The 115,343-nt window shown below is 46.8% G+C and carries 107 protein-coding genes, 1 rRNA gene and 1 pseudogene (1 of these 109 running past the window's edge); 48 read left to right on the top strand and 61 right to left on the bottom strand.

All coding sequences use genetic code 11. From position 1 onward, the window contains the following. Positions 1-1,415: the 3' portion of a translational GTPase TypA gene (gene typA, locus KO537_RS14365; protein WP_105251119.1), read on the top strand. 397 nt of this gene lie to the left of the window's left edge; 1,415 of the gene's 1,812 nt are visible here — the last part of the coding sequence; the start codon falls outside the window, past its left edge; the stop codon is at positions 1,413-1,415. Positions 1,416-1,807: 392 nt separating this feature from the next. Here typA and KO537_RS14360 read toward each other — a convergent pair whose 3' ends face one another. From KO537_RS14360 to KO537_RS14340, 5 genes are all read right to left on the bottom strand, one after another. Beyond that, complete coding sequence (locus KO537_RS14360) at positions 1,808-2,833, bottom strand: diguanylate cyclase (RefSeq protein WP_219234721.1); 1,026 nt, start codon at positions 2,831-2,833, stop codon at positions 1,808-1,810. A 460-nt stretch (positions 2,834-3,293) separates the two neighbouring features. Continuing rightward, positions 3,294-3,710: a hypothetical protein gene (locus KO537_RS14355; RefSeq protein ID WP_105251122.1), complete on the bottom strand. Its 417-nt coding sequence runs from the start codon at positions 3,708-3,710 to the stop codon at positions 3,294-3,296. Positions 3,711-3,992: 282 nt separating this feature from the next. Continuing rightward, positions 3,993-5,207, bottom strand: coding sequence for a 4Fe-4S binding protein (locus KO537_RS14350; RefSeq protein WP_105251123.1), 1,215 nt, complete (start codon positions 5,205-5,207; stop codon positions 3,993-3,995). 266 nt (positions 5,208-5,473) lie between these two features. Beyond that, positions 5,474-6,127, bottom strand: coding sequence for a DUF2959 domain-containing protein (locus KO537_RS14345; RefSeq protein ID WP_105251124.1), 654 nt, complete (start codon positions 6,125-6,127; stop codon positions 5,474-5,476). Between the two features lie 28 nt (positions 6,128-6,155). After that, a complete protein-coding gene (locus KO537_RS14340) occupies positions 6,156-6,377 on the bottom strand; it encodes a hypothetical protein (RefSeq protein WP_006079786.1) in 222 nt (73 codons plus the stop codon). 81 nt (positions 6,378-6,458) lie between these two features. On the opposite strand from KO537_RS14340, the gene KO537_RS14335 reads away from it, so the two are divergent. The 6 genes from KO537_RS14335 to azoR all read left to right on the top strand — a co-directional run bounded on the left by KO537_RS14335 (position 6,459) and on the right by azoR (position 10,783). After that, the gene (locus tag KO537_RS14335) at positions 6,459-7,430 is read left to right on the top strand and encodes a virulence factor BrkB family protein (protein ID WP_219234720.1); all 972 of its coding nucleotides are present in this window, start codon (positions 6,459-6,461) and stop codon (positions 7,428-7,430) included. A 35-nt stretch (positions 7,431-7,465) separates the two neighbouring features. Further along, on the top strand, positions 7,466-8,419 hold the full coding sequence (locus KO537_RS14330; RefSeq protein ID WP_219234719.1) for an alpha/beta fold hydrolase: 954 nt from the start codon (positions 7,466-7,468) through the stop codon (positions 8,417-8,419). Then, on the top strand, positions 8,416-9,021 hold the full coding sequence (locus KO537_RS14325) for a hypothetical protein (RefSeq protein WP_219234718.1): 606 nt from the start codon (positions 8,416-8,418) through the stop codon (positions 9,019-9,021). The genes KO537_RS14330 and KO537_RS14325 overlap by 4 nt, the downstream gene beginning before the upstream one ends. Positions 9,022-9,037: 16 nt before the next feature. After that, positions 9,038-9,475, top strand: a complete 438-nt coding sequence (gene dtd, locus KO537_RS14320) for a D-aminoacyl-tRNA deacylase (RefSeq protein ID WP_113941328.1) — start codon at positions 9,038-9,040, stop codon at positions 9,473-9,475. 92 nt (positions 9,476-9,567) lie between these two features. Further along, a complete protein-coding gene (locus KO537_RS14315) occupies positions 9,568-10,005 on the top strand; it encodes a thioesterase domain-containing protein (RefSeq protein ID WP_219234717.1) in 438 nt (145 codons plus the stop codon). Positions 10,006-10,186: 181 nt separating this feature from the next. Further along, positions 10,187-10,783 (top strand): FMN-dependent NADH-azoreductase, encoded by a 597-nt coding sequence (azoR, locus tag KO537_RS14310; protein ID WP_219234716.1) that lies wholly within the window; start codon positions 10,187-10,189, stop codon positions 10,781-10,783. Positions 10,784-10,949: 166 nt separating this feature from the next. Here azoR and KO537_RS14305 read toward each other — a convergent pair whose 3' ends face one another. From KO537_RS14305 to KO537_RS14295, 3 genes are all read right to left on the bottom strand, one after another. Beyond that, positions 10,950-11,135: a hypothetical protein gene (locus KO537_RS14305; RefSeq protein ID WP_219234715.1), complete on the bottom strand. Its 186-nt coding sequence runs from the start codon at positions 11,133-11,135 to the stop codon at positions 10,950-10,952. Between the two features lie 75 nt (positions 11,136-11,210). Next, the gene (locus KO537_RS14300) at positions 11,211-11,534 is read right to left on the bottom strand and encodes a rhodanese-like domain-containing protein (RefSeq protein ID WP_219234714.1); all 324 of its coding nucleotides are present in this window, start codon (positions 11,532-11,534) and stop codon (positions 11,211-11,213) included. 119 nt (positions 11,535-11,653) lie between these two features. After that, complete coding sequence (locus KO537_RS14295) at positions 11,654-12,229, bottom strand: XRE family transcriptional regulator (protein ID WP_219234713.1); 576 nt, start codon at positions 12,227-12,229, stop codon at positions 11,654-11,656. Between the two features lie 164 nt (positions 12,230-12,393). On the opposite strand from KO537_RS14295, the gene KO537_RS14290 reads away from it, so the two are divergent. Then, positions 12,394-13,581 (top strand): benzoate/H(+) symporter BenE family transporter, encoded by a 1,188-nt coding sequence (locus KO537_RS14290; protein WP_131524016.1) that lies wholly within the window; start codon positions 12,394-12,396, stop codon positions 13,579-13,581. Positions 13,582-13,632: 51 nt separating this feature from the next. Here KO537_RS14290 and KO537_RS14285 read toward each other — a convergent pair whose 3' ends face one another. The 35 genes from KO537_RS14285 to gmk all read right to left on the bottom strand — a co-directional run bounded on the left by KO537_RS14285 (position 13,633) and on the right by gmk (position 48,835). Beyond that, on the bottom strand, positions 13,633-14,109 hold the full coding sequence (locus tag KO537_RS14285) for a GNAT family N-acetyltransferase (RefSeq protein ID WP_219234712.1): 477 nt from the start codon (positions 14,107-14,109) through the stop codon (positions 13,633-13,635). A 586-nt stretch (positions 14,110-14,695) separates the two neighbouring features. Beyond that, the gene (locus KO537_RS14280) at positions 14,696-14,920 is read right to left on the bottom strand and encodes a hypothetical protein (RefSeq protein WP_219234711.1); all 225 of its coding nucleotides are present in this window, start codon (positions 14,918-14,920) and stop codon (positions 14,696-14,698) included. Between the two features lie 91 nt (positions 14,921-15,011). Then, positions 15,012-15,818 carry a hypothetical protein gene (locus KO537_RS14275; RefSeq protein WP_219234710.1) on the bottom strand — a complete coding sequence of 269 codons (807 nt, stop codon included), beginning with the start codon at positions 15,816-15,818 and terminating at the stop codon, positions 15,012-15,014. Between the two features lie 705 nt (positions 15,819-16,523). Continuing rightward, the gene (locus KO537_RS14270) at positions 16,524-16,868 is read right to left on the bottom strand and encodes a type II toxin-antitoxin system RelE/ParE family toxin (protein ID WP_346345248.1); all 345 of its coding nucleotides are present in this window, start codon (positions 16,866-16,868) and stop codon (positions 16,524-16,526) included. Beyond that, the gene (locus tag KO537_RS14265) at positions 16,831-17,073 is read right to left on the bottom strand and encodes a type II toxin-antitoxin system Phd/YefM family antitoxin (RefSeq protein WP_006079801.1); all 243 of its coding nucleotides are present in this window, start codon (positions 17,071-17,073) and stop codon (positions 16,831-16,833) included. The genes KO537_RS14270 and KO537_RS14265 overlap by 38 nt, the downstream gene beginning before the upstream one ends. A gap of 279 nt (positions 17,074-17,352) precedes the next feature. Next, entirely contained in the window at positions 17,353-18,096 is a 744-nt protein-coding gene (locus tag KO537_RS14260) for a hypothetical protein (protein WP_219234709.1), read from the bottom strand. 31 nt (positions 18,097-18,127) lie between these two features. Then, positions 18,128-19,387 carry a beta-ketoacyl-ACP synthase gene (locus tag KO537_RS14255; RefSeq protein ID WP_173242743.1) on the bottom strand — a complete coding sequence of 420 codons (1,260 nt, stop codon included), beginning with the start codon at positions 19,385-19,387 and terminating at the stop codon, positions 18,128-18,130. Further along, positions 19,388-20,113: a 3-ketoacyl-ACP reductase FabG2 gene (locus KO537_RS14250; protein WP_105251139.1), complete on the bottom strand. Its 726-nt coding sequence runs from the start codon at positions 20,111-20,113 to the stop codon at positions 19,388-19,390. A 112-nt stretch (positions 20,114-20,225) separates the two neighbouring features. Then, positions 20,226-20,759: a hotdog family protein gene (locus KO537_RS14245; RefSeq protein WP_219234708.1), complete on the bottom strand. Its 534-nt coding sequence runs from the start codon at positions 20,757-20,759 to the stop codon at positions 20,226-20,228. Positions 20,760-20,763: 4 nt separating this feature from the next. Next, entirely contained in the window at positions 20,764-21,963 is a 1,200-nt protein-coding gene (locus KO537_RS14240; RefSeq protein WP_219234707.1) for a beta-ketoacyl-[acyl-carrier-protein] synthase family protein, read from the bottom strand. A 46-nt stretch (positions 21,964-22,009) separates the two neighbouring features. Next, a complete protein-coding gene (locus tag KO537_RS14235; RefSeq protein WP_173242750.1) occupies positions 22,010-22,774 on the bottom strand; it encodes a DUF3261 domain-containing protein in 765 nt (254 codons plus the stop codon). A 4-nt stretch (positions 22,775-22,778) separates the two neighbouring features. Beyond that, positions 22,779-24,068 (bottom strand): NAD(P)/FAD-dependent oxidoreductase, encoded by a 1,290-nt coding sequence (locus KO537_RS14230; protein ID WP_219234706.1) that lies wholly within the window; start codon positions 24,066-24,068, stop codon positions 22,779-22,781. A gap of 23 nt (positions 24,069-24,091) precedes the next feature. Continuing rightward, the gene (locus KO537_RS14225) at positions 24,092-26,554 is read right to left on the bottom strand and encodes an MMPL family transporter (protein WP_219234705.1); all 2,463 of its coding nucleotides are present in this window, start codon (positions 26,552-26,554) and stop codon (positions 24,092-24,094) included. Between the two features lie 2 nt (positions 26,555-26,556). After that, complete coding sequence (locus KO537_RS14220; RefSeq protein ID WP_219234704.1) at positions 26,557-27,330, bottom strand: outer membrane lipoprotein carrier protein LolA; 774 nt, start codon at positions 27,328-27,330, stop codon at positions 26,557-26,559. After that, positions 27,330-27,761 carry an acyl-CoA thioesterase gene (locus KO537_RS14215; protein WP_006086613.1) on the bottom strand — a complete coding sequence of 144 codons (432 nt, stop codon included), beginning with the start codon at positions 27,759-27,761 and terminating at the stop codon, positions 27,330-27,332. Before KO537_RS14215 ends, KO537_RS14220 begins: the two co-directional genes overlap by 1 nt. Further along, positions 27,758-29,332: an aromatic amino acid ammonia-lyase gene (locus tag KO537_RS14210; protein WP_219234703.1), complete on the bottom strand. Its 1,575-nt coding sequence runs from the start codon at positions 29,330-29,332 to the stop codon at positions 27,758-27,760. Before KO537_RS14210 ends, KO537_RS14215 begins: the two co-directional genes overlap by 4 nt. Continuing rightward, complete coding sequence (locus KO537_RS14205; protein ID WP_219234702.1) at positions 29,329-31,188, bottom strand: glycosyltransferase family 2 protein; 1,860 nt, start codon at positions 31,186-31,188, stop codon at positions 29,329-29,331. The genes KO537_RS14210 and KO537_RS14205 overlap by 4 nt, the downstream gene beginning before the upstream one ends. After that, a complete protein-coding gene (locus KO537_RS14200) occupies positions 31,182-31,568 on the bottom strand; it encodes a thioester dehydrase (RefSeq protein ID WP_219234701.1) in 387 nt (128 codons plus the stop codon). Before KO537_RS14200 ends, KO537_RS14205 begins: the two co-directional genes overlap by 7 nt. Then, a complete protein-coding gene (locus tag KO537_RS14195) occupies positions 31,561-32,925 on the bottom strand; it encodes an AMP-binding protein (RefSeq protein ID WP_219234700.1) in 1,365 nt (454 codons plus the stop codon). Before KO537_RS14195 ends, KO537_RS14200 begins: the two co-directional genes overlap by 8 nt. Further along, complete coding sequence (locus KO537_RS14190) at positions 32,922-33,470, bottom strand: hypothetical protein (RefSeq protein ID WP_219234699.1); 549 nt, start codon at positions 33,468-33,470, stop codon at positions 32,922-32,924. The genes KO537_RS14195 and KO537_RS14190 overlap by 4 nt, the downstream gene beginning before the upstream one ends. Further along, positions 33,470-33,718 carry an acyl carrier protein gene (locus KO537_RS14185; protein ID WP_014609665.1) on the bottom strand — a complete coding sequence of 83 codons (249 nt, stop codon included), beginning with the start codon at positions 33,716-33,718 and terminating at the stop codon, positions 33,470-33,472. Before KO537_RS14185 ends, KO537_RS14190 begins: the two co-directional genes overlap by 1 nt. A 9-nt stretch (positions 33,719-33,727) precedes the next feature. Next, on the bottom strand, positions 33,728-33,982 hold the full coding sequence (locus KO537_RS14180) for a phosphopantetheine-binding protein (RefSeq protein ID WP_011787697.1): 255 nt from the start codon (positions 33,980-33,982) through the stop codon (positions 33,728-33,730). After that, positions 33,966-34,841, bottom strand: coding sequence for a lysophospholipid acyltransferase family protein (locus KO537_RS14175; protein WP_219234698.1), 876 nt, complete (start codon positions 34,839-34,841; stop codon positions 33,966-33,968). The genes KO537_RS14180 and KO537_RS14175 overlap by 17 nt, the downstream gene beginning before the upstream one ends. After that, complete coding sequence (locus KO537_RS14170) at positions 34,834-35,571, bottom strand: beta-ketoacyl synthase chain length factor (RefSeq protein WP_113941113.1); 738 nt, start codon at positions 35,569-35,571, stop codon at positions 34,834-34,836. The genes KO537_RS14175 and KO537_RS14170 overlap by 8 nt, the downstream gene beginning before the upstream one ends. 337 nt (positions 35,572-35,908) lie before the next feature. Then, complete coding sequence (locus KO537_RS14165) at positions 35,909-36,805, bottom strand: DUF3014 domain-containing protein (RefSeq protein ID WP_198572535.1); 897 nt, start codon at positions 36,803-36,805, stop codon at positions 35,909-35,911. A gap of 203 nt (positions 36,806-37,008) precedes the next feature. Further along, on the bottom strand, positions 37,009-39,084 hold the full coding sequence (gene recG, locus KO537_RS14160) for an ATP-dependent DNA helicase RecG (RefSeq protein ID WP_131524049.1): 2,076 nt from the start codon (positions 39,082-39,084) through the stop codon (positions 37,009-37,011). A 191-nt stretch (positions 39,085-39,275) separates the two neighbouring features. After that, the gene (locus KO537_RS14155) at positions 39,276-39,872 is read right to left on the bottom strand and encodes a response regulator transcription factor (protein WP_198572537.1); all 597 of its coding nucleotides are present in this window, start codon (positions 39,870-39,872) and stop codon (positions 39,276-39,278) included. After that, positions 39,872-40,951 carry a sensor histidine kinase gene (locus KO537_RS14150; RefSeq protein WP_219234697.1) on the bottom strand — a complete coding sequence of 360 codons (1,080 nt, stop codon included), beginning with the start codon at positions 40,949-40,951 and terminating at the stop codon, positions 39,872-39,874. Before KO537_RS14150 ends, KO537_RS14155 begins: the two co-directional genes overlap by 1 nt. Before the next feature lie 118 nt (positions 40,952-41,069). Beyond that, positions 41,070-41,774 carry a hypothetical protein gene (locus tag KO537_RS14145; RefSeq protein ID WP_219234696.1) on the bottom strand — a complete coding sequence of 235 codons (705 nt, stop codon included), beginning with the start codon at positions 41,772-41,774 and terminating at the stop codon, positions 41,070-41,072. Positions 41,775-42,023: 249 nt separating this feature from the next. Further along, on the bottom strand, positions 42,024-42,968 hold the full coding sequence (locus KO537_RS14140) for a calcium/sodium antiporter (protein ID WP_105251158.1): 945 nt from the start codon (positions 42,966-42,968) through the stop codon (positions 42,024-42,026). Between the two features lie 181 nt (positions 42,969-43,149). Then, positions 43,150-44,814, bottom strand: coding sequence for an AMP-binding protein (locus KO537_RS14135; RefSeq protein WP_219234695.1), 1,665 nt, complete (start codon positions 44,812-44,814; stop codon positions 43,150-43,152). Between the two features lie 503 nt (positions 44,815-45,317). Then, positions 45,318-45,701, bottom strand: coding sequence for a RidA family protein (locus KO537_RS14130; RefSeq protein ID WP_006079838.1), 384 nt, complete (start codon positions 45,699-45,701; stop codon positions 45,318-45,320). Positions 45,702-45,726: 25 nt separating this feature from the next. Further along, positions 45,727-47,832: a bifunctional GTP diphosphokinase/guanosine-3',5'-bis pyrophosphate 3'-pyrophosphohydrolase gene (spoT, locus tag KO537_RS14125; RefSeq protein WP_219234694.1), complete on the bottom strand. Its 2,106-nt coding sequence runs from the start codon at positions 47,830-47,832 to the stop codon at positions 45,727-45,729. A gap of 42 nt (positions 47,833-47,874) precedes the next feature. After that, positions 47,875-48,153 carry a DNA-directed RNA polymerase subunit omega gene (gene rpoZ, locus KO537_RS14120; protein WP_007651394.1) on the bottom strand — a complete coding sequence of 93 codons (279 nt, stop codon included), beginning with the start codon at positions 48,151-48,153 and terminating at the stop codon, positions 47,875-47,877. A 58-nt stretch (positions 48,154-48,211) separates the two neighbouring features. Further along, positions 48,212-48,835 carry a guanylate kinase gene (gene gmk, locus KO537_RS14115; RefSeq protein ID WP_105251162.1) on the bottom strand — a complete coding sequence of 208 codons (624 nt, stop codon included), beginning with the start codon at positions 48,833-48,835 and terminating at the stop codon, positions 48,212-48,214. A 252-nt stretch (positions 48,836-49,087) separates the two neighbouring features. Here gmk and KO537_RS14110 point away from each other — a divergent pair, with 252 nt between their 5' ends. From KO537_RS14110 to KO537_RS14100, 3 genes are all read left to right on the top strand, one after another. Continuing rightward, positions 49,088-50,800: a hypothetical protein gene (locus KO537_RS14110; RefSeq protein WP_219234693.1), complete on the top strand. Its 1,713-nt coding sequence runs from the start codon at positions 49,088-49,090 to the stop codon at positions 50,798-50,800. 166 nt (positions 50,801-50,966) lie between these two features. Continuing rightward, positions 50,967-51,839 carry an NTP transferase domain-containing protein gene (locus tag KO537_RS14105; protein ID WP_219234692.1) on the top strand — a complete coding sequence of 291 codons (873 nt, stop codon included), beginning with the start codon at positions 50,967-50,969 and terminating at the stop codon, positions 51,837-51,839. Continuing rightward, entirely contained in the window at positions 51,832-52,896 is a 1,065-nt protein-coding gene (locus tag KO537_RS14100; protein WP_168826533.1) for an aminoglycoside phosphotransferase family protein, read from the top strand. Before KO537_RS14105 ends, KO537_RS14100 begins: the two co-directional genes overlap by 8 nt. Before the next feature lie 53 nt (positions 52,897-52,949). On the opposite strand, the gene KO537_RS14095 is transcribed toward KO537_RS14100, so the two are convergent. After that, entirely contained in the window at positions 52,950-53,783 is an 834-nt protein-coding gene (locus tag KO537_RS14095) for a sulfotransferase (RefSeq protein ID WP_219234691.1), read from the bottom strand. A gap of 670 nt (positions 53,784-54,453) precedes the next feature. Here KO537_RS14095 and KO537_RS14090 point away from each other — a divergent pair. Further along, positions 54,454-55,575 (top strand): Fic family protein, encoded by a 1,122-nt coding sequence (locus KO537_RS14090; protein ID WP_219234690.1) that lies wholly within the window; start codon positions 54,454-54,456, stop codon positions 55,573-55,575. A 484-nt stretch (positions 55,576-56,059) separates the two neighbouring features. Here the strand turns inward: KO537_RS14090 and KO537_RS14085 are convergent, their stop codons facing one another. Next, positions 56,060-56,290, bottom strand: coding sequence for a hypothetical protein (locus tag KO537_RS14085; RefSeq protein ID WP_219234689.1), 231 nt, complete (start codon positions 56,288-56,290; stop codon positions 56,060-56,062). 127 nt (positions 56,291-56,417) lie between these two features. Between KO537_RS14085 and KO537_RS14080 the strand changes: the two genes are divergently transcribed. From KO537_RS14080 to KO537_RS14070, 3 genes are read left to right on the top strand one after another with little or no spacing between them, the layout of a single operon-like run. After that, entirely contained in the window at positions 56,418-57,677 is a 1,260-nt protein-coding gene (locus KO537_RS14080; RefSeq protein ID WP_219234688.1) for a DNA cytosine methyltransferase, read from the top strand. Then, entirely contained in the window at positions 57,667-60,099 is a 2,433-nt protein-coding gene (locus KO537_RS14075; RefSeq protein ID WP_219234687.1) for an ATP-binding protein, read from the top strand. Before KO537_RS14080 ends, KO537_RS14075 begins: the two co-directional genes overlap by 11 nt. Further along, positions 60,096-60,998, top strand: a complete 903-nt coding sequence (locus tag KO537_RS14070) for a hypothetical protein (protein ID WP_219234686.1) — start codon at positions 60,096-60,098, stop codon at positions 60,996-60,998. The genes KO537_RS14075 and KO537_RS14070 overlap by 4 nt, the downstream gene beginning before the upstream one ends. A 280-nt stretch (positions 60,999-61,278) precedes the next feature. Here KO537_RS14070 and KO537_RS14065 read toward each other — a convergent pair whose 3' ends face one another. The 5 genes and pseudogenes from KO537_RS14065 to KO537_RS14045 form a co-directional block, all read right to left on the bottom strand. Continuing rightward, positions 61,279-61,635, bottom strand: a complete 357-nt coding sequence (locus tag KO537_RS14065; RefSeq protein WP_219234685.1) for a hypothetical protein — start codon at positions 61,633-61,635, stop codon at positions 61,279-61,281. A 165-nt stretch (positions 61,636-61,800) separates the two neighbouring features. Continuing rightward, a pseudogene (locus KO537_RS14060) lies at positions 61,801-62,040 on the bottom strand (LysR substrate-binding domain-containing protein); the annotation flags it as partial. 6 nt (positions 62,041-62,046) lie between these two features. Next, the gene (locus KO537_RS14055; protein WP_219234684.1) at positions 62,047-63,354 is read right to left on the bottom strand and encodes a type II toxin-antitoxin system HipA family toxin; all 1,308 of its coding nucleotides are present in this window, start codon (positions 63,352-63,354) and stop codon (positions 62,047-62,049) included. Further along, positions 63,354-63,620 (bottom strand): helix-turn-helix domain-containing protein, encoded by a 267-nt coding sequence (locus tag KO537_RS14050; protein WP_219234683.1) that lies wholly within the window; start codon positions 63,618-63,620, stop codon positions 63,354-63,356. Before KO537_RS14050 ends, KO537_RS14055 begins: the two co-directional genes overlap by 1 nt. Positions 63,621-63,913: 293 nt before the next feature. Further along, positions 63,914-64,810 carry a LysR family transcriptional regulator gene (locus KO537_RS14045; protein WP_219234682.1) on the bottom strand — a complete coding sequence of 299 codons (897 nt, stop codon included), beginning with the start codon at positions 64,808-64,810 and terminating at the stop codon, positions 63,914-63,916. A 295-nt stretch (positions 64,811-65,105) separates the two neighbouring features. Between KO537_RS14045 and yjjG the strand changes: the two genes are divergently transcribed. Then, positions 65,106-65,786, top strand: coding sequence for a pyrimidine 5'-nucleotidase (yjjG, locus tag KO537_RS14040; RefSeq protein ID WP_219234681.1), 681 nt, complete (start codon positions 65,106-65,108; stop codon positions 65,784-65,786). 142 nt (positions 65,787-65,928) lie between these two features. Here the strand turns inward: yjjG and KO537_RS14035 are convergent, their stop codons facing one another. Continuing rightward, positions 65,929-66,792, bottom strand: coding sequence for a YicC/YloC family endoribonuclease (locus KO537_RS14035; protein WP_219234680.1), 864 nt, complete (start codon positions 66,790-66,792; stop codon positions 65,929-65,931). Between the two features lie 212 nt (positions 66,793-67,004). Between KO537_RS14035 and rph the strand changes: the two genes are divergently transcribed. Beyond that, complete coding sequence (gene rph / locus KO537_RS14030; RefSeq protein WP_006079862.1) at positions 67,005-67,718, top strand: ribonuclease PH; 714 nt, start codon at positions 67,005-67,007, stop codon at positions 67,716-67,718. Positions 67,719-67,881: 163 nt separating this feature from the next. Then, on the top strand, positions 67,882-68,523 hold the full coding sequence (gene pyrE / locus KO537_RS14025; RefSeq protein WP_006079863.1) for an orotate phosphoribosyltransferase: 642 nt from the start codon (positions 67,882-67,884) through the stop codon (positions 68,521-68,523). Positions 68,524-68,748: 225 nt separating this feature from the next. Here the strand turns inward: pyrE and folE are convergent, their stop codons facing one another. The 5 genes from folE to coaBC all read right to left on the bottom strand — a co-directional run bounded on the left by folE (position 68,749) and on the right by coaBC (position 74,097). Beyond that, a complete protein-coding gene (folE, locus tag KO537_RS14020; protein ID WP_006079864.1) occupies positions 68,749-69,399 on the bottom strand; it encodes a GTP cyclohydrolase I FolE in 651 nt (216 codons plus the stop codon). A 270-nt stretch (positions 69,400-69,669) separates the two neighbouring features. Continuing rightward, a complete protein-coding gene (locus KO537_RS14015) occupies positions 69,670-71,658 on the bottom strand; it encodes a S9 family peptidase (protein WP_219234679.1) in 1,989 nt (662 codons plus the stop codon). Positions 71,659-71,793: 135 nt separating this feature from the next. Beyond that, entirely contained in the window at positions 71,794-72,387 is a 594-nt protein-coding gene (gene slmA, locus KO537_RS14010; RefSeq protein ID WP_113941097.1) for a nucleoid occlusion factor SlmA, read from the bottom strand. Positions 72,388-72,421: 34 nt separating this feature from the next. Next, complete coding sequence (gene dut, locus KO537_RS14005; protein ID WP_219234678.1) at positions 72,422-72,880, bottom strand: dUTP diphosphatase; 459 nt, start codon at positions 72,878-72,880, stop codon at positions 72,422-72,424. Then, positions 72,877-74,097, bottom strand: a complete 1,221-nt coding sequence (coaBC, locus tag KO537_RS14000) for a bifunctional phosphopantothenoylcysteine decarboxylase/phosphopantothenate--cysteine ligase CoaBC (RefSeq protein WP_219234747.1) — start codon at positions 74,095-74,097, stop codon at positions 72,877-72,879. The genes dut and coaBC overlap by 4 nt, the downstream gene beginning before the upstream one ends. 122 nt (positions 74,098-74,219) lie before the next feature. Here coaBC and radC point away from each other — a divergent pair, with 122 nt between their 5' ends. From radC to KO537_RS13975, 5 genes are all read left to right on the top strand, one after another. Further along, positions 74,220-74,897 carry a DNA repair protein RadC gene (gene radC / locus KO537_RS13995; protein WP_113941095.1) on the top strand — a complete coding sequence of 226 codons (678 nt, stop codon included), beginning with the start codon at positions 74,220-74,222 and terminating at the stop codon, positions 74,895-74,897. 121 nt (positions 74,898-75,018) lie between these two features. Beyond that, positions 75,019-75,255 (top strand): 50S ribosomal protein L28, encoded by a 237-nt coding sequence (rpmB, locus tag KO537_RS13990; RefSeq protein ID WP_006079870.1) that lies wholly within the window; start codon positions 75,019-75,021, stop codon positions 75,253-75,255. A 6-nt stretch (positions 75,256-75,261) separates the two neighbouring features. Further along, positions 75,262-75,435 carry a 50S ribosomal protein L33 gene (rpmG, locus tag KO537_RS13985; protein WP_006079871.1) on the top strand — a complete coding sequence of 58 codons (174 nt, stop codon included), beginning with the start codon at positions 75,262-75,264 and terminating at the stop codon, positions 75,433-75,435. 322 nt (positions 75,436-75,757) lie between these two features. Next, positions 75,758-77,077: an amino-acid N-acetyltransferase gene (gene argA, locus KO537_RS13980; protein WP_105251176.1), complete on the top strand. Its 1,320-nt coding sequence runs from the start codon at positions 75,758-75,760 to the stop codon at positions 77,075-77,077. A gap of 119 nt (positions 77,078-77,196) precedes the next feature. Then, positions 77,197-77,715, top strand: a complete 519-nt coding sequence (locus tag KO537_RS13975) for a PH domain-containing protein (RefSeq protein WP_173247371.1) — start codon at positions 77,197-77,199, stop codon at positions 77,713-77,715. Positions 77,716-77,764: 49 nt separating this feature from the next. On the opposite strand, the gene rarD is transcribed toward KO537_RS13975, so the two are convergent. After that, positions 77,765-78,649: an EamA family transporter RarD gene (rarD, locus tag KO537_RS13970; RefSeq protein WP_198572571.1), complete on the bottom strand. Its 885-nt coding sequence runs from the start codon at positions 78,647-78,649 to the stop codon at positions 77,765-77,767. Positions 78,650-78,854: 205 nt separating this feature from the next. Next, the gene (locus KO537_RS13965) at positions 78,855-79,319 is read right to left on the bottom strand and encodes a thioesterase family protein (protein WP_006079875.1); all 465 of its coding nucleotides are present in this window, start codon (positions 79,317-79,319) and stop codon (positions 78,855-78,857) included. A 327-nt stretch (positions 79,320-79,646) separates the two neighbouring features. Between KO537_RS13965 and recQ the strand changes: the two genes are divergently transcribed. Continuing rightward, positions 79,647-81,470, top strand: coding sequence for a DNA helicase RecQ (gene recQ, locus KO537_RS13960; RefSeq protein ID WP_219234677.1), 1,824 nt, complete (start codon positions 79,647-79,649; stop codon positions 81,468-81,470). Here the strand turns inward: recQ and KO537_RS13955 are convergent. After that, entirely contained in the window at positions 81,452-83,233 is a 1,782-nt protein-coding gene (locus KO537_RS13955; RefSeq protein WP_219234676.1) for a diguanylate cyclase, read from the bottom strand. The genes recQ and KO537_RS13955 overlap by 19 nt on opposite strands. A gap of 509 nt (positions 83,234-83,742) precedes the next feature. Here KO537_RS13955 and leuA point away from each other — a divergent pair. From leuA to glpK, 6 genes are all read left to right on the top strand, one after another. Continuing rightward, positions 83,743-85,311, top strand: coding sequence for a 2-isopropylmalate synthase (gene leuA, locus KO537_RS13950; protein ID WP_113941087.1), 1,569 nt, complete (start codon positions 83,743-83,745; stop codon positions 85,309-85,311). Positions 85,312-85,381: 70 nt separating this feature from the next. Further along, positions 85,382-86,476 carry a 3-isopropylmalate dehydrogenase gene (leuB, locus tag KO537_RS13945; RefSeq protein WP_173247358.1) on the top strand — a complete coding sequence of 365 codons (1,095 nt, stop codon included), beginning with the start codon at positions 85,382-85,384 and terminating at the stop codon, positions 86,474-86,476. Positions 86,477-86,499: 23 nt separating this feature from the next. After that, positions 86,500-87,900: a 3-isopropylmalate dehydratase large subunit gene (leuC, locus tag KO537_RS13940; protein WP_219234746.1), complete on the top strand. Its 1,401-nt coding sequence runs from the start codon at positions 86,500-86,502 to the stop codon at positions 87,898-87,900. 27 nt (positions 87,901-87,927) lie between these two features. Next, the gene (gene leuD, locus KO537_RS13935) at positions 87,928-88,533 is read left to right on the top strand and encodes a 3-isopropylmalate dehydratase small subunit (protein WP_219234675.1); all 606 of its coding nucleotides are present in this window, start codon (positions 87,928-87,930) and stop codon (positions 88,531-88,533) included. 526 nt (positions 88,534-89,059) lie between these two features. Next, on the top strand, positions 89,060-90,409 hold the full coding sequence (locus tag KO537_RS13930; protein WP_219234674.1) for an outer membrane protein transport protein: 1,350 nt from the start codon (positions 89,060-89,062) through the stop codon (positions 90,407-90,409). A 193-nt stretch (positions 90,410-90,602) separates the two neighbouring features. Further along, positions 90,603-92,087, top strand: coding sequence for a glycerol kinase GlpK (glpK, locus tag KO537_RS13925; protein WP_219234673.1), 1,485 nt, complete (start codon positions 90,603-90,605; stop codon positions 92,085-92,087). Between the two features lie 171 nt (positions 92,088-92,258). Here the strand turns inward: glpK and KO537_RS13920 are convergent, their stop codons facing one another. Then, positions 92,259-92,594, bottom strand: a complete 336-nt coding sequence (locus KO537_RS13920; protein WP_168826581.1) for a hypothetical protein — start codon at positions 92,592-92,594, stop codon at positions 92,259-92,261. A 663-nt stretch (positions 92,595-93,257) separates the two neighbouring features. Between KO537_RS13920 and mraZ the strand changes: the two genes are divergently transcribed. From mraZ to lpxC, 15 genes are all read left to right on the top strand, one after another. Further along, on the top strand, positions 93,258-93,716 hold the full coding sequence (mraZ, locus tag KO537_RS13915; protein ID WP_105251188.1) for a division/cell wall cluster transcriptional repressor MraZ: 459 nt from the start codon (positions 93,258-93,260) through the stop codon (positions 93,714-93,716). Between the two features lie 31 nt (positions 93,717-93,747). Then, positions 93,748-94,689, top strand: a complete 942-nt coding sequence (gene rsmH / locus KO537_RS13910) for a 16S rRNA (cytosine(1402)-N(4))-methyltransferase RsmH (protein ID WP_105251189.1) — start codon at positions 93,748-93,750, stop codon at positions 94,687-94,689. A gap of 10 nt (positions 94,690-94,699) precedes the next feature. Beyond that, a complete protein-coding gene (gene ftsL / locus KO537_RS13905) occupies positions 94,700-95,014 on the top strand; it encodes a cell division protein FtsL (protein ID WP_105251190.1) in 315 nt (104 codons plus the stop codon). 13 nt (positions 95,015-95,027) lie between these two features. Continuing rightward, the gene (locus KO537_RS13900; protein WP_105251191.1) at positions 95,028-96,782 is read left to right on the top strand and encodes a penicillin-binding transpeptidase domain-containing protein; all 1,755 of its coding nucleotides are present in this window, start codon (positions 95,028-95,030) and stop codon (positions 96,780-96,782) included. Next, positions 96,779-98,281 carry a UDP-N-acetylmuramoyl-L-alanyl-D-glutamate--2,6-diaminopimelate ligase gene (gene murE / locus KO537_RS13895; RefSeq protein ID WP_173247348.1) on the top strand — a complete coding sequence of 501 codons (1,503 nt, stop codon included), beginning with the start codon at positions 96,779-96,781 and terminating at the stop codon, positions 98,279-98,281. Before KO537_RS13900 ends, murE begins: the two co-directional genes overlap by 4 nt. A 76-nt stretch (positions 98,282-98,357) precedes the next feature. Then, positions 98,358-99,740, top strand: a complete 1,383-nt coding sequence (murF, locus tag KO537_RS13890; protein ID WP_105251193.1) for a UDP-N-acetylmuramoyl-tripeptide--D-alanyl-D-alanine ligase — start codon at positions 98,358-98,360, stop codon at positions 99,738-99,740. Next, positions 99,741-100,823, top strand: coding sequence for a phospho-N-acetylmuramoyl-pentapeptide-transferase (gene mraY / locus KO537_RS13885; protein WP_006079891.1), 1,083 nt, complete (start codon positions 99,741-99,743; stop codon positions 100,821-100,823). 6 nt (positions 100,824-100,829) lie between these two features. Continuing rightward, positions 100,830-102,149 (top strand): UDP-N-acetylmuramoyl-L-alanine--D-glutamate ligase, encoded by a 1,320-nt coding sequence (murD, locus tag KO537_RS13880; protein ID WP_173247345.1) that lies wholly within the window; start codon positions 100,830-100,832, stop codon positions 102,147-102,149. Beyond that, positions 102,139-103,350 carry a cell division protein FtsW gene (gene ftsW, locus KO537_RS13875; RefSeq protein ID WP_113941076.1) on the top strand — a complete coding sequence of 404 codons (1,212 nt, stop codon included), beginning with the start codon at positions 102,139-102,141 and terminating at the stop codon, positions 103,348-103,350. The genes murD and ftsW overlap by 11 nt, the downstream gene beginning before the upstream one ends. After that, entirely contained in the window at positions 103,350-104,438 is a 1,089-nt protein-coding gene (gene murG / locus KO537_RS13870) for an undecaprenyldiphospho-muramoylpentapeptide beta-N-acetylglucosaminyltransferase (RefSeq protein WP_173248714.1), read from the top strand. Before ftsW ends, murG begins: the two co-directional genes overlap by 1 nt. Before the next feature lie 2 nt (positions 104,439-104,440). After that, complete coding sequence (murC, locus tag KO537_RS13865) at positions 104,441-105,907, top strand: UDP-N-acetylmuramate--L-alanine ligase (protein ID WP_173247341.1); 1,467 nt, start codon at positions 104,441-104,443, stop codon at positions 105,905-105,907. Between the two features lie 151 nt (positions 105,908-106,058). Then, positions 106,059-106,808 (top strand): cell division protein FtsQ/DivIB, encoded by a 750-nt coding sequence (locus tag KO537_RS13860; RefSeq protein WP_168826587.1) that lies wholly within the window; start codon positions 106,059-106,061, stop codon positions 106,806-106,808. Beyond that, positions 106,789-108,024 (top strand): cell division protein FtsA, encoded by a 1,236-nt coding sequence (gene ftsA, locus KO537_RS13855; protein WP_006079897.1) that lies wholly within the window; start codon positions 106,789-106,791, stop codon positions 108,022-108,024. Before KO537_RS13860 ends, ftsA begins: the two co-directional genes overlap by 20 nt. Before the next feature lie 33 nt (positions 108,025-108,057). After that, positions 108,058-109,245, top strand: a complete 1,188-nt coding sequence (ftsZ, locus tag KO537_RS13850; RefSeq protein ID WP_106648312.1) for a cell division protein FtsZ — start codon at positions 108,058-108,060, stop codon at positions 109,243-109,245. A 182-nt stretch (positions 109,246-109,427) separates the two neighbouring features. Next, positions 109,428-110,348: a UDP-3-O-acyl-N-acetylglucosamine deacetylase gene (lpxC, locus tag KO537_RS13845; RefSeq protein WP_011845621.1), complete on the top strand. Its 921-nt coding sequence runs from the start codon at positions 109,428-109,430 to the stop codon at positions 110,346-110,348. 12 nt (positions 110,349-110,360) lie between these two features. Here lpxC and KO537_RS13840 read toward each other — a convergent pair whose 3' ends face one another. Then, complete coding sequence (locus KO537_RS13840) at positions 110,361-110,807, bottom strand: DciA family protein (RefSeq protein ID WP_106648311.1); 447 nt, start codon at positions 110,805-110,807, stop codon at positions 110,361-110,363. Positions 110,808-110,834: 27 nt separating this feature from the next. Between KO537_RS13840 and KO537_RS13835 the strand changes: the two genes are divergently transcribed. The 3 genes from KO537_RS13835 to KO537_RS13825 all read left to right on the top strand — a co-directional run. Beyond that, positions 110,835-111,734, top strand: coding sequence for a M23 family metallopeptidase (locus tag KO537_RS13835; protein ID WP_105251201.1), 900 nt, complete (start codon positions 110,835-110,837; stop codon positions 111,732-111,734). 60 nt (positions 111,735-111,794) lie between these two features. Then, a complete protein-coding gene (secA, locus tag KO537_RS13830) occupies positions 111,795-114,524 on the top strand; it encodes a preprotein translocase subunit SecA (RefSeq protein ID WP_173248712.1) in 2,730 nt (909 codons plus the stop codon). 755 nt (positions 114,525-115,279) lie between these two features. Continuing rightward, positions 115,280-115,343 (top strand): 16S ribosomal RNA (locus tag KO537_RS13825); the annotation flags it as partial.

Below are 115,343 nucleotides of genomic sequence, written 5' to 3'. Positions count from 1 at the left end.
CAGGTGCACGCCCAGATTGGGTTATTGACCAAGTATTCGACCTGTTCGATAACTTAGGTGCAACTGACGAGCAGCTAGATTTCCCAATCGTTTACGCTTCTGCGTTAAACGGTTTTGCAACTTTAGACCCGGATGTAGCGAGCGATGATATGACGCCGCTGTTCCAAACTATCGTTGAAAAAGTATCTTTCCCAGATGCTGACGCCGAAGGCGCGTTCCAGATGCAAATTTCGCAAATCGACTACAACTCATACGTGGGTGTTATCGGTATCGGCCGCATCAAGCGTGGTAGCGTTAAAACGAACCAACAAGTGACTATTATTGGCGCTGATGGCAAAACTCGTAACGGTAAAATGGGCCAAGTATTAGGTTACATGGGTCTAGACCGTACTGAAGTTGAAATTGCTAACGCTGGCGACATCGTTGCTATCACTGGTTTAGGCGAGCTGAAAATTTCTGACACTATCTGTGCCGTTGGTGCAGTAGAAGCTATGCCACCTTTGACTGTTGATGAACCTACTCTGACCATGACTTTCCAAGTTAATACTTCACCTTTTGCAGGTAAAGAAGGTAAGTATGTGACTTCACGTAACATTCTGGAGCGTCTGCAAACAGAATTAGTCCACAACGTGGCACTGCGTGTTGAAGAAACAGAAAGTCCAGATCGCTTCCGTGTATCTGGTCGTGGTGAATTGCATTTATCAATCTTGATTGAAAACATGCGTCGTGAAGGTTACGAGTTAGCCGTATCACGTCCAGAAGTTATTCTGAAAACTATCGACGGTGAACTGTGTGAACCATTTGAAACGTTGACTGTTGACGTTGAAGAAGAAGATCAAGGCACAGTAATCGAGAAATTAGGTACCCGTAAAGCTGAAATGAAAGACATGCAGCTTGATGGTAAAGGTCGTGTACGTATCGACTTCATCATCCCAAGCCGTGGTTTAATCGGTTTCCAAACTGAGTTTATGACAGCGACTTCTGGTACTGGTCTAATTTATCACTCATTCGACCATTACGGTCCGCACAAAGGTGGCGATATCGGTCAACGCGCTAACGGCGTATTGATCTCTAACGCAACGGGTAAGGCATTGACCTTCGCACTGTTCGGTCTGCAAGATCGCGGTCGTCTCTTTATCGGCCATGCCGCTGAAGTATACGAAGGCCAAGTGGTTGGTATTCACGCTCGCTCAAACGATCTGACAGTTAACTGTTTGAAAGGTAAGCAGCTGACCAACATGCGTGCTTCTGGTACTGACGAAGCCCAAGTGCTGACGACGCCAATCACAATGACACTTGAGCAAGCGCTTGAGTTCATCGATGATGATGAATTAGTTGAAGTAACGCCTAAGAACATTCGTGTTCGTAAGAGACACTTGACTGAAAACGATCGTAAGCGCTTTAACCGCGGTTAATGCCAGCCTGTTAATTCAGGTGACACGCCCTTAAGGTGAGTCAATCGGTTTAAAAAGCCCTGCATAGGAAACTGTGCAGGGCTTTTTGTTGGGATAAATTGAATAATGGGTATTATACCAATCACATTAAATAGCTAATCAGTTCAGAGCCTCACAGGCATCTCAATCCAAGGCGCATTGACGCAGAAATGGTGATTCCCTTTTAAGTCAATGCAACACCGGAGTGGGATGCCTGTGTGGCTCCCGAAGGGCGGCTGATGTTAACGGCATGGCAACGCGCTTTATACTGCGTTCAAGGCTTTCGACAGAGCACCACGATGCCTTCAAGCCTTCGCCTTGTCTAAAGCGCGTTGAACTCCCGCTGAATGAACAGATATTTAATACGATTGGTATTAGTAGTCCTCATCCATCACCCGTATGCAATTGCGGCCAGCGGATTTTGCGCGGTAGAGGGCGGCGTCCGCTTGGCGAACGAGTTCTAAAGCATTTTGTTTGTTAGAGGGTTGCAGATAGGCGACGCCTGCGCTCACTGTCACAATCCCAAGGTCGGTATTTGCATGTGGAATGGCAATGGCTTGGATCAACTGATGTATATGCTGCGCTGTCTCAAGTACGGTTTGATTATCGACATTAGGTAATAGAATGACAAATTCTTCGCCGCCGTAGCGAGCGACTAATTCGCCCGCTCTGCGACCGGACTGGGACAGTGTACTCGCTAATTGTTTAAGGCAATCGTCTCCGGCGAGGTGGCCATAGTGATCGATAAATTGTTTAAAGTGGTCAATATCGAGCATGATGAGGGCCAGTGAGGAATTGCTCCTTTGTCCCCGACTCCACTCCGTTTGTAACATCATGTCAAATAGGCGGCGATTGCCGATATTGGTTAAACCGTCGGTATTGCTGAGTATTTCAAGTTGCCTATTGGCTTCTGCCAGTTCACTAGTTCGAGCTGTGATCATGGATTCAAGTTCGACGTTACGTTCCTCTAATCGCGCAATCGGGTAAATTTCCCCTTTGTGGGCTAAGCCGTAGGGGATGGATATGCCGCTGTGGACAATCATCCAGTCGTTGTTTTCTCGGTGAAATATCAACATTAGCCGTGCTGTCTCGCGAGAAAGCATAGGATTAGGGATAGGTAAGTGGATATGGAAAAAGGCAGTCACAACCACGAGGTTGTCGGCAAGGTCTTGTAAAGAAAGATCCAACATTTCGATGTGGATTCGCTCAGGTATTTGTGCAAAGTCCTGCCGAGTAATCCGTACCCATTCTTCCCTGCTGGTGACAAGCTGGTCACTGCTCCCTGCATAGCCGCTAAAGTTATCACTAAAGCGACGAGTTAGCCTGTCATCACGGGAGGCATACATCTCAATATATTCGTCAAATAACGAATGGATCAATTGCTGTCGGTCGGGTCGCATAGGTTAGCTCCGTTGGGGAACATAAAACCATTTTTCTAATATCCGTATAGGAATATTATCTGCGATAAAGTCTAGCTGTTGCCTGATTGTAATCAATTTTATGACGTATATATTAAAAATACTGCAGAGAGTGATGTAAGCCATTATCTGCAGTATGGTCTGTGAGACAAAATTGTTTTGCATTCACTTAATGTATCATTTAGCCCAAGTATTATTTAACACAGCCTGTTGGGTTGGTTCAAAATCAGGCAAAGCTTGTTGGTATTGCTTAGCAGGGGTTGCTGATGAGAGGTTACTGGATTGCGTTAGCTGAGTGTGTCACTAGGCGGCACGTGAGGTCTTTTCTGGATAGTATTACTTGGCAGTGGCTTTATTGCTGACGCCTATCATCGCTGTGGTGCGACCGAGGACGTCGGGATACTCGATAGGACTTAGAGCCCTATCGAGTGAGCAGTCAAACTTATGATTTAGCTTTATCTGCCAATTTTACCGCATTGACACTTTCACCTTTGAAGCTGATAGTCACATTTTTCTGAGCGACTTCATTATCTTTCAGCAAAGTCTTAGTGGTTTCTGCCAGCATTGGAGAAGCTGCATTTAACGCACTAAGATCATAGGCCCAAACTTCTAGATCCGCTTCATTATAAGTACTAGCAGGCGCACCTAATTTTTCAGTGATTGTTTGCTTGGTTGAGCCTTCTTTAATGCCGAATGTATTTTTAATCGCTTCATTCGTTGCGCTGTCTAACGCATTGGTTGCCGTATCATTCACTGTGTCAGTGACAGATTGAGTTGCTGATTTAACGATTGAATCGAATGGGCCAGCATAAGCAAATAATGGTAGAGCAGTAAGAGCGATCAATAATGATTTTTTCACACAATAATTCCTTTGATTAATACATTCCTTTATTAAATGCGCGCGAATTAGACCAGTAATTAGATTTTGTGTCAATTAAGCATCTGTTCTATATGATTTTATTTTAATCCTTTCAGATTATTCCTACTAAGTGGGTCAACCTTTAGTTGTACCTAAAGGTTCCCATTTTGAGGTTTTCTAGTCTTATCTGCTGCTGTTTTCCAATTTCGTTAGTGTTTTATTCCATCGCAATTGGATCTCGTCATATGTGTCATTTTAGGTGTTCTAGTGATGTCGTGTGTTCTAGTGCCCAATTCTATTAATCACTTGGATCAATTCCATGCGGATGTTGTCTGGTGTTTGGCTATGCCAGAAACCTGCTAAGTAAGCGCCCAGCGGTAGGATAAATAATGCGATAAGCACTAATGCGAGCAATCCTTTATGACCGAGCCTGTGGCCGGATTTCAGTCCAAGGCCGAGGGCGGCGGATTTAGGGCAAGCTGCGACACAGCGCATGCAGGCTTGGCACTCGTCACTGCGAACCGTGGTTTTAGTGTGCACTATGATGTTTGCTGGGCAAGCGCGGGTACACTTGTCACATTTCATTCCTTTCGCTTCGATAAGACAGTGCTGGGTATTGCGGCGAATTTTTAATGGGCTTGCAAAGCTTAAGATCCCAAGCATAGCGCCATAGGGACACAAGTAACGGCAGAATCCCTGACGACGCCATGCAGCTAAAGCGAGGATCAGCGCAAATACCAGTAGCGTGATTAGGCTGGGTGTTAGGAAGAACAATGCCATCTTTAAGTCGGCAATCTTATGATAATTACCTTCAAGATAATGGGGGATGGATTGTGCTGGCATACCAATGACTATGTAGCAAAGTGCTAGGAGTAATAGATATTTCAACATTCGCAGTGGCCAATCTAGCCAAGCGGGTGGTGTAAGCTCTGATTTAATAAAGCGTTTTCTAAAGGAATACAGGTATTCCCCTGCCAAACCTAATGGGCAAGCCCAACCGCAAAATGCCCGCTTGCAGAGTAAACCTGTGAGTAATACCGCCGCTAGCATGACTGCTGCCGCAGGATGGGTTTGATCCCACAAATTGAGGCTGATAATGGCTTTAAGCTCAATGCCACCCGCAATCGGTAAAAAGGCATCGACTACGTCTGGGCGCATTAGCCAAGGTGTGATTCCTTGCTTAAGCAGTACGGTATTGATTGTGTATTGTATGGCAACCAGCAAGAGCGATAGCGCTAAAACATGTTGAGTCCCTTCACGAAGGGTATTGATTTTAATTTCACCCTTGAGTGCATCAGGCGCAAATTTATGCCCAAGTAGCATCAGTGGTAGTGCAATAAGAAGCCCGAGAGCCAGTGGCCAATAAAGACTCATTGCCACCGCACCGATACTGAGCAACAGTGTGGCGACCGCGCCCCATTTCTGGCCGCTCCAATAGCTGAGGGAGGCGAGATACATGAGTGCCAACATCAGCGTGAGTGATTCGATAAAAGTCATAGTGATGAATACAGCTTATAAGTTACAAGTACAGGCTCTGAGTGGTGAACTGAGGATAAGTTTTTGAGTAATAAGTGAAATTGTGCGTCAGATCTAAGATTCGCGCTATCAATCAATTAAAGCGCGCCATAGCTCACAAAGCTAAGTGTTTTAGTCTTGCACAAATAAAGTATGGCTTGCAGGGACAGAGGGCGAGGTCACACAAAGAATAAAAAGCCCCAGCAATTTAGTTTGCTAGGGCTTAGGAATTCAGTGGGGCATTTGGATTAATTTTTTGATTTTTCGAGTGCTTCGATAAATTTGCTCGATTCGTTAATCGAGGTGTTCATCTCTTTAATCAGGGCCGAAATATCGGTTTGCAGACTCGCAAATTCGCTTTTAATCGCACCAATGGCTTGGGCGTTCAAGTTATGCTTGAGATACAGCATATTATCTTTCATGGCGGTGAGTATCGGCGGCATTTTTGACTCGGCACGGCGCATACTTTTGATCAATTGTTCATAGGCGCGGCGCGTTTCTTTGAGTTTAGCTTCACTGTTGCGGCGTAGATTAGCTTTACTGATCTCGCTAATTTCATTTTGCCACTCATCGAACAGTGCTTCGGCTACATCTTCGACTTTATTGATGCGGTTGCTGACGTTGTCGGCGGCACTTTGAGCCGATTCGTATTCATCTTTGGCTCTGCTATAGGCTTTTTCTAAGTTGCCATCACTGTAATTGAGCAGTGCTTGCATTTCTTCTAGGGCAGAGCTGAACTCTTTTTGAGCATCCTGTTGGGATTTTTTCGCATCTTTAACTCTGTCGACCATAATATCGCGTTTATGGTAACCGACCTTTTCCATTGCGCCGTAGTAGGCACTCTGGCAACCACTAAGCAGGAGACTTGTGGCAATCAGCCCTGAAGCTATCAGTCTTTTCATTGGGTGTTCCGTCGCTGAATGAAATTAATTAATCGGCTTTAAATCGCGCCGCATCGATAATGCTCCACAGATGAAAGATAGCACCTATTACCGCGGGCACAATCAGCCACCAGAGGGCATAACCCACCACTGTTATAATGAAAAATAACAGTGCGGCCATTATTCTGCCTTGCAATAATTGGCCTAGCCCAGGAAAAAATAGGCTAGCAATAGCGGAAATAACGTTACCTGCAGATCCTTGTTGAGACATCAATTCACTCCTTAGACTTGTAAATTAAGTGTTTATTGTACGAAGATAACGAGTCTATACCAACAGAATCAAGAGAAACCCGTGACTAAGAAGATAGAACTGGCACAAATTCGCGCCTTATTCCTCGGGATCTGGCACTTCCTGCTGCATTTGAGACGGCGTTTAGTTGAAGATCAAATCAATATTCGCGCCGGACATTTAGCCTATGTCACACTGTTGTCACTCGTGCCTATGGTGGCGGTGACTATGTCTATGCTGTCAGCTTTTCCGGTATTTAAGGGGATACGTGGACAGATAGAAGGTTTCGTTTATCAGAATTTTTTACCCGCCGCTGGCGATACTGTGCAAGTGTATATCAATGAGTTTGTGGCCAATGCCTCTAAGGGGACTGCGGTTGGGATTGCGGCCTTAGTTGTGGTTGCCATTTTGCTGATTTCTGCCATTGATAAATCGCTCAATAACATTTGGCGTACTAAAGAGAAGCGTTCAGTGGTGGTGGCTTTTTCTATGTATTGGATGGTCATCACTTTGGGCCCGGTATTGGTGGGGGCCAGTTTGGTCGCCACTTCCTACGTGGTGTCATTGAAGGTCTTTGACGGTCAGTTGTCGGGTGTGGTGCCCGTGTTTCTTGAGCGTTTACCTATGCTTTTCTCTGTGGCGGCATTTTTGTTGTTGTATATGGTGGTGCCTAATCAAAAAGTGAAGTTTCTACATGCACTATTAGGGGCGATTGTTGCCGCAATCTTGTTTGAGTTAGGCAAAAAAGCCTTTGCTTTGTATGTCACTCAGTTTCCGAGTTATGAAGCGATTTATGGTGCTTTAGCCGTGATCCCCATTATCTTTGTCTGGGTGTATTTATCGTGGATGATAGTATTACTCGGCGCGGAAATTACCGCCGCTATGCCTGAGTATTTAGATTATGAGTCGAGCTCAGATGATGACGAAACCGCTCTGAATGCTAAGCCCCTAGAAAATGCCTCTCAAGATAATTCCGATGCGGTGTTAACTTCGGCTGAGGTGACGGCACTCAAGGCGGTGGCTAAATCTGAATGACCCCATTAGAGGATTATTAATGGCGATGACACTGAATGCCTGAATCCTTCCCATCTTTTATCCGTCGCGACTGGTTTAACGTTGGCAATGGTCAGCAATTGCATCTGGCGCAATACGGTAATCCACAAGGTATCCCACTGCTGTATTTGCACGGCGGTCCAGGAGCGGGTTGTGATATCGGTGATTTAGCTTTATTTAATGGCGATCAATATTGGATTTTGCTTTTAGATCAACGCGGGTCTGGGCAATCTTTACCCTTTGACGATTTAGCCAACAACCATCTCACTGGTTTGATTAGCGATATTGAGGCGATTCGCCTTGCATTGGGTATTGAGCGTTGGTGTTTAGCAGGCGGCTCTTTTGGGGCCACATTAGGCTTAATTTACAGCGGATTATTCCCAGAGCGGGTGATTGCACAGGTACTGTGGGCGTTATTTATTCCATCCAAAGAAGGTCTCGACTGGCTCTATGGCGCTGACGGCGCGGCAAAATTGCAACCTGCTGCTTATCGACTCTTCAATGACATTTTTCCGGTTCAGTTATCGCTGATTGAATTACTGGATTCATATCATCTAGGTTTGGCATCAGCCGATGAAAATGTGCGATACCATTTTGCGCGGCGTTGGGTGCAGTGGGAGTTGCAGCTTGCGGGGGCGAGGTTAGTGCTACCAAGGCTGTTACCCGAATCCGTATTAGCATTAGCCAATATCGAGTTACACTTTGCTCGACATAATTACTTCAATGCCATGAATGTGTTACAGCGCGTGACGCCTAGAGTGAAGGCGCGTAGTGTGTTATTGCAAGGAATGCAGGATGCGATTTGTCCAGCGGCGCTATTACGCGATTTTTTGGCTGGGTTGGAGCATGCTATTACAATTCAATCTGTTGTCGATGGCGGACATATGCTCAATAGTGAGTCGTTGTTTTTGGCGGTTACAGCAGAAATCCATGCTATGTGGTCGTGGATACATCAAAGGGAAATACAATGAAAACATTGCTCATCAGTGCCAGTTTACTCGGATTAACCGCCTGTGCCGCTACGGCGCCCTCGCAAACCAGCGCGATTGACCCAGTGGCGACTCAGGAGGTCGTGAGTGCCCCTGTCGCGCCCAAAGTTGTTGAACTCGGTGGGTTGACCAATGAAACTGCCGCTGATCGCTTGTACCAAGCGCTGATTAACGCAAATTATCTGGCCACCCAAGTTGCGCCGACTAAAGTTGCTGTGCAGTTTGGCAATAACCAATTCTTGCTTGAGCCGAGTATCAATTCAGCGGGAATTGACCGTATTTTAATGAATCGCTTCTATGCTGTGCACCCGCAATTGCAGGCTAGCCAAGAGTTGCCTGCCGTGATTGGCACCTTGAATCAGAAGCTTAATTTTGCCAAGTTTGTGTTGTTGGACCAAGGCGCAGTGATCCAAGTACAAGGTACAGTGACCTTTGCCGACCGTATTGAAATAGAAGAGTTACGTCGTTTTATGCTGTGGACGAATGGCGGCTTAGCGCAGGTCGTACAATCTTTGCCTGATGGCGTAGAGCAATATATCCGCCCGCTCCCGCTAATGCCGCAAATGGTTCCCGTTAAGCCTTAATCTAAAAGGAAAAGTTGTGATTGCGTTAATTCAAAGAGTGAGTCGCGCCAGTGTAGTGGTTGATAACCAAACCCTAGGTGAAATCAATAAAGGCTTGTTGGTTCTGCTCGGTGTCGAGCAAGAAGATACCCGCGAGAAGATGGAAAAGTTGGCGACTAAAGTCATGAGTTATCGCGTTTTTTCCGATGAAAATGGCAAGATGAATCTCAATCTAGAACAAGTCGGTGGGTCTTTATTAGTCGTGTCACAATTTACCTTGGCCGCTGATACAGGCCGAGGCTTGAGGCCGAGTTTTTCAGGGGCGGGTACGCCGGATCAAGCCCTAGGCTTGTATGAAGAGTTTGTCGCATTCTGCCGCGCTAAGGGCGTTCATACAGAAACCGGACAGTTCGGCGCCGATATGCAAGTGTCCTTAGTCAATGATGGCCCAGTGACCTTTAATCTGCAGGTGTAGCTTCTATCGTGATGTTTATCTAGGGGTCTAGGTGATGGGGGGTTAGGCATAATCAATGTCGCTTGTACCAAGGGAGTATTAAGGGAATGCACATGGATCAATTACTCATTAAATTACGCCAGACTTGGCACAGTACGATCCCCGTTAGCGAGTTTATGCAGATAGTGCCACTCGATTACAGCGAGGGAGAATTTCGAGTCACAGCGCCGATGAAACCCAATATTAATCTGCATCAGACCATGTTTGCGGGCAGCATTTATACCTTGATGACCTTAACGGGCTGGGGTGCCGTGTGGCTAAATCAACAGTTGGTGGGCGTGGCGGGTGATATTGTGCTCGCCGATGCCCATATTCGTTATCTTGCTCCTGTGACTTGTGACCCTGTGGTAAAAGTACAATGGCCAGATGTGGATCTCAGCTCGTTACAAAGGGGGCGCAGGGTTAAGGTGAAGCTGGAAGTGCAATTGTATTGTATGGATTCACTGTGTGCGGTTTTTGAAGGCCTGTATGTTAGTACGTCGAAAGTATGAATGCGTTGAAAACAACTTAGTGTATTTGTATGTCGAAGGTGACGTATAACCTTTCTAAAAAATCGAAGCTAATCTCAGATTTTATCCGCTTTATTTCTTTTTTATGGGCTAATACACTAGCGTCATAGAGTTGAGATATTCCATCTGACTCTGAGTCATTTACCTATTTTCGGAGCAGATTATGTCTAAAGTCTTAATTTTAAAATCAAGCATTCTTGGCGGTTATTCACAATCTGCCGTGTTAATTGACCACTTAGCGAGTCACTGGGAAACCCAAGGCGCCGTTATTACAGTGCGTGATTTAGGCGGTAAAGACGTACTGCCTATGGTAGACGGTGAAATCGCTTCTGGGTTACGCGGTGGTGCAGAATTATCGGCACGTCAGCAAGAAATGCTCGCCTTATCAGATACCTTAGTCGCTGAATTAAAAGCGAACGATACGATTGTTATCGCTGCACCTATGTACAACTTTACGATTCCGGTTCAACTTAAAAACTGGATCGATTTTGTCGCCCGTGCTGGTGTGACTTTTACTTACACTGAAACAGGTCCAAAAGGATTAGTGGAAGGTAAACGCGCTGTGTTAGTGACGACCCGTGGCGGCGCTCACAAAGATGGCCCAACGGATCATGTTGTACCTTACTTGAAAACGGTTTTAGGCTTTATGGGGATCACTAATGTTGAAGTGGTTTACGCCGAAGCGCTGAACATGGGTCCTGAAGCACACGACAAAGGCATGGGCGAAGCGAAACACAGTATCGATCAGCTGAAAGCTTAATTGTCCCATTGATTAGCTGAGTCATTTGATTTAGCTGAATAAATAATGCCAGCCCTTAATAGGCTGGCATTTTTGTATGTGCATTTCAGCTAAGCACGCTTGGCTTAAGTGGCTAGGTTTGAGCAACTAGACTCGAGCGGCTAGGTTTAAGTCGCAGATTTAGCTCTTATTCGCAAAGGCTGCAGCCTTTGGCGAGGGTGCTTGTCTCAACATAACGCACCTTAGTGCTGGCTTGGTCGCGATTACGACTGATGCTAAAGCGTGTATGGCGTTCAGTTTCAAGCGGCTTTTCAGCAGGGTTAACCTGTGTGGCTTCAAACTGTAACGCTTTGGCATGATTCGTTTTATGCATACACCACCTCGCAGATATCTAAGTCATCACAATATACAGACTGGCCTGATTAGCGCCGCACAACCAAGGCTTAAATTAGCTCGGCTGGCAGCAGACTAAATCTTTAAGCGAACCGCCATTCATCACGCAACTAAAACCATTGGTCTTGAGGATATCGCAGCCTTTCTGCGCTCGAATACCCGCGCCACAGTAGAGCACGAAGGGATGTTGCTTATTGTCGACTTGGTGTAACCATTGGTCGAGTGTTGGCAGCGGCACATTAATGGCTTGGGGCAAATGACCTGAGGCAAATTCCTCCGGCGAACGCACATCAATCACCCGTGCGCCTTGTTCAATCAATTGCCAACATTTTTCGCCCGAGTGGCTGCCGGATAACTTAGCCAGTAAAGATTGAAACATAGCATTGCCCCTACCATTAGAAAATTTTCAATAAGTTTATTCTAATGAATTGGCGAGTGCAAGCGCTGCAGATTATCGGCAGTGAATGGTTTTTGGCATTGCCGGCACTAGGCAAGTAGTTAGAGGCTAGACACATTAGCTCTTTGATAGTGAATGATGTCGTGGAATACCACGGCTTGCTCGTTTAGATTGCGATAGCCATGGGATTTGTCGGCCGCAAATCGTACCGCTTCACCTTGCTTGAGTTGTTGCCACTCGCCATCGACTAGCACTTCCATAGTGCCGCTCAAGACAATGACATGCTCAGTGACACCCGTTTCATGGGGCTCAGAAAGCCGTTCATAGTGTGGCAGCAGGGTGAGTTCAAACATCTCGAAACCGAAGCGCTCTTCAAAGGGGAAGAGTGAGGCGACTAGCATGCCGTCGGTGGCGGGTTGTTGGCGTAACTCGTCGGGCTTACGGAATACTGCGCCTTGGCTCTGGGGTGTGGGTTCGAGAAAGGTCGACAGCGAGATATTGAATCCACTGGCTATTTTCCATAGCGTCGCAATGGTTGGGCTTGATTCACCGCGCTCGATTTGTCCTATCATGGCCTTACTAACGCCCGTCTCTTGGGCGGCTTTATCTAAACTCCATCCCTTTTGGTTGCGAAGTGCTTTAAGCGTGGTGGCGAGATAGCTGTTTATCGTCTGCACAATGGCCCCATCATTTTTATGAAAATTTAGTTTGTACGTTATAACGCACAGGTGTTATCTTGTCCATCTCGTACGTTATAGCGCACAAAAAGCTATCTTGTTCATTTTATAAGTTATAGCGCACAAAGTAATGGTGACACTAATTGCAGAAAAAGGGAGTGGATATGTGGCGAGATGCAGGGAGTTTATCAAAAATATCAGCGGGTTTTATTGCGGTATTAGTGGGTTATAGCAGCTCGGCGGTGATCATCTTTCAAGCGGCGGAGGCTGTGGGTGCGACACCAGCACAGATCAGTTCATGGCTGTGGGCTTTAGGTGTGGGCATGGGCGTAACCAGCATAGGGTTATCGCTTTACTACAAGAATCCTATTCTAACGGCTTGGTCTACACCGGGCGCGGCGCTGATGGTGACTAGCTTAGCGGGGTTGAGCGTCAACCAAGCCATAGGCGCTTTTCTGGTGAGTTCGATTTTAATCACTCTTTGCGGGGTGGCGGGCTGGATGGATAAACTTATTCGTATCATGCCGCAGTCAGTCGCTTCAGCCATGTTAGCGGGGATCCTGCTGCAATTTGGGCTAGGGCTATTTCAGGCGATGCAAACCCAGCTGAGCCTCATATTAATCATGCTGTTGGTGTTTGTCGTCGTTAAGCCTTTTGCGCCGCGTTACATCATCTTGCTGACCTTGCTGGTGGGCATAGGCATGAGTTTTCAATTAGATTTGCTCAAGCTAGATGCGGTTCAGTTGCAACTGGCGATGCCGGTGTGGACTACACCTGAGTTTTCGCTAGCGAGTGTGATTGGGGTAGCATTACCGCTGTTTGTGGTGACTATGGCCTCGCAAAATATGCCGGGTGTCGCTGCGCTGCACGGTAATGGTTATAGGCCGCCCATTTCACCTTTGATCACGAGCACAGGGTTAATCGGGGTAATTCTGGCGCCCTTTGGCGGTTTTGCCTTTAACTTATCCGCCATCACAGCGGCGATTTGTATGGGTAAAGAAGCTGACCCGAATCCCGCGACCCGTTACTGGGCGGCGGTGTGGGGCGGGGTATTTTACTTTATCACTGGGTTACTCGGTGCCACTGTGGTTGGTCTGTTTTCCGCTTTCCCGAAGGAGTTAGTACTAGCCATCGCCGGATTAGCCCTGCTCGGCACTATCGCCAATAGCCTGACCGCCGCATTAGCTAAAACGGAAGATCGCGAAGTGGCAGTGATCACTTTTTTGGTCACGGCATCAGGTTTTAGTGTGCTGGGCATCGGCAGCGCATTTTGGGGGCTGTTGCTTGGGTTTATTATCCATTGGTGGAACGGGCACAGAACTGCATCAGTAGTTAAGCGAGCGAATACTTAACTGCAGCAAAGCGCCTTAGAGATGAATTTCAAAGACTAAGGCGCATGTGTTTTAGATTCTCTTCGTCATAAACACGCTATTGGGGTCGAGTTGGTAGCCTTCGAAGGGGCCGCAGATTTCAAAACCAAATTTGCAGTACAGCAGGCGAGCGGGGTTGAAGAAGTCCATCGAACCTGTCTCTAGACTCAGGCGTTTAATGCCAGCAGCTTTAGCGTCGTTGATCAGGTGCTGCAATATCTTAGACGCTATGCCCTGTTGCTTATAGGGCGCGGCGGTGCGCATGGATTTGATCTCGGCGTGCTCGGTATCTAACCATTTTAGTGCACCGCAGCCCGCTAAATTATTGCCATCCCATAGGGTCCAAAAGCGAATATTGGGCTGACGCAGGCCGTCAAGATCTAATGCGTGAACGCTTTCAGGCGGAGAGGTTGCCCGCATATCGTCGAGGTGTTCCTGCAGTAAAGCCGCAATCTCAGGCCCTTTAAGGTCATCTAAGGTTATTTTCATGGCTCTTATGGTGGATTTCATGGCAGATCGGGTGCTCCCTATTATTGTGGCTTATCCATAATGGCGTCATCGCGCTTTGTCGTCTGTTTGCCAATGCGCCATGGTGGATAAGCAAATGCTAGGCCAAGCGTTTTTAGCTTTAGCTAAAGCTAAACGCAGAATCAAAGTCAAAGTCGTGGGGTTTCACCCCCCTGATTTTTAATCAAGAGTCGACCAAAAGGGGAAAAGCGCCTGTTCCCCTTTTGGCTTATTTATAAAACATGGCCCGGCGTCCCCAACGGAGTTGAAAGCCCCTTGGGCATTAAGCGTCCTTATGCTATCGCGTCAGACGCTCGTCCCTGATTAGACTGACGCTATCTCGGCATCTGATAGGCAGGACGCCTGAATGTCGAGAAGGGCATGGATGCACGAGAACGACCATGCCTCGATCACGCAACGAACGCAAATGCCCTGCGGCAACTCCGAGGGGGTGGTGTATTCCTTAGGCTCAGGTGTTATTGGTCAAATTTTGAATGAAAAAAGTTATGCCTGTTCGATCTTATTGCGGAGCCGCATGCAGGGTGGTGTGGGGGCTGGAGGCTAGATACCTCCGGCTACCCGATTATATTTACCTTGCACTGCCGAAAATTTTGGCAACACAGCGATCACACCCAAAGATAGATGTAACTAAGCCTAGCAAAGCAAGACAGCCAAGAAATCCAACTAACGCATTGAAATAAATATTCTGTGCACCTTCATTAATAATAACTTGATGTACAGCATAACCTCCGCCAAATAACATAACAGCGCTTAGTACACCCAATACTGGTCGCTTCCATTTTTTTTGAGGCATGTCGCCCCAGAAACACACTAAGCCATTTATTGAACAGAGCGAACACTTTTTTTGCGAGTAGATCATGTGAATCTCGAAAAAATATAACGCTTCAAGAACCGGCGCTGCTTTCAGCGTCCGGGTTACTTGATTTGTTAGAACCTTTGCTGGACGATAATTTTTGTTCATCTGCAGCATCAAGAAAAAGCTTTTTCATGGCCTCCGGTCTACTTGCAAAAATCTGATAACCACCGATCAAAAGTGACAAGATGACCGCAATAATCGAAATCCAGAAAGACATTTTTGAATCCGATAAATATTCTTCAACCAACATATTTTTCTCATGAAGCTCATCAGCTATATTATTAACATCGCTGACTATATTTGGATACGCTCCGCTTGCTTTTATACGTATATTTTCAAAATAGTCTTTTTGACCCACTTGTAATTTGTCGAATGGATTTACCTCTTCATACTCAATAATTATTGGTTCAATTACTGGTAATAGGTCTTTTTTCCCTTCTCTAAAAGCGTTGACACGAATATCATTTAATACAATAGATAATGGAACATCTACTCCATAATATTTTGATTTATCTGAAAAAACAGCCTTCCAACCACTTACTGTTGGCTGTGAACGCAATGATTGTTTTATTGCGTCAAGATCTCCGCCGTTTAAGGCAATCGTAGAAATATCTTTTTGTAAGACATCCTTCTCTAAATATGTCTTTTCATCTATTAATAGAAGTGAAAGAGAAGTCATTGCCGATATTAATGGAGCTAAAATAAGTATTAAAAATAATCGCCTTGTTCTGTTCTGTTTCGACATCCTCTCTAAGACAGCTTTTTGATAGTGAAGCCTTCTATTGCGCTCTTTAATAAAACTTTCAAAATTGCTTTCATCAATATTATCATTCAATTAAAAATACTCCGAATACTAAAGAGGTTCTAACAGTGTATTACCCGCACTTCTAATGAAACCCAAACAATAATGGACTCGAAGTTTGAGAAATAAGAGTAAATAATTCAAAAGTGCCAGTAAGTTAGCATCCATTACGGTGAGTTTCCAATCTTTTTCCATGCAGAAAAAGCGAGACTTTATATACCAAGAAGTATTTTGGCGCGGTATGTAAATCAGAAAATATGAAAAGACTGATATTTTCAATTACTTAATGTTTTTTGAAAATAAAAAACGATACTTCTTTGGCTCGTTTTCCCCGAGGGTTGTCACTTTTCTATTATACCTGTACTTATACAGTCATAAGCGCGACACCAAATTTAACAAGCTACCCATTGTTAAATTTCCTAAATGTTCAGTTGTAAATAGCAATTTTTCAAAGTGTTAATCTGACTCTAGTCTTTCAAGCCAGCAGGTTACGCAGATGCTCGAAAGGCAAACCATGGTGATTGGTGAGACGACCGTCCGCCCCATGGACGGGGCGGTCGAGCATCCAAGGATGGACTGGCTGCGTGTCGTCGAGCCTGTACCATGGTTGGCCTCACTCCGTGGCGTGTCGTCGAGCCTGTACCATGGTTGGCCTCACTCCGTGGCGTGTCGTTGAGCCTGTACCATGGTTGGCCTCACTCCCACGGCAAATACATCAGTTCTATGAAAGGGGTGAGGCTATTTCAGGTGGTTTTGTGGTAGTTGTGGCTGGCTTAATAGGGCAACGATGAGGATGAAGTCGTCTTCTTTTGTGAAGTACGTGGTATGTTTACCGATAGGAAAGTAGAATCCGTTGGGGTAAATATCATCGCAGCTTCTGCCTAATCCGGGGTTATCGGCTAACATTTGCAAGCCGGATATTAGGCTTTCTTTGTATTTGTGCCACTGCGACTCAGAAAAGTGTTGAATGGTGTAGTCTTTAATCTTTAGTAAGTGAGTTTGAGCTAACTTACTCAGTTTATAGCGTTTATTTTCATGTAAGTTGCTACAGGGCGTTAAGAAAATCTTCACCATCAACGACATTAGCTTTCGCTAAGTCTTCTTTAGCAGCGTTGAAGCAGTGTTTAAGGTAATCCGCTTTCATCGCCTCAAGCTGTTCGAAGTCGTGGATAGACATCACGACAACCGCATCTTTATTGTTTTTGCTGATCTTGATGGGTTCGCGTTGAGCATTTAGCAGTAACTCACCGAAATTTCGTTTGGCGTCATTGGCTGTTAATGTTTGCACGATTAAGCCCTCTTATTTGGAAATACAGTGGCAGTATAGTGCATTGTGCGAAACGCACAAAACGATTAAATCGTGCGATCTTTTCCGAAAACAAGCGCGTCATAAATTTTTATCGCCAGTAAAAGGCACAGGCTACAAGATCAACCACGTTGTGCGAGTTCCCTAATCCGCTCACTATTAATTATCCTTTCCGATTCTCAACATTATCCAAACGAATATAAAAATGGCCGAGGATAAGCTCGGCCATGATTTACTCGATTAAGCGTAAAACGGGTAGGTTTAGTAGTACTTCTTCAAATAACTCTCGGCGTAGTTTTTGAGTTTTTTGTTTGAGCTCGCGGTTGCAATATTCTCAATCACATCGCGGTAAGCGGTATTCCCTGAACTAGCTAGCGCTTTTGCCATGTTGGCATAGGTATCGATGGCGAGTTTGTCATTGGCCATTAAGCGTGGTGTTTTCAATTCGTTACTGAGTACGGCCAGGATAAAATCATCGTACTGGCGGTCATCTATGATGTGTTTAGCCGCGAGACGCATTAATTCTAAATCATTGCTGCGTAGTGCATTGGCGAAGGCATTATTTTGCTGACTTTGATCGGCAGTATATTGGCTTTTATCCGCAAGAATCGCATTCCATTTTTTATATATCGTTATGTTTTCTAAAGCCTGACCTGCGTATTTTTTGAGTTTTTTAGGATAATCACCATTAACAATCTTGTTGATGGTTTCGCTGTACTTATCATTGCCTGAATAAGCTAAGCCTTTGACTAACCAAGCACTGTAGTCAATGGCATTTTTTTCAGTGGCTTGGGGCAAAGATGCGAGTAGCTTTGCTTCGAGCGCATCAAAAATGGCAGGATCGGATAAACCAGCGATGGTGAGTGATTCAATGGCTTCTTTTTGCTTGAATTGGTTATCACCCTTAAAGATTTCTTGATAGGTTTCAACCGTATATTCCTGAGCCAATAAAGGCGAGCTTAATAAACTGATGCTAAGCAGCATACCTGCAAACAGTGGTTTCATGGTGATGTCCTTATGTGGTTTTTATATGTTGTTATTGGGCCCAGCGTTTAAAAATCAGCGAGGTATTAATGCCGCCAAAGGCGAAATTATTACTCATGACATAATCTGTGTCGATTGGGCGCAGTTCGTTACGGATATAGTCCAAATCAGCGCATTGTGGGTCGATACTTTCAAGATTGAGTGTCGGCGCAAACCAGCCCGCATTCATCATCTCAATACTCACCCAAGCTTCTAGTGCGCCGCAGGCGCCTAAGGTGTGGCCCGTGTAGCTTTTAAGGGATGAAATCGGCATACCAGCACCAAAAACTGCATGGGTCGCGTGGCTTTCGGCGATGTCACCGCGATCCGTTGCCGTGCCGTGGGCGTTCACATAACCTATGGCGCTAGGCTCAAGCTGGGCATCTTTGAGCGCCAATCTGATAGCGATTTCCATGGTCTGCGCGTTTGGTTGGGTGACGTGTTGGCCATCTGAATTCGTGCCAAAACCGACTAACTCAGCATAAATTTTTGCACCACGTGCCTTGGCGTGTTCGAGCTCTTCGAGTACCAGCGTACAGGCACCTTCGCCAATCACGAGGCCATCACGGCTCGCATCGAAGGGGCGTGGCGTGAGTTCGGGAGTGCTGTTTTTAGTGCTAGTGGCAAATAAGGTATCGAACACGACGGCCTCTGTGGGGCAGAGTTCTTCACCGCCGCCCGCCAACATTAAGGTTTGATGACCGTATTTGATGGCTTCATAGGCGTAACCTATGCCTTGGCTCCCCGAGGTGCAGGCGCTGCTAGTGGTATGAATTCGGCCCTTTAAGCCGAAAAATACCCCCACATTTACCGCTGTGGTGTGTGCCATCATGCGGATATAACTCGTGGCGGTGACGCCCGACATATCGCCGGTTTTCAACATATCGCCAAAGGCGATGATGGCATCGGTACTGCCAGTGGACGAGCCATAGGCGATACCCATTTCACCCGAGGACACGATAGGATTGTCTAACAATCCCGCATCGATTAATGCAAGTTCACTGGCGCGGGTCGCCATGATGGAAACCCGACCCATAGAACGAATTTTCTTGCGCGAATAATGGCTTGGCACTTCAAAGTCGGTAATGGGCGCGGCTAAGCGGGTATTGAGACCATCGTATTTATCCCATTCGCCCATAGCGACAACACAGTTTTTCTGCGCCTTAAGGCTCGCCGCTATCGTCGGCCAATCATGGCCTAGGGCGGTAATGCCGCCAATGCCGGTGACAACCACTCGTTTCCCTAAGCGGGTTTGATTTGTCGGCTCGCTCATTTAGATCATGCCTCCATTGACTGATATCACTTGGCGAGTGATATAGGCGGCATCGTCAGACATTAAAAATGCGGCTAAGGCGGCGATTTCACTGGGTTTACCCATGCGGCGCATCGGCACCAATTGCTCGACCATATCCTTAGGAATATCGGCCACCATGTCGGTTTCAATCAAGCCGGGAGCGATACAGTTGACGGTAATTTTGCGTTTTGCTAGTTCTAATGACAATGCCTTAGTTGCGCCGATAATACCCGCTTTTGAGGCGCTGTAATTGACTTGGCCACGGTTGCCAGCAATCCCAGAAACCGAAGCTAAGGTGATGATACGCCCGCCCTTGCGGCCTTGTACCATAGGCATAACACAGGGGTGGATGACATTATAAAAGCCGTCTAAGTTAGTGTGGATGACGCTGTCCCACTCGCTTTCTGTCATAGCAGGAAAGGCGGTGTCGCGGTTGATGCCAGCATTGAGGATCACGCCATAATAGGCACCATTGGCCTCGATGTCGGCTTCAATGGCGGCTCTGACGGTTGCGCGGTCGGCCACATCAAATTTCAGCAGGCTCACATTCACCCCAAGCGCGCGGATTTGCGCGGCAGTGTCATCTGCAGCTGCTTGGTTACTGTGGTAATGCAGGGCGATATCGAAACCCGCAGCGGCGAGTTTTAGGGCGATGGCTTTACCAATACCGCGGCTCGAACCGGTAACTAATACTCTGTTATTCATCTGTTTTCTCCGCCCCATTTTATCGTTATGTGTCGGTATGGGGTTTCATGTATTTATGGTAAAAAGGTCGCTTGTTAAGGCGCTTTAAGGCTTTTTTATCTACATCATTGCTTTAGTGCCCAAGACTTCTATTTGCCGCGTCTTGATTGCCTGCAAGGTAGGCTTGTGTGTCCTGAGGTTGGAACACATTCACATTTGCTTGGGCCACTAAGCTCTTTTCTAGCTCAGTGCCGGCTTCGGGCAGCAGATAAATTTGGCAATCGAATACCGCTAATCCCGATTCCTCTTGATAGAGGCGGCTGACTTGGGTGCGATAGGTGCGCCCGAGCTCATATTGCTTGGCATACAAGGTTAATTTGCGCGATCCCAATAGAAAGCCCACGCGGATTTTATCATTGCGAAGCTTTGCCTCAACCCCAGCAAGGGCGGCAATACTTTGAGCCATATATTCGATACCCACATAATTGGGTACGGCTTGATGTTTATCATCGAAATAAGGGCTCTTGGCCGTGATAGTGACTTCGGTCTCTAGGTTATCGCGCCGATAGCCAATGATTTTATCGAGCAAAATCATCGGCGCCCTGTGGGGAATAAAATCGGCAATATCCTGTTCGGCAAAGGGTTGGTTAATCTTAAGTAACTGCATGGTACTAGGCCTCGTTACGGCAGAAAATCAGGCTGGCATTGCTGCCGCCAAAGGCGAAGGAATTGCTCATCACATAATTAAGCGCGCCCTTAGCGGCGACTTGATGGCGCTCGACTAAGGCAATGGGCGGATCCTGTGGATCGACTTGTCCGTCCCATTGATGGGGCGGCAGGGCTTGGCGGTGATTATGTGCTGAAAGTAATAAATAACAGAAGGCGGCTTCAATGGCGCCAGCGGCACCTAAGGTATGGCCGACTAAGGGCTTGGTCGAGCTACAAGGGGGCGTGTTCACGCCAAACACTTCAACCACGGCGCGGCTTTCCATCGCATCATTTTTAGGCGTGGCTGTACCGTGTAAGTTTATGTAACCAATGTCTTTTGTTGCAATGTGTGCATCTTGCAACGCCGCGTGCATGGCTTTGATCGCGCCTTCGCCTTCGGGGTGTGGCGCCGACATATGGTGCGCATCGCTCGACTCGCCAATACCCGCTAGCATGACCTCTGACTCGCCCAACGTCAGGACAAAAAGCGCCGCGCCTTCGCCGATATTGATGCCATCACGGTTGATACTAAAAGGATTGCAGTGGCCTTTCGAGACAGACTCTAAGGCGTGAAAACCATTGACTGTGAGTTGGCATAAACTGTCGACACCGCCGACAATCACAACATCACAGAGATTCGCCTGTAATAGGCGTTTGGCACTGGCAAACACTTTAGCGCTGGATGAGCAGGCGGTCGAAATCGTGTAGCAAGGGCCGTCTAGCTCAAAATATTGGCGTAAAAAGTCGCTGGTGCTGCCGAGCTCCTGCTGGAAATAGTGGTAATCCGCCGGAAAGTATCCGTGTTGATTGCGGTAGCTCAGCGCGGCTTCACCTTTTGAAATCCCTGACGTGCTTGTGCCTAGCACAACACCAATACGGGCATGACCAAAATCCCGTTTCGCTTGTTCAACTGTGGTCGCAATTTGCAGTGCGGCGCACAGCAGTAATTGGTTGTTACGGCAATCGAACTGAATGAGTTTTTCGGGAATGGTTGGTAGTGCTGCCGTCACGGGGGCAACTAAGGTTGGGTGCTCGAACAGGAGAGTGTCACTGCGCAGCATCGCACTGGTATCACCGGCGATCAGGCGGTCTAAAACCTGCTGGGGATCTTGCCCGAGCGGGGTACACAATCCAATCTGTGTAATAGCTACTCTGTTCATCATTGTGTGTCTTTTTACCATGGCACAGTTAAGTGCGGATGCTAACAGATTAAATAGGTTCGATTTCTAGCTCAAATTTAGCTTGTGGCATAGTTAAGCTGATGTGGGCTTGCCAAAGAGCATCGCCGATATTTTGTTGATAACGGATTTGCACCACATGGGTTTGCTGGCCGCTTTTACTGATCAAGGTGTCTTGACTATAGATCTGGCGACAGGGGATTGTATTCACTCGGGTGCCTATAAGCGTATCGCCCTGATTTCCCCCAACCGTATCGCAAAGGCCTGTGACTAAATGACCACCTTCTAAATGGGCGCGAATACTCTGCTCAGGCCAATAGATCAGTTGCATCATCGCCATTAAATACTCAGCTTTAAAATTGTCTCCTAGCAGCACGCTTTGTTCACTGCTGAGTGTATTACCATCATAAACTAAGGTAAACAAAGCCTGTCCGAGTGGCGCTAAGCCAACGAGCGTCATGCGCTCATCCTCTAACTCTAATTGAGTGAGCAGCTCGTGGGACTTATCACCCACTTTAATGCTGACCTTTTGGCTAAAGGACTGGGGTGAGGATACGCCCGTTTTGCTCTCGGTTTGCGGGCTGCTAATGTCGGCGGGTTTGGCCGTCGGCTTAGTCAGAGGCTTATCGGCTGCGGGGGCAAAATCATGGGGCAGTGGCGCCAAGCAATAACGCATGTCTTTAGCGAGGCCGACACAGGTTTGCCTGAACAGCAGTTCGCTACATCCCGTCAGCCCCAGACTGATGATCAGTAGCGCGGGGAACACTCGCCATTTCGCGTTAAAGTTGAGCGACATGCGGTTACGCCTCTGCAAATTCAGGAATGGCAACTTGGTTTTGGCACAATTCGACCACCATGTTCAGGCGGCGCTCCGAGTCTTTAACGAAGGGATTATTGAGGTCCCAAGCGTAGCCCGCCAGAATCGAGCAAATCATTTGCTTGATGCGTGGATTCGGTTCTTCATAGAAGATCACATCCTGAAAGCGGCCATCATACCAAGCTTGCACATAGGTGCGGAAGGTATTCACCCCCTGCATTAAAGGCGCTGAGTAATCGGCTTGCCAGTCAACCGTTTCGCCATTGAGTTGTTTAGTCACACATTTTGCTGCCATCGATGCCGATTGCATGGCGATAGTGACGCCGGAGGAAAATACCGGATCAAGGAACTCGCCGGCATTACCCAGTAGGGAGAACTTGTCGGTCGCAAGCCGTGACACATTGGCTGAATAACCCTTGAGTGTGGCGCATTCTTGGACCACCTTAGCGTTTGCCAGTAGGGCTTTTAGTCCTGGTTCTTCATTGACTATGTTCATCAATTGTTGCTCAAGCGAACCTTGTAAACGCGCAAGTAATTGCGGTTCTGCCACTACGCCGAGTGAACAACGGCCATTGCTAAAGGGAATGAGCCAATACCAAATGTCTTTATGCTCAGGGTGGACACTGATTAAAATCTTATTTCGATCAAAGTGAGGATCGCTGATGTTGTCTTCCATATGGGTAAAGATGGCGCTGCGCTGTGGTAGGCAAGATGGACTTTCTAAGTCGAGCAAGCGTGGCAACACACGGCCAAAACCACTGGCATCAAGCACATATTGGGCGCTGATTTGATAAAGCTCGCCCTGTTCATTGCGCACCATTAAGCATGGATTCTCGGTTAAATCTATCGCCTCGACGGTTTCACCGTAGCGGATGTCGACCCCTTGGCTTTGGGCTGTATCGGCTAACAGTTTATCAAAACTGGCGCGCTGCACTTGGAATGTGGTGCCCGGCCCTGGGGTAAATTTATCGGTAAAATCGAAGGTAGTGTAAGTGCCATTGCGACGAAAGGCGGCGCCATTTTTATGTTGGAATCCGGCGGCATTGAGCGCATCTAACATGCCGGCTTCTTCGATAAACTGCATGCAGCAGGGCAGTAAACTTTCACCGATGGAGAAACGGGGGAAATGTTGTTTTTCTAACACCAGCACGCGCTTGCCTTGTTGGTGTAGCAAGCTGGCGGCAATGGCGCCTGAAGGTCCTGCGCCGATAATAGCCACATCGACGGCAAGTGAATTTGGCATAGCCGATAAATCGTGAGCGGGTGTTGGCATGTAAAGTACGTTCCTTGTCGTTATCAGGACTTTTTAGTCGTTAAAATCAGTGGCGAAAGTAAAAAGGTTAAACCTATACCTAGCGATAGGGTTAAACCAAAATAATGAATCGCTTGGGTCTGGCTAAAGGCGAGTAAACCAAAGGCTAATAGGGTCGAGCAGGCGGACATAAATACCGCCATCATCACTGCCTTGCCGTGGTTTTGAGCAGAGGCAAAGAACAAGCTGTAGTCTATCCCAATCCCGAAAACTAAAATGAGCGCGAGTGCATGGAACAGACTCAGCGGCGAGCCCGTTAAGCCTAAAGTTGCAAGCGTTAGCAAGGCCGCAAGGGCTGGAACGGCAACGACAACCGCGGCTTTTTTAATGCCAAAATTCAGGCTAAACAACAAGAGTGCGATACCGAGTGCGAGCGCTAACAGCTTTAGGGTTAACAGTCGGTAATGGCCCATGACTGCGGAGATATCCGCGACTTTATCGATAAGTTGTACGCTTTCATCATGGGCAAAGCGCGCCTTGAGCGCGTCGATCTGCTGAATGCCGCCAAGCAAGACAATGGCACCATGCTCAGCGCTCGCGCCGCCATCATTTAGTGCACCACCATCATCATTTATCGCGTCATAGTCGGTGGCGTTGCCATTTGGTGCTAGCCACAGCGGTGCGAGTTGCTTGCCTGCCTCTAGCTTAAAGAAATCCGCTGGGGCGATATATTGGTCTTTAGCTGCTAAGTAGCTTGCTTGCAGCTCTGGCTTTAAGTTCTCATCCAACCCAAGGCCTGTTAGTACAGTATCTATCTGAGTTTGATAGATTTCGCCCTGTAAGCGATAAGCCGTGTCTTGCCTTTGATGGCAGGGAAGATACCGGCTGAGGCTGACGTAGTTGCCTAACTCTTGGTTCGCAATAGCGGCATCGAGTATGGGCGACATTCGCTCAAGCTGTTGCAGCAGTGCTTCTTCACTCGCGGCGCGTACCAGTAAGAATTGATTATCTGTGCCGCCGCTGAGTAGCTGCCTGAGCTTATTTTCAGGTTCAGTCACGCTCGCGGGGCTTTGCTGCAAATGGCGAATATCGTCATCGACGGTTAACTTGGTTACGCCAACCAGACACCACGCCACTATCACTAAAGCAAACATGCTCATGCCTAAAGGCGTGGTCAATCTGTTGGATAACTGAGTGAGGTTGGCAAGGTACTTCCCCGCTAACGCTAATGGGCGGGAGCCCGATGGCAAACGACTTCCCGCTAACAGTGGGTAGGCGAGAATGAGGGTGAGATAAGCCCCGAGCAGCCCCGCGGCGCAGAAAATCGCCACTTGCTGCATTCCTGGAAACGGCGCTAAACCTATGCCCACATAAGCTAAGGCACTGGTGATAAAGGCAAGCGTCACAGTGGGGAAGATATACGCGACCGTCGCCTGAGCGCTCCGCTCGGTATCGCTTAAGCGCTCGCAGTAAAAATGAAAGCTGTAGTCGATGGCAATGCCAATCAAGCTAGTACCAAACACTAAGGTGAGTAAATGCAGCTCGCCAAACACGCTTAAGGTAAAAGTTACGGCCAGCAACAGTCCGCTGGAAATGGTAACGATTGCCAACAGTAGTGGCATCACAGAGCGAAACGCCAGCCAGACTAAAGCTATTACCCCAAGTAAGGATGCAAGACCAAGGATCGAGATTTCACTCTTAGCCGTTTGGGTCGCCGCAATCGCGTGAAACAGGGCGCCAGCCTTAAGCAGGGTAATATCGGGATAGTTTTTTTCAACGGTATCCAAAGCTACTGTTAATGCCGTCATCTGCGCCAATTGCGCATTGGGATTAAAGGCACTTTCTTGGCCCTTTGCCATAACAACCGCAGCGACATTATCGCCTTGATTAGCCAGCAGAATACCCTGGCTGGCTCTGACTTTTGAACTTGGCGCGAGGGCGAGTAAATTGGCGGGGAATAACAGTAGTGGATCTTGGGCAAGTAAGTTGCTATTGGCGTAACTAAAGGCGTTGTAAAGCTGTGCAGTGGCCGCTTCAATCAGATTTCCAATGTCTTTCGTTGCTAACGCCTCAGCTTGTGGCGCTGTCAGTAATTTAAATCTGTGGGGGAAATAGTATTGCCCTAACGCTTCACCAAGCTGCATATCGGCGCTGCGAATCTCTGTGAGTGCAGCATTTTTTCCAGTAGCAACAAGGTCAGTTTCAAGCTTTTGCATCAACAGCTTAGCTGCAGCGATTGCCGTGGTTTCATCTTTGGCGACGAGCGCAATATAGACTTTATCGGCGAGCGTCGCTTCAACTTGGTTAAGGGCGCGCTCTGTGAGTTTGTCCTGCTGTAAATGGGGCAGCATTGCGAGAATATCGCTCTGCACTCTTGCGCCGTTTTGCCAGAGTTGCAACGTCCACAGACTGGCAGACAGCATTAATAGCAACCAAATGGTGAGGCGCCACTTGGGGGACGATTGTATTAGCGCTTGATTGGCGCGCGCGGTGAAGTTGGCGGCCATGGTTAAGGTTTATTCGCCTCTATCGCCACAGCATACTGCGTCAATTCGGTTTCGCTGAGTTTACCTTGGGAAAGCGCACTAAAGTCGATGCGGGTCATATCCTGTGGGCTCACACTCGGCGCTGCGCTCAGCAGCACTAAGGATTGCAAGGTATCGCCACCCTCTAACACCATATTGGCGATGGCTTTTTTCATTAAGGGATCTTTGGGCGTTAGGCCTAATTGCCATTGGCCGTCTGTGTTCAAGCTTTCTGTTATGAGGAAGTGCAGTTCGAAGTTCTCACTTAAACCGGAAATATCACCGCCGAGCATAGCGCGCACTAGGCTGGGCAATAAATCCCCCATAGCGGCTGCGCTCGTCGAGGCATCGGCCTTGCTGACCTGTACTCTACCTTGGCTATCACGCTGAATCAGTTGCTTATCTTTTAAAATTAGCAGGGATTCGAAGGGCTTTATTTGCTGCCAAATCAGTCCTTGGGTCTGATCGAAGATAAACTGACCTTGGCTGATTAACGGCTTTTTGAGCACTTTTAACTGCCGAGATTGCACAAAGTGACCTCGCACCGTTTCGCCCAAGTTAAGTTTTTGGCTTAAGGCGACAAGCTGCGCAGTATCTGCACTTTGGCTAAAAAGTGTTTGATAAGCGCCGGGCGCGGCTAAAGTCTCAGCCTTGAGTGGCAGGCTTATCAAAGCAAAAGCTAAGCAGAGGAGTAATGTACACTTCGCCAGCACAGGATTCTTCGTCAGCGCAGAGCTCTTGGCGAGTACTGAGTTCATTAGTCTTCAACCTTAGCGAGCAGGGTGGCTATTTTGTCACGGAACACCTCTGGGGTAACAAAGCACAATTCTTGGGTACTCATATCGACCGCCGCTTGAATGGTATAACCCTTAGTGATGCGCGCACCCGTTTCAACGTCGCGAATTTGATAATTGATCTTTAAGCGGTTTTCCCACTCGACTAACTCGGCGCGCACTGTGATTTTTTGCTCGAAGGTGCTGGCTTTGACGTATTTAATCTGCAAATCGATAATAGGCCACGCATAGTTAGATGCTTGCATTTGGCGGTAGTTGTAGCCCAACTCATCGAGCAGTTTGCAGCGAGCAATCTCGAAATAACGCAGGTAATTGCCATGCCAAGTGATCCCCATGGAATCCACATCGTGGAAGGGGATTTGCATTTCCATATCGATAGTGAGCAATGATTTCATCGGCACACTTCCCATTCGCCTGCTTGGATTTTAGCTATGGTTTGGCGCAGCACGGCTTCAAGCGGCCTATCTTCAATTAAGGTCTCAAAATCGGCGCGCACTTGGGCGAGGGTTTTCGCCAATGAATGCGTGAGCGAGGCTTCGTCCAGCTCATTTTGGGCGATACGCAGGCCAATACCTTGGGTCATGGCGAGCAGGGCTGCCGCCGCGACTTGTTCGGTCAATTGCAGCACGCGCATACAGTCGCGGGCGGCGATAGTGCCCATGCTCACCTTGTCTTGGTTGTGGCATTCGGTCGAGCGCGAGAATACGCTGGCGGGCATAGTGTGCTTGAGCGCTTCTGCTGTCCACGCCGATACCCCAATTTGCACTGCTTTAAAGCCATGATTAATCGCGCGGCGCGGGCCGGTTGAGCCGGATAAGTTAGCTGGTAAGCCATTATTAAACTTAGGGTCCATTACCAGTGCCATTTGGCGATCGATAAGGTCTGCTAAGTTAGCCACAGTATTTTTCAGTGAATCCATCGCAAAGGCGATATGGCCGCCATAAAAATGGCCACCGTGGAGAATATGCTCGCCTTCGCCGTCGACAATCGGGTTGTCGTTGGCGCTGTTGACTTCGGTTTCGATAAACTGACGCATAAACGGCAGCGCATCCTGCAACACGCCGATAATGTGCGGTGCGCAGCGGATGGAATATCTGTCCTGCAGCCTGTCCGAATTGCGCGGATGTTCGTGGTGATTTAAATCTTCCCGTATCCAAGTGGCGATTTGGTTTTGTCCCGGATGCGGTTTGGCGGCAAATAAGATTTCATCAAAATGGTTCGAGTTGCCTTTTAACGTTAACGAAGCCATAGCGGTAATGCGGCTACTTAATCGGGCAAGATATTGGGCGCGATCGAAGGCTAAACAGGCCAAGGCCGTCATTACAGCCGTGCCGTTCATCAGGGCTAAGCCTTCTTTTGGACGCAGGACATGCGGGATAATGTTGAGCTTAGCGTACACAGCTTGAGTCGCTTGGCGCTCACCTTGGTAAATCACTTCGCGCTCGCCGACTAACACGGCGGCCAAATACGACAGCGGCGTTAAATCACCGCTGGCGCCGACCGAACCTTCTTCTGGGATTACAGGGACTATGTTGAGATTGAGCAAAGTTTCGATGCGCTTTAATAGCTCATAGGTCACGCCAGATTTGCCAATGGCTAAGGAGTTTAAACGGCAAGCCATCACAGCGCGGGCCTGCATTATGTTTAAGGTCTCGCCTAAACCGCAGCCGTGGAAGCGGGTTAAATGCAGTGGCAATTCGTGGACCAGATCTAAGCTCACATTGACTGTGCAAGAGTCGCCATAACCAGTTGTTACACCATAAACCACGCCTTCTTCGTGCAGCAGGCTATCGATAAAGCGCGCACCTTTTTGGATATATTCTTGATAATCCGCATCGTCACAGAGCTTGACTGGTGCGCCCTTGGCGACGGCAACCACTTGTTCTAAGGTAAGAAATTGACAGCCGAACTCAACAGTCTTTAAGTCTGATTGATTCTTTGAGTCGGCGGCTTGGGTGTGGCTCATGAATGACTAGTCCTGTCTGTCTTATGATCCTGCTCTGGGATCTGCGGTGATGTTGACTCTGCTGTTACAGCATCGGCTTGTACTGAATTGGTTGATGCGCGTTCTAATTCGCTGTCTTTACGCCAAAAATCGAAGAAGTTAAACCATTGCAAAGGCTCGCGTCTGGCAAAGTATTCTAAACGTTCGCTGTAGCGATTTACCGCCTGCTGTAATCTGTCCATTCTGCCCGCTCGCGGGCCTTTTAGTGTTTCGGCGAAGCGCTCTAAATGCACCCGATAACGGCCCTGTTCCCGCAGGCAAAACATTAAAAATACAGGGCAATCGAGTAAACCTGCCAAAATAAACGGCCCTTGGGGAAACGCTGCGTCTTGCCCCATAAAGGGCGCGTACATGACGCGACCTTGGGTATTCGGCGAGGTTCTATCGCCCGCGATCACCACCAGTTCACCGGCTTCTATCTTTTGCTGCAACAGCATAGACGTCGCGGGGTTAAGCTCGGTCACTTGAATAAGATTAAGCGTGCTATCAGGGTTTAACTGCTTGAGTACCTTATTGAAATTTTCAGCATGGCTCGTTAACACCATGACGTTTACTTTGACCTTGCGCTGGTGGATGGAAATGGCGCGGCAGAGCTCTAAATTACCGAGGTGCGACACTAATAACACGGCGCCTTTACCGCTTTCGAGTTGGTCGGCCAGCACTTGGCGATCGGGGAAATCCACTTGGCTCAATTGGATGCGATCGCACCACGCATCGATTCTATCGAGTGCGGCATTTCCAAAGGCTAAAAAGTGATTCAGGCTATCGCGCCAGCCTGCAGGCTGGTTGAGCTTAGGATGTTGCGGCTCAAGTACTTGTACGCGGCGCAGGAAGTCTAACGAGGCGTTACGGGTGACTTTGCCCGTGAGAAAGAAATAGCAAATCACAGGATACATAATGGCGCGGCACAACCAATGGCCGCCAATACGATAGCTCTCGGCTAACAGTTTTATGCCCCAGTAACTGCCGCGCTCCTTCATGCCAGACCAATGGGTGGCTGAAGTCGATGATGTTGCTGACGAGCAATGGGAGTTTTGCGCGGCTTGTTGCTGTGATTTACGCTTCAATAGCCAAGGCAGGCGTTTGAGCATGCCGAAAAACAACTTGGTATGCAGTTTAGTGATGCGAACATTGTCGGCCACACCTTGAAAGTGACTAACACCACCTTCGGGATAAATCACCTTAGTCGGCTGGAATAAAATTTCTACCCCTTGCCAGTAGAGTTTGACGAGGATTTCAATATCAAAATCCATTCGCTCCGTTAATGCTTGCTGGCACAGTAATCGCTCGGTGGCGGCGAGGGGATAAACGCGAAAGCCACACATAGAATCTTGAATATCAAAGCTTAAGGTTTCGACCCACACCCAAAAATGGGTGATATAACGGCCATAAAGCCTGCCCTTAGGCACGGATTCATCGTACTCGGGTTTGCCTGAAATCAGCGCATCGGGTTTAGCCTGCGCCTTGGCTACCATAGCTGGAATATCGGCCAGATTGTGTTGACCATCGGCATCGACCTGCAGTGCATGACTAAAGCCATCGCGGTAGGCTCGGCGTAGGCCCGTCATCACAGCAGCGCCTTTACCACGGTTGTAAGGATGCAGCAGCAAAGTCACCCAAGGATAGGTTTGGGCTAAGGATTGCAGTAGATAACGGGTTTCGTCATTGCTGCCATCATCAATCAAATAACAGGGCAGATTAAATTGGGCGAGTTCGGCCAAGGTCTGGGCAATTGCGGCACTGTGATTGTAATTGGGGATCACTAAGGCGAGCTTGATGGGCGCCGACTCAACTAAGTCGCTGGGAGGTGTTAGCACTGGCTCGCCCCATCGCTGCTGTTAACGGGCGAGATATCGAAGGCGATACGACCTGAGGCGTAGCGGTTTTCACCATCGCTATAGGCGAAGGTGAGTTTCCCCTTAGCCGCATTATTGCTAATGCTTAGGGTGACTTCTTGCCCCGGCAGTATGAGTTGCTGAAACTTAAGCACTTCTAAGTTGGCTACGGTTTCGCAATAGCCGAAATATTGGCAGCCTAAACGCACCGCCCAATCTAATTGTGTCACGCCCGGTAGCACGGCTTGCTCGGGAAAATGTCCCTTAAAAGATTCAAGATCGGCCGCCACTAACAGACGTAATTCAATATTATCCATGCCGATATTGGAATGCAGGATCGGCGGTAAACTCGATTTAATCATGATCAAATAACTCGACTAACTGGGCAGTGACACGCTTACCCTGAGTGTTCAGCGGCAAAATATCGGGATAACGCCAGCGGCGTGGCAGGGTGACTCGCTCAAATTGCGTCAGTAAATGTGCTTTTAACGCATTGTTGATACTGAGTTTTCCCTGCTCTTGGTGCACACTGCGGCCAAGTGCGGAGAGGGTCACTACCGCGCCCAGTTGGGATTTAAACTGCGGCAATACGACAAGTGCGGCTTGCTCAACATAGGCATGGCTGCCTAACAGCGTTTCCATTTGTGCCAGTGATAGACGTTTTTCCTCTATCTTAACGATGCGATCGAGTCGGCCCTTGAGTCTAAACTGGCCATTTTCGGTCGGTTCGATTTTATCTTCGCAGCGCAACCATTCATCGTCGGCTAAATAAGGTGATTTAAGCAGCAAGGCTCCGTCGCTAGGATCTTGATCTATCGATATTCTGTCAAACACTTGCCAAGGTTCATCGGCCTCATGCTGACGGCGATAGGCGATGCCGCCCGTTTCTGTGCTACCAAAAATCTCGATGGGCAAATCGCCATAGCATTGGCTGATCCCCTGAGCCGCCGCAAAACTTAAGGGCCCGCCAGAGCTAAACACTAAGCTGGGTGAGCGCAGCTGCCGCTCGTGCTCTAAGGCCTTAGGTAAACGCGATAACTGGGCAGGGCTACTGATCAAACACAGGTTTGGCAGTAAGGCGGTGTAATAGCTTAAGGTTTCTGGGTATTCAATCTGCTCGCTTAAAAACGGCCGACTGGCGGCGAGTGGCCACAAAATCTTGAATAACAGGCCATAGATATGCTGGTGGGAAACCGTTGAAACCACACTGCAATGGGGTAAATGTTCGGCAAAGGTATGTTCGAGCACTGAGACTTCAACGTCTAATTGCTGAAGTGTTTTACGGATCGCCTTAGGTTCGCCACTGCTGCCGGAGGTAAATAGCACAAGTTCACCGATAACCTCGCTCGCCGGCCAAGGCTTGCTCGGCAGGCTCAGCTCTTTTCTCAGTAGAATAAAGGCCTGACTTTCACACAATGGCTTATCCGACAATATGCCTTCAAACTGGTGGGTTAACTCGCTCAGCGTGCCTGTTTGGGTGTTGGCTGGTAAGATAATTTCCTTGCCTGCTAACAGCGCCGCACATAAACCGACAGCAAACAGATCGCTGGTATCACTCGCGAGCAGCCATTTTTTCTCTGGCGCGGCCAGCAGTTGCTCGTAAAAATACGCCACCTGATTGGTAAATAAGGCACCTGTGACTATGTCGTGGTGATTAAAGCTGATCAGTTGTTGGGCAAATGGCCCTTGGGTTAACCAGTTTTTGAGTAGCTGTGTCATGTTTTCTTCAACCAAAAGCTGCGATATAACCACTCCCCAGCGAGGAGCAGTCCCATGAGTACGTATGCAATCAAACCGTTATACAAGGTCCAGGTTGCTAAGCTAGTAAAGCCAGCGGTGTAAGCCGCCATAGTGCCATTGAAGATAAATAAGCCGCACCAAAGTAGCGTGACTTTTTTAAGATACCCAGTGGCTTCATCCGGTAAATCGGGTTCTTTCAAACGGGCTAAACGCTCGATCATGCTAGGGCCAGTGTGCAGTGAATAACTGAACAGCGCCAGCATAGTGAGATTTATCACTACTGGGTAATACAGCAGCCAGTCACTGCGCTTGGTAAGATAACTGCCTGCCGTGAGCACAATCCCCACTAATAGTGGTAAAACTAATGTCTTAACCCTTTGCTTTTGTAGCATTAGCCGCACTATCAGCAATAAACACAGCACGAGCGCTATGGTGCCAGCAGGCAAGTAACTGAGCCCTAAATACACGGCAACGGGGTAGGCCAGCAAAGTTAGGGCGGTTAAGACCTGTAGCAAGGCTCGCATTAGGTTCTCACTAAACCTTCGATAGCATTAATCACATCGTTGATTGTGCGAACTGATTTAAATTCATCGGGTTGGATCTTTTTACCTGTCAGTTGCTGCAGCTTTATCACTAAGTCGACGGCATCAATACTGTCGAGATCGAGCTCTTCATACAGGTTGGCCTCAGGCGTAATCGCCTCGGCATCAATTTCGAACTCGTCCACTAAAATAGTGGTCAGCATAGCGAGGATTTGTTCACGATTTTGCATATTCCTCTCCTATGGACGCTGTGATTCGATAAAGCGAGCTAAGCTGGCAACACTGTGGAAATGGGCCTTAGTGGCATCCGAATTGGCTTCGATTTTGACATCAAATTTTTTCTTGATGGCTAAGCCGAGCTCGAGGGCGTCGATAGAATCTAAGCCTAAACCTTCGCCAAATAGCGGCGCATCGGTTTCAATATCATCAATGCTGACGTCTTCTAGATCGAGACAGTCGATGATTAACTGCTTTATTTCATTGTTTAAGTTCATAATTATTTTCGAGTTGTTGTTTATAGTAATGTTCAAGATCCCGCGTCAGCTGCCGGGCCATTTTTGCATGCTCACCTAAAGCCGCTTGGTACTTCTGGTAAGAAACGATTGTGCCGATTTCAACGGCCATTCCCATGGTTTGCCTTGGGATTTCATACCAAGGTTGCTCCTTTGTCAAACCACGCACATTGGTACGTAGCACCACAGGTAAAATATCGGCTTCGGCCCTTAAGGCGATATTGGCAGCGCCGCGGGCAAAGTGGTTAATGGTCGCACCGACCACCGTACGCGTGCCCTCGGGGAAGATGATTAAATTGGTGCCTCTTGCGAGCACTTCGCGGCAATCCTCTAGCATCAATTCGGCGCCGCGATTGGGAATATAACCCGCGCAGGACACCACACCCCGCAAAAATGGATTACGCCACAAAGCTTGTTTGACTATGCAGCCCGCATTGGGCATGAGACTTATCAATACCACCACATCCACTAAACTGGGGTGGTTGGCAATGACGATAACGCCTCTGGCATCATGTAATTTTTGTACATCGTGGCTGCTGACCTTAATCACACCTGCCCAAGTGAGCATGGCGACAAAGCCTTTGAACATTAAATGCACGGCCTTTTGTACCCGAATTATCCGCGCCTCTGGTGTGCCTGGCCAAAAACGCAGCAAAGGCAAAATGGTCAAGGAGCTTAATAAGCCGCCTAAGCCAAAGGCGATATAACAACTTACACCGCCTAGCCAACGTGGCACATAATTCAGCCCTTCGCGGCGAGTTTCTGGCAAGGTATAAGCGGCATTGAGCATTGAATCTTCATGGCCCTTAGCGGCGTCATGGCTGTGGGCTGCATCAAACATGCTCAAGTCTCCAATGCCATTGGGATAAGCAGCCTGAAATATTTTGCGCCGTCGCTAGGGCGTGGATAAATGCACCATAGGTCAGCGGATTTAAAGCTGTTGCTTTAGAAATGCGGCTGACCGTGAGCTTGGCCGAAGCGGGTGTATCGAAGGGCGCGAGCTGTAGGCCTAGGGCCAAAGGTAATTCAAATTCTTGGGTAAACTCATCGTAAACAGGAGGCACTGGATCATCACCGAAGACCAATAACAATGGTTCTGGCGATTGATGTAATTGGGCGAAGGCTTCGACCATAGCTTGGGACAGGGTTTCTGTGCCCGCCGCAACTGAGGTTGAAGGCGCGGTATTGGCCGCCACTATGCCAAAAATGCCGCTGGCGGTGTTGTGCACTGACTGACTAAAACCTAAGGGCGATAAGGGTTGTTTGGCGATAATGTCTTCGAGTAGGCCAATGGTGCGCTGCAACTCTCCATGGCGCGAGGCAAAAATAGAGCGACAATTTGCAGGCATTTCGCACTGAAAACTCACCTCTAACATCATCTTAGTCAAGCGACTAAAACGGCGGCGCTGCATGGCGGGAATTTGTTTGAGTGCGGGAGCGGTGGTATCCGACTGTGGTGGCGTATCGAGATTGAGCTCAGCCGAACTCTCGCACCAAGTTTGCCAACTTTGATGGTGCTGATATTGGGGGGCCCAAGCGCCCCAAGAGAGAATGCTGAATGTTAGTTGCACTACTTTGCCTCGACACTAAATTTAAGCTGTCTTAGTTATCCCTAACTAAGTTAGAACATTAATGGATTGTCATACCATAGTGAGGAGTATACGCGTTAGAAGAATGACGCTCGAAATGCCCTCTACAGCGTGGTCATTCTACACTATACCCCTTCTTTTTATGAAGCCATTTGCATTGTGCGGGTTAACGGAATGGGATCAAGTGCTGTGATTTGCAGCGCTTATTCGACATTGAGTAACAAATATCGCAGTGGCTATCTGATTTCGCAGACACTTTAACTTACAGGTTAAAATGAAAAAAGGCGCACTGAGCGCCTTTTGGCATGAGCTTGATAACCTATTGCGACAATTGACTCTCGATTTTACGCAGCGCTACTTTCAACTTGCGAGTATTTTCTGGACCCATACGGATCAACAGTTTTTGTGCACTGGGTAGTGCCTCTAAGTTAGGGTCAACGAATTGATAGTTAACGCTAATTGAATTCAGCTCAATCGGATCTTCAATAATAGGTGCTGCGAGTAACATTTTAATTGCTTGCAGCATTCTGTCGTTAAATTTGGCGTTGCTGTAGCCGAGTTCGGTAAAAGCTTCCTCTAGGAGCGGCGTCAGTTGCTTGTAAGTTGTGATTAAGCTCTGTTCGTCCATTTTGGCAATCGAGTCAACATAGGCGTCGTATCTGTGGAACCCCTCAGGATTTAAATACACTTTGTTGGTGATTTCTGAGACTGAGAACAGCTTCTCTGGTCCTTTAAGTGGGCTAACTTTACGGGTTAATTCACCCTGAGCTAGGTTATCCACGAATACCACAAATTGGCGGACGAGATCTTGCTGCACTAACGAAGAACTCAGCACATTGTTATTGATCATGGCGAGGGCTTTTTGTTGCACAAATGCATCACTTTCAGCCAGCACAGGCACAGGTTCTACGACAACTTCAGGCTCTGCCACTGCAGTGGTTTCAGTGCTATTGATGTTCGTTTCTGTAACGGCAGGCGTCGTCTCTGTGGTTTCAGGCTCTGGCGCACTTTCGAGCGTCATAGGTTCAGATGGCGGTGTTTCAGGCAATACAATAGGGGCGTTAGGAATGAGTTTAGGTGAGTCAGAATCACCGCTGTAGTAATAATATCCTCCGGCAGAAAGTAGCACGACGAGCACTATCGCAAAAAGCGCAAAGCGATTGCTGCTAGAAGACGTCTCTTGAGGTGTTATTCTATCATCTTGATTAACTTGCATTTTACATCCTTCGCTTGAGTGTCAAGGTAACTTGGTGAATACATGCAGCTAACATTAAAGTGCAAGAGCGGGTTATTTGAAGGCCGCAGGTTCATTTTGCAAGTTTCCATGCGCTTGTCTATAGCGCTTAGCTGAACATAAACAATTTATTTCGAGTAAAGGCAGATGTTACGCCTCGTTCTTTACCCTTTAATATTTACGGCCTAAGCCTGCACATAGTGCTGTCTGTGCCCGAGCCAACGTAAAATAATTGCATCGACCTTTTCGGGGGCTTGCGCCATTACATGGCTCGCTAATTTCTGAATGTGTGGGATCAAAGCTTGATCGCGCACCAGATCGGCAATTTTGAGCTCAGCCAGTCCCGTCTGCTTAGTGCCAAGCACTTCACCTGGGCCACGAATTTCTAAATCTTTCTGCGCTATGATGAAACCATCATTGCTTTGTCTGAGTACACTCAGTCTTTGGGTGGCGGTATGGCTCAACGGCGCCTTGTAGAGTAACACACAATGGCTTGCGATGGCGCCTCGACCGACTCGTCCGCGCAGTTGATGCAGCTGTGCTAGACCTAAACGTTCAGGGTTTTCAATGATCATCAGGCTGGCATTAGGTACGTCGACGCCCACTTCAATCACGGTTGTCGCTACCAGTAGATGAATAATGCCTGCCTTAAAGTCGGCCATGATTTGCTGTTTCTCGGCGCTCTTCAACCTGCCATGCACTAGGCCAATATTGAGCTCGGGCAGGGCGAGGCGCAGTTCTTCGGCTGTGTCTTCGGCGGCTTGGCATTCGAGCACTTCGGATTCTTCAATCAGAGTACACACCCAATAGGCCTGACGTTGGTCGCTGATGACGGCGTTACGCACCCGTTCAAGCACTTCGTTACGGCGTAAATCAGCAATCGCCACTGTGGTCACTGGAGTTCGCCCCGGCGGCAGTTCATCGATAATGGACGTGTCGAGATCTGCATAGGCCGTCATCGCAAGCGTGCGGGGAATAGGTGTGGCTGTCATGATCAATTGATGCGGGTGGAAACCTTGGTTCACGCCCTTTTCCCGCAGGCCTAAGCGTTGGTGTACGCCGAATCTGTGTTGCTCATCGATAATAATTAACGCGAGTTTGCTAAAGACCACATGCTGCTGGAAGATGGCATGGGTGCCAATCACCATTTGGGCTGCGCCGGATTCAATATCCGCAAGGGATTGGGTTCTGGCCTTGCCTTTAAGTTTTCCCGCCAGCCAACCTACCTTAAGTCCGAGTGGCTCAAACCAAGCGGCAAAGTTAGTTGCATGTTGCTCGGCCAATAACTCGGTCGGTGCCATCATGGCAACTTGATAACCGTTTTCAATCGCTTGTAATGCCGCCATCGCCGCGACTAAGGTTTTGCCAGAGCCAACATCCCCTTGCACTAAGCGCATCATAGGGTGCGGTTTTTCTAAATCTTTGCCTATATCAGCCACGACTCTTTGCTGGGCGCCCGTCGGCTTAAAGGGCAGAGCCGCGAGGAAGGGATTGAGCAACTGCCCCGTGGCTTGCATGGTGACAGCGGCATCTAAATTACTGCGCTGCCTTAGGCGTAACATGCTGAGATTGTGGGCGAGTAATTCTTCCTGCACGAGTCGTTGCTGGGCTGGGTGTTGGCCTAGCTCTAAATCGAACTGAGAGATCCCCGCAGGAGGACGATGTAGCGTCTGCAGCGCTTGTTTAAGGCTGATGTTGTTAGGTTGCAATTGTGGTGGCAGCAGCTCAGTTAAGCCACCCTCTTCCAGCAATACCAAGGCTTGCTCCGTCAGCTTTAGCCAACTCGCCTGTTTTAAGCCCTCAGTCGTGGGATAAATCGGCGTTAGGGTATCACTCAGGTGAACATCTTCACCGGGATACACCACTTTATATTCTGGATGCACTATCTCAGCTTGATGACTACCACGGCGCACTTCACCGTAGGCGCGGATCATCAAACCATTTTGCATGGCATTACGCTGAGCAACGGAAAAGTTAAAGAAGCGCAGGCTTAAGCTGCCCGTATCGTCGCGCACATTGCAGACCAGCATGCGCTTGCGGCCTTGGATGATTTGTGTCGATTGGATTTCAGCTTCTATAGTGCCATAACCGCCTAGGCTGAGGGCGGCAATGGGATAGATTTGGGTTCTATCTTCGTAGCGCAGGGGTAAGTGAAACAGCAGATCTTGTACTGTTGTGATGCCGAGCTTTGCGAGTTTCTCCGCGACCTTTTTGGCGACGCCTTTGAGGTCGGTGATCGGAACAAGATCCAATTGCTGCAAGTCGTTAGCACTCAATCACTGTGAATTTATACATATATTAACAGAGAATAAGCGTAAGGCAATCTCAAGGGGAATTAGGGTGTTATCAAATTTTGTTTGGAAGCATAGCTAATATCCTTCTGTGGCCTTAAGACCACAAAATTGTTGATAAGATCTCGTTAGGCTGAAAGCGTGGTTAACTGTGAGTGTTATTACAACCAGCCTTTTTGCTTGGCAATGCGGGCTGCATCGATTCGATTACTGGCATTGAGTTTGGCTATGGCTTCAGAGAGGTAGTTGCGAACAGTCCCTTCGGCGATAAAAAGAGTTTCGGCGATGTCGGAGGTGGATTTGCCTTCGCTAGCGAGGCGAAGAGCGCGGCGTTCTTTATCGTTGAGCGGGTCGACATCGCCAATCGCCATCATGGCAAGTTCAGGATCGATCACTCGTTTTCCCGCCATCACTTGTTGAATCGCGTTGACTAAGGTTTCCGAGGGCGCATCTTTAAGCAGAAAGCCGCCCACACCCGCTTCGATGGCACGTTTAATATAGCCCGCACGGCCGAAGGTGGTAATGACCACAACCTTAGTTTGGCTATGTTGCTCCTTTAACCATGTAGCCAGCTCTAAGCCTGTGCGGCCGGGCATCTCGATATCCGTTAGCAAGAGATCAAAGCTTTGCTGTTTGAGTAAGCTTAGAGCTTCGTCGCCGTCACTCGCTTGGGTGATACTAAAACCCCCTGCAAGCGTAAGGAGTGCGGCGAGTGCTCCTCGCACCATAGCTTGATCTTCCGCCAATAAAATCTTCATTAATGTGTTGCTCCCTGCAAAGGTAAACTGACGGTAAATCTATATCCCTGTTCGAGATTATAGCTCAAGCTGCCGCCTAAACTGTCGAGACGCTCGCGTATACCAGTGAGGCCATTACCTTCTATAAAAGGTTTGGCCGCGGCATTGTCTTTGACTTCTAGCAGCAGGCGGTCTGATTGCTTAGAAAAGTGGATAGAGCATTCACTTGCACCGCTATGGCGGAGAATATTATTAATAAGTTCGGTGAGGATCAAACTCAGTTGGCTTTCTGTGCTTGCACCTAGCTTGGGTAGCTCACCACTGAGCTCGACACTTAAGCCTTTATCCCTTAAGGATTTACAAAGCTGCGTCACGCAACTCTCTAGGCCCTTGTGTTTGTAGTCTGACACTGTGTGGCGGATCTGGCTTAAACTTTCCCTCGCAATTTGTCCTAGCTCAATCAATTGGGTTGATGCGAGTTCATATTCTTGTTTTGCGATAAGTTTTTCGGCTAGCTCAGCCTTAAGGGCGATGGAAGATAGGCTATGCCCCATAATGTCGTGTAGATCCCGCGCGATACGTTCACGCTCAAGCATAGTGGCCAAGGTGGTAATTTCTTGGGCACTTTGCTGTTCTTTCAATTTATGCCGATAACGTCTGCGTTCGGCGACACCAAACATGCCCACGCCGAGCACTAATCCCGAGCCGTAAAGCGGAAAGTAGTAACTGTTAAAGTGGTAAATCTCATTGAGGGCAAACAACAGGCCGATGAGGGCTGCAATAGCCAACAGACAGGTCCGGAGAGGATAAAAAAAGCCAATGAAGAAGGCGGCAAAGGTAAATAGCGAGATAGAGCCTGGGTTGATTGGTGTGATCGCTATTGCTATGACCACCATAATGAGAATGGGCAGATAGGCGCTACGGCTATTGCACTTATAAGTCCAAAAATAACTGGCAATAAAAGGGATTAACACAGCAAAACTGAGGGCGATTTTCCAACTTGGATAGGGATTTATGGCAAGTGGGATCAGATAAAACACTAAGTTTATCAAATACACCCAAGCAAGTTTTCGTTCGAGCTGAAGGGGAGTGCTTATCATGATGCCTCTGTGTCACTGAGTTGGTTGTTCAATGCCCACCGATGGCATCTGTTTTAATTTATTCTTTTTAGGGATTGGCGCTATCGTCAGCGCCATAGATCCCCGTTAACAACTTTGTCTATTTTGCACTTAATTGCTGATTTTGTTGAAGCAAAAATTTTGCCCAACCGTAATCTGCTTGTACTTTGATCGCTTGTTGCCAATCTTCAATCGCGCCTTGGCTATCGCCTAATTCCTGTTTAGCGAGCCCGCGCCACGTGTAGGCTTCGGCTTCACCCCAGCAAATATTGTCGCAAGGCTGGGCGAATCTTTCTATGGCCGTAGTGGCTAAGGTCTTAGCATTTTGCATGCTGCCGCCAAATATGGCTGGCGTGTTATAGGCGGCGATGGCTTTAATAAGCGCTACCCGTGGATTTTGTGGTTCTAATTGTTCGGCACTGGCAATCGCCTTGGCGGATTTCATGCCGAGCGTTGCACCTTTGCTATTGTCTAAGGCGATTTGCATGCCATAAACCGACGATAATAGCGCGAGGGATTCTGCATTCGCTTGGCTGGTTTCGAGTGCTTCTAATGTGGTTTGCGCTGCACTCAGTGCGCTGCTAGCGAGTGTTTTCTGCCCCATTACATTGGCACTGATGGCTAAGCGATAGTTCGCATAGGCTTTATCATAATCTTGAGTGCTACCGCTCAGTTGTTGTAATTGCGTTAGATTCATCGCATTCGAGGCCGCGTCTACATTGGTGATGTTAGTGTTTGATGGCGTTGCTGCAAACGAGTGAGTACTGATAAGCAAAAAGCTGGAGGCGAGGAGTAATGCTTTCATGGTATTTCCTTATTGAGTGAGTTTCCCAATGTTTGGGTACGGGCTCATTATCAGAAATTCGATAGAAGAAGTGCAGACACAAAGGTCATGGCTTTGGCATGACAAATGTCATCAGTTGAGTTATTTGCTTATATTTTTTATGAGGTGTGCTTTAAAGAAAGTGCGTGATGAATAAAGGACAGCAATACCTAGAGAGCAAAACACCGGAGAGGCTCCGGTGTTTTTTTATCGTAAATGAGCAGCTAAGTGTTATACCACAGCTTGAGTGCTTGCTTGGTTTATTAGGTAGCCCAAGTAACCTAAGTAGCACAGTAGTAATACTGAACCTTCGCGGCGGCCAATACGAAATCCTGTCCAAGCGAAAGGTAAAATCATGATGGCAAATGCCAACATCACTATGAAATCAAAGGGTTGGAAGCCAAGTGATGATACTGGCTGTACTATTGCAGTAATACCTAAAATACCCAAAATATTGAATATGTTAGAACCGACAACGTTACCTATGGCTATGTCACTCTGACCTTTCAGTGCCGCTAGAACAGAAGTTACTAACTCTGGCATACTGGTACCAATCGCCACGATCGTTAAGCCGATAATGACTTCACTGATACCGAAGGTCTTGGCTAAATCTACTGCGCCGTTGACAAACAAAATACCGCCACCGACTAACATACCAATACCGACTAAGATAAATAGGGCTGAAAGTAGCGGATTATTTGGACCTGCTTCAATCTCTTCCTCTTCATTACCATTTTTCGAGCTGATGTAACTAAAGGCTAAATAACCGAACAGTAGTGACAGCAATATCACACCGTCAATTAGGCTGAGCTCGCCATCTAACAAGAGTGCCCAGAACAACATAGAAGCCAATATCATCAAAGGGATATCACGCTTTACGACTTGAGATTGCACTTGAATAGGGCGGATAAGTGCCGTGATGGCTAAAATCAAACCTATGTTAGCAATGTTAGAGCCAATAACGTTACCTAAGGCGATACCGCTGTTTCCTGCTAGAGCAGATTTTACACTCACAGCCAGTTCTGGTGCGCTAGTACCAAAGGCTACAATAGTTAAGCCTATGATAAGTGGCGTAATACCTAAACGTAGAGCGATTGAACTCGCGCCACGAACTAGGGCTTCAGCGCCTAAGGTTAAAATAATAAAACCGCCAATAATCGATAGTGTAATTAGCATCGTTAGACTCTGTTAAACCTAATATTGAATGGAAAAGTACAAGGGAATTGCCCCTTGGCCGACTGGCGCACATGATACGTGGTTTTATCGGATTTTGACAGAATATGTCATAAAAAAGCACACCCTAGGCGTGCTTAGTTTTAGCTGATGACCATACTCGCCAACTGATTGTTTGGCCTAGTTATTTTTGAGTTAATTCATCTTCCCAGCGGACTTGGGCGCCACGAATGCCGTCAACTCGTTCGCTAAAGGCTTTTTCAAGCACATGGCGTTTGATTTTGAGGGTAGGTGTGAGCGCATCATTTTCAATCGTCCAAGGATCACTGACCACGACAATCGCATCGACATGTTCGTGTGACTCTAAGTGCGGATTAACGCTATCGAGTGTCGCTTTGAGTGAGGAGCGGACTTCTTCGCGGGCTTGTAGATTTGCCCCTTCGGATAACTGCACTAGAGCGACGGGATGTGGCAGACCAGAGCCAATCACGCAGATCAGTTCAACATGGGGATCCTGTGCCAGTTTACGTTCGATAGGCACGGGCGCTACATATTTGCCCTTGGCGGTTTTAAAGTTGTCTTTCACTCGGCCAGTAATAGTGACACAACCATCGGCATCAATTGAGCACAAATCGCCTGTGTGGAAGAAACCATCAGCATCGAATGCCGCTGCAGTAGCTTCAGGCTGCAGATAATAAGCTGTCATTAATCCCGGACTCTTGAGCAGTAGCTCACCATCCTCGCCTTGGCGGATCTGGCAATCCTCAACTGGGCGGCCAACAGTACCAATTTTACGCGCATCAAAAGGATAGTTGATGATCGAATAGGCACAGTTTTCTGTCATACCCCAAGCTTCGCAGATATTAAGACCCATACTGTGATACCAGTGGATCAGTGATGGTGGAATTGGCGCCGAGCCAGAGCCGAGTAGACGACAATGGTTCAAGCCTAAACCCTTATGGATTTTGTATTTCACAAAGCTGTTAAGCAGTGGGATTTTCAACAATAGATTAAGTTTACTGACCCCAATTTTGTCGATAATGTTTTTCTGAAACAGGCTCCATAACCGTGGTACCGAGAAGAATACCGTTGGTTTTGCCCGTTGAACATCGACAACGAAGGAGTCGAGACTTTCAACGAAAGCCACCACACTACCTGAGTAGAAGGATGAGCCTTCAATCGCAACGCGCTCTGTGATATGGGCTAAGGGTAAATAGGATAAAAGTCTATCGTTGCCATCGGTGCGCAGGTCACGGACTACCGCTTGGCAAGTCCAGCCATAGCTGGCGAAGGTTTGAATCGCGCCCTTAGGTTGGCCAGTCGAGCCAGAGGTATAGATGAGTGTCATCACTTGATCTGGAGTCGGCAGCGGGGCATTAACTAAGGGATAGCCTAGCTTAAGCAATTGTTCCCATTGATATTGTGCTGGCATCGTATCATAGGGCATGGCAAGGCGTAGTAGCTCGCCGCCGACACCAGCCTCTTGGTCAGCCCAATGGTCAAGCTTGCCGAGAAAAATGGCTTTTGCGCCACTGTGTTGCAGCACATAGCGAATAGTATCTGTGTTGGCGGTAGGGTAAATAGGTACGCTGACATAGCCGCCGTGCATCAACGCGAGGTCGGTGATAAACCATTCGGCACAGTTTTTAGAGAGAACGGCAATTTTATCACCACGCTCTAAGCCTAAGTGATGTAAGGCTCCGGCAAGTTGTTGAACTTTTTCTTGAACTTCAGCCCAAGTAAAATCAAGGAATTGACCCTTGATCGGTTGGCGTAAATAGACTTGGTCCCCCTGAGTATTAGCCCAGTGCGCCAGCATTTCAATTGGCGTCTTAATCGCTGTATCCATTGGCAATTCCCTGTTATTTATTGTTCTTTTGGCTGTACCCAGTATGGCGAGTTTTGTGAGCTCGCGCAAATAGTTTACAAGATTGTAAAATATGAGAATGGAGCGCAAAGCCTACAAGTTGAGTGTTATACCAATCGTATTAAATATCTGTTCATTCAGCGGGAGTTCAACGCGCTTTAGACAAGGCGAAGGCTTGAAGGCATAGTGGTGCTCTGTCGAAAGCCTTAAACGCAGTATAAAGCACGTTGCCATGTAGTGAACATCAGCCGCCCTTCGGGAGTCACACAGGCATCCCACTCCGGTGTTGCATTGACTTAAAAGGGAATAACCATTTCTGCGTCAATGCGCCTTGGATTGAAATGCCTGTGAGGCTCTGAACTGATTAGATATTTAATGTGATTGGTATGAAAGCAAGATGAAGAGAGTGGCGAGCGGGGGGATTGTGTTGGCAACAAAAAGGCGCCGTAGCGCCTTTTTGTTTATAGAAGGTGAAATGCTAGCGCTTACAGCTCCATCACGCCGTCCATTTCAACTTGAGAATCCTTCGGCAATTGCTTCACGCCGATAGCAGCACGTGCTGGATATGGCTGGCTGAAGTAACGGCTCATGATTTCATTCACTTTAGCGAAGTGGCTTAAATCAATCAGGAAGATGTTGAGTTTAACGATATCGTTGATTGAACCACCCGCAGCAGTACAAACCGCCGTCAGGTTTTCAAATACTTGCACGACTTGCGCTTCAAAATCATCGCTGACGATTTGCATTGTGCTTGGCACAAGCGGGATTTGGCCAGATAAATACACTGTGCTGCCGACTTTAACCGCTTGTGAATAAGTGCCTATGGCCGCTGGGGCGTTTTCGGTCGCTATGATGATTTTTTCTGCCATGACGCTCTCTCTAGTGTTGAGTTAATTAACGATTACGGGATGTGCGCAGTACTTCGGGCAGTACCCTTATTCGGCGCATTACGTTGGCTAAATGTATCCTGTCTTTCACCGAAATCCGCAGGTTGATCAAATACACGCGACCATCACGTTCTTCAGTGCTGAGGTTGTGAATGTTTGAACCTTCGGCGGCAATGATCGAGGTGATCTTCGCCAGCGCACCTTGGTGGTTAACGATTTCGACCCGCAGATTGGCTTGGTAATCAACGCCTTCAACATTATCCCATTGTACGGGAATATACTTGTCTGGCTCGCCTTGATAACCACGAATATTGGCGCAGTTTTCCATGTGCACCACTAAGCCCTTACCTTGGCTTACGTGGGCTATCACGGCATCACCTGGGATGGGGCGGCAACAGTTGGCGAAGGTAACGAGCATGCCTTCGGCGCCACGAATTGGCATCATGTGGCCGTCGCGGCTCTCTTGATTCTCAAGATTATCGCCAATCAAACGCTGGGCGATAACAATACTCATGGCATTGCCAAGGCCGATGTCGGCGAGCAGCGAATCGAGCGTCGTATGTTTAGTATCGCGAATGACTTTTTCAATCTGCTCAGGCGCAATGTTGTCGAGTTTAGTTTTGCCTAGCGCATGGTTGAGCAGGCGGCGACCGAGCGCAATCGCGTCATCACCCTTAAGGCTTTTCAGCACTTGGCGGATTTTAGCGCGGGCCTTACCGGTTACCACAAAGTTCAGCCAAGCGGCATTAGGACGTGCGCCTTTAGCGGTAATAATTTCAACGGTTTGGCCTGAAATTAACGGTTGGCTAAGCGGATAGGCTTGGCGGTTAACGCGGGCACCGACGCAGGTATTACCCACGTCCGTATGCACTTCGTAGGCAAAGTCTACTGCAGTGGCATTGACAGGTAATTCTAGAATGCGACCTTCAGGGGTGAACACATAAATCTCTTCAGGGAAGAGTTCCGTCTTCACGTTTTCAACGAATTCGAATGAGGTGCTAGCGCTTTGTTGTAATTCCAACAAGCTTTGCATCCACTTACGGGCACGCACTTGAGTCGTCGTGCCTTGGCCTGTTTGCGCACCGCCTTTGTAGGCCCAGTGTGCGGCAACCCCTTTGTCGGCCATCTGGTCCATATCTTCGGTACGAATTTGGATCTCAACGGGCACGCCGTGTGGACCAAATAAAGAGGTATGGAGAGACTGATAACCGTTGGCTTTAGGGATAGCGATATAATCTTTGAAACGACCGGGACGAGGTTTGTACAGTCCATGCATGGCGCCGAGTACGCGATAACAAGTGTCGATGGAATCGACTATCACCCTAAAGGCGTAGATATCCATGACTTCTTGGAATTGCAGCTCTTTACTCTGCATCTTGTTATAGATGGAGTAGAGGTTTTTCTCGCGACCTTTGACTTTTCCCGGAATACCCGCATCGTTTAAGCGCGTATACACAGCGGCTTCGATGCCTTGGATCAATTCTTTGCGATTGCCACGGGCGGCTTTAACGACTTCTTTAAGCACCCGATATCGCATGGGGTAATACGCTTGGAAACCTAAGTCTTCTAACTCTGTCTTGATGTTATGGATACCGAGACGGTTAGCGATGGGCGCGTAGATTTCTAAGGTTTCGCGGGCGATACGGCGACGTTTGTCGGGACGCAGTGCGCCTAAGGTACGCATGTTGTGGGTTCTATCGGCAAGCTTGATGAGGATAACGCGGATATCCTGCGTCATCGCCATCATCATTTTACGGAAGTTTTCAGCCTGAGCTTCTTTCTTGTCGCGAAATTTAAGCTTATCGAGTTTTGACACGCCTTCGACGAGTTCGGCCACCGCGACACCGAATAGTTCGGCTAAGTCGTCTTTGGTGACATGGGTATCTTCGATAGTGTCGTGGAGCAGTGCTGCCATCAGCGTCTCATGATCAAGACGCATGTCAGCAAGGATGCGGGCAACCGCAACCGGATGAGTAATATAAGGTTCGCCACTCGTGCGCATTTGCCCTTCGTGGGCATCGCGCGCAATCTGGTACGCCTGCTTGAGCAATTCTACCTGTTCAGGTTCTAAGTAACCGGAAGCAGACTCCTTTAGACCTTCAAACAGATACAAGTGGCAGCTCTCCTTTTACCTAAATAGGTTTTTACTCAAAAACTATAATGAACGACCTTCAGCAATGGCTGCAACCGCTGCAATTTCAGCGGCTTCACGTTCACGTACCGTTTGACGCTCATCGGCATCTAAGGTGTGAGCATTAACTAAACCTAGTTCGATTTCACGCAGGGCGATAACCGTGGGTTTGTCGTTCATCTCTTCAACCATAGGGTCTTTACCCTGCACGGCGATTTGGCGAGCACGACGCGCCGCAACCAAGATCATATCAAAACGGTTGCCGATTTGTTCTACGGCGTCTTCTACAGTTACGCGAGCCATGTGTTGAAACTCCAGTTTATCTAGGGAAAAAATGACGCAAAATTGTACACTATGACAGCTATCCTGCCAACAGATCGTGAAGCATATCATTTTGCGCGTGGATCTGACTAGCACCTGTTAAGCGCTGACTGCGAATGATGGCACGCAAATCGGCTAAGGCAGTGTCAAAATCGTCGTTGACGATAATAAAATCATATTCTTTATAGTGGGACATTTCCGATACGGCTTGTGCCATACGGCTGGCGATAACATCGCTACTGTCTTGTCCGCGACCAGTGAGGCGGCGTTCTAGCTCGGCTTTAGAGGGTGGTAGAATAAACACACCAACGGCTTCTGGCATCACGGCTTTAACTTGTTCGGCACCTTGCCAGTCGATATCGAGGAAAACATCGATACCTTGGGTGAGCGTATGTTCGATTACATGGCGCGAGGTACCATAGTAATTGCCAAACACTTCTGCCCATTCAAAAAAGGCATTTTCAGCAATTAAGGCTTTGAATTGCTCAACATTAACGAAGTGATAGTGTTGACCATCAACTTCACCTGGGCGTGGTGCGCGGGTGGTATGAGATACCGAAACCTGCATGTCGGCTGGCTTGTCTTTAAGCAAGGCTGAAATCAACGAGGATTTACCTGCGCCACTTGGCGCCGACACAATAAATAAATTTCCGCGTGCGGTCATGAGCTAAATATCCAATGGGTTAACGCAAGAAGGGCCCAGAAAGCCGAGTATTATACCGATTTTGACCATAGAAATACTAGGGCTTGTTGGCTGGCAATTTAAGCCTATTTTAGATTTACTTCGATATTATGTGCATTTTTATCCGACTTGGGTCGTAGGCACTGACAATTGCGGGTAAATTGGTTACGCTCGTGCGAATAAGGCAATGAGTGTCTTTTTGTATCTCGTTTTTACAACAATAAAGGAAGGGTCGTGCTGTTAAAATCTCTTTTCTGCCTTTACGGGCGTGATTCTCGTCCCCGTTTTGTCGCAATCAGTGTTGGCGTTTACGTCTGTATTGCATTTGCCGCCGCTGCTTTTGGGGCTAATTTTCTGATGTATTTGCTGGCATTGTTGGGTCTACCTTTATTAGGGCTCACCAGTTTGCGTCGTTTGGCCGATGCCGATAAGTCAAAAGGCTTGATTGGCGTATTTCTATTGCCGTTAATAATTTTCATCGGCCTGTTAGCGGCCGGTGTGCATATTGCCTTAATTGGATTGAGTTTAGTGTTAGCCGCGGGACTGACATTTTGGGGCTGGCGCTTTCCTGCACCAACGATAGTGGATTATCGCTACGGTTATTTCGGTCCTGAGCTGGATGCACCAACATCACAGGCAATGCCTAGGCGCCGTGTGGAACCGACTATCGTTCCTAAAACCATCGCACCTAAAACCATAGATCCTAAAATCGTAGATCCTAACACTATAGACCCTAAAGCCATGGCATCTAAAACTGCCATAGATCCTAACATCATTGATCCTAAACCTATTGTTGCTCAAGACGTTGCCGTAAGACAATCGGCAAAATCTACCTCTCATATTCAAGCACAACCTCAAGCTGAAAGGCATGAACCACATGTTGAGCAGCTTCATGCCCAAACCATTAGTGCTGAGACTGTGTCTGAGCCAGAGGTCGATTTGTCTACCCATGTTGAATCTGTTTTAACATCGCCGAGGGTTGAGCCGAGTGTTAGCGCGGCGGAGGCAGAGCGAGAGGCGTTGCGTCAAGATGAGCTGCGCTTTGATGCGTTAACTCGAATGACGCAGAATCCTGCCGATTTTGTGATACCAGACAGCCATGCGGATTTTCGTCCTGCTAATACTAGCCGCGTTGAACAGACCCACATTGAGTTGGTCGATGTCGATGTGGACAATGTTGATTTGAAACATGTCGACTTTACTGCGGCGCAATTAGATCCTGCCGAGCGTAGTGCTGAACCCGGTTGGCGTTTTACCGCCGAAGAAGATGACGAGCCTGACAGCTTTAACGATAGAGATCATGCCGAAGAAGTGCGTCAGCGCCGCGCCGAAGCAAAAGATTCTGGTTCGATGACCGAGCTATTTCGCGGTTTATTTGAGTTTTTGGCGCCACTAAAGCGTTTCTTGGTGTTGCCTAAGATTAAACTGCCGAAAGTGGAACGCCGTTATTGGCGCCCAGCAGGAATTGGCTGTGGCGTGGTGCTCTTGATTGCCTTGGTGTGGGGACTTTGGCCAAATGGTGACGCAGAGACGGGTGATGGTGCAGAAGTTGTCACGGTTAACGCGATTGCGCCCTATGCGGGTGAGCGGGTGACGCTCGCGTTACCGGACGGTTTTTCTGTGGCGCTGGAGGATGACATCTTGATCATGCGTTGGCTCGGTGAGAAAGGTAAAGCACAAAACCTGTGGTCCTTAGCGACGGCAAAGGGAGATAAAACTTGCAGCGTCTTATCCTTTAACAATGGCACTGACTATCGTCCTGTGACTGTGGATCTGAAAGCGGATTCCGCTTCAGAGGCGCGATTCTCACCACTCGATACTCAGGCCATCATTATTGACCTCGCCCGTCGAGGTAATATTAGCCTGTGTGGTTATAAGTTCAGTCTTAAGGGCAGCCAAGCGATATTGGAACAAAATCGCACCTTTGGCGATTATATTGCTCGTTAAAAAAGTCTGCAGCTAAGTCGATAAAAATTCTGCTGAAATGCTAGTCACAATTAGAGGGGTAGATTACACTTTTGCTCCTCTTTTTCTCAAACCGTACTTTAGGTTGTTTAGGTCGCTGCGGTTTGGGGAAACACTTTTAAATTTGAACTGAATATATCAATCCAGCATGAATACAGAATTGACCTTAGTCATTATGGCTGCGGGGCTAGGTAGTCGTTTCGGCGGCGATAAGCAATTGGCGGCACTCGGCCCCGCGGGTGAACCCATGTTGGTGCTATCAATCATGTCGGCTATTCGCAGTGGTTTTCAGCGTGCTGTGCTGGTGATCCGCCCAGAGTTAGAAAGTGAATTAACTGAGATCCTGACACGATTTTTGCCAGCCGATTTTGAATATCATTTTTGCTATCAAGTCTTAACGGATTTACCCAAAGCGGCGCAGTTGGCGGATCTTAGCCACAGGCTTAAACCTTGGGGCACGGCCCATGCACTCTGGAGTGCGCGCCATCTCGTTAAAGGGCCAATGGCCGTTATCAATGCCGATGATTTTTATGGCGATAGTGCTTTTGCTTCCTTAGCCAAAGGCTTAAGCACTAGGCCAACTGAGTGGATGATGGTGGCCTATCCCATAGAACTCACGTTGTCGGAGTACGGTGGCGTTAACCGTGGTTTGTGTCAGGTTGAAAATGGTCAGCTTAAATCGGTCGCCGAATGGCTTAATATCGCCGAGCAAGCAGGCCACTTAATGGGTGATTGCCCGCAGGGTCATGCTAATTTGCCGGCGCAGTCCTTGGTATCTATGACATGCTGGGGCTTCTCCCCAAACATATTTGATGTTATTAAACGTGAATTAACCGAATTTATCGGGCAACAGGGGCAACAACCTAAGTCTGAATGCTATTTACCCGCCATAGTACAAGCGGGAATTGAGCAAGGTTTGCCTGTCTATGTCGATGTTGCCTGTGAGCCATGGCTTGGCGTGACTTATCCGCAGGACACTGTCTGGGTAAAACAAAAATTAACGGAGTTATTGAGTGATTAAACTCATCAGGCAGTCAGTGTTGCCTCATTTTGGTATTGAATCTGCCGAGGCGAAAATTTCTGCCCTCGGCAATGGTCACATCAATGACACCCTTTTAGTGCGCTGGCCTGCGGGCGAATTGGTATTGCAGCGAATTAACACTGAGGTATTTAAAACACCCAACGCTTTGGTCTGCAATGCCGATAAAATTAGCCATCATTTATGCGCTAAGTCATTGCAGCAACAATACGGCCTTAAAGTCGTTAGCCCATGTTTAACCCAAGAGGGTGAGCTGGCTATCGATTTAGGCGAGCAAGGATTTTGGCGTGCGATCAGTTACTTGCCCCATAGTCTCAGCATTGAAGTGGTTAAGTCGGAACAAGAAGCGGAAATGGCGGCCAAGGCCTTTGGGCATTTTGCCTCAGCCTTGAGTGATTTTGATGCGACAGAGCTTGAAGATGTGATCCCTCAATTTCACCATTTACCGGGACGCATGGCCTTACTAAAGCAGGCCGCTGAACTCGATAGTCAACATCGTTTAGCGCTCTGCCGTCATTGGGTCGATTACGCGTTATCTCAGCAGGCTTTGCTGGATGAACTTGCAGAAATATCGCCAAAGCTGCCACTGCGAATTTGTCATAACGACACTAAAATCAATAACATGCTTTTTGATAAACGCGACATGTCCAGCATGGCGATTATCGATTTAGATACCTGTATGAAAGGTCATCTTATGTATGACTTTGGCGACATGGTCCGCACTTTCTGCTCGCCAGAGGAGGAAGACTCTACGGCCTTGGATAAAGTCCAAGTGCGTCAAGACATCTTCGCCGCGATTTGCCGTGGCTACTTGAGCGAGTTGGGTGACGTTTTAACGGAAGACGAAAAGCGCAGTCTGTGGCTCGGTGCTCGGGTGATTTGTTTGATGATAGGTGTGCGTTTTTTAACGGATTATCTTAACGGTGATGTGTATTTCCACATCCACCGCGAAGGCCATAATTTAGACCGCGCCGCCAACCAGTTTACCTTGTACCAAAGCTTGCTCGACCAAGAGGCTGTGCTTAAAGCTAATTTTTAATTCAGCGCTTGGATATCTGTGCATTGGTATTTGTGTACTGATCCAATGCATTGTTAAAGCGTGTAGTCGAAAAACTTACGGCTTTGTGGGCCTGCGCTATTGGTGTTGACCTTGTTGGGGTGTTTATATTCGCCCCAACTTGCCACGTTGCGGCCCACGTTAAGTTTAGGGAAACTCAGCGGCTCGCTTAAACCTAATGCGACATCGCGATTCTCCGCGTTTGCTTCCATTCCCAAAAATTGCAGTAACTGACTTAAGCTTCCTGCATGGCTCACATCGATTGAAATAAAGTCTTCCCGCCCATTAAAGTAAGTGAACACTTCTTGCTGATGCTTTTGATAACAAGCAATTAAGTGCTCACTGCTGGCAGGTTCCGCCACTTTATCTATGGCGAAAGTATGCCTAAAACTGCGCTTTAATATTGGATGGAAGCGGCCTGTTTTTTCATCCAAATGGGGCGCCATTTTACCAAGTAACATCTGCATCGAAGGCAACCAAGTATTGATATCGCGGTCGAGATAGACAAACACTGCCTCGGGAAATAATAAATCCAACTGCTGATAATCGCTGAAACAAGGCGTGTCGGACACGGCGTCGGCCAGCATAAATGCCTGCTTAGTAAAGGCCATGTGTGCCACTTTTAGCCCTTGCTCCAACAGCGCCACACTTACACTCGTGGTGCCCGTGCGTGGCAAACCTATGATAAAGACCTTCTGTTTTTTCACCTTTATCTGTTCGTCACTGAGCGCATTCGACTGGACTGGATACATTGCATCTGGCGTCGCAATCTGTGAATGACCAGTAGGTTGAACATTGCTGATACGCCGTGCATTAGCAGTACATTGTACGTGAGTAGAGGTTGGTGAATTGTTGGCGTTATCAGACATAGGTTAGGCTCAGAATGTGTGTCAGCGGTGCGGTAAAGCCGTAAGTTTCAACCTCGGCGTTTCACATTGGCGTGTCAAATCAGCGGCGGCATTATATCTCAGCGCGAAGGCTTTGTCGGTAGTATACCCAAACAACCTGAAGATGCAGGATTCAGCGGGAGTTTAACGCACTTTAGGCAAGGCGGTTATTTGCAGACCTAGCGGGCTAAGTTAAAAATAACCAACACAGCATAAAGTGCGTTAAAACCCGCCGGGACGGAGCGCCTAGGGCACTCCACTTCCGTGTTGCATCAATTCAAAAGGTGGCCGACATTCTGTCATTGATGCGCCTTGAATTGAATCACCCTAGACGCTCTGAAACTCGTATATTCAGGTAGCTTGGGTATATACATAAAAGTCACGAACAACGGCAATGCGCCACAGTAAAGGCGCCACTAAATTGTATGATAGCTGCACTGTAGCTGCACAATAATAGCAAGTGGATGACCGCAAGGCTTAGAAACGAGATCCCGGATTACCAACAAGGCTCATTTCCCTGCATTGCATAGCCATATTGGTATTGATGAGGCGATTATTAGCGCTATTTAACTCATAATGTGAGGCGAATAGGTTTGTTATTCGCCTCATTATGTGAGTAGAATAGGCTTATTATTCGACTCATGGGGTAGATATGTGGATTTGGCAGCAAGCCGATTGGCCTAAGTTTCATTGGAACACCAGCAGCATTGATGCCTTGCTGCGTCAGGTCTATTTCAATCAGGGCCAACTGCTTGGCAAGCAACTGCTAAGTCACGACAACAGCCTATTAACTTCAGACGCTACACTCGACATCTTACTCGCTAACATTATCCATTCCAGTGCCATCGAAGGTGAAACGCTCAATGCGGCTTCGGTGCGCTCATCCTTAGCTAAAAAACTCGGCGTGACTGAAGGCAAACCGTATCCGACAACAGCGCAAACCGATGGTTTGGCTGATATGATGCTCGATGCCTTAAAAAATTTAGAGACTGAATTAACCCTCGAACGGATATTGGGCTGGCATCAGCAGTTATTTCCGCTGGGTTACACATTACTTAACCCTGTTATTGGCGGAACGCTGCGTGGCGATACACCTATGCAGGTTGTCTCTGGCCGCATTGATAAACCAACAGTGCATTTTGAGGCACCTTCTAGAGCAGTCTTGGATGCTGAACTCTCGCAGTTTATCGAATGGTTTAATGCTTCACGGCAAGCGCAGGCTTTAGATCCGCTTATCCGTGCGGCGATAACACATCTTTGGTTTGTTACTCTTCATCCACTTGATGATGGTAATGGGCGCATCACGCGCTTATTGACTGATTTAGCTCTGGCGCAAGCGGAGAAACGCTCGATTCGTTTTTACGCTATGTCGGTCAGTATTCTTGCCCGTCGCCAAACCTACTATGACATTTTAGAGTCCACTCAAAGGGGCGATGTCGATATTACTCCTTGGTTAGTCTGGTTTTTTGAAACCCTCAATGATTGCTTACTCAATGCGATGGCAGATGTGAGCAGAACGCTGTCGAAAACTCAGTATTGGCAAAGTGTCGACCAATCTTTATTGAGTCAAGAGCAAGCCAAAGTACTCAATCGCATGTTAGACGGCGATTTTGAACTAGGGATTAATAGTAGCCAGTACCAAAAAGTCGCGAAGGTGAGTCGCGCCACCGCCACCCGTCATCTTGCGCAAATGGTTGAACAGCGGTTTTTAGTTAAAGCCGACGCCGGCGGCCGAAGTACCAGATACTTATTGCCACTCAGTTTGAAACGATAAGGGTTAGGCATATTATCAAGCACTTGCATTCCAGTGACTCGCAGCAAGTCCATCCCTGGATGCTCAACCGTGACGTCCTGTCACGGATGGTCACTTCCATGCTAGTGCTTAATCCTGTTAGCATTCGCGCATATCTGTTAGCTAGTAGAACCAATTGCTTAATAGAAATTTGAGATAGATTCTGGCTCAAAGTCGACGCTGGCGACCTCAGTACCAGACGCTTATTGCCGAGTGGGAAATTGGTCGTTTCAGTGATCTGAGTCCACTTCATCTTGGGAGGTTATAATAGTCGGTACAATAATCTAAGTGATACGGCGTTTATTGGTTTACAAAGTGGCTTCCCTGCAGGCTCGACTACAATTATTCAGGCTGTCGGCGGCATTTTCAATAAGTATAGCGAGTCTGTTCAAACTCCAGCATATCTTCAATTAATCAATATCTTATATAATTTAGAGTCAGTTGGACGATGAGCAGCGCTACATGACTAAATTAATTTATTGTCGTTAATAATTTGTACTAATTGAGTGATTGCATCTCTAGATAAACGGATAGACTGACTTTTCTTTCCGAGAATTTCACGTGATGTTGAACCATAAGTATCAATCTGTAAGAAGGTTCCTTCCTCTGTAGTCACGACCGAATATGTAGCTTTTACTTCGCTATGGGTACTTTGTTTTTCCATTTCTAATTTAATTAAGTCTCTAACAATTGCCATAGATACGTCCTTATCAATTCTTGTACAAATTTTTGACTACACATACCTTTAGCGTATGATAACAAAAAATAAATTACTATAAGAACCACCTTTTTTAAGGTGTTGAATTTCTTGGATTACCGCTTTAATGACAGATTTAGATAAGAATGCAGGGACGTACATTGACCTATTCTCTGGATGTGGTGGCTTTTCGCTTGGCTTAGGAAAGGCGGGTTGGAAGGGAGTTTTTGCAGTTGAAAAAGATGCAATGGCGTTTGATACCTTCAGGCATAATCTTATCGACAGCAAACATGGTCATTTTGACTGGCCTGAATGGTTACCTAAAAAAGAAACAACCATTCAAGATCTACTCGAGCACTACCGTGAGCAATTAGCGTTACTCTCTGGCAAAGTAGATTTAATTGCCGGAGGCCCACCTTGCCAAGGTTTTTCAATGGCTGGACGTCGTAATCCTAAAGACCCTCGCAATCAACTCTCAAATGAATATATAAAGATGGTTGAGCTTATTAAACCTAAATATCTCGTGCTTGAGAATGTACGCGGGTTTAATAGTAAATTTATTAATGCTCAGGGTGAAAAGGCTAAAAAACCTTATTCAATGGTCGTAAAAGCAAGGCTCGAAAAGCTTGGATATAACGTCTATACCGATTATGTTCACAGTAAACGATTTGGTGTACCACAGCAGCGTGTACGCTTTATTATGATTGGTATTCGGAACGATTTACCACAGATTGATCCCTTCGATATACTTGAAAATATTCGTCCGATATTTTTGAAGAGTAATGGTTTGCCTTTGTCAGAGGTTTCGGCGAAGCATGCGATCAGTGATTTAGAAATAACAAATGCAACTCTTGTACATCATTCCGGCAGTTTGGCTAGCGGGTTTAAAAAGCTTGATTATATACAGCCTCAGTCTCTTACTGCGTATCAAAAGCTTATGCGAAAAGGGATGGGTAAACGAAAACCTAATAGCTTACGCCTTGCTAGACATAAAACAACGACAATAGATTCTTTTATCCGTGCTCAGTTGTTGTGTCGTCCAGGAATCGCTTTAAGTAAAGCAGAACAAACTATACTTGGCACTAAGAAGCAAGCACGAACTGTGCTAGACCCTAATGCACCATCTAAGACATTAACGACACTCCCAGATGATCTACTGCATTATTCTGAACCAAGAATATTAACAGTAAGAGAGAGCGCAAGAATTCAGTCTTTTCCTGACAGTTTTGAGTTTAAGGGGAAATACACTACTGGTGGAGAAAGACGCACTCAGGAATGTCCTAGATATACTCAGGTAGGAAATGCAGTGCCACCTTTATTGGGTGAGGTATTAGGTTATCTTTTTTCATGTGTAATGAGCAAAGGAAATGCTGTATATGAAATTTAAAATTAGCTCTGGTTTGAAAAATATAATAGGGAAAGATTTAATTACGGATGATTTCGTTGCAATTTTTGAGTTGGTTAAAAACTCTTTTGATGCTTATGCCGATAGAGTAGATATATTTTTCGGGAAGGATGAGATATATATAATTGATAATGGCAAAGGAATGTCTAAAGATGACATTGCAAATAAATGGCTTTTTGTGGCTTATTCTGCTAAATCTGATAATAGCGAGGATGTTGATTTAGACTTAGATTACAGGAATAACATTCGGTCTAAAAGAGGCTATTACGCTGGAAATAAGGGTGTTGGAAGATTTTCTTGTGATAGGTTAGGCTCAAGGTTAAAAATTCAATCTAAAACAGAATGTGAAGATAAAGTAAATCAAATATCACTTGATTGGGATGCGTTTGAGGTAGACCAAAAAAATAGATTCGAAGATGTTGATGTTCAATATGAACCGATAGATATATTTGAATTACCAACTGGGATACTTAATTTTTCAATGCTTTCAGGGACTGTTTTGAAAATAACATCCTTACGTGAAGTTGATAGTTGGGACCGAAAAAAATTATTAAGATTAAAGTCATCTATTGCAAAATTAATTGATCCTTTTGGTGTAAAAAAAGATTTTTCCGTTTTTATTCATGCACCAAAAGAAACTGCTTCTGATAAAAAACAATTAGATGATATTGATGACGATGATGCAGGCGTAGAAGGAGTAGACAAAAGCTCTCCTTATTTAGGAATTGTTAATGGGAGAGTTGATAATTTAGTTTTTGATAAATTAGCTAAAAAGACAACTAGAATAAAAGTAAGTTTATCTGAAAATAAAGAGTACATATACAGTGAGCTTATAGATCGGGGAGAGGTAGTCTACAGAATAAAAGAACCTTTAAGTTTTTGTTTTTTGTCAACAAGTAATATTAGTGTTGAACTTTATTATATGAATACAATTGCAAAATCAAATTTCACAAAGTCGATGGGTGTTCCTAATACACAGTTTGGTTCTATATTCCTATTTAATAATGGTTTTCGGGTTTTTCCAATCGGTGAGCCTGATGATGATTCTTTTTTGGGTTTAAATAGCAGGAAAACTCAAGGGTATAGTCGATTTCTTGGAACAAGAGAGTTGCTCGGCCTTATTGAAATTAGTGATAAAACTGATATTTTCAAAGAGGCAAGTAGTCGAGACAAGGGTTTAATAAATACTCCTGCAGCAGAGCAGCTTAGAAGTTTAGTTTTTGACAAAGCGATTAAGAGACTGGAGGCCTATGTTGTTAATGTGTCTTGGGTTGATAAATTAGATGCGGAATCAGATAATCTATCGAGAATTTTGACAGATCAAGGTAAAAGTAGGGTTGTAAGAGTTTTAGCAAAATTAATATCTGGTAAAGATGTAGAATTAATTGAATATAGTGAAAAATTGATCGATATTATTAGTGTTAGAAATGACTCATTTGAAGAAACAATTATTAATTTGCAGCAGCTTTCAAAAAAATCAAATGATGATTACTTGCAAAATAAAATTGATTCAGCTCTTACGCAGTTTAGAGCTTTGAAGGAAGCGGAGGAGCTATCTCGAAAAGAGGCTGAGCGTGAACGATTCATCAGGGAAAAAGCAGAACTTCAAGCAAAAATTGATAGAGATGCTAGGGAGGCTGCTGAACGAAATCTTGAGAGAACTGAACACAATCTTGAGATTATAGAAAGAGCTTTCAATGAAGAGAAGAAAAGGACGCTTTTTCTTACTAAAGTAACATCTGTTGATTTGGATACTATTAGAAATTTTCATCATCAAATTGGAATTTATTCATCAAGTATAAATCATTTACTTCAGCTAAATTTGGATAAAATAAATCGGGGGCAAGATTTTAATAAGGAAAGTCTGAAGCAACTTTTGGAAACTGTTAGTTTCAAAAATCAACAGATACTTACAATTTCTAGAATAGCAACTGTTGCTGATTATAGGTTGAGTGCTGAAGAAATTACGGATGACGTTGTTAATTTTTCTAAGCAGTATTTAGAGAGTGTCGTTAGCCAATATGAACCAGACATAGATGTTTATTGGGATTCAGATGGAGTAGAGTGGGTAATGAACTTTATGCCACTGGAACTTATGATTGTTATAGATAATTTAGTTCATAATGCTTCAAAACCTAATACTGGGTGCACTAAAATTACTTTTCACTCTCATTTGTATGAAAAAAACCGATTGCAAATAGATGTATATGATGATGGATACGGTTTTGCAGAGCATTTAAAAGTGGATATTAATCGTATTTTTGATATTGGTGTAACTACGACTGATGGTTCAGGATTGGGGTTGTATCATGTAAAACAAGTTGTTAATAATATGGGCGGAAGTATTCATGCTGACCTTTCATTTAAAAACGGAGCAATGCTAACAATGAGGTTTGCAAAGTGAAATTGACTTATAAAGTATTATGGATTGATGACCGTCAGAATCAAGTTTCAGCAGCTCAGGAACATATTAAGATAAAACTCGCCAGAATGGGTTTTGAGCTTGAGCTGAAGCAGATGCAAAAGGTTGATAGTGATAGTTGTTTGAGGAAAACTTTAGTTAGAGATGACTTTGATTTGTTGGTTGTTGATTATAAAATGCAACCGGATGCAATGAATGGTAGTGATATAATTAAAATTATTCGACGTCATTGTACCTCTGTTGATATAGTTTTTTATAGTAGTGAAACTCCTCAGGAGTTACGGAATAAAATCAATTCAGATGGGGTTTATTGTGTTAGTAGAAATAATTTGCCTGCTAATTTGTCAACATTAATTGAATCTAGACTGAAGAAAACTCTAGATTTAAATCAGATGCGGGGGTTGTATTTGGCCGCCGTAGCGGATTTTGACCACTTAATTGATGATATAATTCATTCTAGTTTTAAAAAGATTAATGATGAAGCTCTTAAATCTAAGTATTTAGCCTCTGTGATTGAAGTTGCGCGTTCTTATCATCAGAAATCTATAAGTAAAATAGAAAGTGTTAAAGCGTGTGCAGATATTGAAAGACATACGGGTTTACTATCTAGCGACCCAAAGATTTCATTGTTGATTGATATTCTTTCAGATTTTGATGATGAACAATTATATGCATATTTAGGTATTTTAGATGGCTATAAAAAAGATATTATTGAGCCAAGGAATAAGCTCGCTCACTCAATGGAAATCTCTTTCTCTGAAGGTAAATACACTTTAAAAAATAATTTAAAGCAATATGAGTTTAGTTTGGATGATTTTTTAGGGTTGAGACATAAAGTGTTAGATTATAAAGATGTTTTTTTGAAGATTTCTAATATTTGAATGTGCTAATTTTTGTGGATTCATATTGATTTGGCTCTGTGTAAATCTATTATAATTGGTCTAATTTTTATAAATTTAATGATGTATTTTTATTACGCGTTTCATGGGTAAAATATAAGCTGAGTTTATATTCTTATTCTCTAACATAAACTTATTTTTGGCTAACGGATTGGTATTCCATGATGTGGGCTTATATTTTCAGTCATTGCTGTTGTATGTTCCACGGACTATGAGTCACATCGAACAGTTTTCTTTTGTTAGTTGAGCATTTATGTCGTGGTTACCGTATTGAAACGACCTTGGCGCTCAGTTGCAGTTTTATCTGCTCTAAATAATCAATGATTGCACTGGGCTGTTCGAATTCAAGCTGCAGTGTTGGCTGAGAAGCGGTACGAATTTCTGGGTGTAGATTGTCGCCGTCATTTACGGCTGAAATGATGGTGTAGCGGGGATAATCTTCTTCGCGACAAATGGGGTCGGCATAGTCTACCCAAAGAATAAAGTAGCCGCTTTTTCGTTTGAAATAAAAGCTTGGACACATGTCATTTTGATAGCTTTTGTCGATAAGAAATGGGTATTGGCTCAGGTCGAAACCAAGATCAAATTCATAGCCAAATGTTTGATGATAAGCGCTCATATTTCTGCCTTAAATAGTCAGTTAGACTGACTATTATTATAGTTGAGCAGGCTATTTAATGTGCTGTTTTATATGGTTTAAGCCTGTTTTAAGTTAGTCTTTTTTAGCTTTGTGGTTGTATTCGTTATAACCCTTTTTTAAAGCCGTTTTTATCGTTAACCCTATCTAATCATTGCCCAATCTCTTTACTAACAACTCCATCAAAAACGCTATCAATACACTCACCGTAGTCGGCAAATGTTTTCGCTGTGGATAAACCGCGTAAATGCCGTGTTCGGGGAGTGGGCGGTCTGCGAGCAAGGCTTGTAGGCGGCCTGCTTGTAAGTCGGCGTCGACCATGAAACGGGGCATATTGGCTATGCCTAAACCATCGAGTGTGGCTTGGTGGATGGCATCACTATTTGAGCGCTGTTATAGCAGTCGCCTTACCCTATGCTCTAACCCGTTCAGGATGCTGTGCTGGATATGTGGGGGGAAATCATCTGGCAGTTGCGCTTGTATCCGTTGGATAACCATAGGCGTTTTTTCAACAAACTCCTCAAGAAGCTCGTTCATGGCTTGTTGACTAAAGCCGACTCGATTTGCCGTAGCGAGAAAATGGCGGGGAAAGATTTGTTCAATCTGGTATTTTTTCCCTTTAGTGGCTGTCAGTCCCATGGCCAGTTTCGCATCGCGGATGTTAAGTCCTGTACCACCCAGCACTGGATAAACGGAGATGATGTCGTAGAGTGGGGTAAGCTCGTATTTTCCTTCGGGCCTGATAAATAGCGAAAAGTTTTTAGCGTGGCCGTCTGTCGCCGCCAGTAACCAAAATAACACTTGTGCTTTCATGAAGATGCGCCGATCTCTTTCTGGGGCAAGCGATCCCATCAATACGTACATTATCTCGCTAATGCCTGGTCCCTCTTGGTTCTCGTATTTCCTCGCTGAGGGGATATTGAGGGTTTGGCAAAAATCTTCCTGTGGTAGGCGCATCAGCCAACTATTGTCCGCTGCGTAGCGGCGATCGAAGCGTTCAACAGCGAGTGCTTTGATATTCCCAACCTTAAGGATTTCGCAATCGGGTACAGGTAAACCATATTCTCGAGCAATAGATATGCACAGGTACTCGTTTTCGACACTGTCCGATAGATCTAAGGTGTGGGAATGGGTGATTATCTGGCCGATAGGGAGTTTGATTATGTGACTGGTTGGCGTTGAACCATGGGGTAAACACCACTGACCATCATATTTCAGCAGGGCGGTTTTTTCCTGTGCTCCAGCAACTGAGATCCGAAAATCGTCATATTCTTCGAGCATGCCTAATGGGATCTTGGATTGGTAACCTGCTAAGACCCGTACTAGGGCTGCGTCATCCAGTGGTTCACATTCAATTTTTTTAATGTCTTCGGGTTCAATACCTTGTGGTACCAGTTGCAAGGCTCCGACACTATCTTGGCCGACTTTAGTCAGTAAATCGAAGGGTTGGGTTGAACTAGCTTGATAGCGTGCGAGGATACGCTGGCGAATTTCCGGTGAGTCAGGCAGTAAGTTATCAAAGAAGTTATAAACTTCATTGCCCTGATAATGGCGTTGGCGTAGAGGCATAGACAACGATATGGGGCGATTTCCTGGAATAGCCAGCCAGTCGCTATTGTATTGAAATCGATGGGCTCCTGTTTCTTCTTTAGAGAAAGTACCGACTAGAAAGCCATTCATATAAACGTCAAGTGCTGCCATTACCACTCCTGAGCCCATTGCTTATTGTCAGCTGAGCCTGTATCACTGTCACTCGCGTTGCGAGGTTTGAGTTCTATTTCGAGTTCGAGGGCTGATAAGAGTTTGAAAAATGTATCAAGTTTAGTGCTGTCGGGATTCTGTTCGAAGTTGGAAATAGTGCCTTGGCGTAAGCCAATTTTCTCACCAATTTTAGCCTGGGAGAGTCCCTGTGATTGGCGAACATCTTGTATATAAGCGCTAAGCTGTTTGGTTGTGGTGATCTTCATCTTGAATTCCCATTATTTCCCAATACGCTTTAAAGTATAAACATAACTTAACACGCTATAGCGTATAGTCAATGTTTAAGACGTTACAGCGTATAATTTGTTTATATACGTTGTAGCGTATAAATAGTGGCTAAAAATGCAAGTGTAGTATTGATTAAAAACATAAATCGGATTGTTCAAATGATCCGCTATCAGCCTCTCGAGAGAGTCAGTCTGATGGTCTCTGGTCTATTGTTTATTTTTCATAGGGGGTGAAAGAGAGTTGTCCTTCCTCATTACTGACAAGTGAAAATTTACCCTAACTTGCCACTCGCCAGCTTCTCTATCAAAAATTCAATCAATACACTCACCTTAGTCGGCAAATGTTTTCGCTGTGGATAAACCGCGTAAATGCCATGTTCGGGGAGGGGATGCTCTGCGAGCAAGGCTTGTAGGCGGCCTGCTTGTAAGTCGGCGTCGACCATGAAACGCGGCAGGTTGGCTATGCCTAGACCATCGAGTGTGGCTTGGTGGATGGCATCACTATTGTTGACTTGATAGTTACCGTTTGGCTGGATGCGAGTTGGGCCCTGCGGGCTTAAGAAGGTCCATTCAACACCATCACGAAAATATGAGTAGAACAAACAGTTATGTTGGCTGAGTTGCTGCGGCGTTTGTGGTGCGCTGTGGCGAGCAATATATTCGGGAGAAGCGCAAATGACACTTAAACAAGGGGCGATTTTACGAGCAATCAGGCTTGAATCTGGCAGTTCGCCGATGCGAATCGCCAGATCGAATCCGCCAGCAATTAAATCGGTGGTCTTATCATCCATCTGCATTTGCAGCTGTATTTTCGGGTAACGGCGCAGAAACTCGGGGATCAAAGGTGCGATATGCAAGCGGCCAAATACCATAGGGACGGCGATGCGTAAATTGCCCTGAGGCGCTTGTTGTAGCTCAGAAATGGCGTCCAAGCCGTCTGCTGCGAGTTTAACTGCAGGACGAACATAGTCAAAATAGCGGGCGCCCGCTTCGGTAAGACTTAAGCTGCGAGTGGTACGGTGCAAAAGTTGAATACCCAGACTTTGTTCTAATAGGGTAATGCGTTTACTTACAGCCGATTTACTCAGTCCAAGCTTTTGACTTGCAAGCGAAAAGCTACCGCATTCCACGACCGTGACAAAGATAGGTAATGCCGAAAAGTGCTCCATGGTGTCCTTAGATTATCGCGTTCCCCTGCCATTATTGTTGATGATACCTCAACAGTCAGTTTTTATTATCGTGGTTATCATCGCCCTTGATGCAAGGTAGACTAATGCACTTGCTGATTGCGGGTGTTGACTGTGAAGCCTAGTTATTTTCGCGCTCATCGCTCATGTTTATCGCTTATCTTGATTACTGCTAGGTAGTTAGCCACAGTGTTGCCGCAATCGCCGATGTACCATTCTCGATGCCACTGAACGGCATGGGATGGGTCTTAGCTATTTTGTCAGAAAGAGAGTTCCTATGTCCTTGCCTTACCAATGGATTTTGTTCGATGCCGATGAAACCCTATTTTATTTCGATGCCTTAAAAGGGCTTAAATTGATGTTTAGTGAGTTTGGGGTCGATTTTACCCAAGCCGATTTTGATGAGTATCAGTTAGTTAACAAACCACTTTGGGTTGATTATCAAGATGGCAAGATAACTGCCGCCGAGTTGCAAACCATACGTTTCGAACCTTGGGCAGCCAAATTATCTGTCACGGCCATGACGCTCAATGGTGCATTTTTATCGGCAATGGCCGAAATTTGTTCGCCGCTACCCGGTGCCCGCGAGTTATTAGCCGCGCTCCAAGGCAAAGCCAAATTAGGTATCATCACTAACGGTTTCACTGAGCTACAAACCGTGCGATTAGAGCGTACAGGATTACAGCATCATTTTGATATTTTGGTGATTTCAGAAAAAGTCGGCATAGCCAAACCTGATGTAGGCATCTTCGAGCACGCCTTCGAACTCATGGGCCATCCTGATCGCGAGACTGTGCTCATGGTCGGTGATAACCCGCATTCTGATATCCAAGGCGGCATCAATGCAGGTATTCATACTTGTTGGTATAACGTCCACGGCCACGATGTACCCGCCGGTATCGCCCCGCACTATCAAGTGAGCTCGCACCAAGAGTTGCAAAAAATCCTGTTACCGTAAACGATTGTTCACTGAGCCTAGCTCAGCACTCGATATTACTGACTCAGAGTGAGTGCTTTAACTGATATTCCCTCAGTGCCATAAAATACAAAAAAGCCCTTACATTAAGGGCTTTTTGGTATCTAAAACGTGTTAACTATCATTACTCAACGTTTTGGATCTGCTCGCGCATTTGCTCGATGAGCACTTTAAGTTCCACTGCGGCTGAGGTGATGTCAGTGCTGATGGACTTAGAGGCGAGCGTGTTCGATTCGCGGTTGAATTCCTGCATCATAAAATCTAAACGGCGACCTTCGCTGCCGCCTTTTTTGAGGATGCGGCGCGCTTCGGCTACATGGGCTTCGAGTCTGTCCATTTCTTCGGCGACATCTTGTTTCTGAGCCAGAAGCACCATTTCTTGCTCGATGCGGGCTGGGTCGAGTTCACCTTTTATTTCGGCAAGGCGGTTGGTGAGCTTTTCGCGTTGATACAGCATCACCGTTGGCATGTGCTCACGTACGATGGCGATTTGCTCGCTTACGCCGTCTAAGCGGCTTAACAGCATGTCTTTGATGGCTTCGCCTTCACGGCCACGGGCTTCGATGAATTGATCTATGGCTGAGTCGAAGGCTGTCATCAGATCGGCGCCGATCGCATCCATATCTTGTTCACCGCTCGCTAGCACGCCCGGCCAGCGCAGGATGTCGGTCAGATTGACATCGCCTTGTCCCGCTTCTTGCTTGAGCCAAGTGGCGGCGCCTAATAGCTGTTTTGCTAGCGCTTGATTCAATTGCAGCTCGTTATTGCTGTTATCTGCCAGCTCGTAGCGCAAATTGACTTCCACTTTGCCGCGGCTTAAGCGTTTACGTAGGCGGTCGCGCAGTACGGGTTCGAAGCTGCGGAATTGCTCGGGTAAACGTAGGTAAGTTTCGAGATAGCGTTGATTGACTGAGCGAATTTCCCAGGAGGCAGTGCCCCATTGTGCTTTGTGCTCGATGCGAGCGTAGGCTGTCATGCTTTGGATCATGGGTTGTCCTAATGGTTTAATCGTCATAATGAGAGGCGATTATAGAGTCAATGGCTTTAGGATTAAAGGCATACAGTATAAGACTGCAAGTTAATGGGTACTTTGCCTAGATGAGTTTGCCAGAGAATCACCCTAAGCATGGCATCCTAAGGCTCAAGCCCTTATAATATGCAGCCAAAATCGGTCAATGACTCAGAATACAGGAATCTCGCATGCGTCCAAGTAACAGAACGCCAGCACAAACTCGTCCCATCACTATCACTCGCCAGTTTACGGCCCATGCCGAAGGTTCTGTGTTAGTGGAATTTGGCGAAACGAAAGTGCTTTGTACCGCCAGTTTTACTGAAGGTGTGCCACGTTTCCTTAAAGGTCAGGGTCAAGGCTGGGTGACGGCGGAATACGGCATGTTGCCACGTTCGACCCATAGCCGTATGGATCGTGAAGCTGCTCGCGGTAAGCAATCTGGTCGTACGCAAGAAATTCAACGTCTTATCGGCCGTGCTCTACGCGCCTGTGTGGATATGAAAGCCCTAGGCGAAAACACTATCGTGATCGACTGTGATGTGATCCAAGCTGACGGTGGCACACGCACTGCCTCTATCACTGGCGCCTGTGTGGCCTTAGTGGATGCGTTGAACTGGGCGCGTGGTAAAGGCATCATTAAATCTAACCCGCTGAAATTCCTTATCGCTGCTGTCAGCGTCGGTATTTACAAGGGTGAAGCGATAAGCGATCTAGAATATATCGAAGACAGCGCCGCCGAAACGGACATGAACGTGGTGATGACAGAAACGGGCAAGATCATCGAAATTCAAGGCACCGCCGAAGGCGAGCCATTCAGCCACGAAGAATTACTCGAACTGTTGGCATTGGCGAAGAACAGTATTCGTGAAATCGTCGATGTGCAGAAAGCCGCACTGAACTAATATTATGGAGATGAAAAAGCCCCGTCATGTTATAGAGTGCGGGGCTTTTTATTAACTGCAGTTTTTTATCTGCAGCAAGATGCTAGTGTAGTGCAAGCCCTATACCGAATAAAAATTCCCCATAATAAAAAACCAATAAAATACAAAGTCGTAAGGAGATATTGTGAAAGCTTATCAACGTGAGTTTATTGAATTTGCCTTAGAACGTCAGGTGTTGCGATTTGGCGAATTTACCCTTAAATCGGGCCGTATCAGTCCTTATTTCTTCAATGCGGGTTTGTTCAATACTGGTCGTGATTTAGCGCGTCTGGGCCGTTTTTATGCCGCTGCATTAGTGGATTCTGGCATTGATTACGATTTGCTGTTTGGCCCAGCTTATAAAGGTATTCCAATTGCGACCACTACGGCGGTTGCCCTGTGTGAACACCACGATATCGATATTCCTTACTGCTTTAACCGCAAAGAGAAAAAAGATCACGGCGAAGGTGGCAGCTTAGTTGGTAGCGAGCTGAAAGGCCGCGTGATGTTGGTAGACGACGTGATCACTGCCGGTACGGCAATTCGTGAGTCTATGGAAATCATCGAAGCTCATAAAGCACAATTAGCGGGCGTGTTGATTGCTTTAGACAGACAAGAGAAAGGCAAGGGCGAGTTATCGGCTATTCAAGAGGTTGAGCGTGATTTTGGTTGTGGCATAGTGGCAATTATTAAACTTGCCGACCTCATTAGCTATCTGTCTGAAAAGCCAGGAATGGAAGTGCAGCTTGCCGCTGTGAGCCAGTACCGCGAGCAATACGGCATTTAAATCGAGTGCTTAGCCGCTGGTATTGATCAAGCGGCTATCGCAGGCTTGGTGAAATCAGTTAATCAGCCAGCATTGATCTTAGCTAGGTTGAGAAGGGGTTGATTGAGTGGGTATGAAAACAAAAAACGCTGCGATTCTATAGAAGGAATCGCAGCGTTTTTTATTGAGCTGTATTGATTGCTATTGATTTAGGCACGCTTTAAATCACGTTAAGTTTCAATACTTTTATTTAGACTGGTGCAAAAACTCGGCGCGAGTTGCGGGGTTAGATTTGAAAATACCGCCCAGCGCTGTGGTAGTGGTCGAACTGGTGGAGTCCATCACGCCACGGGATTTTACGCAGTAATGCACGGCATCCATTTTAACGGCAACGTCTTTGGTTTCGAGTAAGGTTTGCAGCGCGACTAACACTTGCTGAGTCAAACGCTCTTGCACTTGTGGACGTTGGGCGAAGAAACGTACTATACGGTTAATCTTTGATAAACCAATGATTTTTTTACGTGGTAGATAAGCTATGGTCGCAGTACCATCGATCGTCACTAAATGGTGTTCGCAGGTGCTGGTGAGGCTAATGTCTTGCACTCGCACCATTTCATCGAAGCCCATCTTATTGTCGATCACAGTTATCTTAGGGAAGTTCGCATAATCTAAGCCGGAGAAGATTTCATCGACGTACATTTTAGCAATGCGGCGCGGCGTATCGGCAAGGCTATCGTCTGACAGATCCAATGACATTAATGTCAGGATTTCTTTCATATGATGTTCAATCTTGTCTTTACGTTCTTCACTGCTGTAAACGCTTGGGAGCATTGGGGTTTCAAGTCCACGTTCTAATAACGCGGCTTGTACTTTTACTGCTGCTTCACTTAATGCCATCTTATCCTCCACTACGTCGTAGCGGCTATAACAGAAAACCTATGCTGATCATCGTGTAGTACTAGGGCTGTTCAGCATCAGATACAAATTATTGTTATTCTCGCTAGGGCAAGAATAGGGGGACGAGGATAGCGCGAATTGCAGACAATTCATACCGAAAAACGCGCATAGGCCACATGAAAAAGCCGATAGTCCTTATCGGATATCGGCTTTAAATCTACCATTGCCAATCGAGTTTAGCCTAGCAGTGTCGGCAAGTTTGAGTTAATTCTAAAGTTTCAGATTGGTTTTTAGGAAACTGAGCATTTGTTCATAGTATTTCGCTCTATGCTCATCGTTATAAAAACCGTGGCCTTCATTGTCCATTACCAGTTTTTGGTAAGGATAATTGTGAGCTTTTAGGCCTTTTTCGAGGGATTCGAGTTGCTCAATTGGCGCTCGATCATCTTCACCACCATGCACCAATAGTATGTTTGCTTTGAGTTTACCGACATTTTCAGAAGGAGACATTGCTTTGAGTACCGCTTTATCTTGGCCAAGCACATCCTTGAGATAGCTAGTACCAGAACGGCTGTTGGCGACATCGCCTTTATTAAACATCAATTCAAGATCATATACGCCAGCTACACCTATGGCGCATTTAAACATATCTGGCGCAAGCACAGCGCTCTGCAAGGCGCTGTACCCACCAAAACTGCCGCCAACAATACAGATGCGTTCCTTATCGGCAAAACCTTGGTCAATAACGTACTGGGTTGCGTCGATAATGTCATGCTGAATATCTGAGCCCCATTTTTGATAGCCAGCGCGTTCAAATTGATCGCCATATCCGCCTGAACCACGGAAGTTGACCTGTAGAACGGCTATGCCTTGGCTTGCTAGATATTGGTTTTGTGGGTCAAAGCCCCACCAGTCACGGATACCGTGTGGACCACCGTGTGGATTGACGACTAAGGGTAGGTTTTTAGCTTCTTTACCAAAGGGGAGCGTTAGATATCCATGGAGTTGTTTACCATCACGGCTGGTGAAACTGATGGGTTTAACATCAGCCATTTGCTCTGGGTCGAGCCATTTTTTAGCGGCGGCTAGATATTCAAGTTTTAGTGTTTTCGTATCAAATATGTAGTAATCGCCAGGGTTTCGATCGTTAAACGCAAGTACGACGAGTTTTGCTGCATCTCGGGTTTCGCTAACAATTCGTACTTGGTGACCGGGGAGAGCACCAAGCAGATCTTTTAGTAATTTAGCGTGCGAATCCTCATTATCGACAAAGGCATAACTTGGGTAACCATTTTCAAACTCGACGGCGTAAAGTTGTTTATTGGTGCCGTTAATCCAAAAGTTGCTAGGGTCAACGTTTTCATCCTGAATGATTTCAGTTTTATCGCCCGTTTCGAGATTAATTTTGTAAACCCCTAAGGTTTCACCTTGGGAGCGACCGGCGGCATAAATCGTATTTTTATCATCGGCAAAGGAGAGTGGTTTAAAATCAGCAAGACCTAGATTTAGTTTATCGGTATTTACCCAGTTACCATCTTTGCGGTAGAAGACTTTAGTGATGTTTTGTTTGTCTTCACCTGCAACGAAGCGAACCTCTCCATCATGGTCTGTCATAAAACGGGCTCTGCCGATAGGTGAGCCTGTGATGCGTTTACGTGTGCCATTGAACAAGTCTACGCGATAGACATCTTGTGATAGTTCAAAGTCAAGATTGATCCTATCATTCCATGGAATAGCATTGACTAACATGTAGCGTTCATCATCTGGCAGAGGATCGAGGATAAACGCGCTCGCCCGCATAGGGGTATTTTTCTTGATATTTGAACCTGTTTGTTGCTCGCCACTCTCGAAGCCGAATAAATACGCTTTTCGTGAACCATCGGCATTTACCGCCATCAATTCACCGTAGTAGATAGGTGTGTCTTGCCAGCCTTTTAGGTATTCTTTTGCCAGTACCAGTCGCTCACTGTTGGCCCATTCATAGTCGCCGACTTGAGCATTATCGGGAAAACGTATCGCATTGAGGAGTTTTTTGGTTTGGGTATCTAAGACTAAGAGAACGTTTTTACCTTCGACACTTGTGATAGCGCTTAAGTATTTACCAGTAGGCGATATTTTTACATCCGAGTACTCATCACCTTTGCTGAATAACTGTGCTTGCGATAACGCATTCGCGTTGGAGCTATTGGCTGCAAAGGTGGATATTGGAAGTATTGGTAAGCAAAGTGTCGCCAACATGGCTAATCGGAAGAGTTTCATCTGACATCCTTGTAAAATCATTGTGTTTTTTGTTCTTAAAATGTTTTTCGCGGATAAAACAAAAGATGGGGCGAAACAAGGAAGGAATATCGAAAATAAAGGACGATAGTTACCGTCCTTTATGTTGAAAAATCATTAGCTTTGTAAAAGTTGGTGCTGGATAAAACGCCACTGTTCATCGAAGTGTGTCGTCGGTTTGAGTTTGAATTCACTTCGTACAAATTGGGCGATGCGGCCTTCGGCAAAGGCTAACAGTAAATTGGCTAATATGGCTTCGTCTAAGTTGAAGCCTTTACCTTCTCGTAGGGTTTTTTCCCGTAAAATTTGCTTTAACTGGGTTTCAATTTTGGCAAATAAGTTACCAATACGACTTCGCAGGCGTTCATTTTCACCGAGTAGAGCATCACCGTTGAGAACGCGGGAAATTCCTGGGTTACGCTCGGCAAAGATCAGCAGCAGTTGCAGTACCAGCTGGCAGCGCTTCATGGTGTCTTTTTCGTCATCCATGATTAAATTGATGCGCGACAATAACGACTCTTCGATAAATTCGATTAAGCCTTCGAACATCCGCGCTTTACTCGGGAAGTGGCGATACAGTGCGGCTTCCGATACACCGACTTCTGAGGCCAGTTTCGCTGTGGTGATCCTTTGTCCTGGGTTGGTTTCTAGCATCTGCGCTAGACATTGCAGAATGTGTTCACGACGATTAATTTTTGGGCTTACAGCCATTACAGTATCCTTGGCTCAATAACGACTTAGGGGATTATTTAGTGCCTGAATGGCCAAATCCGCCTTCACCACGGTCTGAGCTGTCGAACTCATCAACGAGTTTGAATTGTGCTTGTACCACAGGAACAAACACCAGTTGCGCGAGACGATCGCCAATTTCTAAGGTGAATGGACTGTCACCACGATTCCAACAAGATACCATTAAGGGGCCTTGGTAATCTGAATCTATGAGTCCGACTAGATTCCCCAGTACGATACCGTGTTTATGGCCCAGGCCTGAGCGCGGTAAAATCACCGCTGCAAGTCCTGGGTCGGCCACATGAATGGCAATCCCCGTGGGAATGAGCACAGTTTCACCCGGTGCTATGGTTAAAGCCGTGTCTATCATGGCGCGAAGATCCATGCCTGCACTGCCTGCGGTGGCGTAAGCGGGCAAGGGAAATTCTGAGCCGATACGGGAGTCGAGAATTTTTAATTCAATCGGTGTTTTCATGTATTTGTTTTTTCTTTCACTATCAACGAAAGTAATTGCCGTGCCAACGTGAGTTTGTCAGTAGCAGGCAAATCTTGACTGCCGTGCGGCCAGAAAACACGCAGGGCATTAGCATCGGCATTAAAGCCTAGGCCAGCAATGGAAACGTCGTTTGCGGCGATCATGTTCAAGTTTTTACGTTTGAGCTTATCGCGCGCATAGGCTTCTACATCATGGGTTTCGGCGGCAAATCCCACCACAAAAGGACGGTTAGGTAAGCTCGCAACCGTGGCTAAGATATCAGGATTCCTCACCAGCGCAAGTTGCATTTCTTCGGTCGATTTTTTGATCTTACAGGTAGCAATATCGCTAATCCGGTAGTCTGCAACAGCGGCGCAGCCAATAAAAATATCTTTTTTATCAACGTTATCCATAACAGCATCGAGCATATTTTGCGCCGATTCAACATCAATGCGTACCACGCCTTCAGGAGTATTTAAATTTACGGGGCCTGAGACTAAGGTGACTGCTGCACCCATATCTGCCGCGGCTTTAGCCAGTGCAAAGCCCATTTTTCCAGAACTGTGATTTGAAATGTATCTGACGGGATCAATTGCTTCACGGGTTGGTCCGGCGGTAATAAGCACCGACTGGCCTGCAAGAGGCTGCGCAGAGACTTCTTTTGTTGCAAAAAAATCACTGGCTAGCTCGGCAATTTCTAGCGGTTCGAGCATGCGTCCAGGACCCACTTCACCACAGGCCTGACTGCCACTGGCGGGTCCCCAAAGTGTAAAACCACGTGATGCTAGGCTAGTTAAATTCGCTTGTGTAGCCAGATTACGGTACATCTGCTGATTCATTGCTGGACACAGGGCAATTGGCGCCTCAGTGGCAAGACATGTGGTGGTGATTAGCTCATCGGCCATGCCTGCATTAATCCGCGCCAATAGGTTTGCGGTTGCAGGGGCGATGATGACGAGATCTGCCCAACGAGCGAGTTCTATATGACCCATGGCTGCTTCTGCTGCGGGGTCGAGCAAGCTAGATGCCACTGGATGTCCAGACAACGCTTGCAGCGTCAGAGGCGTGATAAATTCCATCGCACTTTGGCTCATCACCACGCGCACATCAAAACCACGCTCTTTCAAGCGACGTACTAAATCAGCACTTTTATAGGCCGCAATACCGCCGCTAATGCCCAGCAGGACGTTTTTATTTGTCAGACTCACAGACATCATCCGAGATAGAAATAATGCCGGCAACAATATCACAAAGTGGTGAATTTTAGTGACTATCCCAGTTCAAAAAATCTCGTCCATACTCAGTAAAGTGAAAATATGTGAGATGACAGGGAGGTCACATGGGGATTAAAGATTGGCCTGAGGGCGAAGGTCCCAGAGATAAACTGTTACAAAAAGGAGCTGCGCATCTCTCGGATGCTGAATTACTGGCAGTATTACTGCGTAACGGTTTAGCCGGATTAAACGCGGTTGACCTTGCTAGGTCGCTTATTTGCGAGTTTGGCGGCCTCAGAAACCTGCTCTGTGCCCCAAGAAATCAGGTGTGTCGACTTCCGGGCGTAGGACCTGTAAAATACGCCCAGCTTCAAGCTGCGGCCGAATTAGCGCGGCGTGTAGCGCAGGAAAATCTGCAAAGAGGTCAGGTTTTGACAAATCCCGATTTAACTCGGGACTATTTAATGCGACAATTGGCCGATCGCTCCTATGAAGTGTTCGCAGTTTTACTGCTGGATAGCCAGCATAGAGTGATTCAATTTGTCGAATTATTCCGCGGCACAATAGACTCAGCCTCAGTGTATCCACGTGAAGTGGTGAGCTTAGTGCTGGAGAAAAAGGCCGCAGCAGTTATAGTTTGTCATAATCATCCGTCTGGTATTGCCGAGCCCAGTCAGGCTGACCGACGAATAACTGAGCGATTAAAAAATGCGTTAGCAACCATAGACGTATCCTTGTTGGACCATATGGTTGTAGGTGATCGAGAGATAGTTTCTTTTGCAGAACGAGGCTGGATTAATTAATCTAACACTTGATCTTCACTCTGTGATCGTGTATAAAATGCGCCCTCTTTGTGCCTCGGGCGACGGCCATACGAGGCACATTAATGCTCGAGCGTTAAAATTGTTTTTGGAGAAGATTGACATGTCAAGAGTATGCCAAGTTACTGGCAAGAAGCCGATGGTTGGTAACAACCGTTCGCATGCAAAAAACGCGACCCGTCGTCGTTTTTTACCTAACCTACAAAACCACCGTTTTTGGTTAGAAGAAGAAAAGCGTTTCGTACAGTTACGTGTATCTACTAAAGGTATCCGTCTGATCGACAAAAAAGGTATCGAAGTTGTTGTTGCTGAACTTCGTGCCCGTGGCGAGAAGGTATAATAGATCATGGCTAAAGCTAAAGGTAATCGTGAGAAGATCAAATTAGTTTCTACAGCTAAAACTGGTCACTTCTACACAACTGAAAAAAACAAGCGTAACATGCCTGAAAAAATGGAAATCAAAAAATTTGATCCAGTTATTCGTCAGCACGTTATCTACAAAGAAGCCAAAATCAAGTAATCCTTGGTTAGTGTTTCGAGAAAAGCCCCTTATTTAAGGGGCTTTTTTTTGCATTTTTTTAGTGGCTAGTCATCAAGTTGAGATAATTGCCTCGCAAACTGATGCCGCTGAATCATCCCCTGTGAAGTTAAAAAAGTGTGAACACTTACTGAAAATATAAAATAGTGCGGTTCTAAGCACTTTAAATCATCAAATCTGCACTTTAGTGAGAATAAATTCTTTATATGTGAATTAAAATGCAATACCATACGCGAAAGTTAGCGATTCATTCCTGGTGTGTCATAGTGACGCTGCCAGCTCAAAAATGAGGTGTAAATAACGCGTGCGTACCACTGAACTGGTTGATGGATTTCGTCATTCTGCCCCCTATGTTAATGCTCACAGAGGTAAAACTTTTGTGGTCATGCTTGGCGGTGAAGCTTTGGCTCAAAATCAATTCCGCGCCATCTTAAATGATGTCGCCCTGCTGCACAGTTTAGGGATCAAAGTGGTTTTGGTATATGGCGCTAGGCCGCAGATTGATGCTGCATTAGCCGCCAACGGTATTGCACCTGCCTACCACGACGGTGTGCGTATCACGGATGAAGATTCGCTCAAAGTGATTAAGCAAGTTGCGGGTGCACTGCAATTTGATATCACAGCGCGTTTATCCATGAGTTTAAGTAATACGCCGATGCAAGGTGCGCAAATTAACTTAGTGAGCGGCAACTTTGTGATTGCTCAACCACTGGGTGTGGATAATGGTGTGGACTTTTGTCTGAGTGGCAAAGTGCGTCGTATTGATGTGCAAGGCTTAAAACGTCAGCTAGATAATCACTGCATCGTATTGATGGGGCCGATTGCGGCTTCGGTTACTGGTGAAAGCTTTAATCTCACCGCCGAGGAAATCGCGACTCAAGTGGCAATTAAGCTCAAAGCAGACAAGATGATCGGCTTTAGCTCACAGAACGGTATTCTCGATCGTAATGGCGATGTGATTGCGGAGTTGATGCCAAATGATGCGCAAAACATCATGAACAAGCTGGCCGAGCAAGGGTCTGCTTGTGTTGGCACTATGGCGTTTCTCAAAGCCAGTATCGATGCTTGCCGCAATGGCGTACCGCGTTGTCATTTAGTTAGCTACCTCGAAGATGGCGCCTTGTTGCAGGAACTGTTTTCTCGCGAAGGGATAGGCACACAAATCGTCACTGAGAGTGCTGAGCGTTTACGCTGTGCATCAATCGCCGATATTGGCGGTGTGTTGAACCTTATCCGTCCATTGGAGGAACAAGGCATTCTGGTGCGTCGTAGTCGTGAGCAGCTTGAGATTGAAATCGAACAGTTCATGTTGATTGAACGTGATGGTTTAGTGATTGGTTGCGCTGCGCTCTATCCTTTTGAAGAGGACAATGCGGGTGAGTTTGCTTGTTTAGTGGTGCATCCCGATTATCGCGATGCCGACAGAGGGAGCTTACTGCTGAAGAACATTATCAATCAGGCTAGAAACCGTGGTTATTCACGCTTGTTTGCATTGACAACTCGGAGCATTCACTGGTTCCTCGAGCATGGTTTTGTGATTGAAGATGTTGAAGCACTACCACAGAAGAAGAAGCAGTTGTATAACTATCAACGCCGCTCAAAAATTCTCGCGCTCGATCTTTAAGCCGTTCTAAATCAATCCAATCAATGCCAGCCTAGTACTCATATTAGCGCTGGCATTTTTATTGACATAATATGTCTTTATTGGCAGATTAAGACTTCACTGCACGGGAGATACTGCCAATGAGTCCTCAATTTTTTGAACTCGCCCCTTTAACCCAAACCTCTATCTTCAGTTTTATCGTCTTATTGCTCGGTTTAGCGGGTATCTTACTGATATTATGGCTAAAAAATATGCCTAAGATAGCGAAGTCAGCGAGTTTAGGTATATTGCTGGTGATGATGGGCGGATTTTCTTGGGTCTTCTATCAATCGAATAGCGCCGAATTAGTGTTAACCGATACAGAGCTCACATTGGATGTTCCCTTCTATAAAGTGCAGTTATCCCGCGTGGATTTATTGCCCGCCGAGGCACGCATAGTCGATTTGCAACAAGAGGCAGATTTAACGCCGAGCTTTAAAACCAACGGTATAGGCATGCCAGGATTTCAATTGGGCTGGTTTAATCTACAGGGGAAAGGCAGGGCATTTTTGGCGATAACAGATAAATCGCAGTTAGTGTTAGTGCCAACGACTAAAGGCTACAGTTTATTACTGACAGTATCGCAAGGGAGTGAGTTTTTAGCACAGTTACAGAAGTAATCATTATATGTCATCACTTCTGCCACTGTGTTTATCGGCGTGATAATGCTCACGCCGTTTTGCGTTTATAGGCCATATCTAAGGTAAAGACGAGCAGCGCGCTCCAGATAAATCCGAAGGTCACGCCTTTTTCGGCATCGAAGGGCTCATTGAATAGACTCACCGCGAGGATAAACATAATACTCGGGCCAATATATTGGAAAAAGCCGAGCATAGACAATGGAATACGTACCGCTGCCCCTGCAAAACACAGCAAAGGAATGGTAGTCACTATCCCAGCCGCCATTAACATCAGATTCAATTGCCAGTCATTAGTCAGCATGCTCGCTGTGGCTGTGTCTAAGGTTGCGACGAGATAAATCAGCGCTACCGGTAATAACACTGCAGTTTCGACCAATAATCCGGCCTTAGCATCCACATTGACCTTTTTTCGCAGTAGCGCATAGAAACCAAAGGTGCCCGCGAGTGCCAGTGAGACGATGGGAATTGAGCCAAAAGAGATTAACTGGATCAATACACCAGCGCTGGCGAGTGAAACCGCAAACCATTGCAGTTTACGCAATCTTTCGCCTAGAAATAACATACCGAGTAAGACGTTGAGTAAAGGATTGATGAAGTAACCTAGGCTGGCATCGAGCATGTGATCGTTATTTACCGCCCAGATAAATAGTAGCCAGTTTCCCGCGATCAATATGGAAGTAATGGTGAGAACCATCAACTGTTTAGGCTGTTTAAACAGTAAGCGTAAGCGAGAAAAACCGCCGATAAACTGCATAATGATCAGCATAAACACGAATGACCAAATCACTCGATGGAGCAAAATTTCGGTGGCGGAAACATGGTTGAGTAATTTGAAATATAAAGGCGCAAAACCCCACATACAGTAAGCACTGACGGCAAGTAGGATCCCTTTGCGGTATTCAAGATTTGGCATGAGACATCTTCGAAGAACAACAAGGTGGCGATTGTAGGTGTGTCTGACCGCTGACTCAAGGGTATCGCCGTGTTCTTTTCGTTACAGAATATCTCCGCAATAGATTGAATGGGCGATTAAAGTGAGTAAACATCCTGTTGATCAAGACGTTTACCTTAGTCAATTTTGAGCCCTAAGGCAGTAATACACATCTAAATTTAACCGCCTAACCCACCATATAAGTCCCTGTTCCAAAAGCGATATGGGTGCCTTGCTCATTATGTAGTTCCATGCGGCATACTGAAACTCGATTACCCGCACGAATGACGCTGCCCGTGCCCGTAAAGGTGAGGCCGCGTCCCGGCCGCAGATAATCGACGCGCATATCAATCGTCCCTAGGGTTTGCAGGCGTTGCTGCAGCTCTTCGACCGTCCAATCATCACGACTGGCGACCAGTCCTGCAAAGGCCGTGAGTCCGCCAACCACATCGAGTACCGTTGCTGTCACACCGCCGTGGAGGATTTGCTGGTGGATATTGCCAATCAGCTCAGGCTTCATGTTGATCACGACTTCGACGCCATCAATGTCATAACGCTTGATATCGAGTCCGAGTAGATTATGGAAAGGGACATGTTGATCAAATACTGCTGCGACTCTTCTCAAAGCTTCGGCTTGGATTGGGCTGGTCATTTTGGGGTCCTTGTCACTGAGTGACGGTATTAGGCGTAATTGGATTTGTTATCAACACTGAGATAAACAAAGTGCGGCTTAGAGCAATTAATCTACAGTGAAGCTTACGGCTAATGCAACTCCGTCGCTAAAATGACGACACCGTTTCGGCAGTTTTTAAAGTATTTTACCCCGCGTTCGTTATTTTTGGCTTAGCCCACTAGGGTTAAAATAGCTGCAATTGTGGTGAATTGCCTCGTCTAAAGCACTTTAAATTACCGTTGAATCCTGCATTTTGAACTAGTTTGGGTATAGAATAGGCCCCCTCACTTTTGACATAGAAGATCCATGGAAAAGCTCGTACTCGACACGCATGATGATCCGCTCTCGCAACGCCTAGCACAGGTGTTTGGTTACCGTGACTTTAGGGACGGTCAGCGGGAGGTGATAGAACGTGTTTGCGGCGGGCAAGATTGCTTAGTGATTATGCCAACGGGTGGCGGTAAGAGTTTGTGTTATCAGTTACCCGCCTTGATGATGAATGGCATCACTATTGTCGTCTCTCCATTGATTTCTTTGATGAAAGACCAAGTTGATAGCTTGTTGCAAACCGGTGTTGCAGCGGCTTATCTCAATTCTTCATTGCCGCGCGAGCAGAGCGCCGAAGTATTAAGGCAGCTACGCCACGGTGAGTTAAAGTTACTTTATGTGTCACCTGAGCGCTTATTAACCGCTGATTTTATTGAGCGTATGCAGTCTCTCCAGCTGGCGATGTTTGCCATCGATGAGGCGCATTGTATTAGTCAGTGGGGTCATGATTTTCGCCCTGAATATGCGGCGCTCGGCCAGCTAAAACAACTCTTCCCCTATGTGCCCATGATGGCGCTGACCGCAACAGCAGATCAGGCGACTCGGCAGAGTATTTGTGAGCGGCTCGGTATTGACCCGTTCCGTTTACTTTCAAGTTTCGATCGGCCCAATATTCGCTATACAGTCGCCGAAAAGCTTAATGCAGCTAATCAGTTACGACATTTTTTAACGCTGCAGAATGGCACTAACGGCATTATTTATTGCAGCAGTCGCCGTCGTGTCGATGAAGTCGCTGACCGTTTATGCCTGCAAGGTTTTAATGCCAAGGCCTATCATGCGGGAATGACGCAGGAAGACCGTGGTGCAGTACAGGATAGTTTCCTTAAAGATCAAATTGATATTGTGGTTGCCACTGTGGCTTTCGGTATGGGGATTAATAAGTCGAATGTGCGCTTTGTAGTGCATTACGATATCCCGAAAAGTATCGAAGCCTATTATCAGGAAACGGGCCGAGCAGGACGTGATGGGCTCGATGCAGAAGCTTTTATGTTGTTCGATCCCGCCGATATTGGTCGGGTGCGACATTTGATTGAACAGTCCGAGCCAGGGCCGCAGCAACAGGTCGAATTCCACAAACTTAATACTATGGCCGCCTTTGCTGAGGCGCAGACCTGTCGCCGCCAAGTGTTGCTGCATTACTTCGATGAGAGTGCATTAGAGCCCTGTGGTAACTGCGACATTTGCCTCGACCCGCCTAAGCGTTATAACGGCACCGAAGATGCGCAGAAGGTGTTGTCATGTATTTTCCGTTTAGGCCAGCGTTTTGGTATCAATCATTTAATTGAAGTGTTGCGCGGTTCGAAAGGCGCACCGATAGTCGATCGAGGGCATGACAAACTCACGACTTGGGGGATTGGTAAAGACAAGAGCCATGAGTATTGGCTGAGTGTGATCCGTCAATTGATCCACTTGGGACTGGCGAGTCAAGATGTGACTCGTGGCTCCTCTATTACCTTAAACCCATCGGCACGGCCTGTGCTCAAAGGGGAAGTGGCGCTAATGCTTGCTGAACCGCGTATTCAGTTAACAACCACAAAACGTAAGGCGAGTCAGTCTAAAGCACCGTTGAATTATGACCGTAAGTTGTTCGCACGGTTGAAGTTATTGCGTAGAACCATTGCCGAGCAGCAGGATGTGCCGCCGTATTTAGTCTTTAACGACGCTACCCTCGCAGAAATGGCAGCCATGATGCCAACGAGCGCGGGGGAAATGCTCGCCGTCAACGGAGTGGGCGAGCGTAAACTGAGCCGTTTCGGTGACGCTTTTCTCGATGAAATCGCGGCTTATTTAGCGGGAGAATAATAGTTTGGATTATTCTCATTGACTTTAACCTTGCCCAATTGATTGATACTGGCTCGCTTAATTAAAGACTCTAAGGTATCAAACTGTTGCATCGCCGCTATACCAATATTGACCTTACTTGAACCCTGCCAAGGCTGAATGCAAGCAACTAACTGACTAACGACTCTTTTAGCACCAGTTGCCGAGGTATGCGGCAGGATAATGACAATTTCATCCATAGAATATCGGATTAACTTATCTTGCTCCCGTAGTCTGTGTTGTAGCTCATCCTGTAAGAGAGGTAGGTCAACTTGACGGATCTGACTCGCATTAAACAATAATAAAGACAGTGGGTAATTACCTTGTTTGGCACTGTTTAATGCTGATGTGACTTGTTGGAGCAGCGTTTCCGCAGGTTCATTACCTTCAATATGTGGGGCTCGATTATTCTGTTTATCAATCAAATACCAAATAGCTCCGCCCAATAATGCCATCGCGATTAAGAACAGTGTGCTATAGGCCCAATCGACATTTAGCTCTTGTAAGATTGAATCTTTTTCTGGTGCAGTGCTATTTGGCTCCTGCTGCAGATCTTGTTGATTTAGACGGGCCTTAAACTGCAATATCCGAGCATTATTCATCGCTTGATTGGTGAGCTCGGCCGCTCGATAACGTTTGAGCAAGAAAGAATAGGCTTGTTTAAAATCCCCTTTTTCTAAGTAGTGATCGCTCATGATCCCGTAAAACCCTTTAAGATCTGAGTATTGTTTTAGGTTTTCAGCTTGCTCAATAGCGTGATTCATGAGGATTAAAGCGGCATCTTCTTGATGCTGAGCAAAACGAATTTGGGCGAGTAGGCGAGTTGAACGCATTGTCGCTAATTGTTGATTTTGTTTTTTAAACGTATTAATCGCGATAGAAAGATATTCTTCGGCATTATCGATGCGGCCTTTATCGAGCGCGATTGAGGCCAAAATGGCATAACTGTAGGCGAGTTCAAGTGGCGAACCGAGCTCAGGTAAAAGCGCTTTAGCTTGTTGTTCGAGTTTATCACTGTAATCAAACTCTTGATTATCAAGCGCTATCCGAGCTGCATTGCGTAAAATAAAGTGTAAAACTTTCCCTTTTGCATCGGCACTTTGTATACCTAAGTTGGTGTAATACATGGCTTGGGGGAAATCATGGGTGGCATAAAGTAAATTTCCCATCGCGGCATACACATAGGCCTGTGGTGGCCAAATCCAATTTTGGGTTTGAGCATGAATATCCGGATAAATATCAATCGCGAGGCGTAAATCTTCGATAGCAGAGGAGAAGTTATCAGTGTCAGTATCGAGTTGGCCACGTAAGCGTAAAGCATCGACTAAGGCTTGTGGTTGCTGGTAACGTCGCGCTAGGTTAATGGCTGAATCAAGCAAAGGTAGGGCATTTTGAACATTGTTATAGCTAAGGTTGGCGTCGGCTTGGCAGATCAAAAAGTAAGGTCGTACTTGATCTAGCTTAAGTTGTTTAGCGTTTGCTTCGCCTAATTGAGCGACGTTGATAGCGGCTTCATTTTCCCCTATTTGTAGTAGGTTTTGGCATTTCAACACACTTAATCTGAGTCGATTGATATCTGAGCTTGCACTGGTCGCAAATTGTTTTTCTAACGCTGTTATTTGAGTGAGTGCTTTACTGGGATATTGGTAGACGAGTTCAGTGAGTTCATCTAATTGGTCTATAGCACTGGCCCCAAAGGGAAACAGCCATAACAACAGGCTCAGTACCAAGACGCGAAAATCCATTTTGTGCTCCATATAAAATGCGTAAGTTCTAATATCCCTAATTACTAAGGCGGGATTATAACTTTTCTTAATCGTTTTTTGCATAAAAAACTATTTTTTTCTAAGGGGAATAAGTTAACACATCCCAGTGATTTCTGAATCCAAACAGCCGGTTAATTCTGTGGAATCGATCACTAATTTGGGGATGAAACTCACCGTTATTAGCCTTAAGACAGGTTGAATGAGTGGAACATGAAAAAATTAGGGTTGACACTATCGGCTAGGCAAGTTAAATATTAACCGTCCTCAATAATTCAAACAGAATAAATATACAGATTAAATGAATATTGTTAGCCGCAAACTCGACCTCCTCCTTCTCTCTCTCGCGGTTTATACGCGGAGGTCTTAGTGTTGCACGCTCGATAAAGAGGCAAAGCATTCACAAACCCCGCACCGATGTTGCGGGGTTTTTTGTATCTGAATACGGCAAAAATTAACTAACGAACGGTGACGTTCCATGGAGAAGCGAGATGTCTAACAGAGTCATAATATTTGATACTACCTTGCGTGATGGTGAGCAGGCGTTAGCCGCAAGTTTGTCGGTCAAAGAAAAACTACAGATCGCTATGGCGCTGGAACGTCTCGGTGTGGATGTGATGGAAGTGGGTTTTCCGGTTTCTTCACCCGGTGATTTTGAGTCAGTGCAGACCATAGCGCGTACCATTAAAAATAGCCGCGTTTGTGCCTTATCCCGTGCATTGGAAAAGGACATCGATGCCGCGGCGCAGGCCTTGTCTGTCGCAGATCAATTCCGTATCCATACGTTTATCTCGACCTCAACGATTCACGTTGAGAGCAAGTTGAAGCGTTCTTTCGACCAAGTGTTAGAGATGGCCGTAGGCGCGGTGAAGTATGCCCGCCGTTTTACCGACGATGTGGAGTTTTCCTGTGAGGATGCGGGGCGTACGCCCATCGATAATCTATGTCGTATGGTAGAAGCCGCCATTCGTGCGGGCGCACGCACCATTAATATTCCCGATACGGTCGGTTACACAGTACCAAGCGAGTTTGGCAATATCATTCAGACTTTGTTTAATCGGGTGCCGAATATCGACCAAGCGGTGATCTCAGTGCATTGCCACGATGACTTAGGTTTATCTGTGGCTAACTCGATTACCGCTGTACAGCACGGTGCGCGTCAAATCGAATGTACCATCAATGGTATAGGTGAGCGTGCGGGTAACTGTTCGCTGGAAGAGATCGCTATGATTTTAGCGACGCGTAAGGGGATGTTGGGATTAGAAACGGGCATTAATGCCAAGGAAATTCATCGTACTTCTAATTTAGTCAGCCAGTTATGCAATATGCCAGTGCAGGCGAACAAGGCGATTGTCGGTGCCAATGCCTTTACCCATTCGTCGGGTATCCATCAGGATGGCATGTTAAAAGCACAAAATACCTATGAAATCATGACGCCCGAAAGCATAGGTTTGAATCGTAACAACTTGAATATGACCTCGCGCTCGGGTCGCCATGTGATCAAGCATCGCATGGAAGAAATGGGCTATAGCGAGCACGATTACAATATGGATACTCTGTATGAAGAGTTTCTAAAATTGGCAGATAAAAAAGGCCAAGTATTTGATTATGATTTAGAAGCCTTAGCCTTTATGGAAGCGCAGGCCGAAGAAGACAATCACTATCAATTGCAGCAATTAGTGGTGCAGTCTGACTCAACTGAAGGCGTAGCTACGGCGACTGTGCGTATCGAAGTGGGCGGCGAAATTAAAACCGAAGCCGCAACGGGTAATGGTCCTGTCGATGCTGCCTATAACGCGATTGCCCGCGCAACCGATCGCCGAATCGATATCATCAGCTACAAGCTAGGCGCTAAGGGTGTAGGTCAAAATGCCTTAGGCCAAGTCGACATTACCGCGGTTTACCACGAGCAGAACTTTCACGGCGTAGGTTTAGCGACCGATGTGGTCGAAGCCTCGGCGCGCGCTTTAGTGCATGTGATGAACTTAACGTGCCGCGCAGACAAGGTCGCCGATTACAAACAAAGCATGCAAAAAAACCGAGAGCTAGGCGGCGTCTAGTCGCTAAAAGCATCCAAAGAATAGCAAGGTCGAGCATAAAGCATTTACATTTAAAGGAGTTGGCTGGCGTATGAGTTATCAAATAGCAGTATTAGCAGGGGATGGGATCGGTCCTGAAGTGATGGCAGAGGCGCGTAAAGTGCTGCGTGAGGTTGAAGCGCGTTTCGATTTGAATATCGAATACACTGAATTCGATGTTGGCGGTATTGCCATCGATAACCACGGTAGTCCCTTACCCGATGCCACACTAAAGGGCTGTGAAGCGGCCGATGCGATCCTGTTTGGCTCGGTAGGCGGCCCTAAGTGGGAAAAGTTACCGCCAAATGAACAACCTGAGCGCGGCGCGCTATTGCCGCTGCGTGGTCACTTCGAACTGTTTTGTAATCTACGCCCAGCTAAATTGCATGATGGCTTAGAACATATGTCACCGCTGCGTAGCGATATTTCCGCCCGTGGCTTTGATGTTTTATGTGTCCGTGAGTTAACCGGCGGCATTTATTTTGGTAAGCCAAAGGGCCGTCAAGGCGAAGGCGAAAATGAAGAAGCCTTCGATACCATGCGTTATAGCCGTCGCGAAATTAGCCGTATCGCCCGCATCGCCTTCGAAGCCGCCCGTGGTCGCCGTAAAAAAGTGACCTCAGTGGATAAAGCCAATGTGCTCGCCTGTTCAGTGTTATGGCGCCAAGTGGTTGAAGAAGTGGCGGTGGACTTCCCCGATGTCGAGCTTGAACACATCTATATCGATAATGCGACCATGCAGTTGCTACGTCGTCCCGATGAGTTCGATGTGATGCTATGTTCTAACCTGTTCGGCGACATTTTATCCGACGAAATCGCCATGTTAACGGGCTCTATGGGCTTGTTGTCATCGGCGAGCATGAACAGCACTGGCTTTGGTTTATTTGAACCAGCGGGTGGCAGTGCGCCGGATATCGCGGGCAAAGGCATTGCAAACCCTATCGCCCAAATTCTGTCGGCGGCATTAATGTTGCGCCACAGCCTAAAGCAAGAAGAAGCCGCCTGTGCGATTGAGCGCGCCGTCAGCAAAGCGTTAAATTCTGGCTACTTAACCGGTGAACTATTGAGCGCAGACAAGCGTAGCCAAGCTAAATCCACTCGCGAGATGGGTGACTTTATCGCCAATGCTATAAAGGAAGGTGTGTAATGACGACTGTGCCAAAAAACTCGGTGGCAAAAACGCTGTATCAAAAAGTATGGGATGCCCACGTTGTAGCGACTCCTAAAGGTGAAGCGCCGATCATTTATGTCGACAGACATTTAGTCCATGAAGTGACTTCTCCCCAAGCATTCAGTGGCTTAAAAGTGGCAGGCCGCAAACTGCGTGCACCGGAAAAAACCTTTGCCACTATGGATCACAACACTTCGACCCGTAGCGCCAGCTTAGATGCGCTAAGCCCAATGGCGCGCGCACAGGTTGAAACCCTAGCGCAAAACTGTAAAGACTTTGGCGTGCGTTTATACGACATTCATCATCCTAATCAAGGGATTGTGCATGTAATGGGCCCTGAATTGGGTATCACCTTACCCGGCACTGTGATTGTCTGTGGTGATTCCCATACCGCAACCCATGGCGCCTTTGGGGCATTGGCGTTTGGCATTGGAACATCTGAAGTTGAGCACGTTTTAGCGACGCAAACTCTGCGTCAGTTAAAAGCTAAGACCATGAAGATTGAAGTGCGTGGTCATGTCACCGATGGCGTGACCGCCAAAGATATCGTACTCGCTATTATTGGCAAAATAGGCATGGATGGTGGCACGGGTTACGTGGTGGAGTTCTGCGGTGAGGCGATTGAAGCCCTGTCGATGGAAGGCCGCATGACAGTGTGCAACATGGCAATTGAGATGGGCGCTAAAGCGGGCATGGTCGCGCCGGATCAAACCACTTTCGACTATTTAGCAGGCCGCGAATTTGCGCCAAAGGGCGAAGATTGGGCAGAGGCTGTCGCTTACTGGCAAGCCATAAAGACCGATGATGGCGCCGTGTTTGATGCTGTAGTTGAGTTAGATGCCGCCGATATCGCACCACAATTGACTTGGGGCACTAACCCTGGCCAAGTCGTAGCGATCGATGGAAAAGTGCCAAATCCTATTGATGAAGTAAATCCAAGTACCCGAGCTAGTATGGAAAAGGCCCTAGAATACATTGGCCTGAGTGCGGGGACGCCTATGACAGACATCAGTATCAACAAAGTATTTATCGGTTCATGTACTAACTCGCGGATTGAAGATTTACGCAGCGCCGCAGTACATGCCAAAGGCCGTAAAGTCGCGAGTGGCGTCACCGCGATTGTAGTACCTGGTTCTGGTCAAGTGAAAGCCCAAGCCGAAGCCGAAGGCTTAGATAAAATCTTTATTGAAGCGGGATTTGAGTGGCGTTTACCGGGTTGTTCCATGTGTTTAGCGATGAACGATGACAGATTAGAGGCGGGCGATCGCTGTGCCTCGACCAGTAATCGTAATTTCGAAGGTCGCCAAGGCCGTGGCAGTCGCACCCATTTAGTGAGCCCGGCGATGGCCGCCGCCGCTGCGGTGGCTGGGCATTTTGTCGATATTCGTAAACCTTACTAATTACCGTAAACCCAAGAGGAGAAGTTAATGCAACCTTTTACGACCCATACCGGGCTTGCGGTCATGATCGACAGCACCAATATCGATACTGATCAAATCATTCCTAAACAGTTTTTGTCTAAGGTGACGCGCGATGGTTTTGGCGTGCACTTATTTCATGATTGGCGTTATTTAGATGATGCGGGGGATGTGCCCAATCCTGAGTTTTCATTGAACCAGCCTCGTTATAAAGGCGCTTCAATTCTTTTGTCGCAGGAAAACTTTGGTTGTGGTTCAAGCCGCGAACATGCGCCTTGGGCGCTGGCGGACTTCGGTTTGCGCGCCATTATTGCACCGAGTTTTGCCGACATTTTTTACGGCAACTCAATCAATAACGGCCTATTGCCTGTGGCGTTAACCCACGCGCAGGTGCGTCAGTTGATGGATGAAGTGGCGGCAGAAGAGGGCGCGCAAATCACAGTTGATCTCACCAGCTGTAAAGTGATTGCACCGTCAGGTGCTGAGTTTAGTTTTACGCTGGCAGAGTCGGCGAGACATAAGTTACTCAATGGGTTAGATGCTATTGGGCTGACCTTGTCCCATGCTGCGCAAATCACTCAGTACGAAACTCAAATCCAAGGTTGGCGCCGCTAAACTTTCAGCGCACATTTGTACTCGTGTTGAGTCTATATTTATGCGCCTAGGTTAATACCTAGGCGTTTTTGTTTTAAATCTCAAAACACTCTTAATTTAATTAATTGTATTTTAAAGCATAAATTTTTATTGTCGTTTTGATACTAGAAAATTTTATTCTCTGCAGTGATTTATGCTGTACTTGTCGAGTTTAAATGATTTACAGGTGTTCCAAAGTTTTAATTTTTTATCTTATTGTTTAATATTGGTATTTGTTTGGTTCATAATTTGAATCTCACGACTGTCGTGAATGATTTTTGAGTGTTTAAAGGTATTTTTTTGTTTTAATGGTGACATGCGTCACTAAATCTGTTTTAAAGTCGCATCTCTCTAGAGTTTTTGTCTGTTTTATCTCCTTTGGTTGCAAACATCTTCTGCATAAGTAAACTGCTGCGCATTCAATATGGAGTGTTTGCTCTATTTTGCCTGAACGCCGCAGTACTCATCCAAGTAGTACAGATAACAATAATATGATTAGAGAATAACAATGCAAAAACGTCTTCTGACTTTGGCTGTCACTGCAGCCTTGTTAAGTTCAACGACTCAACTCCATGCCGCGGGTTTTCAACTTGCGGAATACTCTGCTACAGGTTTAGGTCGCGCCTTTGCTGGTGAAGCCGCTATGGCGGATAACGCTTCGGCTCAAGGTCGAAATCCTGCCATGCTCACTTATTTAGAAGGACGCCAGTTGTCCGCGGGTGGCATTTACGTTATGCCAAACGTCGATGTGACTGGTGATGTGAGCCTTAGTTCACCGTTAATTGGTCCAAATCCTGTTGTTATGAAAGGTGGCGACGCACTGGATGTGGCCGATGACGCACTTGTGCCAAATTTTTATTATTCAAATCAGCTAAATGATCAATGGACTTGGGGCCTAGCGGTAAACTCTAATTATGGTCTAGCCACTGAATTACCCGCGACCCACGCAGCGGCTATTTTTGGTAACAAGACTTCGGTTACGACCGTTGAATTTAATCCAAACATCGCTTATCGCATCAATGATGCTGTCAGCGTAGGTGCTGGTGTACGTATCGTTTATGGTGAAGGCGAAATTGGTGCCTCATTACCAGGTTGGGTTGATGGTATCAAACCTGCTCTGCCAGCTCCAGTGCAGGCAGTGTTACCTCCAGGTGGCACTGAGCTGAAAAGCATGAAGGGTGATGATGTGGGTTATGGCTGGCAGTTAGGTGCCAGTTGGCAGATTAATCCGGCTCACCGTTTGGGCTTTGCTTATCACAGCGGCGTGCAACTGGACTTGGATGGTCATGCCTCAGGTGTGCTGTACACTGGCGGCCAAGATGTGTCCATTGAAGGTTATTTACCGCTTGAATTACCCGCTTTTGCAGAGATAGCTTCCCATCACCAATTGACCGATAACTGGGCCATGCATGCGAGTGTGAACTGGACTGATTGGAGCGTATTCGATCAACTAGTGGCTTATTTCCCTGGTGAAGTTAAACCTAAGGGCGGTTTAGAGTCTGATTTAGTTAAAGAAGAGCACTTCGAAGATAACTGGCGCTTCGCGCTAGGGACGACTTATCAAGTGAATAACGATTGGTTAGTGCGTGCGGGTGTTGCTTTAGATAAAACGGCGGCAAATGACGAGTGGCGCACAACCACAATTCCAGACTCTGACCGTCTGTGGTTCTCTGTGGGCGCAGGTTATCAGGCAACTAAGAACCTGAACGTTGATTTTGCTGTGACTTATATTAAAGCGACTGGCGATGCGCCAATCAACGAACAGCAAAACCTATTGAACCTAGCGACTGTTAACTTTAACGGCGAAGCAAGCGGCGATGTATGGCTTGCGGGTATCCAAATGAGCTACAAGATGTAAGTTCAGTATGTTAAAAAAAGCCCTGAATCTTCAGGGCTTTTTTATGGCTATAGCATGGTGGCGTTATCTTGTTTTACGGCTTGCTTGCTGGTCACGGCGGTAAATTCCGAATATATTCACTGCATAAGTCGGTGGATCATGTTAATTCTCGCCAGCATAAAAAGGCGGCGGAGAGTTCAGATAGGATAGTAGCGTGCAGAAAAAATACGTGGTGGCCTTAGATCAAGGCACAACCAGCTCAAGGGCGATAGTGTTCGATCACGACGCAAACATTGTCACCGTATCCCAGCGTGAATTTACCCAGTTGTACCCTAATCCGGGTTGGGTCGAGCATGATCCCATGGAGATTTGGGCAAGCCAAAGTTCAGTGTTAATTGAAGTATTGGCGCGTGCGGGTATTCACAGCGATGAAGTGGCCGCCATTGGCATTACCAATCAGCGGGAAACCACTGTTATATGGGAGAAGGCCACAGGTAAACCTATTTATAACGCGATTGTGTGGCAGTGCCGTCGCAGCGCTGAGATTTGTGAGCAACTCAAAGCTCAAGGGTTAGAAGAATATGTGCGTGAGAATACCGGTTTATTACTCGACCCTTATTTTTCAGGCACTAAGATCAAATGGATTCTAGATAATGTGCCCAATGCCCGTGAGCAAGCCGAGCGTGGTGAGTTGTTGTTCGGCACTATCGATACTTGGCTCGTGTGGAAGTTAACCGAGGGCAAGGTACATGTTACCGATCCCACCAATGCTGCCCGCACTTTGCTATTCAATATCCATAGCCTGACTTGGGATAATAAGTTACTCGAAGCCTTAGATATTCCCTTGTCTATGTTGCCTGACGTTAAACCCTCCTGCAGCGTGTATGGTACGACACGGATTGCGGGTGAAGGCAGTGAAATCCAAGTTGCAGGAATGGCGGGCGATCAACAGGCTGCGCTTTTTGGTCAGTTATGTGTCGAGCCCGGCATGGCGAAGAATACCTACGGTACTGGTTGTTTTTTGTTGATGAATACAGGGACAAAAGCGGTGCGCTCAAACCATGGCTTATTGACTACAGTTGCCGTGGGGCCTAAGGGTGAAGTGAACTATGCCCTTGAAGGTTCAGTCTTTATGGGCGGCGCGACCATTCAATGGTTGCGAGATGAACTGGGGCTTATTCGTGATGCCAGTGATACTGAATACTTTGCCTCTAAGGTCGCCGATACTAATGGCGTGTATCTGGTGCCCGCTTTTGTGGGACTCGGTGCGCCCTATTGGGATCCCAATGCCCGTGGTGCGCTATTTGGTCTGACACGCGGGGCGAATCGTAATCATATTATTCGGGCAGCGTTGGAATCTATCGCTTACCAGAGTAAAGATTTACTTGATGCCATGACCAAAGACAGTGGCGTCAGCCTTAAGCGTTTAAAGGTGGATGGCGGCGCGGTCGCTAATGATTTTTTGATGCAATTTCAAGCCGACATTACCGATGTCGAAGTGTTAAGGCCAAGCGTTTGTGAGACAACCGCTTTGGGCGCGGCATTTTTAGCTGGGTTGGCAGTGGGCTTTTGGGAGAGTGTGATAGAGCTTGAGCACAAAGCCTACATCGATAAGCATTTTATCCCTAATATCGATGCCCTGACTCGAGTACAGCTATACGCAGGTTGGCAGGACGCGGTGGCCAGAACTCGAAATTAAACAATACGGCTTGAGGCGGCATTGGTTTGAGATAAAACTTAATTTGAGGTATCGCATGATTCGAAATCTGGCCTGATTTCAGGCATGCTCGATAGTGCTGCTAAAAAGAGGCTAATAAAAAGGCGCTAATCCAATGGGATTGCGCCTTTTCCGTTTTATATCAGTACGGATTTATACTTCTACATCAATGATATGTTGGCTCGGTGGCTTCTTGATTTCTGCGGAATCATCGGTCACTTCAAGTACGACACCTTCTTTTAGTTTTAGCGTTTCGGTTTCATCCGATGCACGGCGTTTCTTATTTTTATTGTTATCTGATTCTTTGCGTCTTTCCCTGACTTTAGTATTGCGGCTTTCTAACGCTGGAGGTAACTGCGACTGCGGTGTTTCATGGCTATCGGGGGCATTTGCGCTTGCACTGCTGACTTGGTCAACAACCCGTTTAGGGTGAAACACGGCTTTTACTGGCTGTGCCAGCATGGCATAAATGCTATCCAATCCACTCATAACGCCTCCTTGTTATTACACCTCTTAATATGATATCGGCTGAAGTAGGTCAATATTTAGACTATACGCCGTTTAACTTGTTAAGGCGAATAAGGCGAGCCATTAGGTAGCTAGTGCGGGTATAAGGTGAATGTGTAGGGATAAAGTGGTTCTTTTGGTGGATTTTACGTGGGATTTTTGATCTTTCTCGCAATCGCGACATTAATATTCAGCCATTAGTAAAAAGATGAACGTCTTTATTTGGAATAAAAATTTAGATTTTTATGCTGATTTCAACTCTTTTTTGACTGTCGAATAAGGATGGACGTAAGTTTGTTTTGTTGCGTTTTTGAGTTTGACGTTATTTCTCGACCCGTAAAATCCCACAAATACAGAAATAATTCCCCATTTTTTTCATCGCAAGCACCTGAAAGCAAAAGGTTGCTGAATATATCGGCGCTATTTATTCCTGTTGTTTCCTCTGTTTAGTCAATCTCTAATGGTTTTTCTTGTCAAAAGTTTGTCGCGAGGTTAAGTGCTCAACATGCGGCTAACCCGCTTGCCGACTGGATTTATAAAAGGATCCCATCCCTTGACAATGCTTGTCGACTGTCCCTAAACTTAGCAGTTGTGGGAAATAGTGGATATTTGTGGATCAAAAATCAAAGGATAGGATGAATTAGCGTGTTTCGTGGAGCCAGTGCTATCAACTTAGATACAAAGGGACGGATCGCTATTCCAGTGCGATACCGCGAACCTTTGCAGCTTGAGCACCAAGGGCGCATCGTGATTACCGTCGATATCCAATCCGCCTGTTTACTCTTGTATCCCATTCACGAATGGGAATTGATCGAAGCTAAGTTGTTGAAGCTTTCAGATACCGATAAAACCCAGAGATCTTTAAAACGCCTGTTACTCGGCTACGCCCACGAAGTGGAGCTCGACAGTAATGGGCGCATATTACTGCCGCCACCGTTAAGGCAATATGCCAATTTAGATAAGCGCATCATGCTGGTGGGGCAATTGAATAAATTTGAGCTGTGGGATGAGCAATCTTGGCTGCAGCAAATTGATGAATGTCAGGAAACGATTCGAAGTGAGGATCTCGTTAATAATGAGCGCCTCGCGGATTTTTCACTTTAACGAGTCGTGATAACTAAATAAGAAGAGAGTAATGAGTCAAGAATTTGCCCATTTATCCGTACTGCTAGCAGAAACGGTTGGCGGTTTAAACATCAAAGACGATGGCATCTATATCGATGGCACGTTTGGCCGCGGTGGTCATTCAAGACAAGTATTACAACAACTCGGTGAACATGGTCGATTGATCGCCATCGATCGTGATCCTCAAGCGATTGAAGCGGCCAAACAATTTGCTGACGATCCACGCTTTCAAATCGTGCATGGTGGCTTTGGTCAGTTAGCCGATTATGTCGAAGAGCTTGGGCTTGTGGGCAAAATTGATGGCGTATTACTCGATTTAGGTGTGTCTTCACCCCAGCTCGACGATGCTGAACGCGGTTTTAGTTTTTTGCGCGATGGTCCACTCGATATGCGTATGGATAACAGTCAAGGCCAAACGGCTGCGCAATGGTTGGCTCGTGCCGAAATTGAAGATATGGCTTGGGTATTTAAAACCTACGGTGAAGAGAAAAATGCTCGCCATATTGCCCGTTGTATTGCTGCCGACCGTGAGAAAACGCCTTTTTTACGTACCAAAGATTTAGCCGATTTAATTGCGCGTATCACTAAAAATAAAGAACGTAATAAGCACCCTGCGACTCGGGTGTTTCAAGCGATCCGCATTTATATCAATAGTGAATTAGATCAAATTGATCAGGCACTTGAAGGAGCCGTCAATGTGCTTGCTCCCCAAGGACGTTTGTCGGTCATCAGTTTTCATTCTTTAGAAGATCGTATCGTGAAGCGTTTTATTCGTCGTCATAGCCAAGGCGAAAGTGTACCGCACGGTTTTCCGGTGACTGAAGATCAAATTAACAAGTCGCGTAAGTTACGTGCCGTGGGCAAGGCGATTATGCCATCCGACGAAGAAATCGAACGCAATGCCAGAGCTCGCAGCTCAGTGTTACGCATTGCCGAGCGTTTAGATTACTAAGGGGCGCACTGTGAGTAAGCCCTCGATTAATCTGCCACGGATCGTTTTACATGATTTATGGCTGCACAAATGGATCTTGTTATTAGCCTTGCTTGTGCTGAGTAATGCGGTTGCCGTGGTTTATGGCAGTCATGTTAGCCGTCAACTGACAACCCAGTGGGACCAGTTACTGCAGGAGCGAGATAGATTAGATATTGAGTGGCGCAATTTATTATTAGAAGAGCAATCGCAGACTGAGCACAGTCGTATTACGCGTATTGCCTCTAAGGAACTCAACATGAGTCGTCCGTTACCCAGCGAAGAAGTTGTGGTAAAGGTGCCGTGAGTATAGGGAAGATATGACTAGGCAAGCGAAAATCAAACGGGTAAGCAAACCGCAAAAACCTCAATTGATCCACTGGCGTTTATACGTAGTGGTCGGGTTTGTGTGTGCGTTGTTTTGCAGCCTAGTGGGACGCGCAGCTTACATTCAAATTATCGAGCCCGACAAATTACGTCACGAAAGTGACATGCGAACATTGCGGACCACTAGTCGTGAAGTGCAGCGTGGCTTGATCACTGACCGTAATGGCGACATGCTGGCCGTGAGCGTACCTGTACGAGCCGTCTGGGCCGATCCAAAACAAGTCAATGATAGTAATGGTTTTGCCGATATGCGCCGCTGGCAAGCCTTAGCCGATGTATTGCATGAGCCCCTCGAAGATTTGTTAGAGCGAGTGCGCAGTAACCCCACCAAACGCTTCACCTACTTGAAACGCCAAATTACCCCTGCGGTTGCGGACTATATTACTCAGCTTAAATTACCCGGTGTATTTCTAAAGTCTGAATCACGCCGTTATTATCCTGGCGGTGAAATCACAGCTCAGTTAATCGGCATCACTAACATAGATGATGTTGGGATTGAAGGTGTTGAAAATGCTTATAATAGTTGGTTAACAGGTACGCCTTCCAAACAAAAAGTGCGTAAGTCGCGCGATGGCCATGTCGTCGAGCGTCTGGATATAGTGCAGGAAGGTGAGAGTCCAAATGATCTCGTGCTGAGTATCGATCATAGGATCCAACAATTAGCCTATCGCGAACTAAAACGTACCACTGAGATGAACCAAGCGACTTCGGGTTCGATTGTCGTCCTCGACATTCACACGGGTGAAGTCTTGGCTATGGTGAATACGCCTTCGTATAACCCCAATGCGCGCGACAATCTGCAAACCTTCAGAATGCGTAACCGTGCTATGACAGATACCTTTGAGCCGGGTTCGACCATTAAGCCATTTGTGGTAGCCGCAGCGCTTGAAGCTGGCACAGTTAAATCGACCGATATTATTGCCACTTCACCGGGTTGGATGCGTTTAGGTGGTCGCCAAGTACGTGACCCCGCGAACTACGGCGATATGAGTTTGGCGCGTATTTTGGCTAAATCCAGTAACGTCGGCATCAGTAAATTAGCTTTGTCTATTCCGGTGCAGCAACTGCTCGGCACTTATCAATCCATGGGACTTGGTAGTTTTTCGGGAATTAACCTCACGGGTGAAAGCGCTGGCTTGATTCAAGATCGCCACCGTTGGTCAGATTTTGAACGTGCCACCTTGTCCTTCGGTTACGGCTTAACGGCAACAACACTTCAACTCGCGCGCATGTACGCCACCTTAGGCAATGGCGGCACTTTGTTCCCAGTCTCGATAATGAAACTGAAAAAGCCACCTGTCGGTGAGCGAGTCATTTCTGAAAATGTGGCTCACGATGTAATGCAAATGCTGGTCGGTGTAACGGAAAAAGGCGGCACTGGCACTTTAGCGCACATCGACGGTTATCCAGTTGCAGGTAAGTCTGGCACAAGTCGTAAGGCAGTTGCTGGTGGTTATGGTGATGATTATGTTGCTTTATTTGCGGGTGTTGCTCCTGCGAATAATCCTAGATTAGCGATAGTGGTGGTAGTGAACGAACCTAAGGGCGATCTCTATTATGGTGGTTCAGTGGCGGGGCCTGCATTTGCCAAAGTCATGTCTGGCGCACTACAAATGTTAAACGTTGAACCCATTACCGATAAAGAACAAGTGCAATTGGCGGGAATCGCCGCTGGGAGAGCAGAATGATGTTATTACGGGATTTGCTAGCGCCTTGGCTACATTATGCTGGCGCGCAGTCCTTCAATGATCTGACCTTAGATAGCCGCGCAATACGTCGCGGCGATGTGTTTTTGGCGCTGCCAGGACATAAGGTCGATGGCAGACAGTTTATTGAAAAAGCCTTAGATTTAGGTGCCGCAGGCGTATTAGTTCACACGGATGATGCTGACCAACATGGCAAAGTGTTGCTGGGCGATAATGCCGAGCACGGTGTGCAGATTTATTTCTTTCAGTTAAGTCGTCAGGTATCGGCAATTGCCGCCCAGCGTTATACCTTAGCGCACAAGTCTGCCGTTATGCCATCCCTTGGAGTTATCGGTATTACCGGAACTAACGGTAAAACCTCTACGAGTCAACTCATTGCACAACTGGTGACTTCATTGGGGCGCAAAGCCGCCGTCATGGGCACCCTTGGTAATGGTCTCTGGGGCGAGCTTGTTGATAGTGGTAACACCACAGCCGATGCGATTACCTTAATGCGTCAGTTGCATGAGTTTGAAGCCCAAGGCGCGAGTGTCTGCGCCATGGAAGTGTCGAGTCACGGCTTAGTGCAAGGCCGCGTCGACGCAGTACCATTTGATGTTGCCGTGTTCACTAATCTGACGCGCGATCACCTCGATTACCACGGCGATATGGAAAGCTATGCCGCCGCTAAACAAAGCCTATTTCGTTTCAGCACTTTAGGTCACGGTTTATTGAATCTCGACGATGCAGTTGGCGTGTCTTGGTTGACTGAACTTAAATCTGTGCCTGCGCAAATGTGGGGCTTTAGTATTGAAGGTCATCAAGCCGCGGCTTTTTATACTAAAAATGCCAAGTTTGACGATCAAGGTGTCAGTGCAACCTTAGTCTGGCCCGAGGGCGAGACTCAAATCCACTCGCCACTACTTGGTGCCTTTAATCTTTCTAATTTACTCGCGGCGCTATCGGCCTTGTACCTGCAAGGTCTTGATATGAAAGCGTTAGCCGAGCAAGTGCAATACCTAACACCCGTCGCAGGTCGTATGGAGCGTTTCACAACTGCGGATAACATCACCTTAGTGGTCGATTATGCCCATACGCCAGATGCGATCGAACAAGCGTTAAACGCGCTACGTCGCCATTGTGCCGGTGATTTATGGTGCGTATTTGGCTGTGGTGGCGACCGTGATAAGGGCAAGCGTCCTTTGATGGGCCAAGCTGCAGAGCAATATGCTGACCGCATTATGGTGACCAGCGACAATGCGCGCAGTGAAGACCCCGCGCAAATTATTACCGATATTATCCAAGGGCTAACCCACCCTCAGCAGGCATTGACTCAGGTTGACCGTATCGCAGCAATTAAAGAGGTTGTGGCATTGGCTAAACCTGGCGATGTGATCTTGCTTGCGGGCAAAGGCCACGAAACTTACCAAGAGGCGGCAGGTGTGCGTCATGACTATGATGAACGCGCCCTGGCACGCCAGTTATCGGAGCAATCAAGATGATCCCTCTTTCACTCGAGACTCTAAGTCAACACTATGATGGATGTGTATTGGCACACCGGTCATTGGAGCAATCAAGATGATCCCACTTTCTCTCGAGGCCCTAAGTCAACACTTAGGCGTGTATCGAGTCGGTGACGACGTCACCATCCAAGATTTAAGCAGTGATAGCCGCAAAATCGGCGCTGCAACCCTGTTTGTTGCCTTAAAGGGTGAGCGCTTTGACGGCCATGATTTTGCAGCTACAGCTATTGCGAACGGCGCAGCGGCGTTAATGGTTGAGCGTGAGTTAGCTTTTGATATCCCGCAGCTCATAGTGGCTGATTGTCAAAAAGCCATGGGTGCGATTGGTGCTTATGTTCGTGACCAGATCAATCCGATTTGTGTTGCTTTGACTGGCTCAAACGGCAAAACCAGCGTGAAGGAAATGATCGCGACCATTCTGTCGGCAAAGCATCAAATCCTCTATACCGCTGGCAATTTTAATAATGAGATTGGTGTGCCGCTCACTTTGCTGCGTTTAACGCCAGCGGATGAGTTTGGGATATTCGAGCTCGGCGCTAACCATAAAGGTGAAATCGATTACACCTCGGGACTTGTGCGTCCAAACGTCGCGCTGGTGAATAACGTCGGCAGCGCCCATTTAGAAGGATTTGGATCACAAGCAGGTGTCGCACAGGCGAAGTCAGAGATTTTTAATCATCTGCAGGCCGATGGCACTGCCATCATCAACGCCGATGATGCCTTCGCTGATTTTATGAGCGTTAAGGCAAGACCTTATAAGCAACTGAGCTTCTCCCAGCAAGATGGCGCCGCTAAACGTCATATCGACGTGATAGCGACAGGCCATAAGACTAATGCGGATGGTTGCTATCGTTTTATGCTCAATTATTTAGGTGAATCTTGCCAAGTGGTATTGCCGTTGGCGGGTCGTCATCAGGTGAGTAATGCTCTCGCCGCTGCAAGTGTTTGTATTGCTTTGGGATTGAGTTTGACTGAAATATCTGAAGGCTTGAGCCAATTAACGCCAGTGAAAGGACGTATGCAGCCGAGTCAATTGGGACGCGTGCGTCTAATCGACGATAGCTATAACGCAAATCCTGTGTCCGTTGGCGCGGCGATCGCTTGGTTAAAGGAAATTTCTGAAAATCGCTGTCTGGTACTGGGAGATTTAGGAGAATTAGGCGACAATGCGCCCCTTTTACACGCTGAACTAGGGCAACTGGCCAAGCAACAGGGGATTGATGCCTTGTTTTGTACCGGAACTTTAAGTCAGCACACGAGCCAAGCTTTCGGTGCGGAGCACTATGACAGTGTGGCGACGTTAGTAGAAAAACTTATAAAGCATATAAACCAGTTGCCGGGACAGGTAACGGTTCTCGTTAAAGGTTCACGTAGCGCCGCCATGGAGCGGGTCGTGGATGGCCTAACAGTAGCCTTCGGGCGTGGGGAGTTAGTGTAAATGCTGGTATATCTGGCCGAGTATTTAACCCGTTTTCATACCGGGTTTAACGTGTTTTCCTATGTGACATTTCGAGCCATTTTAGGCTTATTGACCGCATTGGTTTTTAGCTTATGGTTTGGCCCTAAGCTGATTGAACGTTTGCAATTACTGCAAATTGGTCAGGTTGTGCGTAACGATGGTCCAGAATCACATTTTAGTAAGCGTGGCACGCCGACTATGGGTGGCTTGCTGATATTGGCTGCTATTTTCATCAGCGTATTGTTGTGGGGTGATCTGGGTAGCCGCTATGTGTGGGTCATGTTGTTTGTGCTCGGCAGTTTCGGTTTGATCGGTTTTATCGACGATTATCGCAAAGTGGTACGTAAAGACACTAAAGGCTTGATCGCGCGCTGGAAGTACATTCTGCAATCTTTGGCTGCGCTGCTTATTGCTTTTTTTCTGTATGCCACGGCGGCCAATCCAGGTGAAACCCAGTTAGTGGTGCCTTTCTTTAAAGACGTGATGCCGCAACTCGGCGCCGTATTTATCGTATTGGCGTACTTCACGATAGTGGGTTCGAGTAATGCGGTGAACTTAACCGATGGTCTCGATGGTTTGGCGATTATGCCGACGGTAATGGTCGCGGCGGCGTTTGCCTTGATTGCTTATTTGTCGGGTCACGCTCAGTTTGCGAATTACTTACATATCCCGCATTTACCCGGTTCGGGTGAGTTAGTGATCGTCTGTACCGCCATTGTCGGTGCGGGTCTGGGCTTTTTATGGTTCAACACTTATCCCGCGCAAGTCTTCATGGGCGATGTGGGTTCACTGTCATTAGGTGCTGCACTTGGCACTATTGCGGTCCTCGTTCGACAAGAAATTTTGTTAGTGATCATGGGCGGCGTGTTTGTGATGGAAACTCTGTCGGTGATCCTGCAGGTGGGTTCGTACAAGTTACGCGGCCAGCGTATTTTCCGCATGGCGCCGATACACCATCACTATGAGTTAAAAGGTTGGCCTGAACCTCGAGTGATAGTGCGTTTTTGGATTATCTCGATATTCCTCGTCTTACTTGGCTTAGCCACGTTGAAGTTAAGGTAATTGGTTATGCAAAATCAGTATTCACACATAGTGTTAGGTTTGGGGGCCACGGGCTTGTCCGTGGTGCGCTATTTGTGTGGAAAGGGCATTACGCCATTGGTGATGGACAGTCGTCGGCAGCCTCCGGGCGCCGAAACGTTAGCGACGTCTTTTCCTGATGTAAAGCTGATTTCTGGCGGATTCGATTGCCGTTATCTTGTGCAAGCGACGCAGATCATTATCAGTCCCGGCATTGCTACTTATACCCCAGAGGTACGTGCCGCGGTGGATATGGGTATCGAAGTGATTGGTGATGTTGAGCTATTTGCCCGTGAAATTGCTGAACGTAAACCTTGTGTGATTGGCATTACTGGCTCTAACGGTAAATCGACCGTCACTACGTTGGTGGGCGAGATGGCAAGGGAAGCGGGTATTGCCGTTGCCGTCGGAGGTAATATCGGTGTGCCTGCGCTGGATTTACTGCATGAAAATGCGGACTTATTTGTGCTTGAGTTGTCGAGCTTTCAATTGGAAACCACCCACAGTCTTAAGTGTGTGGTGGCGACCTGTTTGAATATCAGCGAAGACCATATGGACAGATACAGTGACATCGATGCCTACCGCGAGGCTAAATTACGCTTATACAAACAAACCCGTGCCGTACTCTTTAATCGTGACGATAAACTGACCGTACCGCCAGAACCAATGAACCAAAACAGTTTTGGTTTAGCTGCGCCAGAAGCGGACGAATGGGGCATCAGCGACAGCAAGATTTATCACGGCAGCAGCGAAATAATGCCGATTACTGAAGTGTCACTGATTGGCAGTCATAACCATGCCAACCTACTTGCGGCGATGGCGCTTGTGGATGTCGTCGGTGTCGATAAGCACGTTATGGCAAAAGTGGCGCGTACTTTTACTGGCTTATCCCATCGCTGTGAAGTGGTTGGTGTTAAGAATGGCGTTACCTATGTCAATGACTCTAAAGCGACAAATGTCGGTGCTACAGTCGCCGCGCTCGATGGCTTGAGTGACCACTTAGGCGATATTATTTTGATTGCTGGCGGTGACGGTAAAGGGGCTGATTTTAAGCCTTTAGCTGTAGCTTTAGCTAAAGTGACGCACCTCATCACCTTAGGCCGCGATGGTAAAAAGATTGCTGCATTGAAAGACGGCTCGATAAGAGTCGACACTATGGCTGCTGCGGTAGCGAAAGCCGCTGAATTGGCAACCTCTGGTGATATCGTTTTATTATCGCCAGCCTGCGCCAGTTTAGATATGTACAGTAACTTCATGGCTCGAGGTGATGATTTTAGAAACCTCGTGGGACAACTTAATGGCGAGTGATGCAAGACAACTTAGCCTATTTGGGCGTTTGCGTTTAGCAATACCCAATTGGCAACGTGATACCGAAGTCCCGGGCGTGCAATTGTACGACCGTGCTTTGCTCGCGGCTGTGTTGTCTTTGATTAGCTTCGGCTTTGTAATGGTGATGTCAGCCTCTATGCCTGAAGCGCAAACGCTCACGGGGAACCCATTTTATTTTATGACTCGCCATGTGGGTTATTTAGTGGGTTGCTTATTCATTGCGGCATTTGTGCTAAGAGTAGAGATGCAGACTTGGCAGCGCTGGAGCCCCATGTTGTTGTTGATTGTGGGTTTGATGTTGTTGGCTGTATTGGTGGTTGGCACTACGGTAAACGGTGCAACGCGTTGGTTATCCATAGGCCCTATTCGTATCCAGGTGGCGGAAGTCGCTAAATTTGCCTTCGCCATCTATATGGCGGGTTACTTAGTGAGGCGTCATCAGGAAGTGCGCGAGAATGCTAAAGGCTTCTATAAGCCGATTGCAGTATTTGCGATTTACGCTGTGCTGATTTTGATGCAGCCCGACTTAGGTACTGTGGTGGTGCTATTTGTGGGAACGGTTGGTCTATTGTTTTTAGCCGGTGCGCGTTTACTCGATTTCTTTGCCTTGATTTTTGCGGGCGTATTGGCGTTTGTGGCCCTAGTGCTATTGGAACCGTATCGTATCCGCCGAGTGACCTCCTTTATGGATCCTTGGCAAGATCCCTTCGGTAGCGGTTACCAGTTGACTCAATCTTTGATGGCCTATGGTCGAGGTGATTGGTTTGGCCAAGGGCTAGGTAATAGTATTCAAAAATTAGAATATTTACCCGAAGCGCACACTGACTTTATCTTTGCCGTGATCGGGGAAGAATTGGGCTTTATCGGCATTATTGCCGTGTTATCTGTACTGCTATTTGTGGCGCTGAGATCGATTCGTTTAGGTAATTTGTGTTTAGCCATGGATAAGCCATTTGAAGGTTATTTAGGTTATGCCATCGGTATTTGGATTTGTTTCCAGACTGTGGTGAATGTCGGCGCGAGTATCGGCATGTTACCAACCAAAGGGCTGACATTACCTTTTATCAGTTACGGTGGTAGTAGTTTATGGGTCATGACTGCGGCAGCGATGATGTTGCTGCGCATTGATTACGAGCGGCGCATGACATTAGTTCAGGCCGTGCAAGGGAGATTGAAGTGATGACTCCAACAGGAAAACGTATTTTAGTCATGGCGGGTGGTACGGGAGGACATGTGTTCCCGGCACTTGCGGTGGCTAAGTATTTAGCTCAACAGGGTTGGCAAGTGCGTTGGTTAGGCACGGCCGATCGTATGGAGGCGCGTTTAGTGCCCCAGTATGGATTTGATATTGATTTCATTGATATCAAAGGTGTGCGCGGTAATGGTTTGATCCGAAAACTCGCGGCGCCCTTTAAAGTGGTGCGTTCAATATTGCAGGCTAAGGCCGTGATTGCTGAGTTTAAACCCGATGTGGTCCTTGGCATGGGCGGATTCGCCAGTGGCCCAGGTGGTGTTGCGGCAAGATTAGCCGGTATTCCACTGGTGCTGCATGAACAAAATGCCATCCCAGGGATGACGAACAAGTTGTTGTCGCGGATTGCGACGCAAGTGTTATGCGCCTTTAAAAATACCTTTACCACAGTGAAGGCCAAGGTCGTTGGTAATCCGATTCGCCAAGAACTGATTGCCTTAGGCGCAGAACCTCAGCCTGAGGCTGATGAAGCCTTAAAAGTGCTCGTGGTCGGTGGCAGCCTTGGTGCCAAAGTATTTAACGATCTTATGCCAGAAGCGGTCGCGATACTGAGTCAGCAGCAGTCAGTGACGGTTTGGCATCAAGTGGGTAAAGATAATCTTACGGGCGTGAAGGCGGCATATCAGCAACAAGGACAAGATGGTGGCGTGAATATCGCTGAGTTTATCGACGATATGGAAGCCGCCTATCGCTGGGCTGATGTGGTATTGTGCCGAGCTGGCGCCTTGACTGTGTCTGAGTTAGCGGCGGTGGGGCTACCGAGTATTCTGGTACCTTATCCCCATGCAGTGGATGATCATCAAACCCGTAACGCTCAAGTATTGGTTGAGGCTGGCGCAGCTTTCCTATTGCCACAGGCCATCTTGGACGTGAATAAACTGGCGAACAAATTACAGTTGCTCGCCAATGACAGAACAGAATTAGCCCGTATGGGCCAAAGAGCGAGAGACGTTGCGGTACTGGATGCGACTGAACAAGTTGCCGCAGTGTGCATCAGCCTTGCTGAGAAAGGATAAGCATGACTAAGACAGAAAGATACGCACAACTGAGAAGTATGATCCCAGAAATGCGCCGTATTAAGCGTATTCACTTCGTCGGCATTGGCGGCGCGGGCATGGGCGGGATCGCCGAAGTGTTAGTGAACGAAGGCTATCAGGTGAGTGGTTCGGATATTGCGCAAAATGCCGTGACCGACAGATTGTGTTTACTCGGTGCCAAGATCCAAATTGGTCATGCCGCTGAAAACGTGCAGCAAGTGGATGTGGTCGTCGTATCAACCGCGATTAATCTGGAAAATCCAGAAATCCTTGCCGCTAAAGAATTACGTATTCCTATTGTACGTCGTGCTGAGATGTTAGCCGAGTTGATGCGTTATCGACATGGTGTGGCGATTGCGGGCACCCATGGTAAAACCACGACAACGAGCCTTATCGCCAGCGTTTATGGTCAAGCTGGGCGGGATCCAACCTTTGTGATTGGTGGTTTGCTCAACAGTGCCGGTACCAATGCCAGATTAGGCACCAGCCGTTATTTGATTGCCGAAGCCGATGAGAGTGATGCGAGCTTTTTGCATTTGCAGCCTATGGTCAGTGTGGTGACCAACATCGAAGCTGATCATATGGATACTTATGGCGGTGATTTTGAAAAACTGAAATCGACTTTTGTGGATTTTCTGCACAACTTGCCGTTCTACGGTGTTGCTGTGGTGTGTATTGATGATGCCGTCGTGCGTGAGATTCTGCCGCGTATTGGCCGTAAACACGTGACCTATGGTTTCAGTGACGATGCGGACGTGCAAGCACTTAATTTTAGTCAGCAAGGTCATCAGTGCCGTTTTACTGTCAGGCGTAAAGCTAAAGAAGATCTCGATCTGGTGTTGAATTTACCGGGCCAACATAATGTGCTCAATGCGTTAGCGGCCATTGCGGTGGCGACTGAAGATGAAATCGACGATAACGCGATTACTCAGGCTTTAGTGGAGTTCCAAGGTATAGGGCGTCGTTTCCAGCATTTAGGCAAATTTGCCACGCCGAAGGGCGAAGTCATGTTAGTGGATGATTATGGTCATCATCCCAGCGAAGTTGCGGCGACCATTAAAGCTGCGCGCGCAGGATGGCCTGATAGACGTTTGGTCATGGCGTATCAGCCGCACAGATACACTCGTACCCGTGATTTGTATGAGGATTTTGTGGAAGTGTTATCACAAGTGGATTGCTTATTGTTACTCGATATTTATAGTGCGGGTGAAGCGCCGATCACAGGTGCGGATGGTCGCGCATTATGTCGTTCAATTCGCTTGCGTGGTCAGCTAGATCCGATCTTTATCGCAAGCCCAGATCTGCTTGCAGAAGTGTTGCCCGATGTATTGCAGGACGGGGATTTATTACTCACCCAAGGTGCGGGTAATATTGGCGCCCTGTCACGACAGTTAGCGTCGTCTGGATTAGGGTTTGCTGTGGTGGAATTACCTGCGCAAGCAAGCTGATCTTTAGCGCTTGATCTGCGAGAAAAAGGAAATTTTGACCAAAGGGTTTTGGTCTATATAATGGCCGGTTTTCTGTGGTTTTTAATGGGTGTCGTTAAAGGTGGGATGAAGCGTGTCTTGGAGTGATAAGAGGCGGCACTGGCGGGCAAGAATGTCACGGTTTAATTGGTATCAGTGGAGCGGGGCTGGCTTTTTATTCTTCATCGTAGCCAGTTTTGTATTTGGTGGCTATCAGTTACATAAATTTTTGAATGATGCCAGCAACTTGCCGATTGAGGCCGTTGCCATCAAAGGTGAGCGGGTTTACACCACAGATAAAGATATACAAGTAGCACTACAGCATTTAATGCAGCGCAGTTTTTTTAGTGCTGACATTACCTTAGTGCAGCAGGCGTTAGAAGCTTTACCTTGGGTGTATCGCGCATCGGTAAGGCGTGAGTGGCCAGCGAAACTCAGGGTGTATTTGCAAGAGCAACAACCCGCAGCCCATTGGAATGGTGACTTGTGGTTGAACGTGCATGGAGAAGTATTCGAAGCGCCATCGCACCCAGAGCTTGAGCATTTACCGCAGTTATCTGGACCAAATGATATGGGCCTTGAGGTGTTGACTGTCTATGCACAGATCAACTCCCTACTAAAGATTAATGGCTTTACCTTAGCCAGTTTGAATTTAACGCCACGACATGCGTGGCACGCGACCCTTGGAAACGGTATCGTTTTAGATTTGGGTCGAGAAGATAAAATTGCACGGATACAACGATTTATTACTGTTTATCCGGTTTTGGCGAAACAAGAGAAATCCGTTGCCAGAGTAGATTTGCGCTACGACACAGGGTTGGCCGTAGGCTGGGGCGATGCACAAACAAGAGAGCCGATAATTAATGATCAAAAACCAAGATAGAAACCTTATCGTCGGATTGGACATAGGAACCTCTAAGGTCGCAGTGATCATAGGCGAAGTTCTGCCCGATGGCGAAATTAGCATAGTCGGCCTTGGTAACCATCCCTCAAGGGGCATGGATAAAGGTGGCGTGAACGATTTAGATTCGATAGTTCGCAGTGTGCAACGTGCGCTCGATCAAGCGGAATTAATGGCGGATTGCCAAGTGTCATCGGTTTACTTGAGTATTTCGGGTAAACACATCGCCTGCCAAAATGAAAACGGCATGGTATCGATCAACGATGAAGAAGTGACACAGGAAGATGTTGATAACGTGATCCATACGGCTCGCTCGGTGAAGATCCCGACCGAACGTCGCATTTTACACGTGCTGCCGCAGGAATATGCAATCGACGTTCAAGACGGTATTCGCAGCCCAATCGGTATGTCCGGTATGCGTATGGAGGCCAAGGTGCACATAGTGACCTGCGCCAATGATATGGCGAAGAATATTACTAAGAGCGTTGAGCGTTGTGGCCTTAAGGTTGACGACTTAGTGTTCTCGGGGATTGCTTCAGCCGATGCTGTGTTGACCTTCGATGAGAAAGATTTAGGTGTATGTATCGTCGATATCGGCGGTGGCACTACGGATATCGCGGTATATACCAATGGCGCCTTGCGTCATTGTGCGGTTGTACCGGTTGCAGGTAACCAAGTGACGAACGACATCGCAAAGATTTTCCGCACGCCGTCGTCACATGCTGAACAAATTAAAGTGCAGTTCGCCTGTGCGCGCAGTTCTATGGTGAGCCGCGAAGACAGTATTGAAGTGCCATCGGTAGGTGGTCGTCCATCGCGGAGCATGTCACGTCACACGCTCGCCGAAGTGGTGGAACCAAGATACCAAGAGTTGTTTGAGCTTGTGCTCAAAGAGTTGAAAGACAGTGGTTTAGAAGATCAAATCGCCGCAGGTATTGTGCTCACAGGTGGCACAGCGTCGATTCAAGGTGTGGTCGATATTGCGGAAGCGACTTTTGGCATGCCAGTTCGCGTAGCGTCACCGCTACCGATCAAAGGTTTATATGAATACGTGGACCAGTCTATTTACTCCACAGGAGTCGGACTGCTTCATTACGGCGCACGACGGGTGATCGAACGTCAGTTCGAACGTCCTGAGCGCCAAGGGGTAACTAGCGCTTGGAATCGGGTCCAAAGCTGGTTTAAGGGCGAATTTTAATTTTCATAACGCAGGCAACACGGAGATCAGACAATGTTTGAGATCATGGATACTCACTCAGACGACGCGGTGATTAAAGTCATCGGCGTTGGCGGCGGCGGCGGTAACGCTGTCGAACATATGGTCAAACACAACATTGAAGGTGTTGAGTTTATCGTTACCAATACAGACGCTCAGGCCCTGAGAAAATCAGGCGCTGGCTCAACAATTCAATTAGGACGCGATGTCACTAAAGGTCTTGGAGCAGGGGCAAACCCAGATGTGGGTCGTGCTGCAGCTGAAGAAGACCGCGAAAACATTCGCGCGGCAATCAAAGGTTCTGACATGATCTTTATCGCTGCCGGTATGGGCGGTGGTACAGGTACAGGTGCTGCACCTGTTGTGGCTCAAATCGCACGCGAAGAAGGTATTCTCACCGTTGCGGTTGTGACTAAGCCTTTCCCATTCGAAGGGAAAAAACGTATGGCTTACGCTGAGCAAGGCATTGCCGAGCTGGCTAAGCACGTGGATTCGTTAATCACGATCCCGAACGAAAAATTATTAAAAGTATTGGGCCGTGGTACTTCTTTACTCGATGCGTTTGCAGCAGCGAATAATGTGTTACTTGGCGCGGTACAAGGTATTGCCGAGCTTATCACTCGTCCAGGTCTGATTAACGTCGACTTCGCCGACGTGAAGACTGTGATGTCTGAAATGGGTAATGCCATGATGGGTACTGGCGTCGCTCGCGGTGAAGACCGTGCTGAAGAAGCGGCCGAAGCTGCTGTTGCCAGCCCATTATTAGAAGACATCGACTTAGCCGGTGCGCGTGGTGTGTTAGTGAACATTACTGCGGGTATGGATATGAGTATCGAAGAATTCGAAACTGTCGGTAATCATGTTAAGGCTTATGCCTCTGACAACGCGACTGTGGTTGTTGGTGCTGTCATCGACCCTGAAATGAGTGATGAGTTGCGTGTAACGGTTGTTGCGACTGGTATTGGTGCTGAAAAGCGTCCAGATATCCAATTGGTTTCTAAACCTGCACCTCGTCCAGAGCCTGTAGTTGTTGAACCAAAAGTCGAAGCCTATGTCGAAGAAGCTGCACATGTGAACTATGCAGCGCCAAAAGGCAACGTGTTGCCAGCGGCTCCGCAGCCAGCTCCTACGCCTGCACCATCGACAAAGCATGAATTGGATTATCTTGATATTCCAGCATTTTTGCGTAAGCAAGCCGACTAGCGAGAGCGTTTGAGTCCAGCGTAATATGTGAGGTGTTGTTCGTTTTGGGCAATACCACAACATAGCTGCATTTGTGTGACATAATAAAGTTATGTTATTATGTTGAACCAGTGCGGCTCGATTTGCCGACGCTGAGTGTACAAATATTAGGCTTTATAATTGGCATATAAACGGGTAACTGAATGATATTTCAACGAACTGTTCAGAAAATGGTGAAAACAACTGGTGTCGGATTGCATTCTGGCAACAAGGTCACTTTGAGCATTATGCCCGCGCCCGTTAATTCAGGGATCGTACTCGTGCGCACCGATTTGAGTCCTGCCGTCGCCATTCCAGCGAAGGCGGAGCAAGTTCGTGAAACCACTATGTGTACGGCACTTGTCAATGACGAAGGTATTCGTATCTCGACCATTGAGCATTTATTTGCAGCACTTGCGGGTTTAGGCATAGATAACGCTGTAATCGAAGTGGACGCGCCTGAAATTCCTATTATGGATGGCAGTGCAAGCCCATTCGTCTTCTTGTTGCAGTCTGCGGGTATTAAAGAGCAGGCCGCGCCTAAGAAGTACTTAAAGATTAAGCGCCCTGTGCGCGTTGAAGATGGCGATAAATGGGCCGAGTTAAAACCGTTTAAAGGTTTTAGAGTCAATTTTAAAATTGATTTTGCGCATCCAGAAATCGCTCGTAGCCAACAGCATGTGGTGATGGACTTTTCAACTTCTGCTTTCGTGAAAGATATCAGCCGCGCCCGTACTTTTGGGTTTATGCGTGATATCGAATATTTGCGAGCTAATAACCTAGCGTTGGGCGGCAGCATGGAAAACGCTGTTGTACTTGATGAATATCGCGTCCTTAATCCCGACGGCCTGCGTTATGAGGACGAATTTGTTAAGCACAAAATTCTAGATGCGTTTGGTGATTTATATGTAGCTGGGCACGCTATTTTAGGTGAGTTCACTGCGTATAAAACCGGTCATGCGTTGAACAACCAATTGGTGCGTGCTTTACTCGCGCAACAGGATGCGTGGGAGTTGGTCAGCTTCGAAAAAGAAGCCGATGTCCCCGTCAGCTTTACCGTACCAGGTGGCGCTGTATTTGCTTAAAAAGCGGTAAGATTATTTATTACGGCTGGCCAATGAGGCCAGCCGTTTTAGTTTTTCACCCAGTGAACCGCCAATATTTTCCGCTAATGCTGCAATGTGCTCCGCTGCTGCTGGGCTTAATTCTTTATGTCCCTGTTTAGGCTTTGCGTCATACATTGCTAATCTCGGGTTGACTTTAACTTCAATTGCGGTAAGGATTGGGAGCGTTTCTGCTTGAAGCTGGGTTAATAGCTTCGGCTTTTGGAAATTAATTCGCGCAGCCCAAGCTGCCGAAGTGGTTTCAACCACAAGAACACCCTGGCGGAAATTAGCGACTTTTAGTTGCTCCGCAACAGGACCTGCAATAATCTGCTTCACATGCTGATCCAGATACATAAGTAGTTCCGCTTTCTCAGCAAGGTCGGGTAATTTTCCCGATTGATGCAGTAATTGGCTGAGATCTTGAGGGGGCTTTTTCATATGATAATAAGATGGCTGAATTAGGCTATGAGTGTAACAGTATTTATTCAAGGTCGGAATGGCGTCACACGCTGGCAGCCCAGTAAACGCTGGTTGCTACTTCCAATACTATTGTTGGCCACTGGGTCCGGTATTTATCAACACAACTCCGCTCGATTTCAAGATCAGCAAGCCAGTGTCGATAACGATCGTCTCGTGCGCGAACAACAAAAGAAACAAGTCTTAGAGCTTAAAAGTGCTACTGAGTCTCAACTGGCTATGCTTGTGACTCATGTTGCACGTATGCAAGCCAAGATCACCCGTCTCGAAGCTTTAGGTCAACAGGTCGCCCAGCAGAATAAGTTGGATGAAGATTTTGATTTTTCATCCGAGGTTGGTGTGGGTGGTTTGAGCGAACTAGGCACTAACATCGAGCTCGGACAGCTTATCGACGATATGGATAAGTTGGCATCACGAATTGACAATAATAATGTTCAGCTTTCACTACTTGAAACAGTGTCATCTAACCACCATATAGATGATGAACGTTATATATCAGGTATCCCGCTCGATAAAGGTTGGTTATCGTCGCCCTACGGATTACGTAATGACCCTTTCAACGGTCGCAGGTCTGTGCATAAGGGGATTGATTTTACCGGTCGTGAAGGAGCTAAAGTTGTTGCGACTGCTGCAGGCGTGGTGACTTTTGCTGGAAATATGTTCGGTTATGGCGAATTGGTTGAAATCGACCATGGTAACGGTTTGCATACGCGTTATGGCCATAATAAAGCTTTGTCAGTGACTGTAGGTGATGTGGTCGCAAAAGGCGATGCTATCGCCAGTATGGGAAGCACTGGGCGCTCAACTGGGGCTCATGTGCATTATGAAGTGTTGCGCGGCGGACAGCAGATAGATCCACAAAAGTTTGTCTACCGCAAAGCAAGTTAATTGAAACATTGGCTTCTAGTTTCCATCATGGACTTGGCCTACAGAGAATAAGTGATTCAGATGTTTGGTAAATTACTGACAAAAGTATTTGGTAGTCGCAACGACCGCACCCTTAAAGGGCTTCAAAAGATCGTTATTAGCATTAACGCATTAGAAGCTGATTATGAAAAATTAACCGATGAAGCATTAAAGGCGAAAACCGCAGAGTTCCGTGAGCGTTTAGCTGCTGGAGCTTCATTAGATAGCATCATGGCTGAAGCCTTTGCTACAGTGCGTGAAGCGTCTAAGCGTGTATTTGATATGCGTCATTTCGACGTACAGTTACTCGGCGGTATGGTACTCGACAGCAACCGTATTGCTGAAATGCGTACGGGTGAAGGTAAAACCTTAACGGCAACCTTACCCGCCTACTTAAACGCATTGACAGGCAAAGGCGTCCACGTGATTACAGTGAACGATTACTTGGCACGTCGTGATGCCGAGAATAACCGCCCACTGTTTGAATTCCTTGGTTTAACCGTAGGAATCAACGTCGCAGGTATTGGCCAACATGAGAAGAAATCTGCCTATAACGCCGATATCACTTACGGGACCAACAACGAGTTTGGTTTCGATTATCTGCGCGATAACATGGCGTTTTCACCGCAAGAAAGGGTCCAACGTCCGTTGCACTACGCCCTAATCGATGAAGTGGATTCAATCTTAATCGACGAGGCGCGTACGCCGCTGATCATCTCTGGCGCCGCCGAAGATAGCTCTGAGCTATACATCAAGATCAACACCTTGATCCCTAATCTTATCCGTCAAGATAAAGAAGATACGGAAGAGTTTGTGGGTGAGGGCGACTACAGCATTGATGAAAAAGCCAAACAAGTGCATTTTACCGAGCGTGGCCAAGAAAAAGTAGAAAACCTGTTGATCGAGCGCGGCATGTTAGCCGAAGGCGACTCACTCTATTCTGCAGCTAATATTTCCCTGTTACACCACGTCAACGCGGCGCTTCGTGCGCACACGCTGTTTGAACGTGATGTGGATTACATAGTACAAGACAACGAAGTCATCATAGTCGATGAACACACGGGTCGTACTATGCCGGGTCGTCGTTGGTCAGAAGGCTTACATCAAGCTGTCGAAGCCAAAGAAGGCGTGCACATTCAAAACGAAAACCAAACATTGGCTTCGATCACTTTCCAGAACTACTTCCGTCAATACGAGAAGCTGGCAGGTATGACAGGTACAGCCGACACTGAAGCATTTGAATTCCAACACATCTATGGATTAGACACAGTCGTCGTGCCGACTAACCGTCCAATGGTGCGTAAGGATATGGCGGATTTGGTTTATTTGACCGCCGATGAAAAATATCAAGCGATCATCAAAGACATTAAAGATTGCCGCGAACGTGGTCAGCCAGTATTGGTGGGTACAGTCTCAATCGAACAGTCTGAACTGTTAGCGCGCTTAATGGTGCAGGAAAAGATCCCGCACGAAGTTTTAAATGCTAAATTCCACGAACGAGAAGCTGAAATCGTCGCGCAAGCTGGCCGTACTGGTTCTGTGACTATTGCGACGAACATGGCAGGTCGTGGTACCGATATCGTGCTTGGCGGCAACTGGAACATGGAAATCGATGAACTCGATAATCCAACAGCAGAGCAAAAAGCCAAGATCAAAGCCGATTGGCAAATTCGTCATGATGAAGTCGTTGCTGCGGGTGGTTTACATATCCTAGGCACAGAACGTCACGAATCACGCCGTATCGATAACCAGTTACGTGGTCGTGCGGGTCGTCAAGGTGACGCGGGTTCATCACGCTTCTACCTGTCGATGGAAGATAGCTTAATGCGTATCTTTGCCTCGGATCGTGTCTCTGGCATGATGAAAAAGCTGGGAATGGAAGAAGGCGAAGCGATCGAGCATCCATGGGTGTCTCGCGCAATCGAAAACGCTCAACGTAAAGTTGAAGCGCGTAACTTCGATATTCGTAAGCAATTACTCGAATTTGATGACGTCGCTAACGATCAACGCCAAGTGGTTTACGCCCAGCGCAACGAGTTGATGGATGCGGAAAGTATTGAAGATACTATCCAAAACATCCAAGACGATGTTATTGGCGCGGTAATCGATCAGTATATTCCACCGCAATCAGTAGAAGAGCTGTGGGATATCCCAGGTTTAGAGCAACGTCTACACCAAGAATTTATGCTCAAATTACCTATCCAAGAATGGTTAGATAAAGAAGACGATCTGCATGAAGAGAGTCTACGTGAGCGTATTATCACTGCTTGGGGTGATGCGTATAAGGCAAAAGAAGAAATGGTTGGCGCACAAGTGCTACGCCAGTTTGAAAAAGCCGTTATGCTACAAACGCTCGATGGCCTGTGGAAAGAGCATTTAGCGGCGATGGACCATCTGCGTCAAGGTATCCACTTACGTGGTTACGCACAGAAGAATCCAAAGCAAGAATATAAGCGTGAGTCGTTTGAGTTATTCCAACAACTGCTGAACACCTTGAAACACGACGTCATCAGTGTGCTGTCGAAAGTACAAGTGCAAGCTCAGTCAGATGTGGAAGAAATGGAAGCGCGTCGTCGTGAAGAAGATGCCAAGATCCAGCGCGACTATCAACACGCAGCGGCAGAGTCGCTTGTTGGCGGTGGTGATGATGAGCATGAAACTGTCACTGCGCAAGCACCGATGATCCGTGATGGTGACAAAGTGGGTCGCAACGATCCTTGTCCTTGTGGCTCTGGTCGCAAGTACAAACAATGCCACGGCAAGTTAAGTTAATCTGCTGATAGATTAAGCCAACTGAACAAGTAGAATAAAACGTACACTAAAGGCAACTTATCTAAGTTGCCTTTTTATTTCTTCATTAATTAAGAATTAAGCCTCACGTTTACTCCCATATCATCCGGATTACACTTTTACTCTTCTTTATATAGCTAATTGTTGTCATTCCCCATTGAACATAGTTTCACTCTTATCGATAGCCTCTAAAGTTAACCCGTCGCTGAAGCAAATTTAACCGTTAAAACTCATTTTGTGGATAAGTCTGAGGATAAAGTGGGGGTATTGTGTGACTAACTGAAAGTATTAAAAAAAGATCCATTTTTCTCAAAAAAGCCCTTGCGGACTTTATTAATCTCCCTATAATGCGCATCCACTGACACGGCAGACGGCGTTAAGCAGCCTGACGAGTTAGGTTGAATTGAGTCGCTTTTAAGCACTTAATTCAAGCGCAGCAAGAAGTTGAAAAAACTACTTGACGCACTAACGGGAATGCGTAGAATACGCAGCCCTGACCCGCTGAAAACTCAGTGTGTGGTCAACGCTCTTTAACAATTTATCAAGCAAATCTGTGTGGACACTCACAGGTGTTGAGTTAATCGAAACTGCTTAGCCTTCGGGTTGGCAGTCAAAAATTTAAATCAATGTAACAATGAGTGTTCATAGTAATATGTACAGTTTGTTTCTTTTAGCGAGAAACAAAAAATCAGAATTCATTGAGCCGCTGAAGTCGCAAGACGGAAGCAACAAAACTTTAATTGAAGAGTTTGATCATGGCTCAGATTGAACGCTGGCGGCAGGCCTAACACATGCAAGTCG

It is taken from the genome of Shewanella sp. NKUCC01_JLK (genome assembly GCF_019345615.1).
Taxonomy (GTDB): domain Bacteria; phylum Pseudomonadota; class Gammaproteobacteria; order Enterobacterales; family Shewanellaceae; genus Shewanella; species Shewanella oncorhynchi.
Note: the sequence above shows the minus strand (reverse complement) of the source record. Positions and strands in the feature narration are given on the sequence as shown.

Coding starts and splice junctions, on each gene's coding strand:
- KO537_RS14220 (WP_219234704.1), bottom strand. CDS start 27,330: ATGAACTCAGTACTCGCCAAGAGCTCTGCGCTGACGAAGAATCCTGTG.
- murD (WP_173247345.1), top strand. CDS start 100,830: ATGCAAAATCAGTATTCACACATAGTGTTAGGTTTGGGGGCCACGGGC.
- rpoZ (WP_007651394.1), bottom strand. CDS start 48,153: ATGGCTCGCGTAACTGTAGAAGACGCCGTAGAACAAATCGGCAACCGT.
- KO537_RS13930 (WP_219234674.1), top strand. CDS start 89,060: ATGCAAAAACGTCTTCTGACTTTGGCTGTCACTGCAGCCTTGTTAAGT.
- KO537_RS14105 (WP_219234692.1), top strand. CDS start 50,967: ATGAATACAGAATTGACCTTAGTCATTATGGCTGCGGGGCTAGGTAGT.
- recQ (WP_219234677.1), top strand. CDS start 79,647: ATGGAAAAGCTCGTACTCGACACGCATGATGATCCGCTCTCGCAACGC.
- murE (WP_173247348.1), top strand. CDS start 96,779: ATGATGTTATTACGGGATTTGCTAGCGCCTTGGCTACATTATGCTGGC.
- KO537_RS14235 (WP_173242750.1), bottom strand. CDS start 22,774: ATGTCGCTCAACTTTAACGCGAAATGGCGAGTGTTCCCCGCGCTACTG.
- KO537_RS14325 (WP_219234718.1), top strand. CDS start 8,416: ATGAAAACATTGCTCATCAGTGCCAGTTTACTCGGATTAACCGCCTGT.
- KO537_RS14270 (WP_346345248.1), bottom strand. CDS start 16,868: ATGTCGTTGATGGTGAAGATTTTCTTAACGCCCTGTAGCAACTTACAT.
- KO537_RS14045 (WP_219234682.1), bottom strand. CDS start 64,810: ATGGAGCACTTTTCGGCATTACCTATCTTTGTCACGGTCGTGGAATGC.
- rsmH (WP_105251189.1), top strand. CDS start 93,748: ATGAGTCAAGAATTTGCCCATTTATCCGTACTGCTAGCAGAAACGGTT.
- KO537_RS13920 (WP_168826581.1), bottom strand. CDS start 92,594: ATGAGTGGATTGGATAGCATTTATGCCATGCTGGCACAGCCAGTAAAA.
- KO537_RS14090 (WP_219234690.1), top strand. CDS start 54,454: ATGTGGATTTGGCAGCAAGCCGATTGGCCTAAGTTTCATTGGAACACC.
- rph (WP_006079862.1), top strand. CDS start 67,005: ATGCGTCCAAGTAACAGAACGCCAGCACAAACTCGTCCCATCACTATC.
- murC (WP_173247341.1), top strand. CDS start 104,441: ATGACTAAGACAGAAAGATACGCACAACTGAGAAGTATGATCCCAGAA.
- KO537_RS14150 (WP_219234697.1), bottom strand. CDS start 40,951: ATGATAAGCACTCCCCTTCAGCTCGAACGAAAACTTGCTTGGGTGTAT.
- KO537_RS14210 (WP_219234703.1), bottom strand. CDS start 29,332: ATGAGCCACACCCAAGCCGCCGACTCAAAGAATCAATCAGACTTAAAG.
- rpmG (WP_006079871.1), top strand. CDS start 75,262: ATGGCTAAAGCTAAAGGTAATCGTGAGAAGATCAAATTAGTTTCTACA.
- KO537_RS14240 (WP_219234707.1), bottom strand. CDS start 21,963: ATGATGAACAGAGTAGCTATTACACAGATTGGATTGTGTACCCCGCTC.
- mraY (WP_006079891.1), top strand. CDS start 99,741: ATGCTGGTATATCTGGCCGAGTATTTAACCCGTTTTCATACCGGGTTT.
- KO537_RS14145 (WP_219234696.1), bottom strand. CDS start 41,774: ATGAAAGCATTACTCCTCGCCTCCAGCTTTTTGCTTATCAGTACTCAC.
- murF (WP_105251193.1), top strand. CDS start 98,358: ATGATCCCACTTTCTCTCGAGGCCCTAAGTCAACACTTAGGCGTGTAT.
- gmk (WP_105251162.1), bottom strand. CDS start 48,835: ATGACCGCACGCGGAAATTTATTTATTGTGTCGGCGCCAAGTGGCGCA.
- folE (WP_006079864.1), bottom strand. CDS start 69,399: ATGGCATTAAGTGAAGCAGCAGTAAAAGTACAAGCCGCGTTATTAGAA.
- KO537_RS14345 (WP_105251124.1), bottom strand. CDS start 6,127: ATGAAAAGACTGATAGCTTCAGGGCTGATTGCCACAAGTCTCCTGCTT.
- azoR (WP_219234716.1), top strand. CDS start 10,187: ATGTCTAAAGTCTTAATTTTAAAATCAAGCATTCTTGGCGGTTATTCA.
- KO537_RS13840 (WP_106648311.1), bottom strand. CDS start 110,807: ATGAAAAAGCCCCCTCAAGATCTCAGCCAATTACTGCATCAATCGGGA.
- KO537_RS14055 (WP_219234684.1), bottom strand. CDS start 63,354: ATGGCAGCACTTGACGTTTATATGAATGGCTTTCTAGTCGGTACTTTC.
- lpxC (WP_011845621.1), top strand. CDS start 109,428: ATGATATTTCAACGAACTGTTCAGAAAATGGTGAAAACAACTGGTGTC.
- ftsW (WP_113941076.1), top strand. CDS start 102,139: ATGGCGAGTGATGCAAGACAACTTAGCCTATTTGGGCGTTTGCGTTTA.
- KO537_RS14330 (WP_219234719.1), top strand. CDS start 7,466: ATGCCTGAATCCTTCCCATCTTTTATCCGTCGCGACTGGTTTAACGTT.
- KO537_RS14015 (WP_219234679.1), bottom strand. CDS start 71,658: ATGAAACTCTTCCGATTAGCCATGTTGGCGACACTTTGCTTACCAATA.
- KO537_RS14250 (WP_105251139.1), bottom strand. CDS start 20,113: ATGAATAACAGAGTATTAGTTACCGGTTCGAGCCGCGGTATTGGTAAA.
- KO537_RS14180 (WP_011787697.1), bottom strand. CDS start 33,982: ATGAACTTAAACAATGAAATAAAGCAGTTAATCATCGACTGTCTCGAT.
- secA (WP_173248712.1), top strand. CDS start 111,795: ATGTTTGGTAAATTACTGACAAAAGTATTTGGTAGTCGCAACGACCGC.
- KO537_RS14085 (WP_219234689.1), bottom strand. CDS start 56,290: ATGGCAATTGTTAGAGACTTAATTAAATTAGAAATGGAAAAACAAAGT.
- KO537_RS14135 (WP_219234695.1), bottom strand. CDS start 44,814: ATGGATACAGCGATTAAGACGCCAATTGAAATGCTGGCGCACTGGGCT.
- KO537_RS13955 (WP_219234676.1), bottom strand. CDS start 83,233: ATGGATTTTCGCGTCTTGGTACTGAGCCTGTTGTTATGGCTGTTTCCC.
- KO537_RS14200 (WP_219234701.1), bottom strand. CDS start 31,568: ATGATTAAATCGAGTTTACCGCCGATCCTGCATTCCAATATCGGCATG.
- KO537_RS14230 (WP_219234706.1), bottom strand. CDS start 24,068: ATGCCAACACCCGCTCACGATTTATCGGCTATGCCAAATTCACTTGCC.
- KO537_RS14050 (WP_219234683.1), bottom strand. CDS start 63,620: ATGAAGATCACCACAACCAAACAGCTTAGCGCTTATATACAAGATGTT.
- slmA (WP_113941097.1), bottom strand. CDS start 72,387: ATGGCTGTAAGCCCAAAAATTAATCGTCGTGAACACATTCTGCAATGT.
- KO537_RS13965 (WP_006079875.1), bottom strand. CDS start 79,319: ATGACCAGCCCAATCCAAGCCGAAGCTTTGAGAAGAGTCGCAGCAGTA.
- KO537_RS14080 (WP_219234688.1), top strand. CDS start 56,418: ATGACAGATTTAGATAAGAATGCAGGGACGTACATTGACCTATTCTCT.
- rpmB (WP_006079870.1), top strand. CDS start 75,019: ATGTCAAGAGTATGCCAAGTTACTGGCAAGAAGCCGATGGTTGGTAAC.
- KO537_RS14095 (WP_219234691.1), bottom strand. CDS start 53,783: ATGTCTGATAACGCCAACAATTCACCAACCTCTACTCACGTACAATGT.
- KO537_RS14225 (WP_219234705.1), bottom strand. CDS start 26,554: ATGGCCGCCAACTTCACCGCGCGCGCCAATCAAGCGCTAATACAATCG.
- ftsA (WP_006079897.1), top strand. CDS start 106,789: ATGATCAAAAACCAAGATAGAAACCTTATCGTCGGATTGGACATAGGA.
- leuD (WP_219234675.1), top strand. CDS start 87,928: ATGCAACCTTTTACGACCCATACCGGGCTTGCGGTCATGATCGACAGC.
- KO537_RS13900 (WP_105251191.1), top strand. CDS start 95,028: ATGACTAGGCAAGCGAAAATCAAACGGGTAAGCAAACCGCAAAAACCT.
- KO537_RS14130 (WP_006079838.1), bottom strand. CDS start 45,701: ATGGCAGAAAAAATCATCATAGCGACCGAAAACGCCCCAGCGGCCATA.
- KO537_RS14195 (WP_219234700.1), bottom strand. CDS start 32,925: ATGACACAGCTACTCAAAAACTGGTTAACCCAAGGGCCATTTGCCCAA.
- ftsZ (WP_106648312.1), top strand. CDS start 108,058: ATGTTTGAGATCATGGATACTCACTCAGACGACGCGGTGATTAAAGTC.
- KO537_RS14185 (WP_014609665.1), bottom strand. CDS start 33,718: ATGCAAAATCGTGAACAAATCCTCGCTATGCTGACCACTATTTTAGTG.
- KO537_RS14165 (WP_198572535.1), bottom strand. CDS start 36,805: ATGCAAGTTAATCAAGATGATAGAATAACACCTCAAGAGACGTCTTCT.
- KO537_RS13975 (WP_173247371.1), top strand. CDS start 77,197: ATGAGTCCTCAATTTTTTGAACTCGCCCCTTTAACCCAAACCTCTATC.
- KO537_RS14035 (WP_219234680.1), bottom strand. CDS start 66,792: ATGATCCAAAGCATGACAGCCTACGCTCGCATCGAGCACAAAGCACAA.
- KO537_RS14285 (WP_219234712.1), bottom strand. CDS start 14,109: ATGAAATCCACCATAAGAGCCATGAAAATAACCTTAGATGACCTTAAA.
- KO537_RS14155 (WP_198572537.1), bottom strand. CDS start 39,872: ATGAAGATTTTATTGGCGGAAGATCAAGCTATGGTGCGAGGAGCACTC.
- yjjG (WP_219234681.1), top strand. CDS start 65,106: ATGTCCTTGCCTTACCAATGGATTTTGTTCGATGCCGATGAAACCCTA.
- dut (WP_219234678.1), bottom strand. CDS start 72,880: ATGAAAACACCGATTGAATTAAAAATTCTCGACTCCCGTATCGGCTCA.
- KO537_RS14215 (WP_006086613.1), bottom strand. CDS start 27,761: ATGAAATCATTGCTCACTATCGATATGGAAATGCAAATCCCCTTCCAC.
- KO537_RS14300 (WP_219234714.1), bottom strand. CDS start 11,534: ATGTTTCAATCTTTACTGGCTAAGTTATCCGGCAGCCACTCGGGCGAA.
- rarD (WP_198572571.1), bottom strand. CDS start 78,649: ATGCCAAATCTTGAATACCGCAAAGGGATCCTACTTGCCGTCAGTGCT.
- KO537_RS14260 (WP_219234709.1), bottom strand. CDS start 18,096: ATGAAACCACTGTTTGCAGGTATGCTGCTTAGCATCAGTTTATTAAGC.
- KO537_RS14360 (WP_219234721.1), bottom strand. CDS start 2,833: ATGCGACCCGACCGACAGCAATTGATCCATTCGTTATTTGACGAATAT.
- KO537_RS14190 (WP_219234699.1), bottom strand. CDS start 33,470: ATGCGAGCCTTGCTACAGGTCTTAACCGCCCTAACTTTGCTGGCCTAC.
- KO537_RS14075 (WP_219234687.1), top strand. CDS start 57,667: ATGAAATTTAAAATTAGCTCTGGTTTGAAAAATATAATAGGGAAAGAT.
- KO537_RS14350 (WP_105251123.1), bottom strand. CDS start 5,207: ATGACTTTTATCGAATCACTCACGCTGATGTTGGCACTCATGTATCTC.
- KO537_RS14245 (WP_219234708.1), bottom strand. CDS start 20,759: ATGCAGTTACTTAAGATTAACCAACCCTTTGCCGAACAGGATATTGCC.
- KO537_RS13860 (WP_168826587.1), top strand. CDS start 106,059: ATGTCACGGTTTAATTGGTATCAGTGGAGCGGGGCTGGCTTTTTATTC.
- KO537_RS14315 (WP_219234717.1), top strand. CDS start 9,568: ATGGATCAATTACTCATTAAATTACGCCAGACTTGGCACAGTACGATC.
- leuA (WP_113941087.1), top strand. CDS start 83,743: ATGTCTAACAGAGTCATAATATTTGATACTACCTTGCGTGATGGTGAG.
- KO537_RS14140 (WP_105251158.1), bottom strand. CDS start 42,968: ATGCTAATTACACTATCGATTATTGGCGGTTTTATTATTTTAACCTTA.
- murG (WP_173248714.1), top strand. CDS start 103,350: ATGACTCCAACAGGAAAACGTATTTTAGTCATGGCGGGTGGTACGGGA.
- KO537_RS14305 (WP_219234715.1), bottom strand. CDS start 11,135: ATGCATAAAACGAATCATGCCAAAGCGTTACAGTTTGAAGCCACACAG.
- KO537_RS14340 (WP_006079786.1), bottom strand. CDS start 6,377: ATGTCTCAACAAGGATCTGCAGGTAACGTTATTTCCGCTATTGCTAGC.
- KO537_RS14255 (WP_173242743.1), bottom strand. CDS start 19,387: ATGAGCGAGCCGACAAATCAAACCCGCTTAGGGAAACGAGTGGTTGTC.
- leuB (WP_173247358.1), top strand. CDS start 85,382: ATGAGTTATCAAATAGCAGTATTAGCAGGGGATGGGATCGGTCCTGAA.
- KO537_RS14065 (WP_219234685.1), bottom strand. CDS start 61,635: ATGAGCGCTTATCATCAAACATTTGGCTATGAATTTGATCTTGGTTTC.
- KO537_RS14280 (WP_219234711.1), bottom strand. CDS start 14,920: ATGCCTCAAAAAAAATGGAAGCGACCAGTATTGGGTGTACTAAGCGCT.
- KO537_RS14290 (WP_131524016.1), top strand. CDS start 12,394: ATGTGGCGAGATGCAGGGAGTTTATCAAAAATATCAGCGGGTTTTATT.
- KO537_RS13835 (WP_105251201.1), top strand. CDS start 110,835: ATGAGTGTAACAGTATTTATTCAAGGTCGGAATGGCGTCACACGCTGG.
- radC (WP_113941095.1), top strand. CDS start 74,220: ATGGGGATTAAAGATTGGCCTGAGGGCGAAGGTCCCAGAGATAAACTG.
- KO537_RS14175 (WP_219234698.1), bottom strand. CDS start 34,841: ATGTTTGATGCAGCCCACAGCCATGACGCCGCTAAGGGCCATGAAGAT.
- coaBC (WP_219234747.1), bottom strand. CDS start 74,097: ATGATGTCTGTGAGTCTGACAAATAAAAACGTCCTGCTGGGCATTAGC.